General features: G+C 48.7%; 95 protein-coding genes, 3 pseudogenes and 1 riboswitch (2 of these 99 cut by a window edge). Of the genes and pseudogenes, 33 read left to right on the top strand and 65 right to left on the bottom strand.

Going from position 1 to position 115343, the window contains the following annotated elements:
- From T325_RS12900 to T325_RS03085, 6 genes and pseudogenes are all read left to right on the top strand, one after another.
- A pseudogene (locus T325_RS12900) lies at positions 1 to 625 on the top strand (esterase); its annotated part reaches 224 nt to the left of the window's first position; the annotation flags it as partial.
- Positions 626 to 1609: 984 nt separating this feature from the next.
- Positions 1610 to 2971, top strand: coding sequence for a family 43 glycosylhydrolase (locus tag T325_RS12895; RefSeq protein ID WP_051949682.1), 1362 nt, complete (start codon positions 1610 to 1612; stop codon positions 2969 to 2971).
- Between the two features lie 39 nt (positions 2972 to 3010).
- Positions 3011 to 5383 carry a glycoside hydrolase family 3 C-terminal domain-containing protein gene (locus T325_RS03100; protein ID WP_036910324.1) on the top strand — a complete coding sequence of 791 codons (2373 nt, stop codon included), beginning with the start codon at positions 3011 to 3013 and terminating at the stop codon, positions 5381 to 5383.
- Between the two features lie 34 nt (positions 5384 to 5417).
- The gene (locus tag T325_RS03095) at positions 5418 to 6359 is read left to right on the top strand and encodes an alpha/beta hydrolase (protein WP_036910323.1); all 942 of its coding nucleotides are present in this window, start codon (positions 5418 to 5420) and stop codon (positions 6357 to 6359) included.
- Positions 6360 to 6365: 6 nt separating this feature from the next.
- Positions 6366 to 8507, top strand: coding sequence for a glycoside hydrolase family 31 protein (locus tag T325_RS03090; protein WP_036910322.1), 2142 nt, complete (start codon positions 6366 to 6368; stop codon positions 8505 to 8507).
- A gap of 395 nt (positions 8508 to 8902) precedes the next feature.
- Positions 8903 to 9892 (top strand): Gfo/Idh/MocA family protein, encoded by a 990-nt coding sequence (locus tag T325_RS03085; protein ID WP_036910321.1) that lies wholly within the window; start codon positions 8903 to 8905, stop codon positions 9890 to 9892.
- On the opposite strand, the gene T325_RS03080 is transcribed toward T325_RS03085, so the two are convergent.
- Genes T325_RS03080 through T325_RS03065 form a run of 4 tightly spaced genes read right to left on the bottom strand, consistent with a single transcriptional unit; the run spans position 9854 to position 14681 of the window.
- A complete protein-coding gene (locus T325_RS03080; RefSeq protein WP_036910319.1) occupies positions 9854 to 11326 on the bottom strand; it encodes a PDC sensor domain-containing protein in 1473 nt (490 codons plus the stop codon). The two genes, T325_RS03085 and T325_RS03080, sit on opposite strands and share 39 nt — an antisense overlap.
- A complete protein-coding gene (locus tag T325_RS03075) occupies positions 11323 to 12339 on the bottom strand; it encodes a HAMP domain-containing protein (protein ID WP_197051303.1) in 1017 nt (338 codons plus the stop codon). The genes T325_RS03080 and T325_RS03075 overlap by 4 nt, the downstream gene beginning before the upstream one ends.
- Before the next feature lie 54 nt (positions 12340 to 12393).
- Positions 12394 to 13530 (bottom strand): nitroreductase family protein, encoded by a 1137-nt coding sequence (locus T325_RS13000; RefSeq protein WP_081911020.1) that lies wholly within the window; start codon positions 13528 to 13530, stop codon positions 12394 to 12396.
- Positions 13531 to 13574: 44 nt separating this feature from the next.
- Positions 13575 to 14681, bottom strand: coding sequence for a cation diffusion facilitator family transporter (locus T325_RS03065; protein ID WP_036910316.1), 1107 nt, complete (start codon positions 14679 to 14681; stop codon positions 13575 to 13577).
- A 311-nt stretch (positions 14682 to 14992) separates the two neighbouring features.
- Here T325_RS03065 and T325_RS03060 point away from each other — a divergent pair, with 311 nt between their 5' ends.
- The 7 genes from T325_RS03060 to T325_RS03030 all read left to right on the top strand — a co-directional run bounded on the left by T325_RS03060 (position 14993) and on the right by T325_RS03030 (position 23699).
- Entirely contained in the window at positions 14993 to 16507 is a 1515-nt protein-coding gene (locus T325_RS03060) for a Y-family DNA polymerase (protein WP_036910314.1), read from the top strand.
- On the top strand, positions 16504 to 16731 hold the full coding sequence (locus T325_RS03055; protein WP_036910458.1) for a hypothetical protein: 228 nt from the start codon (positions 16504 to 16506) through the stop codon (positions 16729 to 16731). The genes T325_RS03060 and T325_RS03055 overlap by 4 nt, the downstream gene beginning before the upstream one ends.
- A 2-nt stretch (positions 16732 to 16733) precedes the next feature.
- Positions 16734 to 17402, top strand: coding sequence for an AlkZ-related protein (locus T325_RS03050; protein WP_036910313.1), 669 nt, complete (start codon positions 16734 to 16736; stop codon positions 17400 to 17402).
- A 95-nt stretch (positions 17403 to 17497) separates the two neighbouring features.
- A complete protein-coding gene (locus T325_RS03045; protein ID WP_036910311.1) occupies positions 17498 to 18682 on the top strand; it encodes an iron-containing alcohol dehydrogenase in 1185 nt (394 codons plus the stop codon).
- Positions 18679 to 19692, top strand: coding sequence for an SDR family oxidoreductase (locus T325_RS03040; RefSeq protein WP_036910309.1), 1014 nt, complete (start codon positions 18679 to 18681; stop codon positions 19690 to 19692). The genes T325_RS03045 and T325_RS03040 overlap by 4 nt, the downstream gene beginning before the upstream one ends.
- 83 nt (positions 19693 to 19775) lie before the next feature.
- On the top strand, positions 19776 to 21653 hold the full coding sequence (locus T325_RS03035; RefSeq protein ID WP_036910457.1) for a DNA topoisomerase 3: 1878 nt from the start codon (positions 19776 to 19778) through the stop codon (positions 21651 to 21653).
- Between the two features lie 30 nt (positions 21654 to 21683).
- Positions 21684 to 23699 (top strand): PorE family type IX secretion system protein, encoded by a 2016-nt coding sequence (locus T325_RS03030; RefSeq protein ID WP_036910307.1) that lies wholly within the window; start codon positions 21684 to 21686, stop codon positions 23697 to 23699.
- Here the strand turns inward: T325_RS03030 and T325_RS03025 are convergent.
- From T325_RS03025 to T325_RS12310, 4 genes are read right to left on the bottom strand one after another with little or no spacing between them, the layout of a single operon-like run.
- Positions 23611 to 24000, bottom strand: a complete 390-nt coding sequence (locus tag T325_RS03025) for a DUF5056 domain-containing protein (RefSeq protein WP_036910306.1) — start codon at positions 23998 to 24000, stop codon at positions 23611 to 23613. The two genes, T325_RS03030 and T325_RS03025, sit on opposite strands and share 89 nt — an antisense overlap.
- Positions 23984 to 24523 (bottom strand): RNA polymerase sigma factor, encoded by a 540-nt coding sequence (locus tag T325_RS03020; RefSeq protein ID WP_036910304.1) that lies wholly within the window; start codon positions 24521 to 24523, stop codon positions 23984 to 23986. The genes T325_RS03025 and T325_RS03020 overlap by 17 nt, the downstream gene beginning before the upstream one ends.
- A 14-nt stretch (positions 24524 to 24537) precedes the next feature.
- Positions 24538 to 24735, bottom strand: a complete 198-nt coding sequence (locus T325_RS03015) for a PspC domain-containing protein (protein ID WP_036910303.1) — start codon at positions 24733 to 24735, stop codon at positions 24538 to 24540.
- A gap of 5 nt (positions 24736 to 24740) precedes the next feature.
- The gene (locus tag T325_RS12310) at positions 24741 to 25421 is read right to left on the bottom strand and encodes a DUF6249 domain-containing protein (RefSeq protein ID WP_143058343.1); all 681 of its coding nucleotides are present in this window, start codon (positions 25419 to 25421) and stop codon (positions 24741 to 24743) included.
- Between the two features lie 117 nt (positions 25422 to 25538).
- On the opposite strand from T325_RS12310, the gene T325_RS03005 reads away from it, so the two are divergent.
- Genes T325_RS03005 through T325_RS02995 form a run of 3 tightly spaced genes read left to right on the top strand, consistent with a single transcriptional unit; the run spans position 25539 to position 28023 of the window.
- The gene (locus T325_RS03005) at positions 25539 to 26753 is read left to right on the top strand and encodes a methyltransferase RsmF C-terminal domain-like protein (RefSeq protein ID WP_036910301.1); all 1215 of its coding nucleotides are present in this window, start codon (positions 25539 to 25541) and stop codon (positions 26751 to 26753) included.
- On the top strand, positions 26750 to 27544 hold the full coding sequence (locus T325_RS03000; RefSeq protein WP_036910300.1) for a thymidylate synthase: 795 nt from the start codon (positions 26750 to 26752) through the stop codon (positions 27542 to 27544). The genes T325_RS03005 and T325_RS03000 overlap by 4 nt, the downstream gene beginning before the upstream one ends.
- Positions 27541 to 28023, top strand: a complete 483-nt coding sequence (locus tag T325_RS02995) for a dihydrofolate reductase (RefSeq protein WP_036910299.1) — start codon at positions 27541 to 27543, stop codon at positions 28021 to 28023. The genes T325_RS03000 and T325_RS02995 overlap by 4 nt, the downstream gene beginning before the upstream one ends.
- An 8-nt stretch (positions 28024 to 28031) precedes the next feature.
- Here the strand turns inward: T325_RS02995 and T325_RS02990 are convergent, their stop codons facing one another.
- Positions 28032 to 28520, bottom strand: a complete 489-nt coding sequence (locus tag T325_RS02990; RefSeq protein ID WP_036910298.1) for a TonB family protein — start codon at positions 28518 to 28520, stop codon at positions 28032 to 28034.
- Positions 28517 to 28900: a LytTR family DNA-binding domain-containing protein gene (locus T325_RS02985; RefSeq protein ID WP_036910297.1), complete on the bottom strand. Its 384-nt coding sequence runs from the start codon at positions 28898 to 28900 to the stop codon at positions 28517 to 28519. Before T325_RS02985 ends, T325_RS02990 begins: the two co-directional genes overlap by 4 nt.
- Positions 28901 to 29154: 254 nt before the next feature.
- Between T325_RS02985 and T325_RS02980 the strand changes: the two genes are divergently transcribed.
- Positions 29155 to 31245: an outer membrane beta-barrel protein gene (locus T325_RS02980; protein ID WP_036910295.1), complete on the top strand. Its 2091-nt coding sequence runs from the start codon at positions 29155 to 29157 to the stop codon at positions 31243 to 31245.
- A gap of 162 nt (positions 31246 to 31407) precedes the next feature.
- Here T325_RS02980 and ccsA read toward each other — a convergent pair whose 3' ends face one another.
- From ccsA to T325_RS02965, 3 genes are read right to left on the bottom strand one after another with little or no spacing between them, the layout of a single operon-like run.
- A complete protein-coding gene (gene ccsA / locus T325_RS02975; RefSeq protein WP_036910294.1) occupies positions 31408 to 32193 on the bottom strand; it encodes a cytochrome c biogenesis protein CcsA in 786 nt (261 codons plus the stop codon).
- Positions 32190 to 33050, bottom strand: a complete 861-nt coding sequence (locus tag T325_RS02970) for a cytochrome c biogenesis ResB family protein (protein ID WP_051949670.1) — start codon at positions 33048 to 33050, stop codon at positions 32190 to 32192. The genes ccsA and T325_RS02970 overlap by 4 nt, the downstream gene beginning before the upstream one ends.
- Before the next feature lie 52 nt (positions 33051 to 33102).
- Complete coding sequence (locus tag T325_RS02965) at positions 33103 to 33906, bottom strand: SGNH/GDSL hydrolase family protein (protein ID WP_036910291.1); 804 nt, start codon at positions 33904 to 33906, stop codon at positions 33103 to 33105.
- A gap of 99 nt (positions 33907 to 34005) precedes the next feature.
- Between T325_RS02965 and T325_RS02960 the strand changes: the two genes are divergently transcribed.
- Positions 34006 to 36060 carry a TonB-dependent receptor plug domain-containing protein gene (locus T325_RS02960; RefSeq protein ID WP_036910290.1) on the top strand — a complete coding sequence of 685 codons (2055 nt, stop codon included), beginning with the start codon at positions 34006 to 34008 and terminating at the stop codon, positions 36058 to 36060.
- Between the two features lie 39 nt (positions 36061 to 36099).
- On the opposite strand, the gene dnaA is transcribed toward T325_RS02960, so the two are convergent.
- From dnaA to T325_RS02935, 5 genes and pseudogenes are all read right to left on the bottom strand, one after another.
- A complete protein-coding gene (gene dnaA, locus T325_RS02955; protein WP_036910455.1) occupies positions 36100 to 37506 on the bottom strand; it encodes a chromosomal replication initiator protein DnaA in 1407 nt (468 codons plus the stop codon).
- Positions 37507 to 37828: 322 nt separating this feature from the next.
- On the bottom strand, positions 37829 to 38725 hold the full coding sequence (locus T325_RS02950) for an MlaD family protein (RefSeq protein WP_036910288.1): 897 nt from the start codon (positions 38723 to 38725) through the stop codon (positions 37829 to 37831).
- Between the two features lie 12 nt (positions 38726 to 38737).
- Positions 38738 to 40000 (bottom strand): N-acetylmuramoyl-L-alanine amidase family protein, encoded by a 1263-nt coding sequence (locus T325_RS02945; protein WP_036910287.1) that lies wholly within the window; start codon positions 39998 to 40000, stop codon positions 38738 to 38740.
- Between the two features lie 4 nt (positions 40001 to 40004).
- Complete coding sequence (folB, locus tag T325_RS02940) at positions 40005 to 40373, bottom strand: dihydroneopterin aldolase (protein ID WP_036910286.1); 369 nt, start codon at positions 40371 to 40373, stop codon at positions 40005 to 40007.
- A gap of 41 nt (positions 40374 to 40414) precedes the next feature.
- Positions 40415 to 40855: pseudogene (locus T325_RS02935) on the bottom strand (ribonucleoside-triphosphate reductase); the annotation flags it as partial.
- 231 nt (positions 40856 to 41086) lie between these two features.
- Between T325_RS02935 and T325_RS02930 the strand changes: the two are divergent.
- Positions 41087 to 41872 carry a nitroreductase family protein gene (locus tag T325_RS02930; protein WP_051949669.1) on the top strand — a complete coding sequence of 262 codons (786 nt, stop codon included), beginning with the start codon at positions 41087 to 41089 and terminating at the stop codon, positions 41870 to 41872.
- A gap of 122 nt (positions 41873 to 41994) precedes the next feature.
- Here T325_RS02930 and T325_RS02925 read toward each other — a convergent pair whose 3' ends face one another.
- The 23 genes from T325_RS02925 to T325_RS02815 form a co-directional block, all read right to left on the bottom strand.
- Positions 41995 to 43449 (bottom strand): MFS transporter, encoded by a 1455-nt coding sequence (locus T325_RS02925; RefSeq protein ID WP_036910285.1) that lies wholly within the window; start codon positions 43447 to 43449, stop codon positions 41995 to 41997.
- Between the two features lie 2 nt (positions 43450 to 43451).
- Positions 43452 to 44426, bottom strand: coding sequence for a 5-dehydro-4-deoxy-D-glucuronate isomerase (gene kduI, locus T325_RS02920; RefSeq protein WP_036910283.1), 975 nt, complete (start codon positions 44424 to 44426; stop codon positions 43452 to 43454).
- An 89-nt stretch (positions 44427 to 44515) separates the two neighbouring features.
- Positions 44516 to 45883: a PTS galactitol transporter subunit IIC gene (locus tag T325_RS02915; RefSeq protein WP_036910282.1), complete on the bottom strand. Its 1368-nt coding sequence runs from the start codon at positions 45881 to 45883 to the stop codon at positions 44516 to 44518.
- A gap of 119 nt (positions 45884 to 46002) precedes the next feature.
- A complete protein-coding gene (locus T325_RS02910) occupies positions 46003 to 47664 on the bottom strand; it encodes a DUF6377 domain-containing protein (protein ID WP_036910281.1) in 1662 nt (553 codons plus the stop codon).
- 83 nt (positions 47665 to 47747) lie between these two features.
- Entirely contained in the window at positions 47748 to 48239 is a 492-nt protein-coding gene (locus T325_RS02905) for a peptidase associated/transthyretin-like domain-containing protein (RefSeq protein WP_231622180.1), read from the bottom strand.
- A gap of 184 nt (positions 48240 to 48423) precedes the next feature.
- The gene (gene thiD / locus T325_RS02900) at positions 48424 to 49227 is read right to left on the bottom strand and encodes a bifunctional hydroxymethylpyrimidine kinase/phosphomethylpyrimidine kinase (RefSeq protein WP_036910278.1); all 804 of its coding nucleotides are present in this window, start codon (positions 49225 to 49227) and stop codon (positions 48424 to 48426) included.
- Positions 49218 to 49760, bottom strand: coding sequence for a thiamine phosphate synthase (locus T325_RS02895; RefSeq protein WP_036910276.1), 543 nt, complete (start codon positions 49758 to 49760; stop codon positions 49218 to 49220). The genes thiD and T325_RS02895 overlap by 10 nt, the downstream gene beginning before the upstream one ends.
- Positions 49757 to 50890, bottom strand: a complete 1134-nt coding sequence (thiH, locus tag T325_RS02890; protein ID WP_013065566.1) for a 2-iminoacetate synthase ThiH — start codon at positions 50888 to 50890, stop codon at positions 49757 to 49759. Before thiH ends, T325_RS02895 begins: the two co-directional genes overlap by 4 nt.
- Before the next feature lie 8 nt (positions 50891 to 50898).
- Complete coding sequence (locus T325_RS02885; protein ID WP_036910275.1) at positions 50899 to 51699, bottom strand: HesA/MoeB/ThiF family protein; 801 nt, start codon at positions 51697 to 51699, stop codon at positions 50899 to 50901.
- Positions 51700 to 51712: 13 nt separating this feature from the next.
- Positions 51713 to 53299, bottom strand: coding sequence for a phosphomethylpyrimidine synthase ThiC (gene thiC, locus T325_RS02880; RefSeq protein ID WP_036910452.1), 1587 nt, complete (start codon positions 53297 to 53299; stop codon positions 51713 to 51715).
- A 10-nt stretch (positions 53300 to 53309) separates the two neighbouring features.
- Positions 53310 to 54083: a thiazole synthase gene (locus T325_RS02875; RefSeq protein WP_036910274.1), complete on the bottom strand. Its 774-nt coding sequence runs from the start codon at positions 54081 to 54083 to the stop codon at positions 53310 to 53312.
- A complete protein-coding gene (locus T325_RS02870) occupies positions 54076 to 54696 on the bottom strand; it encodes a thiamine phosphate synthase (RefSeq protein WP_231622179.1) in 621 nt (206 codons plus the stop codon). Before T325_RS02870 ends, T325_RS02875 begins: the two co-directional genes overlap by 8 nt.
- Before the next feature lie 5 nt (positions 54697 to 54701).
- Complete coding sequence (gene thiS, locus T325_RS02865; protein ID WP_036910272.1) at positions 54702 to 54899, bottom strand: sulfur carrier protein ThiS; 198 nt, start codon at positions 54897 to 54899, stop codon at positions 54702 to 54704.
- Positions 54886 to 54988, bottom strand: a riboswitch (TPP riboswitch). Its footprint overlaps the gene before it by 14 nt.
- Before the next feature lie 182 nt (positions 54989 to 55170).
- Complete coding sequence (locus tag T325_RS02860; RefSeq protein ID WP_156097628.1) at positions 55171 to 57444, bottom strand: glycoside hydrolase family 3 C-terminal domain-containing protein; 2274 nt, start codon at positions 57442 to 57444, stop codon at positions 55171 to 55173.
- A gap of 28 nt (positions 57445 to 57472) precedes the next feature.
- Positions 57473 to 58720, bottom strand: coding sequence for a glycoside hydrolase family 5 protein (locus T325_RS02855; RefSeq protein WP_036910269.1), 1248 nt, complete (start codon positions 58718 to 58720; stop codon positions 57473 to 57475).
- 6 nt (positions 58721 to 58726) lie between these two features.
- Positions 58727 to 59809 (bottom strand): family 16 glycosylhydrolase, encoded by a 1083-nt coding sequence (locus T325_RS02850; protein ID WP_036910451.1) that lies wholly within the window; start codon positions 59807 to 59809, stop codon positions 58727 to 58729.
- Positions 59810 to 59833: 24 nt separating this feature from the next.
- Positions 59834 to 61750 (bottom strand): hypothetical protein, encoded by a 1917-nt coding sequence (locus tag T325_RS02845; protein WP_036910268.1) that lies wholly within the window; start codon positions 61748 to 61750, stop codon positions 59834 to 59836.
- A 34-nt stretch (positions 61751 to 61784) separates the two neighbouring features.
- Entirely contained in the window at positions 61785 to 63317 is a 1533-nt protein-coding gene (locus tag T325_RS02840) for a RagB/SusD family nutrient uptake outer membrane protein (protein WP_036910266.1), read from the bottom strand.
- Between the two features lie 38 nt (positions 63318 to 63355).
- On the bottom strand, positions 63356 to 66547 hold the full coding sequence (locus tag T325_RS02835) for a SusC/RagA family TonB-linked outer membrane protein (protein ID WP_036910265.1): 3192 nt from the start codon (positions 66545 to 66547) through the stop codon (positions 63356 to 63358).
- 237 nt (positions 66548 to 66784) lie between these two features.
- Positions 66785 to 69253, bottom strand: coding sequence for a bifunctional UDP-N-acetylmuramoyl-tripeptide:D-alanyl-D-alanine ligase/alanine racemase (locus T325_RS02830; RefSeq protein ID WP_036910263.1), 2469 nt, complete (start codon positions 69251 to 69253; stop codon positions 66785 to 66787).
- Positions 69254 to 69281: 28 nt separating this feature from the next.
- Positions 69282 to 70082, bottom strand: a complete 801-nt coding sequence (locus T325_RS02825; protein WP_036910262.1) for a GSCFA domain-containing protein — start codon at positions 70080 to 70082, stop codon at positions 69282 to 69284.
- Complete coding sequence (locus T325_RS02820; protein ID WP_036910261.1) at positions 70082 to 72631, bottom strand: bifunctional fucokinase/fucose-1-phosphate guanylyltransferase; 2550 nt, start codon at positions 72629 to 72631, stop codon at positions 70082 to 70084. The genes T325_RS02825 and T325_RS02820 overlap by 1 nt, the downstream gene beginning before the upstream one ends.
- Before the next feature lie 22 nt (positions 72632 to 72653).
- The gene (locus T325_RS02815) at positions 72654 to 75155 is read right to left on the bottom strand and encodes a YfhO family protein (RefSeq protein ID WP_036910260.1); all 2502 of its coding nucleotides are present in this window, start codon (positions 75153 to 75155) and stop codon (positions 72654 to 72656) included.
- A 91-nt stretch (positions 75156 to 75246) separates the two neighbouring features.
- Here T325_RS02815 and T325_RS02810 point away from each other — a divergent pair, with 91 nt between their 5' ends.
- From T325_RS02810 to T325_RS02800, 3 genes are read left to right on the top strand one after another with little or no spacing between them, the layout of a single operon-like run.
- A complete protein-coding gene (locus T325_RS02810) occupies positions 75247 to 76035 on the top strand; it encodes a TrmH family RNA methyltransferase (RefSeq protein ID WP_036910259.1) in 789 nt (262 codons plus the stop codon).
- Positions 76036 to 76038: 3 nt separating this feature from the next.
- Positions 76039 to 76668, top strand: coding sequence for a 5'-methylthioadenosine/S-adenosylhomocysteine nucleosidase (mtnN, locus tag T325_RS02805; protein ID WP_036910257.1), 630 nt, complete (start codon positions 76039 to 76041; stop codon positions 76666 to 76668).
- A gap of 3 nt (positions 76669 to 76671) precedes the next feature.
- A complete protein-coding gene (locus tag T325_RS02800) occupies positions 76672 to 77166 on the top strand; it encodes an S-ribosylhomocysteine lyase (RefSeq protein WP_036910256.1) in 495 nt (164 codons plus the stop codon).
- 47 nt (positions 77167 to 77213) lie between these two features.
- On the opposite strand, the gene T325_RS02795 is transcribed toward T325_RS02800, so the two are convergent.
- Entirely contained in the window at positions 77214 to 77678 is a 465-nt protein-coding gene (locus tag T325_RS02795) for a DUF6078 family protein (protein ID WP_036910254.1), read from the bottom strand.
- A gap of 141 nt (positions 77679 to 77819) precedes the next feature.
- Between T325_RS02795 and T325_RS12660 the strand changes: the two genes are divergently transcribed.
- Positions 77820 to 78044, top strand: a complete 225-nt coding sequence (locus T325_RS12660) for a hypothetical protein (protein ID WP_156097624.1) — start codon at positions 77820 to 77822, stop codon at positions 78042 to 78044.
- Between the two features lie 60 nt (positions 78045 to 78104).
- Here T325_RS12660 and typA read toward each other — a convergent pair whose 3' ends face one another.
- Positions 78105 to 79907: a translational GTPase TypA gene (gene typA / locus T325_RS02790; protein WP_036910252.1), complete on the bottom strand. Its 1803-nt coding sequence runs from the start codon at positions 79905 to 79907 to the stop codon at positions 78105 to 78107.
- A 278-nt stretch (positions 79908 to 80185) separates the two neighbouring features.
- Between typA and rpsO the strand changes: the two genes are divergently transcribed.
- A complete protein-coding gene (rpsO, locus tag T325_RS02785; protein WP_036910250.1) occupies positions 80186 to 80455 on the top strand; it encodes a 30S ribosomal protein S15 in 270 nt (89 codons plus the stop codon).
- Between the two features lie 27 nt (positions 80456 to 80482).
- Here the strand turns inward: rpsO and folK are convergent, their stop codons facing one another.
- From folK to T325_RS02755, 6 genes are read right to left on the bottom strand one after another with little or no spacing between them, the layout of a single operon-like run.
- Entirely contained in the window at positions 80483 to 80893 is a 411-nt protein-coding gene (gene folK, locus T325_RS02780) for a 2-amino-4-hydroxy-6-hydroxymethyldihydropteridine diphosphokinase (protein WP_036910249.1), read from the bottom strand.
- A gap of 10 nt (positions 80894 to 80903) precedes the next feature.
- The gene (queA, locus tag T325_RS02775) at positions 80904 to 82022 is read right to left on the bottom strand and encodes a tRNA preQ1(34) S-adenosylmethionine ribosyltransferase-isomerase QueA (protein ID WP_036910247.1); all 1119 of its coding nucleotides are present in this window, start codon (positions 82020 to 82022) and stop codon (positions 80904 to 80906) included.
- Positions 82023 to 82027: 5 nt separating this feature from the next.
- The gene (truB, locus tag T325_RS02770) at positions 82028 to 82723 is read right to left on the bottom strand and encodes a tRNA pseudouridine(55) synthase TruB (RefSeq protein ID WP_036910246.1); all 696 of its coding nucleotides are present in this window, start codon (positions 82721 to 82723) and stop codon (positions 82028 to 82030) included.
- Entirely contained in the window at positions 82723 to 83580 is an 858-nt protein-coding gene (locus T325_RS02765; protein ID WP_036910245.1) for an undecaprenyl-diphosphate phosphatase, read from the bottom strand. The genes truB and T325_RS02765 overlap by 1 nt, the downstream gene beginning before the upstream one ends.
- A gap of 12 nt (positions 83581 to 83592) precedes the next feature.
- On the bottom strand, positions 83593 to 83817 hold the full coding sequence (locus tag T325_RS02760) for a DUF3098 domain-containing protein (protein WP_036910243.1): 225 nt from the start codon (positions 83815 to 83817) through the stop codon (positions 83593 to 83595).
- A gap of 27 nt (positions 83818 to 83844) precedes the next feature.
- Positions 83845 to 84723, bottom strand: a complete 879-nt coding sequence (locus T325_RS02755; protein WP_036910242.1) for a cell division protein FtsX — start codon at positions 84721 to 84723, stop codon at positions 83845 to 83847.
- An 88-nt stretch (positions 84724 to 84811) separates the two neighbouring features.
- Between T325_RS02755 and T325_RS02750 the strand changes: the two genes are divergently transcribed.
- Positions 84812 to 85588 (top strand): radical SAM protein, encoded by a 777-nt coding sequence (locus T325_RS02750; RefSeq protein WP_036910241.1) that lies wholly within the window; start codon positions 84812 to 84814, stop codon positions 85586 to 85588.
- A gap of 39 nt (positions 85589 to 85627) precedes the next feature.
- Here T325_RS02750 and lpxA read toward each other — a convergent pair whose 3' ends face one another.
- The 7 genes and pseudogenes from lpxA to T325_RS02715 all read right to left on the bottom strand — a co-directional run bounded on the left by lpxA (position 85628) and on the right by T325_RS02715 (position 97283).
- Positions 85628 to 86407: an acyl-ACP--UDP-N-acetylglucosamine O-acyltransferase gene (gene lpxA / locus T325_RS02745; RefSeq protein ID WP_036910240.1), complete on the bottom strand. Its 780-nt coding sequence runs from the start codon at positions 86405 to 86407 to the stop codon at positions 85628 to 85630.
- A gap of 103 nt (positions 86408 to 86510) precedes the next feature.
- Complete coding sequence (locus T325_RS02740) at positions 86511 to 87890, bottom strand: efflux transporter outer membrane subunit (RefSeq protein WP_036910450.1); 1380 nt, start codon at positions 87888 to 87890, stop codon at positions 86511 to 86513.
- Between the two features lies 1 nt (position 87891).
- Positions 87892 to 91138: pseudogene (locus T325_RS02735) on the bottom strand (efflux RND transporter permease subunit).
- Positions 91139 to 91196: 58 nt separating this feature from the next.
- The gene (locus T325_RS02730) at positions 91197 to 92375 is read right to left on the bottom strand and encodes an efflux RND transporter periplasmic adaptor subunit (RefSeq protein ID WP_036910239.1); all 1179 of its coding nucleotides are present in this window, start codon (positions 92373 to 92375) and stop codon (positions 91197 to 91199) included.
- A 150-nt stretch (positions 92376 to 92525) separates the two neighbouring features.
- Complete coding sequence (locus T325_RS02725; RefSeq protein WP_036910238.1) at positions 92526 to 93602, bottom strand: acyltransferase family protein; 1077 nt, start codon at positions 93600 to 93602, stop codon at positions 92526 to 92528.
- Positions 93603 to 93628: 26 nt separating this feature from the next.
- Positions 93629 to 95836 carry an alpha-N-acetylglucosaminidase gene (locus T325_RS02720; RefSeq protein WP_036910237.1) on the bottom strand — a complete coding sequence of 736 codons (2208 nt, stop codon included), beginning with the start codon at positions 95834 to 95836 and terminating at the stop codon, positions 93629 to 93631.
- A 10-nt stretch (positions 95837 to 95846) separates the two neighbouring features.
- Complete coding sequence (locus T325_RS02715; protein ID WP_036910236.1) at positions 95847 to 97283, bottom strand: HD domain-containing protein; 1437 nt, start codon at positions 97281 to 97283, stop codon at positions 95847 to 95849.
- 628 nt (positions 97284 to 97911) lie between these two features.
- Between T325_RS02715 and T325_RS02710 the strand changes: the two genes are divergently transcribed.
- The 8 genes from T325_RS02710 to T325_RS02670 are packed head-to-tail and all read left to right on the top strand — an operon-like array spanning position 97912 to position 104079.
- Positions 97912 to 98265 carry a hypothetical protein gene (locus T325_RS02710; RefSeq protein WP_036910235.1) on the top strand — a complete coding sequence of 118 codons (354 nt, stop codon included), beginning with the start codon at positions 97912 to 97914 and terminating at the stop codon, positions 98263 to 98265.
- Positions 98266 to 98306: 41 nt separating this feature from the next.
- Positions 98307 to 98861, top strand: coding sequence for a DUF1599 domain-containing protein (locus T325_RS02705; RefSeq protein WP_036910234.1), 555 nt, complete (start codon positions 98307 to 98309; stop codon positions 98859 to 98861).
- Complete coding sequence (tpiA, locus tag T325_RS12520) at positions 98858 to 100789, top strand: triose-phosphate isomerase (protein ID WP_369794027.1); 1932 nt, start codon at positions 98858 to 98860, stop codon at positions 100787 to 100789. Before T325_RS02705 ends, tpiA begins: the two co-directional genes overlap by 4 nt.
- 23 nt (positions 100790 to 100812) lie before the next feature.
- A complete protein-coding gene (locus tag T325_RS02690; protein ID WP_231622178.1) occupies positions 100813 to 101427 on the top strand; it encodes an SPOR domain-containing protein in 615 nt (204 codons plus the stop codon).
- Positions 101428 to 101442: 15 nt separating this feature from the next.
- Entirely contained in the window at positions 101443 to 102027 is a 585-nt protein-coding gene (gene folE, locus T325_RS02685) for a GTP cyclohydrolase I FolE (RefSeq protein WP_036910232.1), read from the top strand.
- Positions 102028 to 102076: 49 nt separating this feature from the next.
- Positions 102077 to 102610, top strand: a complete 534-nt coding sequence (locus T325_RS02680) for a hypothetical protein (protein WP_143058341.1) — start codon at positions 102077 to 102079, stop codon at positions 102608 to 102610.
- Positions 102610 to 103404, top strand: coding sequence for an inositol monophosphatase family protein (locus tag T325_RS02675; protein ID WP_036910230.1), 795 nt, complete (start codon positions 102610 to 102612; stop codon positions 103402 to 103404). The genes T325_RS02680 and T325_RS02675 overlap by 1 nt, the downstream gene beginning before the upstream one ends.
- Positions 103405 to 103413: 9 nt before the next feature.
- A complete protein-coding gene (locus T325_RS02670) occupies positions 103414 to 104079 on the top strand; it encodes a B3/B4 domain-containing protein (protein WP_036910229.1) in 666 nt (221 codons plus the stop codon).
- A 10-nt stretch (positions 104080 to 104089) separates the two neighbouring features.
- Here the strand turns inward: T325_RS02670 and T325_RS02665 are convergent, their stop codons facing one another.
- The 9 genes from T325_RS02665 to T325_RS02625 form a co-directional block, all read right to left on the bottom strand.
- Entirely contained in the window at positions 104090 to 105049 is a 960-nt protein-coding gene (locus T325_RS02665; RefSeq protein WP_081911018.1) for a DUF3667 domain-containing protein, read from the bottom strand.
- A gap of 84 nt (positions 105050 to 105133) precedes the next feature.
- Complete coding sequence (locus tag T325_RS02660) at positions 105134 to 107149, bottom strand: M13 family metallopeptidase (protein ID WP_036910447.1); 2016 nt, start codon at positions 107147 to 107149, stop codon at positions 105134 to 105136.
- An 83-nt stretch (positions 107150 to 107232) separates the two neighbouring features.
- Positions 107233 to 109575, bottom strand: a complete 2343-nt coding sequence (locus tag T325_RS02655) for a TonB-dependent receptor (protein ID WP_036910227.1) — start codon at positions 109573 to 109575, stop codon at positions 107233 to 107235.
- A gap of 120 nt (positions 109576 to 109695) precedes the next feature.
- Positions 109696 to 110709 (bottom strand): acyltransferase family protein, encoded by a 1014-nt coding sequence (locus tag T325_RS02650; protein WP_036910226.1) that lies wholly within the window; start codon positions 110707 to 110709, stop codon positions 109696 to 109698.
- A 4-nt stretch (positions 110710 to 110713) separates the two neighbouring features.
- A complete protein-coding gene (locus T325_RS02645; RefSeq protein ID WP_036910225.1) occupies positions 110714 to 111031 on the bottom strand; it encodes a heavy metal-binding domain-containing protein in 318 nt (105 codons plus the stop codon).
- A 94-nt stretch (positions 111032 to 111125) separates the two neighbouring features.
- A complete protein-coding gene (locus T325_RS02640) occupies positions 111126 to 112007 on the bottom strand; it encodes a PhzF family phenazine biosynthesis protein (protein WP_197051300.1) in 882 nt (293 codons plus the stop codon).
- A gap of 24 nt (positions 112008 to 112031) precedes the next feature.
- The gene (locus tag T325_RS02635) at positions 112032 to 113102 is read right to left on the bottom strand and encodes a linear amide C-N hydrolase (RefSeq protein ID WP_036910223.1); all 1071 of its coding nucleotides are present in this window, start codon (positions 113100 to 113102) and stop codon (positions 112032 to 112034) included.
- A gap of 12 nt (positions 113103 to 113114) precedes the next feature.
- Positions 113115 to 114254 (bottom strand): DUF418 domain-containing protein, encoded by a 1140-nt coding sequence (locus T325_RS02630; RefSeq protein ID WP_036910446.1) that lies wholly within the window; start codon positions 114252 to 114254, stop codon positions 113115 to 113117.
- A gap of 60 nt (positions 114255 to 114314) precedes the next feature.
- Positions 114315 to 115343, bottom strand: the end of a protein-coding gene (locus T325_RS02625; RefSeq protein WP_197051299.1) for an outer membrane beta-barrel protein. Its footprint extends 1341 nt past the window's final position; only the last 1029 of its 2370 coding nucleotides appear in the window; the start codon falls outside the window, past its right edge — the gene reads right to left on this strand; it ends in the stop codon at positions 114315 to 114317.

The following is a 115343-nucleotide window of genomic DNA, read 5'->3' as shown; positions in this document are numbered from 1 at the left end:
GTATCCCTACTGCTTCATTGTTGACGGGGTAAGTGTGATGGACCCCGAGAATCAGCAGTATTTCCCCAATGAAGGCTTTAAGAACTCGCTGCTTGAGATTCCAGCCAAAGAGGGCTCGCTGGCCCACGACATTAAGAACGTTCCCCATGGCAAGGTGGACTATATCCACTACTACTCCAAGAATCTGGGTGCCACAAATCAGGCTGTGGTCTACCTGCCACCGAAATACAAAGAGAATCCCGACAAGAAATACCCCGTGTTCTATCTGATCAGTGGAACCACTGATACTGAGGAAGTATATTATAAGGTAGGACGTGTGAACTATATCCTCGACAATCTGATTGCTGAAGGAAAGGCTGAGGAGATGATTGTCGTGCTACCCTACGGCAATCCCTATAAGCTGCTGCCTGCACAGACAGAAAAGGCAGGTGTCCCTCAGACTATGTTTGGCAAGGACGTGTTCAGTCTCGACCTGACAGATGACCTCATGCCCTATATAGAGAAGAACTATCGCACCATCAACGATGCCGACCATCGTGCCATTGGCGGTTTCTCACGTGGTGGAAACCAGGCTCTGTCAAATGGACTGCGCAACCTCGACAAGTTCTCTTATCTTTGCAGCTACAGTTCATTCACAGCCACCAACATCCCTGGCGTCTACGACAATGCCAACGACACGAACAGCAAGATCCATCTGTTTTGGTTAGGCGTAGGTACTGACGACTTCCTCTTTGGCAATGCTCGCGACTACATGGAATTCCTCGACAAACATGGTATCCGCTCTGTGAAAGAGTACACCCACGATAAATACGGACACACGTGGATGAACGCCAAGTACTTCCTGAGCAAGACACTGCCCCTGCTCTTCAAGCCTGAAGCAGCAGAGAAGGCTATGCAAGGCGGACAGCCTGTCATCGCAGCCACAGGTAAGGAGCCACAGTTCACTGCTGGTGTCATGGCACGTCTTTTCCCAAAACCCATCATTTCGCCCGAATATATAAGCGACGGTGTGGTGTTCCGCATGAAGGCGCCCAATGCCAAGGAGGTAAAACTGGCTGCAGAAGTATTGCCAAAGCCTTTACTCATGCAGCGCGACAGCGATGGCATTTGGACAGCAGAATTGAATGAGAATGTCTACGAGACCTTCACCTATTATTATTTGGTCGACGGGACTCCCGTCGCTGACCCAGAGAACATGTATCTGGCCCCCTCTATAGGTTTCAAACCCAGCATCTGTAACAATCCCTCGAATCCTTATCACTACATGAACCTGACAGACATGGCACATGGCACAGTGAGCTACGACCTGAACAGCCAGCAGGCCTGCTACCATCCTGCAGAAGGCAAGCCGCAGTTTGCCATCCAGCTGATTCCAGGAAAGTACGACACCATTGAGAGCTGGTTTAAAATCGGAGGTGCTGACGTGATGGCCGACAAGTTGATTGGAACCAAGAAACTTCCGCCATTCTGCATCACCACAGGCAAGGCTGAGTGCTGTGAGAAGAACGACCAGAAGTGCTGTGAGAAGAAGGTATACACCATAAAGGCAGATGACTATGTCACATGGCCTGAACGTCGCCACGCCTTGGAATCGCTTCTCGACTCACTGATGCTGCAGGCTGCCGTAAAAGGCGACATCAGCATGAACCTACCACTCTTCCAGACTAAATACACAGCAGACCCTGCTCCTCTGGTAGTAGGCGACACACTGTTTCTCTTCACCTCGCACGATGCCTCGCCAGAAGACATCCCCGACCTGAACGAGAAGAACTCTGCAGGTTTCTTCATGTACGACTGGCTGCTATGGAGCACCACCGACATGGTGAACTGGACAGAACACGGAGCTGTGGCCTCACTGAAGGACATTCCCTGGCGCAGTCGTGAAAACGGTGCATGGGCCATCCAGACAGTAGAGCGTAATGGCAAGTACTATCTCTATGCACCACTTCACGGACACGGCATCGCAGTGCTCGAGGCCAACTCACCCTATGGTCCCTTCAAGGATCCCCTTGGAAAGCCTCTGGTATGGGACCAGAGCAACTGGTACGATATCGACCCGTCAGTATATACAGACGCTGACGGACAGGCCTATCTCTACTGGGGAAACCCACACACCTTCTATGCCCGTCTGAACGACAACATGACATCCCTGAAAGACAGCGTGGTGAAACTGCCCCACATCAAACACTATCAGGAAGGGCCTTGGTTCTATAAGCGCGACGGGCACTACTACTGCGCCTTTGCCTCCACTTGCTGCCCTGAGGCCCTAGGTTATGCTATGAGCGACTCACCCACAGGCCCCTGGGAGTGGAAGAACTACATCATGCGCCCCACCCTGCGCGATCGCGGTAACCACCCTGGCATCTGCGACTTCAAGGGACACTCGTATGTATTCGGACAAAACTACGACCTCATGCACCTCGACACCTTCACACACCATGAGCGCAGAAGCGTGTCAGTTGCAGAAATTACCTACAATGCAGACGGCACCATCAATGAAGTGCCCTACTGGCTCGACCTCGAGCCCCTCAAGCAACTCTGCTGGCTGAATCCCTACCAGCGTGTCGAGGCAGAGACCATGGCATGGGGTTACGGACTGAAAAGTGCCAAAATGGGTATCGAGAACACGGGCGTGGTGGCTGATATGCCCGAATCTACTGGCAAACGCGACATGTACATCTTCGATATCAACGACGGAGAGTTCATCAAACTGCGTGGTGTAGACTTTCTCCATGGTGCCAAGAAGTTCAGCATCAGCGCTGCCTCTACAGGCACTTGCAAACTGACGCTCCGCATCGACTCTCAGGATGGTCCCATCATTGGCGAGACCCTGATTTCTGATACAGGCAGTGTAGAGAAGTACAAGACATTCAACGCCAAGGTGTCTGGTGCTCAGGGCGTACACGACCTGTATCTCTGTTTCAGCAACTCTGAGGGCGACACGCATCTCGACTATTGGCAATTTAAATAAAGGTAATAAAAAGGGGGAACAATAAAAGAACTAAGAATTATGAAGAAAATATCATTATCAAAGGTATTGGGAGCAGTGAAAGGAGTTTTTCCTTCTTTCCTTTTTATCCTTTTACTTTTAATAACAAGCTGTAACACCGCTGTCGACATAGAGAAGCAGGTTGACGAGCTCTATGAGAAGATGCCTCAGGAGGAGCGCATCGCCCAACTGAAGAGCATGTATATGGACGAGCTCTTCGACGAACAAGGCCAGCTCGACACAGCCAAGTGTCGCAAACTGATACCTTTTGGCATCGGACACTTCTCACAGTTTGCCCTCCAGAAGCCCCGCGATCCAAACATCATTCGCGACATGGTGGTGGCTGTACAAGACTGGCTGAAGGCCAACACGCCCAATGGCATCCCAGCCCTCTTCCACGAAGAGGTACTCTCGGGCATCAACACCAAGGGCTCTACCATCTATCCCCAGCAGATAGGCCAGGCCTGCTCGTTCAACACCGAGTTGGCTGAGTTGAAGACCCGCCAGACCAGTACCACCATGCGTAAAATGGGTGGCATTCTGGCCCTTTCGCCCATGGTCGACGTATGTCGCACACCCAGTTTCAATCGTCTGGAAGAGTCGTATGGTGAAGACGCCTATCTCTCTGCAGCCATGGGGTCTGCCTTCGTCAAGGGTCTCCAACAGAGCGATCTGAAGAAAGGAGTTGGCGCCTGCACCAAGCACTATCTGGGTTATGGAGGCGGTGGCGACGCTGACGAGAAGGAGTTGATGGAAGAAATTCTGTTACCCCACGAGACTATGATTCGCACTATGGGGAGCGTGGCTGTGATGCCAGGCTACCACGACGTTCACGGCACGCGTTGTGTCTGCAACAGCGAGATTCTGCAGGACATCCTCCGCGACTATATTGGATTCGACGGCATGGTGGTGAGCGACTATACGGCCATCGACCAGATACCAGGACTCGACGATGTTGTGAAAAAGGCTGCCGCTGCCATTAACAATGGCAACGACGTCGACTTCCCCTTCGGCGCCAACTATCAATATCTTCAAGAAGCCATTGACAAAGGACTGGTAAAACCCGAAGTGCTCGAGCGTGCTGTTAAAAACGTGCTGCGCATGAAATTCCGCGCAGGCCTCTTCGATAAGGACGCCTACCTCTATAGCACTGAGAAGATTGAGCTCGACACGCCCGAAGAGCGACAGACCGCCTATGATATCGCGACCCAATCCGTAGTACTGCTCGAGAACAATGGTGTGCTACCGCTCACCAATGCCAAGAGTATCCTGCTCACAGGTCCTAATGCCAACACTATGTGGGCCATGCTGGGCGACTACTCGTTCCCTGCCATGTCATACTTCTGGAAAAGGGTAGAGAGCGACCTCGACCATCCTCACACCATCACCCTGCTCGAGGGCATGAAGGATAAGCAGCCCGAGGGCGTTAGCCTACTCTACTCACGCGGATGCGACTGGACAGAGGAGATAGAGACAAAATACGGAGAAGCAGGCGACGAGCGTGCCTGGGAGTTCACTTTACTGCATCGCAAGGTCGATGCCGGTGAAAAGGCCGACAAGGCCGAGGCCCTGAGCATGGCCAAGCAGGTCGATGTGATTATTGCAGCTGTTGGCGAGAACGTGATGCTCTGTGGCGAGAACCGCGACCGCCAAGGCTTGCGCCTGCCAGGCAAACAGGAGCAGTTCGTCGAGAATCTTATCCAGACGGGCAAGCCCGTGGTATTGGTCATCTTCGGTGGTCGTGCCCAGGTAGTATCCGGATTGGCAGAGAAGTGTGCTGCCGTCATCCAGGCCTGGTATCCTGGCGAGGAAGGCGGCCATGCCGTGGCAGACATTCTCTATGGCAACGTATCACCTTCCGCCAAACTCTCTGTCAGCTATCCTAACACAGAACTTTATGAGCCCATCTGTTACAACTCTACAGCTGTGCAAGACGCACGCATTCAGTGGCCTTTCGGCTATGGACTGAGCTACACAACGTTCGAATATGCCAATCTACAGGTTGATGGCGAAGTTCCCGTCTCAGCGCCCTTCGTCAATCTATCGTTCGAAGTGAAGAACACTGGCTCGATGGAAGCTTCAGAGGTGGCACAGATATACCTCTCGCCCACACAGGCCGACCAACCAATACGCCCCATACAGCTACAGGGTTTCGCCCGCGTGTCACTGAAGTCTGGCGAGACGAAGACCGTCAACGTGAAGCTCTACACCGATCAGTTCGGCTATTACAGCCACGAAGGTCAGCGCCAATGGAACATCCGTCCTGGCAAGTACACAATCAAGGTGGGTGCCTCATCGACAGACATCAGGCTCGAGCAGAAAATCAGCCTTACAGGTGAGCCCGTCAGCAAGCCTCTGCGCGACATCTATTTCTCAGAGGCCTCTGTCGAATAAATCTTAAATAATTCCTATATAAAAAATAAAAGACATGAGAAAAACTATCTTATCAACATTCATGCTGTGCCTCGCCTCTGTGGCCATGGCACAACCTGCTGGCGGATTCGGAGGTTTCCAGATGCCACAGGTGAAACTCGAAACATCACAAGAGTGGAAAGACGTGAACTATGCTGGCGACAACCAAGCCTATCACACCTGCGACATCTATCTGCCCAAACAAGAGAAAGCCTCCTATCCCGTGGTAATCCATATCTATGGCAGCGCATGGTTCAGCAACAACAGCAAGGGCATGGCCGATCTGGGCACCATCGTGAAGGCTCTGCTCAATGCGGGCTATGCCGTGGTGTGTCCTAACCACCGTTCCAGCATGGACGCCAAGTGGCCCGCCCAGATCAACGACATCCGTGCCGTCATCCGTTTCGTACGCGGCGAGGCAGCCAAATATAAGTTTGACACTTCCTTTATCGCCACTAGCGGTTTCTCTTCAGGCGGTCATCTGTCATCGACAGCAGCCACCACTAGCGGACTGAAACAGGCCAAGGTTGGCACCGTCGATATCGACCTCGAGGGCAGCGTGGGTTGTCACCTTGACGAGAGTAGCGCAGTTAACGCAGCCTGCGATTGGTCGGGCCCCGTAGATCTGACTGCCATGGACTGTGGCGAGGCCATGAAGATGGGCGAGAACTCACCTGAAGACGTGCTGCTCAACTCGAAGCTCGACAAGGAGCCCGACAAATACCTCAGCCTGAGCGCCACCAACTATGTCGACCCCAACGACCCGCCTATCATCATCTTCCATGGCGAGAAAGATAATGTAGTGCCCTGCTGCCAAGGCAAGAAGTTCTTTGAACTGTTGCAGGCTGCCGGTGTGAAATCAGAGGCCACCTTCGTTCCCGAGGGCGGACATGGCATGGGCATGTACAGCGAGGAGAACCTGCAGAAAATGGTTCGCTTCCTTGACTCCGTCAGATAAAGCAAGATGAAGAAGACACTGTTCATTGCAGCCCTGTCATTGTTTCTGCTCACCGCAGAGGCAGCGACAGGGGCTTTTTTTAGCATTAAGAAGGTGGCACGCAACGCCATACGTGTCTGTTATGGCGAAAGTGATGTAAAAGACACCCTGCCCGACTGGCTCTACGTGAAGCACGACGAGGTGGAGCAGCAAGACATCACTTTTGCCGTCGAAGGCCAGCGGCTGAAGGTCTACACTAAAGACGGGCGTCCCGTTTTTCAGGCCTTGCGCCACGAGTTCCGTAATGGCATAGCCACACTGGCATTCGAGAGTCCAGAGGATGAATATCTTTTTGGCCTCGGACAATTCCAAGACGGCTACAGCAATGTGCGTGGCCTCTCTCGCCGCCTCACACAGGTGAACACCCAGATATCAATTCCCATGCTCATCTCGAGTAAGGGCTACGGCATTCTGTGGAACAACTACGGACTGACGGAGTTCAACCCCTGCGATCAGAGCATCAGGCTCACCAAGCAGAAGGGGGCAGGCAAGCAGGAGGTGGTCAATATCACCACTACCGAGGGGGGCAGACGTGAGGTGCGCGAGCGCCACCTCTTCGAAGCCGGCATTGACATTGCCGAGACAGGCGACTACGCTTTGTTACTTGATGTAGGACAGAAGATGGCCCGTCGCCATAACCTATGTATCGACGGACAGACCGTCATCGAAATGCAAAACCTTTGGCTACCCCCTACGGCGTCAAGCATCGTGCGCCTCGAAGCAGGACGCCACAAGCTGACAGCCGAGCTGACCAAGGACGACCAGCCCACCCTCTATTATAAAAAGGTGACTGGCGAGACCACCTTCCGTTCACCCATCGCCCATGCCGTTGACTACACCGTGTTCGTGGGTACCCCCGATGAGATTATCGCCACCTATCGTGAGCTCACAGGTCCCTGTCCGATGATGCCTGAGTGGGCGCTGGGCTATATCCACTGTCGTGAGCGTTTCCACTCCTCTGATGAGATACTACAGACAGCCCGACGATTCCGTGAGGAGCAGATGCCCTTAAGCGTCATTGTACAGGATTGGCAGTACTGGGGCAAACACGGGTGGAACTCCATGCAATTCGACGAGGACTTCTACCCCGACCCCAAAGCCCTCACTGACAGTCTCCATCAGATGGATGTGCGGCTCATGCTGAGTGTGTGGTCGAAGATCGACAAGCAATCAGAGGTGGGGCGTGAAATGGAGCGACAGCAGTATTACATCCCTGGGACCGACTGGATCGACTTCTTTAACCCCGATGCCGCACAAGCCTACTGGAACAACTTCCGTAAGCGCCTCGTACCCTTAGGTATCGATGCCTGGTGGCAGGACGCCACCGAGCCCGAGAACGACGATCTCGCAGGGCGTCATGTGAACAACGGGCGCTGGAGCGGCGAACAGGTGCGCAACGTCTATCCGTTACTGGTCAACAAGACCGTCTATGAAGGTCTTCTAGCAGAAGGCCGCGAACCCATGATCCTCACCCGTTGCGGATTCCCAGGTATCCAGCGCTACGGCTCTGCCCTGTGGAGCGGCGATGTAGGCAACGATTGGGAGACCTTCCGTCGCCAAATCACGGCAGGACTAGGCATGCAGGCAGCAGGCATCCCTTGGTGGACCTACGACGCAGGCGGCTTCTTCCGTCCACGCGACCAGTATACCAATCAGGACTATATCGAACGTATGCTGCGCTGGATAGAGACGAGTGTCTATCTGCCCCTGATGCGTGTGCATGGTTATATGAGCGATACTGAGCCGTGGAACTACGGTCCTGAGGCGCAGGCCGTCATCGCCCAGTGCCTGAAGGAGCGTAAGCGCTTGCTGCCTTACATCAAGCAGTGTGCCGAACGCGTCTCGACAGAGGGTTACACACTGATGCGCCCACTTGTATTTGATTTCTCTGACGATCCCGAGGCCCTGCGCCAGCCTTATGAATATATGTTCGGCCCTCGCCTGCTCGTCAGCCCCGTCACAGAGCCTAGTGTCAGCGAGTGGACCACCTACCTACCCCGCAATCCAGGCGGCTGGCGCTGCCACCAAACGGGGCAGCACTACGACGGTGGTCAATACATCACCACGATAATAAACAAGACCTTCATCCCCGTCTTCGAACGGGAGTAGCGTCTTTATATATATAGTAATTGTTATATCCACTTTTTACCCCTCACTTTCCGCACTTCCCACACCTAAATCAAACATCAGTTAGGTGTGGGAAGTGCGGAAAGTGAGGGGTAATTCTCAGGTATTGCAACTACCGCATTCGAATATATGCATCATAATAAAACGTATCCTCTAAAAAGTTAATAAGTTGTTCCTGAAATTAAGCACGACTTTTCACTCAATACGCCGTGCTTATTTTCCAAAAAGCGCGGCGTATTGAGCAAAAAACATGGCCATAACAATAGATTCTTCTGACTGATTTCCAAATTGTTTGTTTGGGTGACCTTTACTCGCTTAGAATTTGGTATTTATGGAAAAAAGTTGTATTTTTGCAACAGAAACTCAAAATTACCATCATGCTAAAAGAAGACAAAATCCTGCGTGTCGGTATCATCGGCACAGGATGGATAGCCGAGAAGGCTGCCATCACATTGAACGGACTCAACAAGTGTACGTGTTACGCCATAGGCTCGCGGACATTAGAGAAGGCGGAAGCCTTTGCAAGAAAATGGAACATAGCCAAGGCTTACGGCTCGTATGGGGAGCTAATAGCCGACAAGGACGTAGATCTGGTGTATGTAGCTACACCTCACTCTCACCACTACGACGTAACGAAGGAGGCGCTACTGACAGGCAAGCCTTGTCTGGTAGAGAAGGCATTTATGGCTAACCACAGGCAGGCGAAGGAGGTGGTAGACCTTGCACGCGAGCGGAAGGTGTTTCTGGCTGAGGCGATATGGACGCGCTACCAGCCTGCACGCAAAATGGTGAAGGACCTGATAGACAGCGGACGCATTGGTACGCCGCGACTGGTGACAGCCACATTGGGCTACTCGATGGGCGAGAAGCCGCGAATCATGAGGGCCGACCTGTGTGGGGGCGCATTGCTTGACTTGGGCGTCTATGCGCTGAACTTCGTGCGGATGTTTTTCGATGCCGACATCGTAAACATGAAAAGTCTGTGTGTGAAGTCGAAGACGGGCATGGACCTGACGAATGCCATCTGTATGGTGCTGGCAGACGGGTTGCTTTGCAACCTGCAGTCAAGTGCGGCCTGTGTGGGCGACAACATCGGGGTGATAGCGGGTACGGATGGTAACCTGATTATCGACAACATCAACAATCCGCAGAAGATTACGGTGAACACACACGACCGCGAGTTTGTAGAGGACATCCACGTGCCCCGACAGATTACAGGCTACGAGTATCAGTTTAATGCATGCCGGCAAGCCTTGATAGAGGGATTGCTGGAACCTAAGGAGATGCCGCTCGACGAGACGCTCTACATGATGCAGTTGATGGACGACTTACGACTGAAATGGGGTATTCGCTATCCCATGGACTAATTTCTTGATATCAGCGGCACTCTGCTTCATACGGGCGGTAAAGTCTGCCACATCGTCATCGGGCAGTTCGTGAAGGCCTGCACTGAGCACTTGGGTGAAGCCGCTGATAACGTTAAGAGGCGTCCGGATTTCGTGATACATATCTTGTACAAAGGCCGACCTGCGGCGATTGGTTTCGAGCTTGAGCTGATAAGCACGGGCAAGATTGTCGTTCTGCTGCTGCAAATCGTCGTTGCAACGACGGACGGCTGTGACACTCGCCGCGAGCGACTGTTGCATGCGGATGAAGCTGTTGGTGAGTCGCCCTATGCTATCGCAACGGGTGCTTGGCGCCAGCGGTTCGTCAAAAAGGCCATCAGCTATTCGCTTTGCCCTTTCATCGAGTTGGCGCAGGGGTTGGACAGCATGACACACAGTCTGATAACAGAAGAACATGAGTAACATGAGTCCGACTGCTACGATTATCCACGCCATGACAAGCAGACGGTTGTAGCGCGCAAAGACATCGCTTTCAGGACACACGATGGCCAAGCTCCACCCTGTGCGTTCAAGCGGGCGATAAAATATATATGCGTATTGGCCGTCGACAACGGTTCGCATCATACCGCTACGCCCGCCTAACATAGATCTGCCCAGAATATTGATGTCGCGCTGAGCCTTGGGGTCTGCATCACTGAAAATGTTTTGGCGGAAGAGTTTTGTCGTGTCAGGATGGACCAAATAGGTGCCGTCGCGCCCCAGCATAATGGCCGAAGAGTTGGGATAGGGCTTCAGGGAGGCGAAGGCCCCGGACAGCCATTTCAGCGTCAGACTGGCTGTGACGGAACCAACATAGCGACCATCGGCATCGCGCATTGGACAGCAATAGGAGGTCAGAATATCGGGCGACGAGAGCGTCCCTTCGTTATAGCCGTCGTAGGCATCAACCCAACACGGGGTACCAAGCGTATGAGGCGTCTTGTACCACAGAGCATCGAAATACTCAAAGGGTCCCTCGCGCACCGTAGTGATGCTGTCAAGGGTTGTATTGGAGGCTGGAAGCCCTCTGTGTCGCAAAGAATAGGCCGAGAAGTAGCGTCCCATCGACGGGAAGAAGTAGGGCTCCATGGAGATAGCAAAGCCCGTCAGGAAATAATTCTCAGCCACGGTACGACGCGTGAAAGCGAGTAACGAATCGGGATGAAGGTGGCGTGTTGTGGTAACAGCCATATAGTTTGTCACCAGTTCTGTTTCATTCATAATACCGTTGATTCGCTCTGCAGTGTTGTCAAGCAGTTGTGTGGCGTGGTCGATGGCCGCATGCTGGATGTAGAGTTTACAATGATAGAAGAGGAAGTTGAGAAGCATAATGAAGAACAACGTAACGACAACTACGATAAGCATGCCCAAGCGTATAGACAGGCGCTGCCGAATGTAAAGGATAATCTGTTTCATAGGGCAGTAGAGATTATAAGTTGGTCGAGCAATCGGGTAATAGTATCGGAGGCTTGCATGATGTCCATTTGGCGACGCGCCATCTCAGCCTTCGTCAGCCTCGAATAGTTGCGACAGATGCTATCGGTACTTTTGCACAGCACATTGACAGGTGCCGCCATCTGTTCAGTCATGTTGTACATAAATTGCGCCTTTCTTTCCTCAAGGGCTTGTGCCTCGCTATAGGCAGTCTGCAATTCGGCATGGTGCTCACTCAGCTCGGTCTGCTTCTGCTGCATCTCATCCATATAGGCTTTCAACGAGCATTGCATTCTACTTAGGCTTGTCTGCAAACGCCCCGACTCATCTATAAAGCGCGTTTCGGGAATAGGAGTGTCCAAATCGCCGTCAGCTATATTCTGGGCGCAATCGGCAAGACGGTGCAAAGGAAGCAGATGAAGCCCCACAACAACATAGAGAATGGCGAGTAACAACAGTACACCAATAACACCACTTAACAGCAAGAACCACTGCATGCGGGTGAACCTACCATAGAAATCTTCAGCAGGGCATTCAGCTACGAGCCCATATGTGCCGCCCTGCAGCGGGTAATAGAACACATAGCTTTCTTCGCCATTTATTTCTATCTCAGTGTATCCGCCTTTTTCCGTAGCAGCCACAACAGCCTGGAGAATAGCGGATGACTCTTTGGCATCGAGCTTTACATTGGGCAGCGTCTGGCGCAGCTTCATCAGAATGCCGTTTTCCTCTATGAGTCGCTCAATGGTCGCACGATCCACCTTCTGCGTCTGCTTATCCATTCGCGCCTTTATCTCCATCAGTCGTAGCGTATTGTCTATGCGTAGCGCCGTGTTCTCAAGCACTTGTAGCGTTGTTTCGACAGACTCGTCGAGGATGACTCCCTGCGAAAAGCGCGCTAAAAGGAAAAGAACCACCACAATGATGCCCACCACAAAAACCGACACCCACAACGTGAGCTGGTTGGTGAACGATTTTCGTATTCTCTGAAACATTAACATAGGCCCTTTGTTTTTTTGTAATACGAATAGGCCATCAGATGACCTTACCTATTTAATATATTTCACCTTAGAGGCATCGCGCGGCTTGGCATCAGGCTGTTCATCAGGATAGCCAATGGCGATAATATAGTTCAAACGATAGTCTGCAGGTATGTTGAGACGCTCAAGGAAGAACTTTGCTTTAGCATTTGAGTTGAGGAAACGCACGGGGCCACCGAGACAGCAGGTGCCGAGGCCCATTGACTGTGCGGCCAGCATCATATTCTCACCAAGCAGTCCTGCATCCAAATCACCGTCTCCATTGGCTGGCGTGCAGACGCAGATGAGGTTTGGCGCATTGCGGAACATGTTCTTGAAATCCTTGTCGCGCTTCACTTGCTCTGCATTTTCCTGTTTATATACCTCTGTCACGTCTGCAATCAGCTGCTGATTTTCCACCACACAGACAATCCATGGTTGGCGGTTCACCCCACTCGGTGCATTGATGCCCGCGCGGACAATCATTTCCAACTTATCGTGCTCCACACATTTGTCGAGATATTTGCGAACAGAACGACGCGCCATAATAGTACTGAGAGTAGGATTAAGCTCTATACGAACATCCGTTTCAATGTCTGCAATTCTATCTGTTGGCTCATAACGCTTGACAACTCTACCATCGCGCGAAATAAGGAACTTTGTAAAGTTCCACTTGATATCGGCATTCTTGTCGTAGTCTGCATTCTGTTTGCGAAACATATCATCAAGCATTTTTCCCGTCTTGTCGTTCAAGTTGAAACCGCCAAAGCCTTTCTTCGACTTTAGATAGGTATAGATCGGATGCTCATTTGCCCCATTCACCTCAATCTTGTCGAACTGAGGGAACTGAATATCAAAGTTGGCTGTGCAGAAACCGTGAATCTCCTGGATAGTACCAGGTGCCTGTTCACCGAATTGGTTACAGGGAAAATCAAGAATTTCAAGACCTTCCTTTCTGTATTTCTCGTACAGGGTCTCCAACTCCTTGTACTGAGGGGTGAACCCACAACGGGTAGCGGTGTTCACAATCAGCAGCACCTTTCCCTTGTATTCAGCCAGCGATACGTCCTTACCAGCATCATCCTTTACATTGAAATCATATACGCTTTGCGACTGGATGGTCAGTGCAAAAAATACAGCTATTAGGCTAAGAAATATTTTTTTCATAAAAATCTTGGTTTAGTTATGACAGAATTATCTTACTATGTTCATTACGACTCACAATAATTATGATCAATCACGATGACTACCCGCATGCCCGGCACCAGAGGGGATATCTCGCTGGTAAGCTGACTAACGAGAGTAGTATCGTCGTGGACGGAGATATCAGGAACGATATCAACAGAGAGTATCCCATCGGCCTCGGAGTAGTAGAAGCCATGCACTTGGACTATCTCCTTATGGACGGAGAGTGTCTGCATCACCTCTGACTGTAACTCTGCACGACGATTATCACCAGTGGCAACTGCATAAACGCCAATGGTCATGATGATGCCATGACGTTCGAACATCTGCGCTGATATCTTACGCGTCAGACCATGAATGTCGTAAGCAGACATCGTGTCGTTGACATTGATATGGAGTGAGCCCATCATCACATCAGTACCATAATTATGAAGAACCAGGTCGAACACGCCATGCACACCTTCGAAACTAGAAACCTCTTTCGTAATCTGGCTGGTGAGCTCTGCAGGAATGCTAGTGCCCAACAAAGCATTGACAGGCGAGGCAAGCATCTCAACACCCGCTTTGATGATGACGACGGAAATCACCGCTCCAAGGATGCCGTCGAGCGAAATGCCCCATAATAGCATGACGCCTGCAGAAACAAGCGTGGTCAGCGTGATGACAGCATCGAATAATGCGTCTGAACCTGAAGCTATCAGCGCATCGCTCTTCAATCGTTCACCCTTGCACTTGACATAACGACCCAAAACAAACTTTACTATGATTGCAGCAACAATAACAATAAGAGTTGTGGTCGTATAGGATGGTTCCGACGGATTAACGATTTTTTTGACAGATTCAACAAGGGAAGTAATACCTGCTGACAATACAATAACGGCAATGATGATGGCACTGAAGTACTCGATACGTCCGAAGCCAAAGGGATGCTTGCGATCAGCTGGGCGTTGTGAGAGTTTTGTTCCCACAATTGTTATGACGCTTGAAAGCGCATCACTGAGGTTGTTGACGGCATCCAACACAATAGCAACCGAACTGGCAAGAATACCCACTACGGCCTTAAATCCTGCCAACAGTACGTTGGCAGCAATACCAATCCAACTGGTGCGAATGATTTCCTGACTTCTATCCATACATTTAGTCTTTCCTCTTTTTCGATTTATCTCTGCGCAAATATACGAAAAAAATTAAAACTTAATAATTTTGTTGCAATATTTTATGATTTATTGGGAATCGACCACGTCATTTTAATTCCATTCATTCCCTTTTCATCTCGTCACCCTGCTTGTCAAACTGGTGCATCATCATAGACGGCCAACATCTCTCTAGTTGTTTTTCTCATTTCAAAAACTTTATTAATATTTTCGGCTAAGATAACAATTTTGATTGGTTTCTGAGGATTTATGCGTATATTTGTGGACGTATTTGAGAATTTATATAGGATATGCCAGAACAACAGCGAACATATATCGCCATCGACCTGAAGTCATTTTATGCTTCAGTGGAATGCGTGGATAGAGGACTCGACCCGCTGACCACGAATCTTGTAGTGGCAGATGTGAGTCGCACGGAAAAAACCATCTGTCTGGCGGTATCACCTTCACTGAAAGCCTATGGCATAGGAGGACGGGCACGACTATTCGAGGTTGTGCAACGAATACGTGAGGTAAATTATGAGCGTCAGACGAAGATTCCTACTCATCGACTGACGGGCAAATCGACATCAGGCACGGAGCTGAAAGCACATCCAGACTGGGCTGTTGACTATATCGCAGCCAAGCCACAGATGGCACACTACATCGAAATCAGCTCGAGAATCTACAGAATTTACTTGAAATACATCGCTCCAGAGGATATTCACGTCTACTCCATTGATGAGGTGATTATGGACGTGACGCCCTATCTTGGGACTTACAAGATGACAGCCCATGAACTAACCATGAAGATGATTCGCGACGTGCTGAGTCAGACGGGCATCACGGCTACTGCAGGTATTGGCACCAACATGTATCTCTGCAAAGTTGCGATGGATATAATGGCCAAGAAAATGCCTGCTGACAAGGATGGCGTACGTATAGCAGAACTCGACGAGATGTCGTATCGTCGGGAACTTTGGGACTATCGCCCGCTGACGAAGTTTTGGAGAGTGGGACGCGGAACCGCCCAGAAACTGGCGATGTATGGCATTGACACCATGGGGAAACTAGCTCGAATGTCTGTAAAAAACGAAGAACTGCTATATCGGCTTTTCGGTGTGAATGCAGAACTACTGATAGACCATGCCTGGGGCTGGGAACCTTGTACGATGGAGGCAGTAAAGGCATATAGACCCGAGACGAATTCCTTCAGTAGCGGGCAGGTACTACAAGAGCCTTACAGTTTCAAGAAAGCGCGTGTAGTAATACAGGAGATGGCGGAAGGAATGGCTCTCAATCTAGTGTCGAAGCAATTGGTGACAGACCAACTTGTGCTGACTGTAGGCTATGACACGGAAAGTCTGACCCGTCCCGAGATTAGTGAAAGATATCATGGTGAGAGAACCACTAACTATTACGGGAAAACTGTTCCAAAGCATGTTCACAGCACGTTCAACTTCGAGAGCCCCACATCGTCGTCGCGACTGATTATGGATGGTGCTACAGAATTGTATGATCGCTATGTGAATCCTGATCTGCTCATCCGCAGGCTCAACCTAACTACGAATCACGTAGTGTCAGAAGCTTCAGTCGCCACTCGACAGAATGCACCTCAGCAACTCGACCTTTTTACCGACTACGAAACATTGAAGAAGCTGAAACAGGAAAGAAAAGCACAACTCGACAAGGAACGTCGGATGCAGGAAGCACAACTGAAAATCAAAAAACGCTTTGGGAAAAACGCCATTTTAAGAGGTCTGAACTTCGAAGATGGCGCTACTGCCAAAGAACGTAATAAACAAATAGGAGGACACAAAGCATGATTAACGATTATGACGACATCATCAACCTTCCTCATCACGTATCCAAACGTCATCAGCAGATGTCGATGTGGAACCGCGCGGCCCAGTTTGCGCCATTCTCCGCACTGACAGGCTACGATGATGCCATCCACTCGGCTTTACCGCTTGCTGACGAAGGAACACAAGAAAACTTTTCACAGAAGGATGAAATCTGTTATGAAGAAGAATCAGAACCCATCATATAGTTATGTACAGAAAAGAAATACACAATTGTCCAGAGTTAATAGCATATATTCAAGAGATAGGATTTCTACCTCTATTGGATAGCGGGATAGAAGGATATGCGGCAGAAGACGTGGTAGACGAAGATTGTCGTTACATAGTGTATCCCGATGGTGGCTGGGAGTGGCCTCTCTGGAAATGGAAAGGTCCTATAGTGCAAGAGGGCAACTGCGTATATGGCAAGTTCTTCGCAGGTAAGGCAGGATTCATCAGTCGCGAGTGGTGGCCCGACTTCTGCAACTACAGACGAAGCAGGCACCCAGAACCAACAGAGGGGAGCATTGAGGAAGCCATTCTTTTCACATTACAAGGACAAGGCAGTCTGATAACCCGTGAACTACGAGCCGCATGCGATTTTACAGGTCCGAAGATGCGAAGTAGGTTTGACAGCTACATCACCCGCCTTCAGATGTCTTGCCGCATTATAACGGAAGATTTCATCTACCCACAGGACAAGCATGGCAAAGAGTACGGATGGGGATGGTCGTTGTTGACGACTCCAGAACAACTGTTTGGTCGTGAGGCCTCTCTATGTACACACTCTCCCGAAGAGTCCTTCCAAAGGTTATTAGCACACTTCCACAAAATATTGCCCAACGCAACAGACAAGCAAATAGAGAAACTGATAGGATAGTTAAAAATCATTATCATCTTCGAAAAATAAGCAAAACCAAAAGAAATAACGAACAAAAATCGTATATTTGCATCGACAATACTAAACGATATAATATGAGAGATTTTAATTATTACGCACCAACAGAAGTTGCTTTTGGTGAACATTCAGAAGAGCAGGTAGCTCGTCTGGTTAAGAAATATGGTGGAACCAAGGTTCTAGTACACTATGGAGGAAAGAGTGCTGTACGCTCTGGTTTGTTAGATAAGATATGCAATCTGCTCCATGAAGGTGGCATCGATTATGTCACATTGGGCGGCGTGGTTCCCAATCCTCGCCTGTCACTGGCGAAAGAGGGCATTGCCCTTTGTCTTAAAGAAAAGGTTGACTTCATTCTTGCCATTGGTGGTGGTAGCGTCATCGATTCAGCCAAGTGTATTGCATATGGCGTATGTTACGATGGCGACGTATGGGACTTCTATCTGGGCAAGGCAGAGCCTAAGCAAATGCTACCCGTTGCTTCTGTACTGACCATTCCTGCAGCCGGCAGCGAGATGAGCGAGGCCAGTGTGATTACCAATGAAGACGGCGACGTAAAGTTGGGTTATTCTAATGATATGTCTCGCCCCAAATTTGCCATCATGAATCCCCGTCGCACCATGACGCTGCCTCCTTACCAGACTGCTGCTGGCGTAACTGACATGATGATGCACACCATGGAACGTTACTTCACAAAAGACGATGACATGGATCTGACCACCGACCTAGCTGAAGCCACATTACGTAACATCAAAAATGCCGTGTTTGCCGTGCTTAAGAATCCTGAGGACTATCGCTATCGTGCGCAGATTATGTGGGGCGGCAGTATTATGCACAACGGATTGACGGGTTGTGGCATCAGCGACGATTGGGCAACACATCAGTTGGAACATGAGCTAAGTGGAATGTTCGATGTCACCCATGGTGCTGGTCTGGCTGCTATCTGGCCTAGCTGGGCACGCTACGTAATGCATGAGAACATGAGCCGTTTTGTACGTTTTGCTGTCAATGTGATGGACGTACCCAACGACTTTACCGATCCAAAGGGTACTGCACTAAAAGGCATCGAAGCAATGGAACGCTTCTATCATGCCATCGGCATGCCCATAAATATCAAAGAACTCATTGGAAAGGATATCTCTGACGAGGAGATTCAGGAGATGACACGCAAATGCAGTCGTGACTACACAGCCACCTGCGGCTGTCTGAAAGTGCTAAAGGCCGAGGACATGGAAGCAATCTACAAAATGGCAAGAGGATGAAGATATTATTAATCGGCGGTACAGGTACTATCAGCAGTGCCATCACGCGACAATTGGCAACAAGCGGGCACGACTTATGGTTACTGAATCGTGGAAACCGCAAGGACGATGTGCCAGCAGGTGTCAGGCAAGTGATTTGCGATATCAACAACGAGGCAGAAGTACTTCGTCAGATTGGCGGAACCATGTTTGACGCAGTTTGTGAATTTATTGGTTTCCTACCTTCTCAAGTTGAGCGAGATATCCGCCTTTTCAAAGGCCGCACCCGCCAATATGTCTACATCAGTTCGGCCTCTGCCTACAACAAGCCTGCCCGAAATCATATTATTACAGAAGGTACATCACTTGCAAATCCCTACTGGCAGTACTCTCGCGACAAGATTGCTTGCGAAGAACTGCTAATGAAGGAGTATCGCGAAAACGGTTTTCCTGTTACGATAGTACGTCCTAGCCATACTTATTGCGAACGCGCCATACCAGTCAGTGTACATGGGTCAAAAGGCAGTTGGCAGGTGCTGAAACGTATGATTGAGGGTAAAGCCGTATTAGTGCAAGGCGATGGCAGCTCACTATGGACACTGACATGGAACGAAGACTTTGCCAAAGGCTTTATAGGTCTACTAGGCAACCCCAAGGCTATTGGCGAGCCCTTTCAGATTATGAGTGACGAATCGCTGACATGGAACCAGATTTATCAGTGTGTGGCTGACGCCTTAAAAGTGGAGTTCAAACCCTACTATGTAGCCTCACAGTTCCTTGCTGCTGTAGCTCCCAAGGAATACGACTTTACCGGGAATCTGCTAGGCGACAAATCCACCACTGTGGTTTTCGACTGTTCAAAGTTGAAACATGCTGTCCCTGGTTATCAGGCCACAACCCGTTTCGACGAAGGTGTACGTCGTTGTGTTGCATATATCCTCGCTCACCCCGAACTGCAAATCGAGGATCCAGAGTTTGACGCATGGTGTGACAGGGTGATTGAAGCCCAAGAGAAAGCGAAAGCCATTTAAATACGAAAAATCCCCGAATCGTTGCAGGTTTCGGGGATTTTATTTTGTATTGTCCCCACTTATTCGTACCTTTGTCCCCTGATATGATAGTATGTATAGCAGAGAAGCCCAGCGTAGCAAGAGATATCGCTAGAATCATTGGTGCCACATCCTCACACGATGGGTATATGGAAGGCAATGGTTATCAGGTGACATGGACTTTCGGCCATCTTTGTACACTGAAAGAACCTGGTGACTACACTCAGGCTTGGAAACCATGGGCACTTACACAACTGCCTATGGTACCTCAACGTTTTGGTATCAAACTCATCGATGATAATGGTATAAAAAAGCAGTTCTCCATCATTGAACGCCTAATGCAGGCAGCTGACGGCATCGTCAACTGCGGTGACGCAGGACAGGAGGGAGAACTCATTCAGCGATGGGTAATGCAGAAAGCACAGGCCACCTGCCCTGTAAAACGTTTGTGGATTTCATCGATGACAGATGAAGCCATCCGTGAGGGCTTTGCCAATCTGAAAGACCAGGCAGACTATCAACCCCTCTATCTAGCAGGCCTCTCGCGTGCCATTGGAGACTGGCTATTAGGTATGAACGCCACGCGTCTCTATACCCTTAAATATGGCCAAAACCGCCAAGTGCTTTCCATAGGACGTGTTCAGACCCCCACCCTTGCCTTGATTGTGAATCGTCAGAAAGAGATAGAGAACTTCAAGCCCGAACCTTATTGGGTGCTGGCTACAGTATATCGCGACACAACTTTTACTGCAACTAAAGGTAAGTTTACCTCGAAAGAAGAAGGCGAGAAAGCTTTTGAGACTATTGAGGGTAAGCCCTTTGAGGTGACTAAGGTTGAGAAGAAGGAAGGCAAAGAACAGCCACCTCAGCTCTACGACCTCACCTCGCTACAAGTAGACTGTAACCGCAAGTTCGCCTATTCTGCTGAGATGACGCTCAACCTCATCCAAAGTCTCTACGAGAAGAAATATACAACCTATCCTCGCGTAGATACCCAGTATCTCTCGGACGATATATACCCAAAGTGTCCGCAAACACTCAATGGTCTCTACCAAACAAAATTTGCTGGTGTAGCTCCCTATGCTGAGTTTATCAAGCCCATTGGCGGAAAAGCATTGAAAAAATCAAAACGTGTCTTCGATACCTCCAAAGTTACCGACCACCATGCCATCATCCCCACTGGTGTTATCCCCCAAAATCTAAGCGATGCAGAGCGCAATGTCTTCGATTTGGTGGCTCGACGATTCATTGCTGTATTCCTGCCCGACTGTAAGTTCTCTACAACAACAGTCTTAGGTGTAGTACATGGAGACGACGATATTGAGTTCAAGGTAACGGGTAAGGAGATTCTTGATCCGGGATGGCGTGTTGTAAGAGAAGTGAAAAGTGATAAAAATGATGATGACGAGGTGAAAAAGGAAGACGACGAGGAGCGCACACTACCAACTTTCACAAAAGGAGAGAATGGGGAACACAAGCCCACACTCACTGAGAAATGGACGACACCACCACCCTATTACAACGAGGCTTCTTTACTTCGGGCCATGGAGACTGCAGGCAAGTTCGTAGAGGATGAAAGCCTACGTGCTGCTATGAAGGAAAATGGCATTGGGCGTCCTTCATCACGTGCTAGTATCATCGAAACTCTTTTCAAACGCCATTACATCAAGCGCGAGCGTAAGCGTCTCATCGCCACTCCAACAGGCATCGAACTTATCGATCTCATCCGTGAAGAATTGTTGAAGAGTTGTGAGTTGACAGGTATTTGGGAGAAAAAACTTCGCGATATTGAACATCAGAAATACGATGCCCAGCAATTTATCAACGAACTAAAAAAACAGGTGGCAGACATTGTACATGACGTGATGACAGACCCATCCAATCGTCGCGTTACCGTGACAACTGACGAGGATTTGAGGAAGAAGAAAGGCAAGAAACAATAAAAATGCCAGATTCTTCGTTATTAATATGGTATGCGGAAGAATCTCACCATATTATATCTTCTTATCATCACGCTATTTCCCAGTTGTGGCCCTGAACAAGCCATGAAGAAAGGCGATAAGTTCTATGCCGTCGGAGAATACTTCGATGCCGCTGAACAATACAGAAAAGCATACTCACAGACTCCGACAAAGGAAAGAGCCACAAGGGGGCAACGTGCCAAATTACTCGCAGAGTGCTATCGTCGCATCAATGCCACCAACAAGGCTATCACAGCCTATAACAACGTGGTTCGCTACAAGCAAGCCGACACACTTACCCATCTCTATTTGGGACAGCTCTATCTTAAAAACGGCAATTACAAAGAAGCCGCCAAGCAGTTTAATATTGCATCCGACTCCTTACCAGAAAATCAACTTGTCAAGAACGGGATAAAGTCAGCTTTGATGGCTCCAGAATGGAAAAAACAGGGTTCGCCATATATCGTGAAGCGAATGGATATTTTCAATTCGCGACACGACGACTATTCGCCTATGTTAGGAGGCGATGACAATAACCTGCTTTATTTCACCTCTACCCGCAATCAGGCTCAGGGCGACGAATTGAGCGGCATCACAGGAGCCAAGGCTGCTGATATTTTCCTCTCACAAAAAGACGAACAGGGGCGTTGGACAAAACCCCAGAACATCGACTCCGAACTGAACTCTAATTTCGACGAAGGCGCATGCTGCTTCTCACCTGATGGAAAGACGATGTACCTTACACAATGCAAGACCGCTCTCAACTCTCCACGTTATGCGGGCATTGTTGTCTCTCATCGCTCCGACGCAACATGGAGTAAACCTACAGAACTTATCATCTCTAAAGATACTACCTCGAGTTTTGCACATCCTGCTGTTTCGCCTGATGGCGAATGGCTCTATTTTGTCAGCGACATGTCAGGAGGCATGGGAGGACTCGACATCTGGCGATGCCGTTTGCGAAGAGGCGAAGAGGCGGGAGCAGTTGAGAACCTAGGGCCTACCATCAACACTCCTGGCGATGAGATGTTTCCCACCTTTCGGCCTAATGGCGACTTATATTTCTCAAGCAACGGACATCCAGGCATGGGAGGACTAGATATCTTCATCGCCCATAACGGGAAGATTGAGCATCCGGGATTCCCTTTGAACTCCCAAGGCGATGATTTCGGAATGACTTTCGAAGGGGGAAAAAATCAAGGTTTTTTCTGTTCCAATCGTGGTGACCAACGAGGTAATGACCATATCTACAGTTTCTATAATCCAGAGATTATCCAAACAATAAAGGGGTGGGTATATGAGCAAGATGGCTACGAGCTTCCTACTGCCCAAGTGTATATGGTGGGGAATGATGGAACTAACCTGCGACTCAGTGTACGAGGTGACGGTTCCTTCACTCAGGAAGTCAAGCCTGGTGTAGACTACGTATTTCTAGCAACCTGTAAAGGCTATCTGAATCATCAGGAGCAATTGCGGGTAGAACCCGTTTCGACTTCAGAAGAGCGTACGCTTCAATTCCCGTTGGCAAATATCTCAGCCCCAGTACTGATAGAAAATATCTTCTATGACTTCGACAAAGCCAGCCTACGCCCAGAATCAACCACAGCCCTCAACGAACTGGTTCGTTTACTCAACGAGAATCCTAACATCACCATCGAGTTGTCTGCCCATACTGACTGTCGAGGCTCCGCTGCATATAACGAGCGTCTCTCACAACGACGCGCCGAGAGTGTAGTGAACTATCTCATAAACCACGGCATCGCATCTGCCCGCCTTACCCCAAAAGGTTATGGCGAGGCGAATCCCAAACGTATTAAGCGCAAAGTAGCCGAAAAATATAAGTTCCTCAAAGAGGGTGACATCTTATCCGAAGCTTTTATTGCCACACTCCCTGAGGAACAGCAAGAACAGTGCCATCAGCTGAACCGTCGCACTGAGTTTATTGTATTACGTACAACTTACGGGCTATTTGATAAGGCAGGAAGACTATTACAAAGCCCAGTGTCAGCAGAAGCGCCCAAGGATTAACAGGAATCTCCGTGGTTGTAGCCGTTACCAGCAACACCTCAAAAGCCGATACCAACATGTGAAATCCCCCCTGCAACAAATCTTTCAACACAGGCCAGCCCCCCAATAGGAAGAAGAGCACACTGCCTACCACAAGGCAGAACAACGTCCACAACCGCGATAGTCTGCGAGCCTCCTCAACCTCTCTGTCTGGCAGGTTCATCATTACCCGCTCCGTAAATCCATTGTCCTCAATCTGCTGCTTAGCAGCCTGCTTGAAGAACTCTTCTATCATAATCTTGTCTTTATCGTCCATAGCCATTTTCTTTTAAATAGATTGCTAATTTATCTTTTCCTCGCTTCAGGTGCGATTTCACCGTATTCTCGTTCATTCCCGTTATTTTACTTATTTGATCTATAGGATAGCCGTCAATAAGTTGCAGGGTAATACAGGTTCGTTCATCAGGCTTTAACTGCGCCAATGCCGTCTGTATGTCCATATTCATGCTAGTGTCGCTTCCTGACGTCTTGGTATTCTTAATCGCAGTGGTGTCTATATCTTCTGTTTGTTTTCTTGATCTTATCTCGTCGTAGAACACGTTATAAGCTATTCGCATCAGCCATGTTGAGAAACTCGCCACACCTCTGAACTTCGTTATATTGGTATAAGCCTTGATAAAAGTCTCTTGTGCCAGATCATCGCTCAACTGCCCGTCCCCCCCTGTCTGATTCAGGAAGAACCGTCTCACAGGCGACTGGTATTTCCTGACAAGCTGGTCGAAGGCCTTCTTGTTTCGGAACACAGCCACCTGCGTCACGAGTGCGATATCACTGAGCTCTGCCACTACTTTATTCCTTCTTATCTTTCTAATAAATTCTTTTCAGGCATTACCAGCCATAGTATGAAGTAGAAAAGTACTCCGCTAAAGCATGTAAAGAGCGTCAGAAACATGTAAGCTACCCTTACCATTACAGGATCAAAATCCAGATATTCTGCTATACCGCCACAAACTCCAGCTATGACTCTGTCGTTAGAGCGCCTCAATTTTTTTTCCATATGTCCTACACGTTTGAATTATTATTCCAATCCTCCATGTCCTGTCTCTTCTGAGAACCATTTTCTGTAAAATTGGACTTTCTTGAAATATACCACTTACCTAGTCCGATGAAGAATACCAGAGCACCGATACCAATACCTAACTTGCCTAAGATGATGCCAAGGAAGATGGCCAAGCCCACACCTGTGAACATCTGTCTTACACCTGTCTGGTAGTCTGAGCGATCCCAATCGTCCTGTTTTTCCTTCAACACGTCGTCAGGAATAGGCTGTCCGTTCTGGATGGCCATCTGTGCCAGCTTATATTTCTCACGACGATTCTTGTTCACGAAGTAGAAGATGGCGATGATGATACCTATCGGAGCAAATAAGAAGATAGTCAGAATTATCAACAATACGAAGCCCATCCCTAAGATTTCGTCATTGCCAAGACCACTGAACACGCTGTGTACTATTCTGTCAGCATCATCGTGTGAGCGATGGCGTGAGGTGATGTAACTGTCATCCTCAGCATCCTGAGCGTCAGCCACGGCCGTAGTGTCTGAGAATGCCTCGATTGCGTTCTGCTTGTTCTTTGTAGAGTCAACCTGCTCCGTACGCGGAGTGTGGCGGTGTTTCTGTGCAGCTGCTTCAACATTCATGCCGAGCGCGAGCACCATTGCGATTGCGAATAAATACTTTTTCATATCCTTTCAGTTTTTTAAATTCTACACCTGTTTGACGTAACAAATCATAAATTAGTTGCAAAGATAGTATTTTTTCCCATATTTTTTTTAATTTTGCGCAGAAAATCTGCATCAGACATGCAATTACCAGAGGATTTCATCCACGAAACAAGGCTGTTGATGGGTGACGAGCGCTTCAACCGCTTCTTGGAGGCATTCAATCACGATGCCCCCACAAGTATCCGTCTGAACCCGTTGAAACTTTTGACTCTGACAGGTTCAGATACCAAGCACCCGGAATTTGTCAAAGGACAGTCTGTTCCCTGGTGCAAAGAAGGCTATTACCTCGAAGGGCGCCCTCAGTTCACATTCGATCCCCTCTTCCACGCAGGTTGTTACTACGTACAAGAAGCCTCATCGATGTTTATCACTCACGCTTTACGCTATCTAAACCCTAGCTCCACACCGATGAAAGTCCTCGACCTCTGCGCAGCCCCTGGTGGCAAGTCTACGGCTCTGCGCAGTATGCTGCCCCAAAACAGTATGCTCGTGAGCAATGAACCGATGGCTAATCGCGCCCAGATTCTGCTCGAGAACATCACTAAGTGGGGTTGGCCCAACTGCATTGTCACCAACAATTACCCTCGCGACTTCCGCAAATCCAAGCTCAAGTTCGACCTCATACTCTGCGATGTGCCATGCTCTGGCGAAGGCATGTTCCGTAAAGACCCTGCCACTATCAGTGAATGGAGCGCCCAGAATGTTGAGAAGTGCTGGAAACTTCAGCGCGACATCGTCGAGGACGCATGGCAGTGTCTCCAACCAGATGGAACGCTCATATATAGTACCTGCACATTCAATACAAAAGAAAACGAGGAGAACATCCGTTGGATGATAGATACACTCGAAGCCGAGCCCATAGCCATTCCCGTAGAACCAGAATGGAACATCACGGGGTCGCTGCTCAAAGGCTTCGATGCCCCTGTCTATCGCTTCATCCCAGGCATCACGCGTGGCGAAGGTCTGTTCCTTTGCGTCCTCCGCAAACAAGGGGATTTCACCCCCGCCCCCAACAAGTCATTGTCTTTGAAGATACTAAAGGCAGACTTGCCTGATGGCGAATTCCCCCAAGCAGACGTCTCCTATCCAGAGGCTCTGAAATATCTGCGCGGCGAGGCCATCGTGTTACCAGCCAACACACCACGTGGCATTGTAAACGTGAGTTATCAGGGCTTTGTGCTTGGCCCTGCCAAAAACATCGGCTCACGCGCAAATAACCTCTATCCCAAGGCGTGGCGCATCAAGACCACCCACCTGCCATCAGAAGAAATAAAAATCATCAACATACAATGAAACAATATTTAGACATTCTCAACCGCATCCTTACCGAAGGCACTGAAAAAGGTGACCGTACAGGAACAGGAACCATCAGCATCTTCGGCACTCAGAGTCGTTACAATCTCGACGACGGATTTCCTTTGCTCACTACCAAGAAACTGCATCTCAAGTCCATCATCTATGAACTGCTGTGGTTTCTCAAGGGCGATACCAATGTAAAGTATCTGCAAGATCATGGCGTGCGCATCTGGAACGAGTGGGCTGATGAGAATGGCGAATTGGGGCCCGTTTATGGTCATCAATGGCGTTCATGGCCCGACTACAACGGAGGCACCATCGACCAGATTCAATACGTACTCAATCAGCTGAAGACCAATCCCAACTCTCGACGCATGATCGTTTCTGCATGGAACGTGGCCGAGGTCAATAAAATGGCTCTGCCTCCATGTCATACAATATTCCAATTCTATGTGGCCGATGGGCGGCTCTCACTCCAGCTTTACCAACGAAGCGCAGACACTTTCTTGGGTGTGCCATTCAACATCGCCTCCTACGCCTTACTGCTCCAGATGATGGCACAGGTAACAGGTCTCAAGGCTGGCGACTTTATCCACACCACAGGCGATACCCATCTCTATTTGAACCATATCGAGCAGGCTAAGCTTCAACTCACACGTGAGCCCCGCCCCTTACCTCGCATGATTATCAATCCCGACGTGAAGTCGCTCTTTGACTTCCAATTCGAGGACTTCCAGCTTGAAGGCTACGATCCTCATCCTCATATTAAAGCAGAAGTTAGCGTATGATATCTATAATTGCAAACGTGGCCAAGAACAGGGCCATTGGAAATAATAACAAACTCATCTACTGGTTACCCAATGATATGAAGCGCTTCAAAGCGCTCACCACGGGTCACACCATTATCATGGGACGTAACACGTTTCTCTCACTACCCAAAGGCGCTTTGCCCAATCGTCGTAACATCGTACTAAGCCGCAGTGCCAAAGCATTTGAAGGGTGCGATGTCTACCCCTCGCTCGATGAGGCTCTGAAGCATTGCACCAGCGATGAAGACATCTATATCATTGGAGGCGCCAGCGTCTACAAACAAGCCCTTGCCATGGCCGATCGCCTCTGCTTGACGGAGGTCGACAACACACCTGCAGAAGCCGACACCTTTTTCCCGCCCTATCAGGACGAATGGAAAGAAGAAAGCCGTGAAGATTATCCTGCTGACGATCGTCACGACTTCGCATATTCGTTTGTCGATTATATCCGTAAGTAGGACTGTGCTTATTGGGGCGTCTTGAACTTCACGGGCAGTGTATAGCGCATGTTTGTAGCTGTTCCGTCTGCCAGTCTTGCTGGCGCCCATTTTGGGCATGTTTTCAGCAGACTCACCACCTGCTGTCCAAACGCCTTCTGCTCAGGCTGCGACACGATTTCAATATCAGCCATGTCGCCCTCTTGCGTGATGACAAATGCCACAACCACCTTAGCCTCGATGCTCTCCAAGCCTTTAGGATACTTAATGTTGACACTCACCCACTTCAGGAACTCGCTGAAGTCATACTGCCCATCAAACTTAGGCGACATAGCGTTTTCAGGCAACACCTCTATAGCATTCAGTTCCTGTGTGGGCTGAGTGCTTCTTTTGGGGCGGCCTTGCGCTAGCCAGAGCGCTATACCCGCTGCTATACAGAGGGCAATGATGACATACCTGAGCCAATGGGCACGTTTTTTGCCACCTATCACATATACATCGTTTTCCATATTCTTCATAATAACCTCCTGCTTTTTACGTTTTCTTCAATCATCGACTTGAGTGACTTCAAGGCTTCACGCGACGCGCTGAGCGTAAAGCCCTCGCCCATCCTGCTACCCGACAAAACAAGTTCCTGCGACGGGATGTTGATACAGTAAATGTAGTTGCTGTTAATAATCAGACTTTTACCTAAGCGGATAAACACCTGTGACTCCAATCCCAACTGACTCTCCAGAAGTTTTTCAAACGCCGACAGATTGAAAGAAAATACGTGTTTGCGCCCATCAGTCAATACCATCGTCGAGTAGCTGCCGTCTGAAGAGATGTACGCGATATCGGGCACAGCCACCCTCACTAGTACATTACTGTTCGATAATATCAAATACTTTATATCCATGCTTTGATTCGATATTTTGCTGCAAATATACATATTTTCATCTGATTAACAGACGACTATTGCTCCTTTATTTCACGAAATATGCCGTTCAGTTCATGAAATCCACATTTTCAAGCTCAGACAGCCCCTATAACGTACATTTTTCGAGCTTCTCATATCATTTGATGAACTCAAAGCAGGTGTTCATGAAACGAGGTCTTTCCGATTTGTTTTTCCTCATTTTTCTACTTACCTTTGCCACCATGAAACGAATAATGAATATTTTTTTTCTAACAGTCGGCGTTGCTGTGGCATCGTTTGGCCAGACTCCTTCGGAGAAGCCGGGTAACAGCCTTGTTGACACAACCTTCCAACTGAAGGGCATCACCGTGCAGGGGCGTCTGCCCATGCGAGTCAATGAAAATGGCGCTCTGCACTACAGCGGCCAGCAACTCATGGCGGATCGTCCTATCCGTCATGCACTCGATATGCTCGACGAGATACCCACACTACAGAAGTCTGGGACGGCATATACCATTGTCGGAGCCACCTCATTCTCCATTCTCGTCAATGGAAAGAAAAGCGGTATGAACCAAGAACAACTCCTATCCTACCTCTCTTCGCTGTCACCCAACCGCGTGGCCAGCATTGACGTCTACTACAATACCCCTCGCCGTTTTGGTGTGCGAGGCGCTTCAGTCAACATCACACTTACCAAAGAGCACTCTAATTCATTGAAGCTCAATGGCGACATGAATGCCAGCCTCAGCCAAGCCACCTACACAGGAGCTAACGGAGGTCTGAATCTAGCTCTTTCATCTCCCAAGTGGTCGGCCAACATGGGTTATGCTGGTACCTATGACAAGTCGGCCACTCAGATGAATCTCAATGCCCTTCACCCCTTGGCAGGCCACACCTACGACGTCGCTCAGACCGACCATCACACCTTCAAGTCACTCGACAACAGCCTCTATGCTGATGCCGACATCACGTTGGGCGAGCACACTTCAATCTCACTATCTTATGTGCTGCAACACGACCATCCCAAGAGCAACGCCACAGCCGCTACTACGATAAATGCTGCACCCATTCTGAGCGACACCCACACCAAGAGTCCCTCATGGCTCCACAACCTCGAAGCCTCACTCAGTCATCACGATTTCGAGATAGGTGCCAGCGCCACCTTCTACAACGAGAAAGAGCACCAGGATCTCACCGACTCCCAACAAAGTAGTCTCGACTGCAGCTACAAGCAACAAGTGTCTAAACTCAGTCTTTTCGTCGACCACAAAATCAGCCTGATGGGCGGCCATATCAACTATGGTATCCGGGGCAACATCGCCACCACAACCAACCACAAGGAGTTCCTGTCGTCCCAAGGTTTCACTGGGGAATCATTCAAGTTCGAGCAGAAGGAGCAGACGGGCTCCGCTTACGTGGGTTATCGCCATTCTCTGGGCAAGAAAGGCTTCATCGACCTGTCACTCGAGAGCGAGTATTTCCACTCGTCGTACAGTAAGGATGGCGTCCCCGCCACCACACTTTGGCAGGAGTGGCAACTCTATCCCTCGCTCACCCTCGTCTATCGCCCACGCACCGCCCGCGTCATCCAGCTCACATTCAACAGCGAAAAGCGCTATCCCACTTACTGGACCACTGCGGCCAACCGCACCTATATCAATACTTACTGCGTGAACGACGGTAACACCTCGCTAAAGCCCTACGTCAAGTACAGCCTCAACCTCAATTATATCATCCAATCAAAATACGTGTTTGGCGTGTTTGCCGAGTCAAGCCCCCACCGCTTTACTCAGTCCATGACACTCAGCGACAAAGAACTCTGTGCTATCTACAAATATTTCAACATGCGTCATGACTATCGTTATGGTCTCATGGCTGTCTTACCCATCGACTGGACCCAACAGTTCCAGTCGCGCCTCACCACTATGGTCTTCGACATGCACCAGAGCGGGCAACTCGACGCTACATCATTCTCAAAGCGTAAGGTCGCATCGATGCTCAGACTCAACAACAATCTCTCTCTTTTTCAAAAGAAGCTCCTTCTCGAGCTTTCCTGCTGGTACCAGTTCCCTGCCATTCAGGGCTGCTACGACATTCAGGAGATGTATTCCGTCTCAGCTGGTATCACCTGGATTCCCCCAGTCGAGGGTCTCTCGCTCACCTTCCATGGCGAGGATATCTTCGACACCTACCGTACGAAAACCAAGTGCCACATTGGTCAGACGAGCTACGCCTTCACCAACCATGTCGACATGCAAGCCTTCTCACTCACCGTACGCTACACTTTCAACGGCTACAAAACCCACAAGCAGAAATCAGTCGACACCTCGCGATTCGGGAAATAGCACAAGAACTAATGGATAAGTTCGAATCTTAGTCGGATTAAAAGGGGACTTTACTCCGGGTAAAGTTGGGGTTTAGTCGGAGTAAAGTCCAAGTTTGATCCATATCTTGTTGAAGAAACTCTAATCGGGACAAAAAATGCAAAAAACTTTCCTTCTCTGGCCTCAATTACTATAGGTATGGACGCTGGCGCCTTGGGCGCTGGGCAGGTAGTTGATGCCCCACCAGCACATCTGCAAGAGCACGAAAGCGACTAACAGGGTTATGAGCGCCAGATAGCGGTTGTGGCGTGGCTGCTGGCGATAGTGGATGTAGCCCAGATAGGCAAACCACGTGATGGCTGCCCACGTCTCTTTAGGATCCCACGACCAATAGTGGCCCCACGCTTCCTTGGCCCAGAGGGCACCGAAAAGCATGCCAAATGTCATGAAAGCCAGACCCGCATACACGAGATTGTCAGTGATGAGGAATTCTTCTTTGCTGACGGCCGACTTCTTGAAAAAGAGCAGATAGAGGGCCATGACAGTTGCGGCTCCCAGTAGGGCATAGGCAAACATGTAGACAATGACATGGGGCGCAAACCAGGGGCTCTGAAGGGCTGGCATGAGCGTCTTGGAGTGGATTTCGGGCTTGAACAGATTGACACAGATGAACACAAGCGCCAGAATGGTGGAGAAGGTGAGAATCCACTTGTACCTCCAGCGCGAATAGACAATGATACCCGCCAAGGGCAAGAAGAACGAGTACCAGAGGCGTGTCTCGCCCATAGTACGCAAGGGCGGACGCTCAAGCGACACCCACATTGACAGGATAAACGCGAAGAATACAAACAGGCCAGCAATGGTAGAGACTGTGGCGAGACGCGACTTAGAACGCCATGCGGACCATGCGCCAAAAGCCCACAACAGCACTGCAGGGAGTGCAAAATAAATGAAATGATGCCAAGTCATACGCGTTTCCTCCTTTCTCCTAAAACAAACATAAACACGGCCCCACCCAGCATCATGTAGATGCCCAGATATACGAGTGGCAACCAAGGGTCGTTCACCAGTTCAAGGATGGATATCTGACTCATGGCACCCATCTGGGTGTCGTAGCCATACTGATAGATCTTCCACCCATCAACCTTTACGGGCTTGTTAACATCGACGGTAGTCTGAATGCGCTTGCCAGACTTGGTAAGTATCTGTACATCAGAAGCAAAGCGACGAGGCGATCCATCATCATAGGTCTCCATGATAAAACGCTTGAGTTCAATGGCAATAGGCATCTCGACAATAGCCCCACCAGAGGCAAGGGCACGCCACTCGGGTTCATCAACGGTGGTAACCATCTTGAGGCGCTGCATGTCGGCATTGCCCAAAGTGGCAGTGGTCATAGCAAGAAACAGCCCAAGATGGTTGAGCATGAAGGGTATGTCGCGACGCCAACGGAAACGAAGCGAGCGACGGATTATGACAAGTCCCAAAATAAGGGCAATATAGACATAGACGAGCACAAAGGGCCAGAATGAGAGCATGTCACTGAACCACGATCCTGAGCCATCCTGACGCACCAGTCCCATGACAATAGTGAGCACCACGGCATAGAAAAGGGCGGGAATAGCAGCTCGATTGGAGCCAATGAACTGACAGACGTAGAAACGGCGTCCCAACAGGGATACGATGGCTATGAGGGCGAAAAAGCCTACAAGCACAAAGCCGTTGACGGGCCACGCAAAGGTATTCCACACAACGCGCCCCACGCTGAGCTGAAGTACTAAGCCCGCCGCGACAACACCAGCCCCTATCAAGAAGCCCTCTTTCATTGTAAACGGTTTATTCCACATAAGATATATCAAAAAACAGTTAAAAACATTCTCAGAACACAGGCAGAGCAAGCAGTTGATACATCAAAGTAAGCGCCATGCGTCGATGCCCCTCATCGTTGGGGTGCAGGCGATCGTTCTCTGCACTTTTGAAATACTGGGTATGCTCATCCATCAGAGGATAAAGGCCACTAAGAGCATTGAGGTCGATGACAGGGATAGCCCAGAGATTGCCAGCCTGTTTGACAGACTCGACATAGGCATCAAGGTACTCTCCGCACTTGTTGGTATAATCTTCACGTGGCTGCCAATTACTCTCGTTGGCATAGAATTCTGCGCGATGAATGGGGGTGAGCAATGCTATCTGCTTGGTGGGATAGAGACGCTTCACATAGTCGAGTGCCTTGTTGATGCGACCACGATAGGTTGAATCGCACATTATGGGGTAGCGATGGAGACGGTCTACGGGATGTTTCTGTTCATGGATGCCAGCCACCACTTTTTCCAGACGCTCTGTAAACCAATCGCCAATGGGCACACCAGCATTATAATCGTTGGTACCTATGAATATAAGGATTGCGTCAACATCGTCGTCATGCTCAGCCTTCAGCTTATCTGCCTGGGCAGGAATGTCGTTCCATTGCCGTCCACTGATGCCATAGACGTAAGGGACAATGTCGAGCCACTCTTGCAGATAATGCCAATACTTCAGTTTAGACCCACTGTTTCGGGGGTCGGTGATAGAGTCGCCAAAATAGGCCACACGCTTACCTTGCCAAGGATGGCGAATGAGTTGCTGGGAAAGAACTGGGAGCACCAGTAAAGCACTCAAAAGAACGGTCAATAGTCGTTTCATGATGCGATTTATTCTGTATTTTGTGCAAAGGTACGAATATTTTTTGTACTTTTGCACTCGTTTTGCAAGAAGCAGAGCACTTTAAGAACATTTTAACACATGTACAAACCAACATTCAACATGAAGCGCCAACGCCTGGTGTTCCGTCATTTCGGAAACAAAGGCTACTCGCTCTTTGCTTGTCTCGGTAGAGAGGTGGTGTGCAGTGTGCTCTCTGTAGCCACGCTGACCTATGCCTCTGCGGAGAGTGTTGCGACAAAACCCGTCGTAACCGACTCTGCCACGATGACAACAGCCCGCGAGATGATGCTCGAGGAGGTCAGTGTAACTGGCTCGAGGGCGCCCCTGACGAAAAGTCAGGCTGCGAGAATGGTAACTGTATTGGAGCGCCAGGATATTGCGCAGGCTCCAGTACAAAGTATTAACGATTTGCTGAAATACGCCGTAGGCGTGGATGTACGTCAGCGTGGACCGATTGGCGCGCAGACCGACATCTCGATTCGGGGAGGTACGTCAGACCAGATCATCCTGCTACTCAACGGAATCAACATCTGTGATCCGCAAACGGGACACAACGCAATGGATCTGCCCATCGACCTGAGCGAGATTGTGAGGATAGAGGTGGTAGAAGGTCCTGCGGGACGCATCTATGGCACCTCATCTCTAGTCGGGGCGATTAACATCGTGACGAAGCCAGCCCTGCAGACAAGCTCTGATCTGACACTAGAGGGAGGCTCGTATGGCTATGCGAAGGCAAGCGGAAGAACGAACCTGAAACTTGGACTCTGGAACAATCAGGTGAGTGCCAGCTACAGTCGCAGTGATGGTTATAGTCGCTCGAAGGCTGGAACGCTGAATACAGACTTCAGTGGTTCAAAGGCTTTCTATCAGGGGCAATACGAAGATGAGACCATCAGGCTGAACTGGCATCTTGGGATGGCTGACAAAGGCTATGGATCGAGCACGTTCTGGGCCTCACCCAAGTGGCAGGCCGACAATCAGTATGAACACACCACGAAACTCTATTCGGCCATTCAGGGTGAAACGAAGCAAGGCAGACTACACTTCGCACCCAGCATCTACTGGAATCAGAACCGCGACCGTTATGAAGGGTATCGCGACATGCCAGAGAAGATGAAATTCAACTATAACCGCACAGATGTATATGGAGTCGGTTTGAGCAGCTATTTCGACTGGAAGGCAGGACGAACGGCCTTTGGCGCAGAACTGAGAAATGAGGATCTGGTAAGTGGGAACTTAGGCGAGCCACTCACGCAAGCTCACCATATTAAAGGTACTGACAGAGAGTATACACTTGGCGTGAACCGTACCAACATCAGTGGTTTTCTGGAGCATAACCTGTTACTGAAGCATTTCACACTATCAGCAGGACTGGTGGCGGTAAAGAACTCATGGAGCAATATGAACATGACTGTTTACCCTGGAATTGACATCAGCTATCGCCCTAATAACAAATGGACTCTGCATACCTCATACAACACATCGTTACGTATGCCTTCGTTCACAGAGATGTACTACAAGCTACAGGGCTATAGTGCGAACCCGCACCTGAAACCTGAAGAGATGAGGGCTCTAGAAGCTGGTATTACCTATCACACATGGCTCGTCACCTTCAGTACCACTATCTGGCATCACCATGGACGCAACATGATTGACTGGATTATGGACACCTCGAAGGGCGATGATGCTGTATGGCAGAGCGTGAATCACACCAAGGTGAACAGCATTGGCGCTGAGCTATCAGCGACAGTCCGCCTACAGCAAGCTGTTGTAAAACTGAGCTACAGCTACATCAACCAAGAAAAGAATCTGGAAGCGGGCGTCGTGTCGCAATATGCGCTGGAGTATCTGCGCCACAAACTGGTGGCTCATGCCCAACTACCATTGTGGAGACAACTCACATTGTACGTCAACCTGCGTTGGCAAGACCGCGTGGGCCAATACACCGACTTCGATGGCATCGCACACAATTATCAGCCCTATACGCTGATTGACTCCCGATTGTCATGGCAACAAAAAACATGGAAACTATATGTAGAGGCCAACAACCTATTCGACAAGGATTATGTAGACTTTGGACACGTTCAGGAACCTGGTCGCTGGATAATAACAGGATTCAGTATCAGACTATAAATATTAATCCCCCATCAGTTTGATGGGGGATTAATTATGTTATTGTTTCAGTTTAAACGAATTTTCAATACTACTAATCTCAGCCACAAAAGCCTTGTCAATCTTCAAACGTTTCTCAATGGTATTGCAACTATGAATTACCGTTGAGTGATCACGATTGCCAATAAGTTGACCAATACGGGCTGCAGAAAGTTTGGTATGCTTCTGAGCCAGATACATAGACACCTGACGCACTTGAACATAATTACGCTTGCGACTTTTACTGAATGCACTCGACTGACTGACACCATAATGATGGCACACCTTCTCGAGAATATCATCAACAGTAAGCGGATGATTATCAATCTTCACAGAACGTTTGATGACACGCTCAGCCAAACGCATATCGATATTTGAGTTGTAAACGATTGAATAGGCCATCAGCGAATTAACCACACCCTCCAAATCACGCACACTGCCATTAGCTGTCTCAGCGATATACTGAATCACATCCGATGGAATGCTCAAACCATCACGACGACATTTTGAGGTGAGAATGTCGACACATAACTGCACATTAGGCTTTTCCAACTCAGCAATCAGTCCACAGGCGAAACGTGTGAGCAAGCGATCCTTCATGCCTTGAAGATCTACAGGAGGACGGTCGCTAGCCAGAATGATCTGTTTACCATTGCGGAACAGGTGATTGAAGATGTGGAAGAACGTGTCAAGTGTCTTAGGAGAGTTAACCCACTCCTGAATGTCATCAACGATCAGCACATCAATAGACTGATAGAAATTGATGAAGTCGTTGGTGGTGTTCTGACGCACAGAATCAGTAAACTGCACCTGAAACAGACGAGCACTAACATAGAGTACACGCTTATTCGGATAAGTTTCCTTACAACGCACGCCAATGGCATTAATCAGGTGGGTTTTACCACAGCCTGAAGGACCATAGATGAAGAAGGGGTTGAATGTGGTTTTACCTGGATGCTCCGCAATTGAGAGTCCTACAGTGCGAGACAACTTATTGCTGTCACCTTCTATATAGTTTTGGAATGTCTTCTTGGGGTCGAGTTGAGGATTCAGCTGCTGGGGAGTGGCCGCATCAAGCGTTGAAGGCGACTTATTACCCTGAGGAGCAGGGTGAGACATATCCATACTGGGGCCATCGCTCTCAATCTCTACAGTACCATTACCAGTCTGAACTGCCACGATTCTGTAACGTAGTATCACATTAGTACCAAACACACGCGCAAGCACCTTACTTAATAGTCCAACGTAGTACTGCTCCAAGTACTCGTACACGTACGGACTCGGAACCTGCACCAATAACGTATGATCCTGCTCCGAGTAAGACTCGAAGGTGATTGGTGCGAACCACGTTTTAAACTGCTGCTCAGTAACGTTAGCCCTAATCAGATTAAGGCAGTTGTCCCAGAGCGCCTGATGACTATTTTTCATTGGCGTTGTTTTATGTTTGCGACAATATTTATTAGTTACAAGACCGTAGGCTTGTGATTTATAATTGTGGTGCAAAGTTCGCATTTTTTTTTCAATTATGCAAATGCACATTTTTTAGCCACGTGTGTACAATCAAATATAACTACCTCATAATCGGCAAGTTAACCCGTTTCACGCAAGAATATACAGATTTATACACTTGCAAAAAGACAACACACTAATAATCAGCAGTATACAACGTTTTCAACACCCCCACAAAATGACTTATCAGCTTAGAAAAGAGATAGAGAGTAAAATCTCATTTATTTAGACAAAATCTAAATTAATCATTTTTTCTTCCGAAAACCGAGAAGTGTACATAGCGTTTTGGATGAGTTTTTAAATCTATCATCAGGGAGTCTGCGTGCATCATCGTAGCATTCAAATTACTATAAAGACTCGGGTCTCTCATCAGTAATCCCAAAGTGCCCTCTGTGCTGTTCAGTTTGGCCGTCATCTGCTCCACATTCTTCAGAGTGGTATTAACGCTTACCATGGTTGTGGCAATATCGAGGTTATTCAGACTCTCAGTCAACTGATTGGTATTAGCCAGCACACCATCTGCATTCTTAAGTATCTGAGGCATCTGCTGATTCAAACTGGCCGTTAGCCGATTCAAGTCCTGACTAGTCTTAGTCAGATTTGCAGTTATCTGGTCAACATGATGCAGAGAGTTAGCTATAGCCGGGTCAGCCAACAGGGTGTTCACACTTGCCAAAATAGAATCGAGTTTAGGTAACATCTGTTGTATTTGTGGTATCATGCCTGCAGCCTGTCCCAAGGCCCCCAACTGTTGACCACCACAGATAGTGTCACCTGAGGCAATGGCACTCGCAGAACCTAATTTGAGCTCCACCTTTACATTTCCCATCATGTCGGTACATATCTCAGCCCTACTGTCTGCAGGAACAGCCAATTTATTGTCGATACTTATCTGAGCCACGATATCACCCGTCTTCTGGTAGTTATAAACAATTTCTTCTACAACACCTACACGATAGCCATTGGCATAGATAGGACTAGCCACCGACAATCCGCTCACATCCTGGAATTTCACATAGTAACTATTATCAGTAGAGAACAGCGTCATGCCTTTCAGGAACTGAAGTCCGACGTACAGTACGACAATGCCAACGATTGCAACCAAAGCAATCTGAACCTCTTTAGATAATTTCTTCATAACTCGTTTCTTTTATTTCTTTCTATTCTTGAAATCCTTTATAGCTGCATTGACATCAGTCCGAGCGCCATCCTTGAAAGCAATGACGAATGCACCTGGGAATTTCTCTGATACTTCTTTGCGTTTCTGATTTATCTCGTTATAATTTTCTGACGAGCCTACCGTATATTTGTACATGCCTCCCTCCTGATAGTAGTCTACACCTGTAAGACCCTTCAGTCGGGCATCGCCTGCCTTTATTTTCGAAGAACTGACTAAAATCTGAACCTTGAACACAGGAGCTATTGACGTAGTTCTAGCAACAGGGGCTGGTTCTGCAATAGGAACTGCCATGGCCGCAGGTTCGGAAACCATCGTCCGCAGGACCGTATCCTGAATATCTACTGGGCCGGACTGTAACTCCGTTGTGGGTTCTTCCTGCCTGGACTGCAGAATCTCCTTTTGTTGTGGTTTGGGATTTTCTACAGGCATATAAGGAATGGTAATGCTACCGCCATGACGCTTACGATAATTAAGGAACGCATTGAATACCCCACGAGCATACTGACTCTCAGCAGCAGCGGAGTTCATATAAACCTCCTCGTCACGTGTAGAGATAAATCCCAACTCTATCAGGCAACCCGGCATCGACGACAAGCGCAGTACAGCCAAATTATCCTGTTGAGCTCCCATATCCTGTCGGCCTGTTGCCTGACACACATATTTCTGCATATACTTGGCCAGCTCCACACTATTCTCCATGTTCTTATCCTGGATAAATTCAAACATGATATTGCTTTCTGGCGAATTGGGGTCATAGCCCTGATAAGTCTGCTTATAGTCTTTTTCAAGGAAGATTACCGAGTTCTCGCGCTTGGCCACTTCCAGATTTTCTATCACCCCCGTCATTTTTCCCGTACGTTTGCTGGTACCCAACGTATAGGTTTGGAAGCCTCGTGCCACACGCCCTTTAGGCAAAGCGTTGATATGGAATGAGATAAAGAGGTCGGCCTTTGCCTTATTGGCTATCTCTGCACGACGATAGAGCTCCACGAACTTATCTGTCTTTCGGGTATAAACCACATTGACATCGGGGCAGTTATTTTCCACCAATCGCCCAAAGGCCAATGCGAACTTCAGCGTCAGGTTCTTCTCCTTCGAGATAGCTCCCACCGCACCCGTATCATGCCCGCCATGACCAGCATCAATCACCAAGGTAAACTGCTTATTGGCTGCATGAGCCGAAAAAGCTGCACACAGTAAAAAAAGTCCTAATATGTTTCTAACTACCTTCACCTTTTTACCTTATCCAATGTATTTCCACACCTGCACCATCACAATCTGCTCCCATGGGAGGATTCCGCTTGGTGAGCGTCAGATCAACGGATGTCACTTGCGGAAACGTATGTTCTATAGCTTTTATGATCCGACCTGCCACGTGCTCAAGCAACTTGGAGGGCTGGCACATCTCTTGCGCCACAAGGTCGTACAAAGCAGCATAGTTCAAGGTGTCATCCACCTCATCACTCTCCACTGCATTCTCCAACGGATAGCCCACACGGAGATTAACGATGAATTCTCCTCCAACCCTGCTTTCCTGCGATAACACCCCATGGAACGCATGGAAGCGGACATCCCGCAAAAACACATATCCATCAATCAGCGTCATTCCTCACAATTATCCTGTTCAAAATCATCATGGTTTCCAGGAATATATTTCTTCAAGGCCCGCTCAACACCCGTCTTCCAAGTATTGATGCTCTCATCCTTCAACGAGAGTGAAGCCACAAGTTTGATAACATGCTCCAACGGCATGCGATAGCGAAGCACACCAGAGATAAGTTTCGCATAATTCCAATACTCTGGGTTGAACTTCTCTGAGAGGCCCTCTACCGTTGTTTTATAACCGCGTTTATTCTCAAACTGGAAATCGTAGCGCTTACTACCATCAGTGTTTATCTGCTTAAGAATCTTGCCATGGGTCACGTTTTTGGGCAATATAATACCCTCTTCATCGTCCTGAAGACCTGTAAATATCTCATACGGATAACCATCAAGCAGACCAACGAGCGCCACCCACTTTTCTTTATTGTTCTGAAAGCGCACCACGTCACACTCAAGGACCTGAGGCCTAACCTCAGTAATCTCAGGAATCACCGTCATCAGCCTCTCCTCCAGCACTATTGCAATTTGTTCCTCAGTGAGGGGAGCGTTCTGCTTTAGACCAGCTATGGCCAACTCATGAGCCACACGCTTTAATGTTTCCTTACGAATATCTTCTTCCATAATCTGATATATTTTGGCGACAAAGTTACGAATAAATTGAGAATAATAGATTAATAATTAAGAAATATTTGTATCTTTGCGACCAAAAACAACAAAATGAAATCAATTCTCACTAGAAGAACGATACGTAAGTATGCTAATCGCGATATTAGTGACGAGCTACTTGAGCGTTTGCTGACACAGGCTGCTCGCACGCAGACCATGGGGAATCTACAACTTTACAGCGTTGTTGTTACCCGCAGTGAAGAAATGAAACAGAAGCTGGCGCCAGCCCACTTCAACCAGCCCATGGTTAGCGAAGCCCCCATCATACTGACCATCTGTGCCGACTTTAACCGCACTAGTTTCTGGGCCAAGTGTCGTAAAGCCGAACCTGGCTACAACAACTTTCTATCGTATATCAACGCAGCTACCGATGCGCTGCTCTACACACAGACTCTATGCAATCTGATGGACGAGGAAGGACTGGGCTATTGCTACTTAGGAACAACTATTTATCAGCCCCAGCAGATTATCGACATTCTAAAACTGCCTAAGCTCGTAATGCCAGTGGCCACACTCACCATAGGATGGCCAGCAGAAGAACCTCCGCTCTCCGATCGACTACCCTTAGAGAGTTTCGTGCATCAGGAGACATACAAGGACTATCTGGCTACAGACATCGACACCTATTATAATTATAAGGAGAACTTGGAGGAGAACCGCAACTTTGTGAATATCAATCACAAAGAAACCCTCGCCCAGGTTTTTACCGATATCCGCTACACTCGCAAAGACAACGAGGCGATGTCGAAGGGACTACTCGAAGCCCTCGTCTACCAAGATTTCCTCCCCCACACCATTTTGCAAGGTTCTTATGTAGGCACGGATTACACGGAGTAAGTCCTCGCGCATGATAGTTTTTGACACGGATTAACACCGCTTTTTATAAAAACACGGCCTTAGTTATTATGCTAAAGCCGTGTCTTAAATTTATTTAAGCCGCGTTAATCCGTGCCTAAAAACTATTCCACAACGATGGGCTTGTATTTTGGAACAAGTGCCTTCATGATGCACCATCCAATGAGATAAGCTACAGCACAGATACAGAACACAACCATATAAGCAGCAGGTTTACCCTCAAAGCCAAAGAACTGGAAGGCATTGCCCTGCTCTGCTGCCCAAGTGAAAAACTCACCCGATCCCATATTAATAGCCATCGAGCCGAAACCACCCGTCATCGTACCCAGTCCGACAATTGTACCAATGGTGCTCTTGGGGAACATATCACCAATTGTTGAAAAGAGATTGGCACTCCATGCCTGATGGCCAGCACCCAGCAGACCAATCAAGATAGCAGGCCACCATGCACTATATGCACCTAAAGGTTGGGCCAGCAATCCCAACACGGGGAAGCAAGCAAAGATTAGCATCGCACGCATACGTCCCAAATAGGGATTCATGCCTTTCTTATCCACGAAGTAGGTTGGCAGATAACCACCACCGATAGAAAGTATAGTTACAATCAGATAGAGAGTGAAGATCAACAAGATACCCATCGTTGAATCCGAGGTATAACCATACTGGTCACTGAAATAGGCTGGTGCCCAGAACAGGAAGAACCACCACACGCCATCTGTCATCAACTTACCAACAAGAAACGCCCATGTCTGACGGAAGGTAAAACACTTCAAGAATGGAATAGCCTTTTCCTCCTTCACCTTATTGCGATCCTGCACCTCAGCAATATCACTATCCTGCTCGATATAGTTCAATTCTGCTTGATTCACGTACTTACTCTTACGCGGTTTCTCATAAAGCCACATCCAGAGCCCCATCCATACATAACCTAGGACACCGATAATAACAAAAGCCATCTCCCAGCCCCAGGCACGAGCCAGCAGGGGGATAGTGGCAGGAGCAGCCAAGGCACCAACAGAGGCTCCGCTGTTGAAGATTGAGGTTGAGAAAGCACGGTCTTTCTTTGGGAAATACTCCGCCGTCGCCTTGATGGCAGCAGGGAAGTTACCAGCCTCACCAACAGCCAGTATCATACGACAACTCAAGAAGAGCCATACAGAAATGGTGGCAATAGCTACAGCAGCATCGCTACCTGCCTGAACGGCACGCAGAGCCTCGAGAGAGTTGTAGCCTTCGATATTCATGGCCACCCATCCACAACCAGCATGCATCACAGCACCTGTAGACCATACGAAGATTGCGATAAGATACCCCTTCTTCGTTCCCATCCAGTCGATAAATTTACCAGAAAACAAGTTGGCAATAGCATAGAACAACGAGAACATACCCGTAATCTTACCATAGTCGGCATCAGTCCAATGGAAATCGATGGCAATAAAGTCCTTCCATGTTAATGACAAGACCTGACGGTCCATATAGTTTACAGTTGTTGCCAGAAAAAGCAACGCACAGATGACCCAGCGGAAGTTGGACATCTTTGTTGTTTGTACAGGTGCCATAGTTATCTGATATCAATTACGGGAATGTTGTCCTTATCGTTATAATAAAGGTTCTCGCCAGCCATACCCCAGATGAAGGTATAGTAGTAAGTACCTGCTGCTGCGTGAATACTCCACTCTGGCGACATAATAGCCTGTTCGTTGTGCAACCAGACCACACGACTCTCTTCCGGCTGTCCCATGATATGAGCGATGGTCTGTTCCTGAGGCAGGTTGAAGTAGTAGTAAGCCTCAATCCTTCGTCCATGAGTATGAGGAGGCATCGTATTCCAAGCTGCGCCAGGATTCAGCTGTGTCAAACCGAGCTGTAACTGACAGGGGCCCTCCTCCAGCACATCGTTCACGATGAGCTTGTATACAGTACGGTTATTGCATTCTTCCAGCGAACCTACAGGTCCCCATACGGCAGCTTTCAGAGACCCCTTACGTCCATCGAGTGTAATCCACTGTGTCTTATAGTGCTGGTGGGCTGTAGCAGAATTCAGATAGAACTTAGCAGGCATATTGGCGTCCTTCGAGCGAAACAGCACTTCCTTGTTGACATCCTTGTCCTTGGCAATATGGCCACGTCCGATGTAGAGAGCTTCCTTCGGAGAGAGGGCATACTCCTTACCATCTACTATCACCACGCCGTCACCCTCACCACAGTTCACTATACCCAACTCGCGATTATAGAGAAAATACTTATCCTTGATGCCTGGATCAACATCAAGTCCCAAATCACGGAAATTCTCCAGTTTCAGGGTTTTAGTTACAGGCATGGCGCCACCAAAGATGAATCGGTCGTAATGCGAGTAGGTCAGGTTTATCTCATCAGCAACCATCACCTTCTCCATCACAAAGCGCTCACGCAGCGTCTTCGTATCGTAATGCTTTACATCTTCAGGATGGCAAGCGGTCTGAAAGTTCACATTCTGCTGCGCCATTCCACTCTGTATGACCATCATCAGGGTCATCGTAAGAAACGTTTTCTTCATTTTATAAATAGTTTAAGTTATTCAATAATTTATTTTTGCACGGATTTACATTGTTTTCTGTGTTAATCAGTGTCATCCATTCCCATTAATTATTTCGCTGCTTTTTCATCAGCAATGATTCTTTTGCGGTTCCAAAACACCATTGCAATGGTGATGACAGTCAGGATAACAGCACCCACGTATGCCAGACTATTCACACACTTATAGATTACCCAACCGAAAAGCGAACTTGCGAAATCAAGCGCCCCTGCTTGAAATCCCTCAGGTATCTTTGCAGCAGGATCCTGAGTCTGGACATATACAGCCTGAGCAGCCTGTGTGAAGGCAGGAGCCATGTCGGTAACAAACCATAAGCCAATGGCCACAGCAACAAAACCCACAATCAACGTTTTCACCACGTTTCCCTTTGTATAAGGTAGCACCATCACAAACACATAAAACATGCCTGCCAGCGAAGCCAAAGGCAGAAACTCGTTACCCGGCAGTATCACAGCCAGCAACAGAGCTAGGGGTATCAAAATCAGCGAGGCCACCAACGTAGTTGGATGACCTATCACCAGTGCAGGTGACATGCCGATAAACACTTTTCTGCCGTTAAATTTCTTCTTCACCACTTCCTGAGTCATCTCTGCTATAGGCTTCAGTCCGTCGATAAAAAGTTTCGTGATTCTTGGTATCAACTCCATCACTGCACCCATAGTCACGCCCAGAAAAAGCACTTTTTTAATATCAAGCTGTGCCACAGCGCCAATCAGCGCACCTACGATAACACCCAGCACAATGGGTTCACCAAGCACGCCGAATTTCTTCTTCAGGCCATCTGCATCGATGTCAAGTTTTGAGAATCCTGGGATCTTGTCAAGCAACCAGTTCACCCCAATGGCAAAAGCCGTAAAACTCTGGCAGAATGGCTGTGGAATAGAGATACCGTCCATATCCTCATAGTAGCTTTGGAACTTCGAAGCGGTCAGGTCGGCCATCACCAACGTATTGATATAGCATACGATGGCAGCGAAGTATCCCCATGCCAGACTCTGATCCATCACGAAATAAGCCACGGCACCAATAAAAGCGAAATGCCAGTAATTCCACAAGTCGATGTTCACCGTGCGGGTGGTCTTGGTAATCAGCATCAGGAAATTCACCCCCAGACAGATGGGGATAATCAGCGCCCCCACAGCCGTATTATAGGCAACAGCTGCGGCGGCAGGCCAGCCCATATCAAACACGCCGAGTTGAAGGTTATATAGTCTTGAGATTTCGCTCAGCGGATCACCAAAGTTATTAGTCAGCAGCGCTGTCACAATACCTAGTCCCACGAAACCAACACCTACATAGAGTCCTGATTTTAAAGACTTTCCAAACTTCAGACCGATGCATAGGCCGATGATGGTAAACAGGATCGGCATCATCACCGATGCACCCAGACTGATAATGTAACTGAATACTTGTTCCATTTCTTTGTTTTATTATTAGTTTTATTTGTTTTGCGTGCAAAATTAATAAAAAAAAGCGAAACGCCTTGCATTTCGCCTTCTTTTTTTACGTTATCGTTAACGCTGCTCTTATCATCCGTCTATTGGGGCATACCAAGCAGTTTCACCCTCCGTTCGAAACTTTCTCGGTTGTCAAGCGCGCCATTCTTGATTCTGGCACGATAGTTATAGATAGTATTCACCGAATAGTGCAGGAACTCGGCAATCTTCGACGAGTCCTCAATGCCCAAACGTATCAGTGCGAATATACGTATCTCTGTAACCAGTCTGTTCTCTTCCTTTGGTGTGATTCTCATTTCTGGCTGCAACAAAGCATTGAAGTCGTCTACGAAGTGGGGGAATAAGTGTAGGAACACCGAGTCGAAATTGTGAAGCAGTTCTTCCAACTCCTTCTCCTTCAACTCTGTCGACTTAGATATCCTATACAACTCGTCTAGTTCCTTGTTCTTCATCTTTTTGTTCACCATTTTCCGATAGTCATCCAACTTGTCGATATACTGCGAGCACAGGCTCATAAACCGCCCTATATACTCCTCTTTCACGCTGTTACTTTCAGAGAGCTGCGAATTGAGTGTTGAGAGTTGTGCATTCAAAGTCGACAGCTCATCAGTTTGAGTAGCTAGTCGTCTGTTTGCAGCTGCCAATTCTTTATTTGAAGTCTTCAAGTCGTTACGAGCTGTAGCAAGCTGACGATTACGACGGTGCAGGAACAATAGCACACCCAGCAGTAGCAAGGCCAGTATGCTCACCACCACTACCGACGCCCAAAGCACCCTTGTGTTGTGCGCCACCGCCTTTTGATAGTTCTTCTCTATCACGTTCAGTATCGGTGTTATCTGCCAAGAGCGCATACGGGTGTTAAATCGGTTATTACAGTCCCACGTAAACCTGATATACTGATACGAGCGGTCCAAATCACCATCGGTATTCAGAAGGTCGGCTAAAGCCAATAGCGACGCCTGGTCCATTACAGCATGACGCACGTCGCTCAATGCCGACTGTGCCAGCCAGTATTTACGATCATCGTCGTTGTTGCTACTCAGCGAACGATAATAACAGGCTATAGCGTAGTCGCGACTGTCAGGACTTACGCGTTTTACCCACTGGTCGCTCAACTGTCGGGCTTCGTCCGTGCGTTTCTGCTCCTGCAACTGATAGACGCGGTACATCATATAGGTAGGATCCTGATGGTCGATGAGCGAGAAGAGCGAGTCGCGATACAGACTCTGTTGACGAAAATACTCCTCTTTCAGCGAAAGTACGTTCGAATAGTAGCCCAACTCGCCATATACATGCATCTGCGACTGATAGTAGTTCTGCAGTCCTGTGCTGTCCAGTTGTTTCTTGTTGATTCTGTGCAAGAAGGCCAACGCTTCGTTGTAATAGCCCACGGTAGAACACTGGAAAGCCATTAGCGCCCTACAATTACCCACAAGTACATCGTTTCCCTGTTCCTCTGCCCATCGCTCTGCCTCACTGAGATAGTGCAGGGCAGAGTCGTTCATAAAGGCCTTGTACTGCTCATAGAGTTGGAAGGCCAGTCCATACTTTTCTTCAGGCGTCCGAGCATTCTGGTATTGCCGATACACGCCCTCCGTCTGCTGCTCATATTGCGCCACGGTCTCGGGCGATAGTTCTATGGCCTCGTCGAGCTGACGGAGAATCGAGCCGTAGTCGTTCTCCTGAGCATACACGACACTCACCACTGCCATGAACAGCCAAGTAATCAGTAGTTTATTCATGATTGCAGTCTTTGTTTATGCGCCACAAAGATAGACATTTATTTCCATCCGTGCAAGCAAAGTGGAAAAAAAAGATATTCCATCTAATAGTTTTCAAGTATTTCCTTCAGGCGTTTCTTACGTAGTTCTTTTTTGTAGCCAGGCCGCCACCTCTTTGGAAGAACGGCAGCGACAGCCTTCCACAAATCCAGCCTCAGGGCTACGCCAGGGTCGATGGACGCAAGTTCTGCCTCGGTCTTTTCCATCTTCAGGCGTTTCTTCAACTCTTCATAGTTTCGCGACTTACCATGTCCAAACACCACTACTTCCTTCAGATTCAGCAGTTTCGATATCATATAGATTGTGTCACCCACTTCTTTGAGGTTGATAATACGCGGTTCGTAGTTCACATGTGAAAAAGAAACGGTCCTGCAACTGTCTGACACATTTACCTTGCCCAACGAGTCGGTAGTGGCAACGCCGTCTTTGCTTACCACGTTAGCCCCCACTACTGGTATAAGTGTCTCAATGTCAACCACCCGCAGTTGTCGTTGTGCCTGTCCTACAATGGGAACCACCAGCAACGACATAAGCATAAACCACGTTGCAGTGGTCCATAAACTTATCCGACGTCTACGTATTGTTATCATCTTATCAGTCTAACTGGTGTGCAAATATAGACATAATAATCTTTTTCCTTTAAACCTCTCAAAACATTTTCAGATTAATTAGAAATAGCTCCATCTTTTTTTAGAATATTCATCATCCCAACGCCATGCGTTAAAATTTGTCACCAATAGGTGGTAATAGCGGACCGTGGCCATGACCGATGTGAATGGTAACAGAACGACGGATGGCATCGGTGAGATATTGCTTGGCTTGCTTGACAGCATCGGGCAAACTGGCACCCTTTGCCAAACAGGAAGCGATGGCTGACGAGAGGGTGCAGCCTGTGCCGTGAAGATTACTACTATGAATCTTCCTTGTAGAGAACTGACTGACAGTACCGTCAGCCCCAAAAAGCCAGTCAGTCATTTGAGATGAGTCGGCATGACCGCCCTTGAGTAGGAAGGCGGTGGCATAATGATGCGACAGGACAATTCCCGCCTGCTGCACATCGTCAGACGGGACATGCTCATCAATGATGCCCTCCAACAGAGATTGGGCTTCTGGCAGATTAGGAGTAATAAGGGTACAGAGCGGAAAGAGTTGACGGGTGATATAGGTGATGGCGTCGGGATGCATAAGTGGATAACCACTGGTGGAAATCATCACAGGGTCGTAGACCACAGGAACGCGACAAGTTCTTAAAGCCTCTACAATAACCTCAGCCACAGTTTGATTAGGAATCATACCTATCTTAACAGCATGAGGCTCAAGGTCGCTCAGTACAGAGCACAACTGTGAGAACACCACATCGGGCGGAACAGGCATAGAAGCCTGTACACCCAGCGTATTCTGCGAAGTGACAGAGGTGATGACTGTGGCACCATAGCAACCCAGTGCCGTGATGGTCTTGAGATCCTGCTGGATGCCGGCTCCTCCTGAAGGGTCGCTACCAGCAATAGTTAATACTATTTCCATGCGTCGCCGAGAATCATGGCTCCTCCAAAGCCTATTTTTAGAATTAAGTTTATCTTATCGAAAGTAACTCCGCCCAAAGCCATGACACGATGATCGATAAGTCCCTTCTGTCGCGCTTCAGTCAGTTGATAAAGCTTGAACGCCGAACGATAACCCCGTTTAGAGATGCTGTCAAAAACAGGACTAAGACTCATATAGGCATAAGGTTTTCTGCGGCACTCAGCCAACTCTGCGAGTGAATGGCATGAAATGCTGACGTCCCCACTCCACTGCCCCCCTGATGGCGGATGGGGATTCCGGCGATTGAGATGAACGCCACGAAGAGCATATTTCACCGCCAAGTCGAAATGGTCGTGCAACACTAAACGATTGTAAAAGTCAGAAGACAACTCGCATAGCAACTGTTCTATCTCATCGCGACTAGCTTCAGGTTTACGGATATGGATGAGGTCGGCCCTGCCGCTTGTGAGCATATCAGTGATACGCTCTACCTCGCCTTCAAAGAAATCAGGGCGCGTAAGGACTATAATCATACACACTTCTTACACATATCGAACGAGGCATCCCAATCCTTCCAAACGGGTTCGCGACCCAGTTCCTTCAGACGGGTGTTTATCACCTTAGCCGTGCGCTCATCGCTTACCGTAAATTGCTCCAAGGCCTGTGGATAGGTGTGGTAGCCACCAGGATTCACATGGCTCTCGGCCGACATGGTGGTTACGCCTAAGGTACACATGTTGTCGCGGATGTAAGCGGGTTCGCGGGTACTGTACGAGATGTCGACATCGTGGTCGAAGATACGCATGGCAAACGTGGCTTGTGCCAGTTCGCGATCGGTCATAAAGCAGTTGGGCTGGAATCCCTCGTTCTGGGCCGGGCGCATACGGGGGAAATTGATGCTGTACTTGGTGCGCCAATAGTGCTTCTGCAGATAGCGCAGGTGGTGCGCCATCATCGTAACATCGGTACGCCACTCTTTCTCCAGACCGATCAGCACACCCATACCGATAGAGTGTACGCCAGCCTGCCCCATACGGTCGAACCCGTCGCAGCGCCATTCAAAACGGCTCTTCATGCCACGTGGGTGATACAGCTGGTAGTGCTCGCGGTTGTAGGTTTCCTGAAAGCAGATCACACCATTCAGACCGTGATGAGTCAGCTCGCGATACTCCTCCATCTTCAGCGGCATCACCTCGATCTTGATGTTCGAGAAGTAGCGCTTGGCAATATCGATGGCTTTTGCCAGATAAGGCACTCCCGCCTTGGCTGGGTTCTCGCCAGTTACCAGCAGGATGTTCTCGAAAGGTGCCAACTGCTTGATGGCACGGTACTCGTCCTCAATCTGTTCGGGTGTGAGGATGGTGCGTGCCATAGGGTTTTCGCGATGAAAACCGCAATATACACACGAGTTAGAGCACGAGTTGGTGATATACAGCGGGATAAACATCGACATGGTGCGCCCGAAACGCTCCTCGGTGTATTTACGCGAGAGTCGGGCCATCTGCTCTAAGTAAGGTTCGGCTGCAGGCGACAGCAGGGCCATGAAGTCGTTCACATCGCAACGACTCTTGCCTAAGGCACGGCGCACATCGGCATCGGTCATGCTGGCTATGCGCTCGGTGGTTTCCTGCCAACTTATGTTTTTAAGTTCGTCACTAAACATTTTTTCGTTTATTTTGATTTACAGGGTTTGAAAGCATACTCCTTCAACTGGTGTATCGAAGGATGAGTGCCACAGAGTTCGCAGCTTTCACGCTTGCCAAAGTCGAAGCGCTGCCACTGCATGCTGAGGGCATCGAAGGTAAGCATACTGTTGGTGAGCAAATGCCCCACCCCAGCTAAGTATTTGATACACTCGGTGGCCTGCACAGTACCTAACATGCCGGCTATCGAGCCTAACACACCCACCATGGCGCAAGTCTCCACATCCTGCTTGGCAGGGGGCTCGGGAAACAGACAACGGTAACAGGCCGAACCGGACACGTGGGTCATCAGCTGTCCACTATACTTGCTGATACCACCCATGGTAAAAGCCTTGCCTTGCATCACACAGGCATCGTTTACCAGATACTTGGTGGCAAAGTTGTCGGTACCGTCAATCACGAAATCATAGGGCTGAATCAGTTCCATGGCGTTGGTCTCGCTCAGATAGGTCTCGTAAGTTTCAACGCACACATCGGGGTTGATGGCCTGCATACGTTCGCGAGCCACTTCTACCTTGGGGCGCCCTACATCGGGCGTGCTGTGCAGCACCTGACGCTGCAGGTTGGTAATACTCACGGTATCACCATCCACCACACCGATGGTGCCTACGCCAGCTGCTGCCAGATACAGGGCCACAGGCGAGCCTAAACCGCCTGCACCAACCAGCAGCACCTTAGCCTGCAGCAGTTTGCTTTGTGCCTCAGGACCAAAGCCTTCCAGTATCAGGTGGCGGTTATAACGCCGTCGTTGTTCGCTCGTTAGTTCCATTAATGATTAATCTTTAATGTTTAATCCTCCTAAGGTCGTGCGTCAGCTTGGCAGCGCAGAAGTTAGGTCCGCACATGGTGCAGTACTCGCCGTCGGTATGACCTGCCTCGGTGAAATACTGCAGCGCTAGTTCGGGATCCAACGACAGGTGGAACTGATCGCGCCAACGGAACTCGAAACGGGCTTTCGACAGGGCGTTATCGCGGATGGTGGCACCGGGGTGTCCCTTAGCCAGGTCGGCAGCATGGGCAGCTATCTTATAGGCGATGATACCTGCGCGTACATCGTCCTTATTAGGCAGAGCCAGATGCTCCTTGGGGGTTACGTAGCAAAGCATGGCGGTTCCGAGCCAGGCTATCTGCGCACCACCGATGGCACTGGTAATATGATCGTAGCCTGGAGCGATATCGGTAACAATAGGTCCGAGGGTGTAGAAAGGTGCCTCGTGACACTTCTCCAACTGGCGCTCCATGTTCTCCTTGATTTTATGCATGGGCACATGACCGGGACCCTCGATAAAGGCCTGCACGTTCTTCTCCCAGGCACGTACCACCAACTCACCCATGGTGTCGAGCTCAGCAAACTGGGCGGCATCGTTGGCATCGGCAGTACAGCCAGGGCGCAAACCATCGCCCAGCGACAGGGCTACATCGTACTTGGCCACGATATCACAGATATCATCAAAGTGCTCATATAAGAAGCTCTCCTGATTGTGCAGCAGGCACCACTTACTCATAATGCTACCGCCACGACTCACGATACCACACAAACGACTATCAGCCAGATGCACGTTGTGGCGACGGATACCAGCATGGATGGTAAAGTAATCCACACCCTGCTCGCACTGCTCAATCAGCGTGTCGCGATACACCTCCCAGGTCAGGTTTTCCACCCTGCCATCCACCTTTTCCAAAGCCTGATAGATGGGCACGGTGCCTACGGGTACAGGACAGTTACGCAGAATCCACTCGCGGGTTTCGTGAATGTTGTTACCCGTAGAGAGGTCCATCAGCGTATCGCCACCCCACTTACACGACCATACGGCCTTGTCCACCTCTTCGTCGATGCTGGATGTGGTAGCCGAGTTGCCGATGTTTGTATTGATTTTCACCGCAAAGTTGCGTCCGATAATCATCGGCTCGCTCTCGGGGTGATGAATGTTAGCGGGGATAACGGCACGTCCGCGAGCCACCTCATCTCGTACATATGCGGGGGTGATATGACTCTCGATACCCAGTGCCTGACAATTCATGTTTTCGCGAATAGCCACGTACTCCATCTCAGGAGTGATGATGCCTGCCTTGGCACATGCCATCTGGGTAATACCCTGTCCTTTCTGGGCGCGATCGGCTATCCACTGCTGACGCATAGGGGGCAGTCCCTTCTTCAGGTCAACCGTGTAGTTGGGGTCGGTATAAGGTCCGCTGGTATCGTAGATATACACTGGTGCGTTGGGCTCCATGTGGGGGGTACCGTCGTCATCGCGGGTTACGGTGGGGGTCAGGTTTACCTTAGTCATACCCACCTTTACATCAGGGTACAACTGGCCCTGCATATAGAATTTCTCACGCTGTGCGTAAGCTTTGTGATCATTTATCATATTTTGAACTTTAAACATTAAGAAATGCGGTTAATGGGCTGGAGGCTTCGGCGCAATCGGCAATGGCTCCTAAGCCTGCCTCGTAGGCCTGGCGACCGGCAATCACAGCCTGACGGAAGGCATCGGCCATTTTTACGGGATTGCCTGCTACGGCAATGGCAGTATTCACCAGCACGCAGTCGGCACCCATCTCCATCGCCTCGGCAGCATGACTGGGGGCACCGATACCAGCATCAACCACTACAGGCACAGTAGCCTGGTCGATGATAATCTGCAAAAAGTCCTTCATTCTCAAGCCCTTGTTGGTACCGATGGGGGCTGCTAATGGCATCACTGTAGCTGCACCAGCCTCTTCCAGATGCTTACACAGCGTGGGGTCGGCCTGGCAGTATGGCAGCACCACAAAGCCCAGTTTTACCAACTGCTCGGTGGCTTTCAGTGTCTCAACCGAGTCGGGCAACAAGTAGCGTGGGTCGGGGTGTATCTCCAACTTCAACCAGTTGGTGCCAAAGGCCTCGCGGGCCATCCGGGCAGCAAACACCGCCTCTTCAGCATTACGCACACCCGATGTATTGGGCAGCAGCTGTATGTTGGGGTTCTGGGTGATGTGTGTCAGCAAATCGTCGTTCTTGTCGTCGAGTTCCACACGTTTCATGGCAACGGTAACCATCTCCGATCCCGAAGCCTCGATAGCCTGGGCCATCAGCGCATTGTTGTTAAACTTGCCTGTGCCCAGAAACAAACGAGAGTTAAACTCCCGTCCTGCAATTACTAATTTACTCATGATTAACTATGTTTGTTAAGTGTTTCATTTCGTCAATGGGGTTTGCGGCTCGCAGCACCGTACCACTCAGGGCTATGCCGGTGATGCCGGTAGCCAGTATGGCGGGGATATCCTCCTTGGTAATACCACCGATAGCCACAATGGGTATATCGATATGTGCCGCACGCATCTCGATAATAATCCTGCGGTAGCCATCCAGCCCTAATACAGGCGACAGCTTCTGCTTGGTGGTGGTAAATCGGTAGGGCCCACAACCGATATAATCGGCCCCCGACTCATAGTGGCTCTTCACATCCTCGAACGTGTTGGCTGTTCCACCTATGATATAATCGGGACCTAATAAGCGTCGCGCTTCGGCAATGGGCATATCGTTCTTGCCCAGGTGCACCCCATCGGCCTGCAACTCTTTTACTAATGCCACGCGATCGTCGATAACAAATGTAGCGCCAAACTTCTGGCATAGCTGCTGGGCTTCTATCGCAATGGGGCGCACCTCGTCGTCGGTAGCATCCTTCATGCGTAGCTGTATCCATCGGCACCCACCCTGCAAGGCAAGGGTGATGCTGTCCAAGTAGCTATACTTTTCGGTGTAGTGAGAAATAAACTGTAACATAGTCCTTACCCCCCGCATGCAGCTTTGATAATAGTGATACTGGCGCCCTCTTGTAGGATGGTGGCATCCCAAGATGTGCGTGGTTTCAACTCATTATCGATGGCTATTGCCACACCTTTGGCGGGCAACTGCAATTGGGCGGCAAGCTCGGATACAGTTTTGGCTTGCGTCTCGTGTTCTTTGTTGTTAATCGTTACTTTCATATTGCATTCCTCCGACGGCATTACCCGCTTCAGGTTCTATGGGTATTTTCTCAGCGTTGGCACTTGCCTCAGCACCCCGAATATTTAATTTTGCGCTGCAAAAGTAAGCATATTTTTCCTTTCAAACAAATAATCAGCCTACTTTTTGTTTACGAACACAAAAAAAAGGCACATGCATCTCGCACACGCCTTTCTCATTAGGTTACTTAAAAACTTTTCTTCTTACTACTTATTATCAACTATATAACCAATTTATCATACTAACTTATCATTACATTTTCAACTCAAAAGTACAACGGGCAGGAAGACAGTCGGACGACGTACCGACAAGGGCTTCGAACAGACCTGGCTCGGCCGTCCACCTAGAGTTGCTCTCGTCGTAGAAACTCAATGCACGCTTGTCGATGGTAAGACTTACCTGCTGTGTCTCGCCTGGCTGAAGGAACACCTTCTGGAAGGCCTTGAGTTCCTTAATAGGGCGATCGACACTGGCTTGTCTATCGTTGATATATAACTGCAGAGTCTCTGCACCAGCCCGACGGCCCGTATTGGTGACAGGAATGGTGAAGGTAATCTCGTCGTCAGCAGCTATCTGCAGCTTGTTAGCAGTGAGTTTTCCCAACATAAATGTAGTGTAACTCAAACCATGTCCAAAAGGAAAGAGAGGTTTCACTTTCTGCTTGTCAGTCCAGCGATAACCGACATAGATATCTTCCTTATATGTCTCATCTATAATCTGATGACCCTCGCGCCACGTGCCAGGAAACGCATTGAGCGCATGAGCGCCACACTGCTCCAGACTGTCATACCAAGTAAAGGGTAACTTACCAGAGGGATTCACATCACCTGCAAGCACACTAGCGATGGCCTCACCAGCCTCGGAGCCGATAAACCAGCCCTGAACGACAGCGGGCACCTTAGACAGCCAAGGCATGGCGACACCATTACCACTGATATTAACATAAACAAGACGCTTATTGGCGGCAGCCAGAGCCTCAATAAGACGATCCTGAGCATAAGGCAGACCATATTGTTGACGGTCGTGCCCTTCACAGTCCTGATAATTGCTCTTATTAAGACCACCGAAGATAATCACGACATCAGCCTGACGGGCTTTGTCAACCGCTTCAGCAATAAGCTCATCGGCAGGACGTGTCTCGTAGAGTGAACGACCGACGGTCACACCATTATAACTCTGAATGGTATCACCTACATAGCCACGGGCAAAGTCTATCTGACTACTTTTGAAACGCTCACGGATACCATCAAGTGGCAAAATCTCACGCTGTACCTTCAGCGAAGAGGAGCCTCCACCTACAGTCATCATCTTGATGGCGTTTTCGCCCACCACAAGAATACGCTCAGGTCTCTGGAGTGGTAACAGAGGTTGTCTGGTCTTACCATTTTTAACAGGATCGTTTTTCAACAGTACTACACCCTCCTGGGCTATCTTCAGAGCAGCATTATAATGGCTCTCAGAACAGAGGAAGCCATATGGCTTGTGGCGGTTCATCGTGGTGCGATAGAACAGACGAAGGACACGACGTACTTTCTCGTCGAGTTCTTTCATATTGTATTTACCTTCCTGTATAAGTTTCTTATAGGGCAGAGCAAGGTAATAACTATCATAGGCATTGGTAGCCCCCATGGTCAGACCATCGGTCCACGAACCGAACTCGAGGTCGAGTCCATTGGTGACTGCCTCGTCGGTATCATGACATCCACCCCAATCACTGACTACCACACCATCGTAACGCCAATCCTGTTTCAGAATCTTATTCAGCAGAATGCTATTATGACAGTTGTGTTGGTTTTTATAAAGGTTGTAGGCGCCCATAATACCCCATGTGCCAGCCTCGGTAACGGCTGCTTTGAAGGCAGGCAGATAAATCTCGTGGAGAGCACGCTCACTGACGATAACATTAACCTGATGACGGTACTCTTCGTCGTTGTTTAGTGCATAATGCTTGACGCATGCAGCCACCCCCTTCGATTGGAGACCCTGAATATAAGGTACCACCATACGAGAGGCCAGCCATGGATCTTCACCCATATACTCGAAGTTACGACCACCCAGCGGGGTGCGGTAGATGTTCACGCCAGGACCCAGGATCATGGCTTTGCCACGATAGAGAGCCTCTTCACCTAGGCTCTCCCCATAGAGACGAGCCATCAACGGATTCCAAGTGGCAGCCAGACATGTAAGCGCAGGAAAGGCTACGCACGAGTCATTGGTCTGGCCTGCCTGTTCCCACTCATCCCAAAGCACATCGGGACGAACACCATGAGGACCGTCATCGGTCCAAAGGTCAGGAAATCCAAGACGTTTCACGCCAGGGCTGGAGAACTTTGACTGCGCATGGATTACAGCAATTTTCTCGTCAAGCGTCATACGAGTTAGAGCATCGTCAATACGTTGCTCAACAGGTTTCGTATCGTCAAGATACACGGGTATACTCTGTGAATTTGCGAAAGGTAAAAAGGTAAAAAGGTAAAAAGGCAAGATCTTTACCCATCCTATTTCCTTAAACACGGATTTCGACATGAAATTTATCCTCATTTCTTTTGCTTTTTTACTTATTTTCTTTTTCCTTCATGCCCATGCTCTGGATGTATTCCGTTTGCGACTTGCAGTTCTCCAAACGGCAATTCTCGGCAAACTGCTTCAGCAACTGACGGAATCGGGCTTGGTTGGGACGCGCCTCGCGCCACTCCTGATAGGTATTACGCGATGTCTCAGCGTATTTCACAACGATACTATCCCAACCCTCAGGGCGCTGGATACTCATCATACAAGAGTTGTCTACCTTTTTATAAGGCCAGAATGTGTAGCCGATATTCGCCTCTTTCAGCACTTTGACGAAGTCGCTCTGCCACTCCATGGTGTTATGGCCAAACTCACCCATATACATCGGGCGATTGACTGAGTCGCGGAAATTGATGTAGTGGTTGATAGCCTCTTTGGTTGCCGGACCGCCATAGCGATGACAGGTATACATCAGTTTGTCGTCATAGCTGGTATCGTTGAGCATCCAGAAGAAGCTGTTCCAATGGGCACCACCCAATAGGATGATATGATTCTCGTCGACCGTACGGATGGCCTCAACACAGCGTTTATAAAGGGGTTGGAGAAGGTGATAGAGCGTATCTTTGTTCTCGAAATAGTGAGCAATAGGTTCGTTCATCAATTCATAACCAAGGATGGTGGTCTCGTTCTTATAACGGCAGGCTATCTTCTGCCATATCTGACAGAAAAGTTGCTGTGACGGTTCACTTTCATATATCCAAGGATAGCCATAACCATCGTCAATATTATCGCCTGTCTGTCCACCTGGACAGTCGTGCATATCAAGAATGAGATACAGACCGTTAGCCTTGCACCAGCTCACGACAGAATCGATGCGTTCATAGCCGTCTTTCTGACCAGTTTGTCCCATATAGTCTTCGTCGGTGAAAAGCTTGTAGTTGAACGGCAGTCGGATGGTATTGGCACCCTGACTGGCAATAAAGTCGATGTCGGCACGAGTAACGTAGTTATCCTTGAACTGCTGCCAGAATTCGGCTGTGAAGTCAGGACCAACGGCCTCCTTAAACAGGAGGTCGATCATCCATGCCGAATTGGTTCGTCCAAATCCGAACATATAACCCTCTGGGTTCAACCAATTGCCCAGATTTGTACCCTGAATGAACAATTTTTCACCATTGGGTTTAATCAGGTCATGGCCTTGAATGGTTACAAAACCAGCAGTTCCCTTATGCCCGCCGCCTGCGGTGCAGGCAGCCAATAAAAGCACGACAAGGTATAGGAAATATTTCTTCATATATGATTATTTCTTCTGGAACACACGGATGTAGTCTACCTCCATGGTGGCAGGCAGTGCACTCTCGTCGACGCCTTGGGCACCACCCCAGTCACCACCCCACGCGAGGTTGAAAATGACATAGAATGGATCATCGTAGGGCCAATCGTCACGGCCAAATCCACGGTTGTCGTAGTTCAGCTGCACATTTCCATCCACATAAGTGGTGATATTCTTAGCTGTCCAGAGTATGGCATAGGTGTGAAACTCGCCCTCAGCACCTGGGCACTTCATCTCGTGGGTCACCTGGGTGTTGTTCGAGTGAACGTGAGCGTTTGCGTGGAGACTCGACGATACGTAGTCTGGATGATAACCGACCTCTTCCATGATATCAATCTCGCCATCTGCTGGCCATGACTTGAAGTTGACGGGCATCATCCAAAAGGCAGGCCATGTTCCCTTACCCTTTGGCAGTTTGATGCTGGCTTCAATATAGCCGTAGGTCCAACCCTGCTTTACCTTGGCATACACACGACCAGAATATATCTTTCCATTTTCTTTCAAAGCCGTGATACGCAGGGTACCGTTTTTCACCTGAGTAACAAGTGCGCCATCAGGTGTCTTATGATTCACGTAGTTCTGTAACTCGTGATTCACCCAGCCAGAGTTCTTCACCTCGTGGGTCCAGTCTGCTGCATTCAGCTCCGAACCCGACTCAAACTCATCCTGCCACACCAGAGTATAGCCGTCTGGAGCATTATAGGCTGGTTTCTCGGCAGCAGCCTGGGTGATACTGACTGTCTTGCGGGCTGTGCCCGACATGATGATAACACGACCTGTGCGTTCTGTGGTATTAGGATTACTATCGATGGTAACGACCACCGAATTAGACGAATACCGGACGTTAGCCTTCACAAAATCCCCTTCGGCATACGCCCCCCACTCCTGACCAGTCGTAGTGACGGTAATATCGTAGACACCTCCAACGGCTGGAGCATTGACGGTCTCCACTGAGGTGGTGATAACAGGCACTACGGGGTCGGGGGTATCGTCTCCCCCGCTGCAGCCCATCAGGACTGCAGCAAGAGAGATCATTAAATAACTCAGCATGAATTTTCTCACTTTATCACTTCTTTACTTTGCTTCTTTAAAGATGATTTTACTGATCTTGACATTGGTTCCTGCAGGTGAGCCTCCAAAGTCGAAGAACAGACGGATGGCTGACGCATCGGCACCTTCTTTCAGCGTTGCATTCTTCAGGGTGAAGGTGAAAGGCTCGTCGGCCTTGATGTCGTGACGTCCCTCACAGAAGAAGTTCGTATCACCTGCGTCGGTGAGCTTGATGGTTACACCTGGGCAATCGTTGTCGGCCTCAACAACCATCTTGAAGTTGTACTGTTTCGCAGCACTTGCCGTAAGTTCTGTATCGATATGGAACTGACCCTGCCACTGACTACTGCCAATACCCTCGGGAAGTTTAATCTCGTAGGTATCACCGATATGCTTACACTCATCGTTGGGGATCTGTGTCCAACTGTCATCGGCAAACCAATAGCCGAACTTACTTTTAACCGAACCCTCGTCGACACCCTTCCACAGGTTGTCGGCATCATCGTAGTTCATGCTGACAGCCTCCTCAAAGTAGATATTACTAATCTTAATATGTGCACCTGCAGGAGAACCTCCGAAGTCAAAGAACAAACGGATGGCGGAAGCATCAGCACCTTCCTTCAGAGTGAGGCCCTCACGCTTCAGGATGAACGGTGTGCCACCCTCCACGTCGTTACGCTCCTCGATAAAGAAGTTGCTGTCGCCTGCATCGGTGAGTTTGAAAGTAACACCAGGCAGATCCTGATCAGACTCCATCACGAGATAGAAGTTATAGGTCTTTGAAGCCGAAGCCGTGAGTTTAGTATCGATGTGATACTGCCCTTGCCACTGGCTGCCGCCCAAACCTTCAGGGAGTGTTAGCTCATAAGCATCGCCTTTGTGAGTTGCCTCTGCATAAGAAATCGGACTCCAGCTGTCGTCGGCGAAATAGTACCCCATCTCACTAGCAACAGTGCCTTCATCAACAGCCTTCCAAAGGTTGGCTGAAGAGGCGTAGTCCCAATCCATCACATCTTTAGGCTTATCGTTCTCTGATTCGTTTTCACCATTAATCAGAATGAAACGCCAGGCAATAGATCGGTCGGGAGCATCGTAGACCAACACCATTTTCTTAGCGGTCAGACTCTCGATACGGAACTTTGGATTCTCATACTGAGCATCGCTGGAGATATAGGGGAATGCGGTGTTGTCAGCAAGCTGAATGTAGGTTTGCTTGGTGATATTGCCATCAGCATCCTCCCAGTCGTAAACTTCAAAGCTCCAAGTAGATGTCTGATCGCCAATGGTTGCATCGAAGTCAGCAGCCTCTGAGCCCCATTTGGTGGTACCTGTATTCACATAGGTTTTACCATCCTCACCTGCGCTATAGGTGTACGTACCCCCCTTTCGGGTGTCGGCAGTAAAAGTGATGCGGTCATCGTAGACACCGAAGTCCTTTTTATCGTCTGGCTGTGCCGACCACCAGCCAGCACCATCAGTACCAGCAGGACCACAACCCATGTGAGCCACTTCCTTATTGGCGATGCGCCACTCCTTACCAGTAATCTTACGGAAATCGGCACTATAGTCGACCTTTGTATCATTGAATGTGAAGGTCTTGCTGACAACGCCCTGACTGAAACCATTACGGTTACCCAGCTTCAGATCGATGGTATAAGTGCCTGCTTCAGGATTCTGATAACCAACCTCCTGCAGTGTAGAATAGCTATTACCATTAAGGATCCACACAGGATAAGTACCAGCCTGCGGGGTATAAGTAGCAATCATCTGGTTGGTCTCCTGATCGACGGTGATATTAAAGTCGACACCGTTTACTGACGGAATACCATTGGGGTCTGCGCCATCGAAACTCTCGGGCGAACAGGCGGTGAATAAAGGTAAAAGGTAAAAAGGTGAAGCCTTTACAAGTCCTTTAACCTTATTATATATATTCGTTTTCATATCTTTTGCTTTTTAGTATTTTACCTTTTTACTTTTAATAGTTATTCTGCACAAGTGTGGGGTCAGCATCAAGCTCGCTCTGTGAGAGAGGAATATGCTTCTTATTGGGTGTCCACGAGTTAGTGCGATAACCATAACTGTCGGGTACGAGTTTTACGGTAGCCTTCTCGGTAGCACCGCTGATACCCTCGGCACGTACCAAGTCGAAGTAGCGCTTACCTTCGCCACAGAACTCCAAGTGGCGCTCATTCAACACGTCGTCGATAGATACGCTAGCCAGATTGGCCAGTCCGGCACGTGCGCGGACCTCGTTTACATAACCTGCAGCCTCAGCAGCACTGCCACCAGTCTGCAGCAACAGTTCTGCAGCGTTCAGCAGGGTCTCCGCATAACGATAGATGCGTTTATTGTTGTTGTAATTCAGATTCTTTGAGGTAGGACAATCCTGATTGTTAGCGCTCTGTGGACGATACTTACCATGCCAGATGTGCGTATCCTGATAACGCTCAGTGTAGGTATAGCCACGAACATCCCAGCAGGTTACATCGCGACGCTTGTCGTTATCGGCATACATGTTGTAAGCCTCAAGTCGCATGGGCAGGAATCCCCAGCCGTCGTTGCCGCTGTCCCATCCATCGCCACCTGCCCAACCGTTAGGTGAGCAGAGTGTTGGGAATACGGTACCACCAGCGTGCATAGATGTACCCCAATCGCGCTGTGCGTTGTCGTCATCGTAGGTAATCTCGAAGATGCTCTCTGAGCACATCTCACCACTTTCGTCGAACAAATTCTTAAAATCAGGATTCAGTGCGTATTGAGAGTCACCGATAATCTGCTTCATATAACCCAAAGCTGTGGGATAGCGGGCAGAATCGTTCTGATACATCACCATCTCGGCATAGAGCATGTAGGCCATCGCCTGAGATACGCGACCTTCGTTGGCAGCATCCCAACGCATAGGCAGGACGTTCGATTTGATGATCTCCTCAAGTTCTGGCAGCAGCTGTGCGTAGATTTCGTCGGCACTCATCTGCGGAGCAGTATAAGGCTCGCTCAGGTTCTCCAGATAGAAGGGTACATTACCATAGTAATGCCACAAGATATTATAATAGTACACGCGGAGCAGTCGGGCCTGCATCTCATATGAAGTGCGGTTCTTCTCGTTACCACCGCCCCATGAGCAGTATTTGATGACATCGTTACAGCGTTTGATGCCGCTATAGAAGTCGCCCCAAAGTGTACCCAATGTGTTATTGCCGTCACCCTCAAAGTTGAAGAGCTTATGCCAATGCTGGTTGTCGCTGATACTTGAACCACCTACCCAGAAGTCGTCGCCCATAATCTCGGCATCGCAAGTCAGGTCGTTATAGGCTGTTCCGTCCCAGTCGGGCCAGTGCAGTGGAGCATAGGCCGAGGTACATGCCTCGTTCAAATGCTCATCAGTCATATAATATTCCTCCAGAGGTTCTCCAGTAGGATTCTGTACTTCCAGGAAATCGTCGCTACAAGCAGAAAGCGATACTGCAACCACTCCAGCGCACAATATTCTATATATCTTTGTATTCATAATTTTATCTGTCTTTTAATTATTCATTATTCCCAAACTTACAGTGAGAGGTTGAAACCTACAGTAAAGATGCGAGCCTGAGGATATACTCCGTAGTCTACACCCATAGAAGTGCTGCTGGTACCAATCTCAGGATCGAATCCCCAATATTTAGTCCATGTGAACAGGTTCTCAGCACGTACGTAAACGCGGAAGCGCTCGATATTAACCCTGTTTGTGAGGTTGCGAGGCAGCGTGTAACCCAGTGAGATGTTTTTCAGACGCAGATAGCTGCCGTCTTGTACATAGATGTCACTAACAACCCAGTTCTTCGAGTCGCCCAACTTCAGCATAGGAATCTTGTTTGATGTACCCTCGCCTGTCCAGCGCTGCAACACCCAAGTTGGATAGTTACCTGATGCGATATCCTGACGCCATGTAGCATCGAAGATGTCGGCACCACTTACCCCCTGGAAGAACAGGTTGAAGTCGAAGCCCTTCCAGTCGGCATTGAAATTAAGACCGAAGGTCCAGTCGGGAGTTGGTTTACCGATCTTGGTACGGTCGTCACTGGTGATGTAGCCGTCGCCGTTAACGTCGACGAAGATCAAGTCACCAGGGTTAGATGTTGCATGGTTCTTTGCATTGTATGCATCGGCCTCGGCCTGATTCTGCAGGACACCAGCAGTTTTATATCCATAGAAGTATGGGAAAGGCTGACCGTTCTCTGCACGTGTACCACCATCGCTGAACTGTGAGATACCATAGTTCAGGAAACCAGTATCGTTACCCAGGTTCTTCAACTTGTTCTTCAGATATGATGCATTACCCTTTACAGAGAAGTGTGCATCACTGATGTTCCACTTGTAGCCAAGTTCGAACTCGATACCACTGTTCTCCATATCACCTACGTTACCAATAGGCTTTGTCTCGCCGACATAAGAAGGGATAGGCATGGTCATCAGCATTCCGTTGGTCTTCTTGATGTAGTAGTCGATAGTGAATGTCAACTTGTTATTCCAGAATCCGAAGTCGAGGCCCAGATCAGTCTGTTCACTCTCCTCCCACTTCAGGTTCTCATTAGCCAATCCGTTAGCCTTCGAACCATAGTTCATTACCCCCTGACGTCCGAAGAAGTAGTTACTTGTACCACCGGTAGTGGTCAGCACGGTATAACGGAAATCACCGATGTTCTCGTTACCGTTCTTACCCCAGCTGGCACGGAACTTCAGGTTGGTCAGCCAGTCGCTGGTGTTCTTCATGAAGTCCTCGTTCATAATATTCCAACCGATAGAGAATGAGGGGAACACACCATATTTATTATTAGAACCAAAGCGGCTTGATCCGTCACGACGGATAGTGCCCTGGAACATGTACTTCTCGTCATAGTTGTAGCTCAGACGGGCAAAGAGCGAAGCCAGATGGTGCTCAACATACGGACCAGCCCAACCGTTTACCAGACTCTTCACGCCAGTGATGTTACCATCGGCATCGGTAGTCGTCTCGATACTGCCGCCTGTTGTGTAGTCAACATAAGGTTTGTTTACGTTAATCAGGTTCCAGTGCGAAGCACCTACATAGCTACCCTTGTACTTCAAAGCGCTCTGACCCAGCACTACACCAATAGAGTGTTTGCCAAACTCCTTGTCGTAGGTCAGTGTATTTTCAACCTGCCATTGGGTGCTGTTGGCTTTCTCTGATGAAGCCGAGGTGTGGTCGGCATTGTTGTTACCTGAGAGGTAGTACTTTGATATCGTAGCACCATCGCTGCCCCAGAAGCTCTGCTCAGCGCTCCAGGTGAAATGGTACTTCAAGTTGTCCCACAGCTGCAGGTCGATTGAGAACTTAGGCATGAACTTGTGACTCCAGCCCTTGCTGGGGTTGCCCTGCATCATGGCGATGGGGTTGTTCTGCTCCTGATATGAACCTACAAAGTTAGGAATAGTGTAAGGATTGCCTTGGGCATCACGATACAAGTCATAGGCCGAATAACGGTCTATCATCTCCTGAGCCACGTCGCCCTTCAGTGTAACAGGCAGTGTGGGAGCCAGGTAAAGTGCAGAACCCAGAGGCGAGCCCCATGTAGAGTTGGTGTCGATACCCGTACTATGCGTGCGCATATATGACAGGTTGGCACTGATATCGAGTTTATTCAGGAACGAACGTTCCTTTGAATCGTCGAAGATATTGAACTGGTTGTTTGAACGCAGAGTCAGACGATCGTAGTTTGAACGGCCATAATTACCGCCTACAATACCATCCTGAGTGTAATATCCCATTGACAAATAATAGTTTACCTTCTCGGTAGCGCCACTTACCGATACGTCGTGCTGAACTACAGGAGCATTGTCGTTAAACAGCAGTTCCTGCCAGTCGGTACCAAAACCAGTAATCTTCTGACCATTAGCATCAGTCAGGTTATATGGATCAGCATACAGGGGAGCTTGTCCACCATTCACGTATTTCTCGTTCTGCAGGATGGCATAGTCAGTAGCACTTGTTACATCGCGATGCTTCCAGGCACTCTGCCAACCATAGCTGAAGTTATAGTTAATCTGAGTCTTTCCAATCTTACCCTTCTTGGTGGTTACCAGGATAACACCATTGGCAGCACGCGCACCGTAGATGGCACCCGATGCAGCATCCTTCAACACCTCGATACTCTCGATATCGTTGGGGTTAACGCTCTCCAAACCATACTGATCGGCAGGCATACCATCGATAATGTACAGCGGATTGGTATCATTAATAGTACCTGTACCGCGCACACGGATCATCGACTGTGAACCTGGCTGACCTGATGACGATGTAACGTTTACACCAGCAGCCAGTCCTTTCAGGGCATCGTCGGCACGCAGACGTGTCTTTCCCTCCAGATCCTCAGCGCTTACCTTGGCGATAGAGGCTGTTACCACACTCTTCTTCTGCACACCATAACCGATCACTACAACATCCTGCAGCGTCTGGGCGTCTTCCTTCAGTGTGATGCGCATGTTATTCTTGGCGTTCACCTCAAGAGTGGTAAAGCCAATATATGAAATAATAATAGGTGTACCCTCGTTCACCTTCAAAGTGAAATGACCATCCATATCAGTGATGGAGCCGTTCTGAGGATTACCTTTCTCGACAACGGAAGCTCCAATAACGGGCTCTCCGAGGTCATCAGTCACAGTTCCCAAGATACCTTGGGCATGCATAGCCACCGACACCATCAGTGCCAATAGCATCATCATAAACCTGCTTTTTTTCATACTGTTTTTTAAATTATCGTTAATATTGAGTTAGAATTTACCCTATTTAGGATTTGGATGCAAAATTATGAAAAAAAGCAATCGGAATCCGGAGGATTGACTTCAAAAGTGGACGACTTTATGGGGTTAAAAATTGTAAGCCACTGATAATCAACAAAATATTCCGCCCACCATTTCTTAAAAAAGTGGACGGAATATAGATGTGTATAAAATACAATTTATGGAATTATCCAGATTTTAATCTTGGAAATAGACGCGTTTCACGCGGTTGCTGACACCTGTAAGCACCTCGTAGGGGATGGTGTCAAGTGTGTCGCTGAGCACAGTTACAGGCAGATGTTCACCAAAGATTTCCACCTGGTCGCCTTCCATACAAGGAATGTCCGTGACATCAATCATGGCCACATCCATACAGATGTTTCCCACATATTCAGCCTTTTGTCCCTTGACCAGACAATAGCAATTACGATTGCCCAGATGACGATTCAGGCCATCGGCATAACCAATGGGAATTGCGGCTATGACAGAGTCGCGTTCTATTTTTCCTTTACGACTATAACCCACAGTCTCGCCAGCAGGCACATGACGCAACTGAAGAATGGTAGTCTTAAGGGTTGAAACAGTATTCAGGATACGATTATCACGCGGGTCAACGCCGTAAAGACCGAGACCAAGACGACACATATCCATCTGACGTTCGGGGAAATGTTCGATACCTGCCGAATTGTCCATATGACGAAGAATACGATGACCGAAGGCTGCTTGCAGTCTTTGGCTTCCCTCTTCAAACAGAGCGAACTGCTGAGCAGAGAACTCATCGAAGCCATCGCTGTCAGAGCCTACAAAGTGACTGAACACACTACGTGGAATGATGGCATTCTGGTGTTTCAAGCGGTCGATGAGCTTAAAGATATCATCCTTAGGATCGAAGCCTAAGCGATGCATACCCGTATCGAACTTAATGTGTACAGGCCATCCTGTGATACCTTCCTTGCGGGCTGCCTTGATAAGCGCATCCATCAGTCGGAAGCTATAGACCTCAGGTTCCAGGTCGTAATCGAACATGGTCTTAAAGGCAGTCATCTCAGGATTCATAATCATGATATTTGCCGTGATGCCAGCCTTTCGGAGAGCGACACCTTCATCAGCCACGGCAACAGCCAGATAATCAACACGATGATCCTGCAGAGTCTTAGCAATCTCCACAGCACCCGCTCCATAAGCATCGGCCTTGATCATACAAACCATCTTGGTCTCAGGTTTCAGGAAAGAGCGGTAATAGTTCAGATTCTCTACCACAGCATTGAGGTTCACCTCAAGAATGGTCTCGTGTACTTTCTGCTCCAACTGTTCCGTAATCTGATCGAAACAAAAGCTGCGAGCACCTTTAAGCAGTACCAGTTCGTCACGTAAACCTGCAAAGGCATCGCTCGAAAGGAAATGCTTCACATCGGCAAAGAAAGCCTTGTCGGCAATCTGTATTTTATCGGCCTGAGCCATAAGTTCAGGACCAATGCCAATAAACTTATCAATACCACGCTTCACAGCCAGTTCGCTAACTTGCGCATAAAGGGTTTCTGGTGCAGAGCCCGTTTGGAAGATGTCACTCAGAATAAGTGTCTTCTTAGCAGCCTCACGACGATTCATGAAGTCGAGGGCTATATCGAGCGAGTTGATATCGGAGTTGTAAGAATCGTTGATGATAACGCAACCACGTTGCCCTTGCTTCACCTCCAGACGCATGGCCACAGGTTCGAGTTTCGCCATCCGGTCGGCAATCTGACTTGGCGTAAGCCCCATATATAATGCTACGGCAGCGCAGGTGATAGAGTTCTCGATAGAAGCCTCATCGATAAAGGGGATGGTATAGCAATTCTCCTCTTCCTGCCAGATATAAGTGATTTTTGAATCCTTCACTTCCTTGACAAAAAAAGCGGCCTGCTCATCACACATAGACCACGCGATTTTCTCACCCTTGTAGTTCATACGGCGGATGCAACGGCTCACGATATCATTGTCGGAACAATAGACCATGGCCTCTGTATCGTGCATCAGTTCAAGTTTCTCCATACATTTCTCTTCCATGGAACGGAAGTTCTCCTGATGGGCGGAGCCAAGCGAGGTGAGCACACCTATTGTGGGCTGAATGATGTCACGCAATGCATACATCTCGCCAGGCTGACTGATGCCGGCTTCAAAGATACCCACCTCAGTCTGTTCGTTCAAAAGCCATACAGACAAAGGTACACCAATCTGCGAGTTATAGCTGCGAGGCGAGCGCACAATCTTCTGTGATGGCAAAAGCAGCTGATAAAGCCACTCCTTCACCATGGTCTTACCATTTGAGCCCGTAATTCCCACAATGGGCAGATCGAACTCGTCGCGATGGCGTTCTGCAAGTCGCTGCAAGGCAGCCAAAGGAGATGGTACAACAAGGAAATTAGCATCTTTCATGCCATTAAGGCCATCGGTTTGTGTTTCAAGAATCCCCTTTGCCTCGACTACGAAATTACGCACCCCACGACGATAAAGATCAGATATGTAGCGGTGTCCGTCATTTCGGGCAGAGCGAAGTGCAAAAAACAAGGTTTCTTCGGGGAAGCAAAGTGAACGGCTATCAGTCAACAGCCAGCCTATTTGGGCATCAGCCTCTCCAATACGACGGGCGCCAATAAGCGTCGTTACTTTCTCAATAGAATATTTCATCTTAACTTTTTAACTTTTTTACCTTCTTCTATAGTGCAAAGGTAGGGTATTTTTTCCGCATCTCCTCTACTTTTAACATAGTTTTATGCATAAATGCCTTATATTCTTTCGACTCTGCGTCGAAAGGTTTATGACTCAAGGCAGCTTTCAGAGGTGCCCACTCCTTTAGAAAGACCTTGGCTTCATCGCTCAGGTACATTTCCGACAATCGCTGCCAGATGTACTCAACAGCCTGAGCTGATGGATGCAACATATCCTCGGTATAGAAACGGTAATCGCGCAGCTCATCGTTTACAATCTCATAGGCAGGAAAATACCCCGCCCCCACAACCTGGCGAGTGGCGAGCAATAAGGTTGCCTTGGAAAGCTGGGAACCATGATAACCATATTTACGATAGCGGATGGGACTGACGGTGAGTATCACCCTGACCTTAGGATTACTCTGGCGCAACAGATTGACAGCCTTCTGCAGATAGTCGGCACACTCGTCGACAGAGAGCTCTTTCTCGACGAACAGCGACTGAGGCCGCTTCTGACAATTATCCACAATCTTCCCCGTTTCCTTGAGAATATAAACGTGATTTGTGCCAAGGGTGAGGAAAACCGTCTTTATTAAACTCAGTTCCTCAGGCGACAAGCGTTCGATGGTATGAAGCACTGACGCGGGATTATACATCACCCCAAAAGGATTAACGGTGGCACAGAACTTCTCTTCCAGAAACCTACGTCCGATGCTGTCAGCGAAACAAGAGCCTACAAAGAGTATCTTCTCGCAGGGATCAATCCTGAATCCAGGATCCGTGACATCGACTATCGTTCTAAACTCCATCAGCTACGACTGATTTGCAAGCCTGTTGCAGAGAGTGTCATGTCTACAAAACGGGCATTCTTATTTATACGCTGGCTGTTTAATACCTGCTTGATGCGGGCGGCAGCCTCGGGATCTTTTGCAATCATATAGAGATAGCCTCCGCCACCAGCGCCAGGAAGCTTATAGCCCAGACAAAGATCATCAATCTGAGCGGTCAGGGCAGCTACGGCATCAGGATTTGTACCGCTATCGAGCAACTGGTTTTGCTGCCACGTCTTACGCACCAACAAGCCCACACGCTGGAAATCGTTCTGCTGAATAGCCTCATACATTTCCATCGTATGTTCCTTCATCTCACGAAGCAGACGGAGCTCACCGCCATGATTCAGGAACATGCGCCGCACAATCTCGGCCAGAATACTCTTAGCCGTACGGGTGATGCCTGTATAATATAAGAGGTGACACGGGCGATACTCTGGTTGTGTCCACAGGTCGTTGGGAAGCCATTTCACCTGAGGACTCTGATTGAAGCCCCTGCCCGTCTGCAACAGTTTTACACCACCGAACACGCCACCGAACTGATCCTGCCAACCACCCCCAGTAGTGAGCATCTGCTCCAGCATCAGTGTGCGACGCCCTATCTCGTTCTTATCCCATCCCAAACCACAGAAATCGTTCAAAGCTCCAAGAACTGTCGAAGCCAGGATGCTCGATGTGCCAAGCCCACTACCTGCAGGGATAGCAGAAAGCAGCGTCAACTCAATCCCACTACCAAAAATCTCAAGCTGTTCCCGTAAAGAAACATTCCCATGACCAAATCCTGCCAATACGAGGGCAGCCTTAGGGATAGAGAAGGGCGAGCCTACATGTATGAAATCTGTGAGTTGCTCATTGATCTCAACCACCTCTACAGCACCAAGGTCGATACTACGAAGCACGATGTGCGGCTCTCTTGATGGACGGATATATGTCTGAAGCGGGGGCTGACCATTCAGTTCGATGGCCAGGTTAATCACGTTTCCACCTTCCATCAAGCAGTAAGGAGGGGTATCAGTCCAGCCGCCTGCAATATCAATACGCACAGGAGAGCGCCCCCAGACAATCTGATCGTCGGCCACACAGAGCGATGGTCCCTGAGTTTGTTGAAGAAGGCCATCACCCGCGCACAGGCCTTCGCGCAAAAGGGTAAAAGCCTTATCGCTATCGCCACGAAACATTGCATTGTGGATACGTGTCATCAAAGGCGCGTCTTCAGGCAACTCCGATGGCATGGGGATGCCACCTTCCTTGAACTCCTGAGCAGCATCAGCCAAGTCGAGCTGATAGAACACACTGTGATGCCAGTTCTCAGCCAACGCGCCCCAGTTCTGCTGACGGAACGCCTTTCGCTGGGCAAACAGGCGACGCAGATTAGCACGTTCGGCCAGTTCATTACTGTTCAGAGGCTCATCAATCCGATAACGGCGCACCTCATAGTCGTCCTCGCCAACAGGTACTGCATCGATACACTCACCAGGCTCCAGACTGATATTCCAGTCATTCTCAGGTACCCCCGTAATCACATGATCGTGAGTCAAGTGCCAACGAGGCCCGATATAACTATTTTCTACCCATATGTTACTATTCTCATCAGTAAAAGGAATCTTCGTGACAGCGTTCTGCACAAAGATGCTGGGGTGAGGCTTACGATCCAGATGCATGATTTCACGCTGATCGTTCACCAGATTCTGGATTCTCAGCGTTGACAAGATCATCTCGCGAGAGGTGCCGAAATGATAGAACTCACCACCGGCAAGTGGCACAATGGCGACACTCAGATCTGATATCCCGCCATCGGGCTTGGTTGGATCAGTACCCAGAGCACAGCCGAACTCGCCATAAAGGTCATACTCTCTACCCTCACTACGGTTCATCAACAGCTTGACGGCCCTGTCGCTGAGCAGCCACACACCTATATCCGTCAGATAGAAATGATCTTTCATGAGTTCCCCCAACGTCTGCACCGATGGTTTCTGAAGCATCTGTTTGAGAACCGACGGCGTACGACGGCTACTCACAAACACACCATGATTCTTAGCCACCGAGGCATCGAGCCACAAACCATAGCATACGACATCTGCCTGTGGTATCGGCTGTAGGGGCTGAGTGGCGCGGATAAGCACATCGCCACTGACAACCATCGTATGGATATTGTCGGGAGCCATCTGCATCATCTTCTCATAAAGCGGCAGCTGGACACTCAACAGATTCTGAGAGAGCTTTTGCCCACGCTCCCATCGGAACACAGGCAGAGGCATCAGCACTTTCCCCGACACAGCGTAACTTGGCAAGCGCTTGCTTTGTCCACCCGCATGTATCAGGATTCGCTTCTCCTTAGCAAGCCATTCGTCAAACGTGCCCTCACCATCGTTCTTATAACACTCCTGCAATAGCCAGGTTGTACCTCCTCCACTACCCAGACGATGCCCTACGGGGTCGCAGGTTGCAAAGTACTCATCATGATCCAGTCCCGTTACATCATGAAACGCACTCACCAGATTGGGTGGCAAAGACAACAGTTTTCTCACCTTTTATATCTTTTTACCCTTCTTAATTTTCCTGTTTTTTATCCTGTCTCTTCTTCCATTCCACAAACACGGCGCCAACCACCAGAAGAATCAGGATGCCATAAGCCGTATAAGCCACAGCTTCGGTTCTGTCAACGGTCTTGGGGAAGAATGAGAGTTCCACCTGATGCTTACCAGGTTGGATATTCATGGCGCGAAGGATATAGTTTACGCGTCCCAGTTTGGCAGGCTGACCGTCAATAGTCGCCGTCCATCCCGGATAGTATATTTCCGAGAACACGAGCACACCGCCCTTACCGCTGTTTACTTCATAGCTCAAGCGGTTAGGCTCGTAACTGGTAATGACCACAGTGCTGGCAGTATCTTGTTCTGCTGCCTCGCCCAGGATTTCCTTGAACTTCGCGTCAGCCACAGCCTGATGACGCAAATCAATCTTACCAATGGCCTCCATCTCCTCGTTGGCATTATTCACGTAGTCGAGCTTGTCGACAAGCCAGGCATTGCCATAAACATAGGGATTCTGGATGGGCACCGTCTGACCGCCCTCCAAGGGGAAGATGAAGTACTTGGTGTTAAGCATGTTCAGCACAGGATAGATGCTGTCGCCCTTCACCTGTGTCATATCACCACCAGCTTTCGACACTGCACCATACAGAGCCTGCATCTCTGGCGAGATATACTGTTCAATCATCTCCTGATAACGGCGCAGTTTGGCTGCATGATAGCCACCGATGCTTTTATGATAATAGCTGGTCTCATTCTCATTAAACGTGTTCGAAGCAAGGTTCAGCACACGATAGTCGAGACTCTGGTCGCGCAGAATCAGTTCGTCGGTCTGAGATTTTGCCTGCGGGGCTTCACGCTCCGACTCGGGCACGAACATTTCGTCGTTCAAATAACGCTTGTTCACCGTCCACAGGTCAACAAGACACAGCACGAGGATAATACCCACCGCATATTCCTTCTTCAGCTTACCCGCCATAAAGCTCAGCAGGACACCCGTACCCACCAGGATAATATAGAACGAGCGCAGACTGTCAGCTGTAAACACAGCCTGACGCATCTCGGTCAGGTTAGCCACTAACGGCTGGATATACTCAGCTGGCAGACTCTGGATGGCCCGCATCTCACCTGAAGAGATGAAGCTGTCAAAGAACATCGAAGGCATCAGCGAGAACAACATGGCGATACCACCCGTCAGCAGGAAAGAGATGCCTACATACTTCATTCTCGGTTTCAGCAGTTCAGGCTTATCCATCAGCTCCTTCATCGCCAACATAGCCAGCAGGGGAATAGTAAACTCTGCAATAACAAGTATCGATGCCACCGTACGGAACTTGGCATACATCGGCACATAATCGAGGAAGAAATCGGTAAAGCCCATGAAGTTCCTACCCCATGAAAGCAGTATCGAGAGAATAGTAGCCGCCAGCAGCGCCCACTTCATCGGCCCCTTCACGATAAAAAGACCGAGAATAAAGAGCATCATCACAAAGGCCCCCACATAAACAGGACCACTTGTGCCAGGCTGCTCACCCCAATACTGTCCCAACTGCTGATAGATAGGCAGGAAATCATTATCCGCATGCTCCATTGCCTTCTCACTCTGCGACAGCGGCATCGAGGCACCACCCTTCGTGTTAGGCACCAAGAGCGTCCATGTCTCTCCGATGCCATAGCTCCACTGAGTGATGTAATCGCGCTCCAGTCCGCTGTTCGTCTGATTAGCACTATTCTGTTTCACCAGCTCGCTCTTACCACGCATCGACTCCTTACTATACTCCCATGTATGATAGAGATTAGATAGGTTGATACATAGTCCGATGGCAGCACCCAAGACACATGTGGCTGTGGCTTTCACGAAACGAGCCATCTGTTTCTGGCGGATAGCCTCCACCAGCCAACCTATCACCATAAAGAGGATAATGAACAGATAGTAATAGGTCATCTGCACATGGTTGGCATTAATCTCGAAAGCCGTAAAGACAGCCGTCAGCAGCAGGCCCCACAGATATTTCCCCCTATAGGCCAGCACGATGCCCGCAATCATAGGCGGCAGATAAGCCAGCGCCCACACTTTCCAGATATGGCCAGCGGCAATGATAATGAGGAAATAAGTAGAGAAGGCCCAGACGATACTGCCCAACGCCGCCAGATGCTGACGGAAGTCGAATGCCCTGAGCAGGATATAGAAGCCGAGCAGATAGGCAAACACATACCACACATTCTCGGGTAGCCACAGATGATAGGCATTGACCGCCTTCGTCAGCAGATTGGTAGAGCCATACGACGGAGCCATCTGGTAGGTAGGCATACCCCCGAAAAGAGCATTCGTCCAACGGCTACGCTCACCTGTCTTCTGCAGATATTCGATACCCTCCTGACCAGCGCCACGCCCCGCTGAGGCATCGTGACGATACAGAATACGTCCCTCGATGTCGGCAGGGAAGAAATAGGCAAATGCCAGTACGGCAAACAACAGCACTGCCAACACATCGGGCAGGCACTTCTTTAATAATGTCATAACTTGCAAATTATATTTTGTGTGCAAAATTATAAAAATTCCGTGAAATCCGCGTCATCCATGCCTAAAATTTATTATCTTTGCAGCGAATATGGAAGAAAATATCATTACCAGCGTTCAGAACGCCCGTATCAAGCACGTTGTGGCTCTTCAGCAGAAGTCGTCTTTGCGTCGCGAAGAAGGTCTTTTCGTCGTCGAGGGACAACGTGAGATAGAGCATTGTATCGCCTGCGGCTATGAGGTGGTAGAGTTGTTTGTACTCAACACAATCGACTACAGCGGCAGCATCGCCCCCACCTTCGTCACGCCACAGGTTTATGAGAAGATGGCCTATCGCGGCAGCACCGAGGGCATCATTGCCGTCGTGAGATGCAAAGAGCACTCCCTGCTCACGTTATGCTCATCACTCTCAGCAAAAACCCGTCCGCTCATTGTCGTACTTGAGAGCGTGGAGAAACCAGGCAATCTTGGAGCCATTCTGCGCACGGCAGAGGCCGCCAAAGTCGATGCAGTAATTGTTTGCGATCCGCTGACAGACCTATATAACCCCAACCTCATCCGCGCCAGTATCGGTGGTGTGTTCTGCGTGCCAGTAGCTGTCTGCACATCTGGCGAGTGCATTGCCTTCCTCAAAGAGCATGGTGTTCGCATCCTCACAGCCCAGTTGCAGGATTCCTACGAGTATTACGACTACGACATGCGTCATGCCACAGCCATCGTCATGGGCACAGAGTCGACAGGACTTACCGACCAGTGGCGCGAGGCTGCCGACGCCCACATTCGAATCCCCATGTTAGGTCGACTCGACTCGCTGAACGTCAGCGTTAGCGCAGCAATCCTGATGTATGAGGCAGTAAGACAGAGACAAAGCAAATTATAGCAAATGAAAATAGGAATGATTGTAGCAATGGACAAGGAGCTGAAGCAGCTCCGTCCATTATTCCCTGAAGACAAAGTGATTCTTCAAAAGAGCGGTATCGCGACCGTTAACGCCGCCATACAGGCCGTAGAAATGATCCGTCAGTACAAGCCCGATTGCATTATCTCCTCTGGTTGTGCAGGCGGTAATGGCGACGATATCAACCTGCAGGACGTGGTGGTGAGTTCAGAGCTTACCTATCACGACGTGTATTGTGGCAAAGCCATCGACGAGGCCACCGTATTTGGTCAGGTACAAGGCCTCCCTGCCCGTTATCAGGCCGACCCCTATCTGCTCGAGAAGGCCAAGCTCACAGGCGCCAAGCCTGGCCTCATCGTCACAGGCGACTGGTTCGTCGACTCCAAGGATAAGATGCGCGAGATTGTAGGCCACTTCCCCGAGGCAAAAGCTGTTGATATGGAGTCGTGTGCCATCGCTCAGGTATGTCATATCTATAAGGTACCCTTCATCTCCTTCCGTCTCATCAGCGACATCCCTCTGCGCGACACCGATGCCTCGCAGTACCACAACTTCTGGGAAACCGTTGCCGAGAAATCTTTCCAGACCACCAAAACATTCATCGAAAGTCTTTAAGTTATGGAAGTCATACAGAGTTTCACCATCGACCACACACACCTGAAGCCAGGTATCTACGTATCACGCGAAGACAAAGGATTCACTACCTTCGATCTGCGCATCACCGAGCCCAACAAGGAGCCAGCCGTTGCCCCTGCAGCGATTCACAGTATAGAACACCTCATGGCTACCTGGTTTCGCAACAGCGAGGCAAAGGAGGATGTAGTATATGTAGGACCCATGGGCTGCCTCACAGGCATGTACATCATCATGACAGGCACTTATTCCGTCGAGGATATGCGACGTCTTACCATCGAGTGTCTGGAGTGGATTCTCACCCAGACAGAAGTGCCAGCCACCCGTCCTGAGGCTTGTGGCAACTACCTGCTCCACGACCTCCCCATGTGCAAATGGGAGTGCGCTCGCTACCTCGATCGGCTGAAGAACGATTTTCACTCGGAGTACACCAAACTTCAGATTACCCTCGACGATGGCAAACTCTTCGCCGACGCATAAAAGATCTTCAGCAATCCTTCTATATCTTTCAAAGGCTGGAGATTCTGTTACCACAGCCAGGATTCTTCTTCGCCGTCGTAGACGATAGGACCTTTCCATCCGTGGTAGCGGCAGACGGTTTCCACGTCGTTCTGCATCTCTGGAGTGATGAGGCGGTCGCCCTTGCGGACCTCATAGTATTTCTTGTGGCCCCACATACCGATGAGCATGCGGCGGACGCGATGTTCCACCAGTCCCGGCATCTCCAGATACAGGTGTGTCAGTCCTCGTTTCATCACCACACGCTGCTCTTTGCGGAACATCACGCACTTCTCTCCACCAATCTTTGGATTGCGGGGATTGATGGCGTTATAGGCCAAGGGCATGGTGTCGGCATATTGTCCTACCAGCCAGCGCAGACACTGCTCACGAAGCGGGCAACTCTCAATGAAACACACCAGATAATGACTGACCTTCTCGCGGAAAGCTTCTTGCGGTTGAGTAGATGATAAAGTATTGTTTTTAGTTTTCATATCTGCAAAGGTACACATAATCATCGACATATAATAACTTTTGAAGAATTATTTGTTGTTTTTCATCAAAAGGGGATATCGTATGGGATATATATTGCTGGTTGTCGGTTGTTCCCTAATAGAAGGGATAAGGGGAACAGTGTGTTCCCAACGTGGGAACTGATTGTTCCCAAGGGAGGAACAGACAGTTCCCTACATGGGAACTTATGGGAACAGACATCCGAACAAGTGAAAGGAATGCCACTTTTCAACAGATTATTAGTACGTGAAGATTACAGGAATAAGGTCTGTTTCGCATTGGAGCAGGAGAACCGCAAGGGCGAGCGCATCACAAGAGGCTACACCACAAGTTTCAACCTCTATTGAGTAAAGATAAAGATATAAAAAAATATCCCCAGCCGATTGGGCTGGGGATATGTGATATGTTTAAACCTTATTGGCTTTCTTTCTTTGATCGTGGTCGAGGATGGTCTTACGCATTCGCATCGACTTGGGTGTCACCTCGACAAGTTCATCCTGCTTGATGTACTCAAGGCACTCCTCCAGCGACATCACGGTCTTAGGAATGATGCGGGCCTTGTCGTCGGTACCAGAGGCACGGACGTTGGTGAGCTGCTTGGCCTTGCAGACGTTAACCACGAGGTCGTTGTCATGCACATGCTCGCCTACCACCTGTCCTGCATAGACGTCCTCACCCGGGTCGATGAAGAACTTACCGCGGTCCTGAAGCTTATCAATAGCATAAGCAAAGGCGTTACCGGTATCCATTGATATCATCGAACCGTTTACACGACGCTCAATCTCACCCTTGTAAGGCTGATACTCCTTGAAACGGTGGGCCATGATGGCCTCGCCCTGAGAGGCTGTCAGCACATTGGTACGCAGACCGATAATACCGCGTGAGGGAATATCGAACTCGATGTTCACACGCTCGCCCTGACTCTCCATCGAGGTCATCTCTCCCTTACGACGGGTGACCATATCGATCATCTTCGACGAGAACTCCTCGGGCACGTTGATGGTCAACTCCTCAATAGGCTCGTGCTTCACGCCGTCGACCTCCTTATAGATTACCTGAGGCTGACCTACCTGCAGCTCATAGCCCTCACGACGCATGGTCTCTACCAGCACAGAGAGGTGGAGCACACCACGGCCTGAGACGATCCACTTATCGGTAGAGTCCTCGAAAGGCTCCACACGCAAGGCGAGGTTCTTCTCGAGTTCCTTCTCCAGACGGTCGTTGATATGGCGTGAGGTGACGAACTTACCTTCCTTACCGAAGAAAGGAGAGTCGTTGATCATGAAGAGCATCGACATGGTTGGTTCGTCGATGGCGATAGGCGTCATGGGCTCAGGATTCTCAATATCGCAGATGGTATCGCCAATCTCGAACTTCTCAAGTCCGATAACGGCACAGATATCACCGCAGTCCACTGAGTCTGTATGTACATGGCCCATACCTTCGAAGGTATGCAGTTCCTTGATTCTCGTCTTCTCCATGCTTCCGTCGCGATGGGCGATGGTCACCTGCATGCCGTCCTTCAGCTGGCCGCGATGAACACGACCTACGGCGATACGACCCTGATAGCTTGAATAGTCAAGTGACGTAATCAGCATCTGAGGCGTTCCCTCAATCTGCTTAGGAGCAGGAATCATCTCGATAATCTTATCGAGCAGATATGTGATATTATCGGTTGGGGTCTTCCAGTCCTCACCCATCCAGCCATTCTTGGCTGAACCGTAAACGACAGGAAAGTCTAGCTGATCTTCTGTAGCATTCAGCGAGAACATCAGGTCGAACACCATCTCATACACTTCTTCTGGACGGCAGTTGGGCTTGTCGACCTTATTGACAACCACAATGGGTTTCAAACCAATCTGAAGAGCCTTCTGCAAAACGAAACGCGTCTGGGGCATCGGGCCCTCAAATGCGTCGACCAACAGCAGACAGCCGTCTGCCATATTCAGGACACGCTCTACCTCGCCACCGAAGTCTGAGTGTCCTGGTGTATCAATGATATTGATTTTCACGCCTTTCCAATTAATAGATACATTCTTAGAAAGGATTGTTATGCCGCGCTCACGCTCCAGGTCATTTGCGTCGAGCACCTGATTGCTGAGATTCTGTCCGTCACGGAACAGATGGCCTGCCAGCATCATTTTGTCCACAAGTGTTGTCTTTCCGTGGTCTACATGTGCAATAATTGCGATATTTCTGATATCCTGCATATAAATAAAACTGTTTTGCGGGTGCAAAGTTACGAAAAAATAGGCACGGATCACACGGATTTTACGGATTTTTTCATTTTAACACCCAAAAAACATCAAAATCTTCGTTAATCCGTGTAATCCGTACCAAAAAAATTTGGTAGAATGTAAAAAATGTATTACCTTTGCAGCCGCATTTCGGAAAATCCGAAACATTTGACGACGTAAACCACTAGTGATTAGGTAGGATAAAGCGTCGGAAAGATGTTATTGCAAACAACATTAATCACATTACAATTATGTATTTAGACAAAGCAAAGAAGGAAGAGATCTTCGGTCAGTATGGCAAGAGCGCACAGGACACTGGTTCTGCTGAGGCTCAGATTGCTCTCTTCAGCTATCGTATCTCTCACCTGACTGAGCACCTGAAGAAGAACCGCAAGGACCACAACACCGCTCGTTCACTGACCATGCTGGTTGGTAAGCGTCGCAAGTTGCTGAAGTACCTCTACAACAACGACATCAATCGTTATCGTGCGATTATCAAGGCTTTAGGTCTCCGCAAATAAAAAAGTCCCGCCAATCGGCGGGATTTTTTATTTATAAGAATCTCTTATCTCATTAAGGGGCATCATCACGAAATCGCGTTGTTCCATCAGCGGATGTGGAATCTGAAGGTCGGGCTCGTCGATGGTTATATCGTCGTAGAGCAGAATGTCGATATCAATGGTGCGATCACGATAGGCACCGCCCTTATGCCTACGGCCGAGTTCGCGTTCAATTTCCTTAGTCACCTGAAGAAGTTTACGCGGCATGAGTTCCGTCTCACAGTAGATAGCACAATTGAGGAACAGATTGCCCGACATGAATCCCCACGGCTTGGTCTCGATAATCGACGACTGGCGGAGCACTTGCCCCACCCGCTCACCGATGAGCTCTATGGCACGGGCTATCTGTGACTCCCTGTCGCCCTGATTACTTCCTAATCCGAGATAGACCTGATGCATCACCTCTGAATTAATCGTCGAGTATCAGCATGGCGTCGCCATAGCAGCCAAACTTATAGCCATTCTTGACGGCCTTCTTATAACCTTCGTAAACCAGCTCATAGCCACCGAAGGAACATTCAGACATCATCATGGTTGACTCAGGATGGTAGAAGTTACCAATCAATGCATTACACATGCCGAAGTCATAAGGCGGGAAGATGAACTTGTTGGTCCATCCCTCAAACTCCTTCAGCATACCATCGGTACCAACAGCTGTCTCTGTGGCACGGGCAGTACTCGTACCGACACAACATACACGGTGGCCCTCCAGCTTGGTCTTATTCACCAAATCACAGGCTTCCTTGCTGATGAACATCTGCTCTGACGACATCTTGTGCTTTGTCAGGTCTTCCACTTCAATGGCATCGAAATTACCCAATCCGCAGTGAAGCGTGATATAGGCGAAGTTAATGCCCCTGATCTCCATACGCTTCAATAGCTCACGGCTGAAGTGCAGGCCTGTAGCAGGAGCCGTCACAGCACCCTCGTTCTTAGCATAGATGGTCTGGAAGTTGTCCATATCCTCGGCTGTGGCCTCGCGCTTGTCAATGATGTAGCGGGGCAGCGGAGCAGCACCCAAGGCAAACAACTCGCGTTTGAACTCGTCGTGAGGACAGTCGTAGAGGAAACGCAGCGTACGGCCACGGCTCGTCGTGTTGTCGATGACCTCAGCCACCATAGGGCCGTCGTCTTCGAAGAAGAGCTTGTTGCCAATACGGATCTTACGAGCCGGTTCTACAAGCACATCCCAAAGGCGCAGTTCCGGATTCAGTTCTCTCAGCAGGAAAACCTCAATCTTCGCGTCTGTCTTCTCTTTTGTGCCATAGAGGCGAGCAGGAAACACCTTTGTATCATTAAAGATAAAGGTATCGTCCTCGTCAAAGTAGTCAAGGATGTTGCGGAAATCAAGATAGACGGGATTACCATCCTTATCCAAGAGGTCCTCGCCGTTCTCATCCTTCTTAGTCATTTCAATACGACCACTCTTGCGGTGTAGCACCATCAACCGACACTCATCGCGATGATATGTCGGTTCCATTGCGACCTGCTCCTCGGGGAGCTTAAACTTGAACTGTGATAACTTCATATATATTAATCAATATTTCTTTCTAACCATTGAGGGAACTCATCAAACGTCAGACAGTCTTCTATCCTTACATCGCCCACCCTGGTCCGACAAAGAGCGGTCAGGAAAGCTCCGCTGCCAAGCGCCTCGCCGATATCGCGGGCCAGCGAACGGATATATGTACCTTTTCCACATGCCACACGAATAGACATCTGCATCAGCACAGGGTCAAACGACGTGAGTTCTATCTCGTCAATACGGATAGGCTTTGCAGCCAGTTCCATGTCAACCCCCTTACGAGCCAATTCGTACGCCCTGTCGCCTGCTACCATACAAGCCGAGTAAAGCGGAGGACGCTGCATGATATTACCGACAAACTGAGGCAGGGTAGCCTCTATCAGTTCGCGGGTGATATGTTTCGTCGGATATGTATAGTCAACACTATGTTCGCGGTCGAAACTCGGCGTCGTGGCTCCAAGCTGTAGGGTAGCTGTATACTCCTTAGACTGCAACTGAAGCGACTCAATCTGTTTGGTGGCCTTGCCTGTACACAGGATCAGCACACCTGTAGCCAGAGGGTCGAGCGTTCCGGCATGCCCCATCTTCACACGCTTGACATGCAAACGCTTGGAAAGCACATAACGAATATGTGCCAAAGCACCGAAACTCGACATTCGGTAAGGCTTGTTTATATAGATAAAAGCACCTTCCTGAAAGTTCATTAGTCAACCATTGCAAGTGAATGTCCCGTGAGCAGCAGTATAATGATAATACTACCTACCACAATACGATAGATACCAAATGCCTTGAAGCCGTACTTCGTCAGGTAATTGACAAACCACTTCATAGCGAACAGAGCCACGACGAAGGCAATGGCACTGCCCAGAAGCAGCATGGTGATGTTATGACTTGTGGCCCAAGCCGTATCTTCCTTCAACAGATCGAGCAAATCGAGCAATGTTGCTCCCGCCATAGTTGGCACAGCCAAGAAGAACGAGAACTTGGCAGCTCGCCTACGAGTAAGTCCTTGAGTCATTCCTCCAACGATTGTCGCCATAGATCGCGACACACCAGGAATCACAGAGATACACTGGTAAAGACCTATCTTGAAAGCACGGCGCTCATCGACCTTATTATCCTCGCTACCCTTATTAAAAAGTTTATCGCAGAAGAGCATGAACACACCACCGACAACCAGCATGATAGCCACCACCTCAACACTGTCGAGCAGCCAGTCGAGCAAGCCCGACTTCTTGGCCAGCAGACCAATGACCACAGCAGGGATGACACCCACGATAAGGAGCCAATAGAAGTAATACTTATGCCTGAGTTTTTGCCACCAGGTAAAGGCCATGGGGTCTGGCGTATTGTCGAACTGGAAGAAACGCTTCCAATAGAGACATACCACCGACAGGATGGCACCAAACTGAATGATAAACGTAAAGGCATGTACAAAAGGATCGCCCTGAGGCACGCCTAACAGATTCTGGGCAATAATCATATGACCTGTAGACGATACAGGCAGGAATTCTGTCAGTCCCTCAATAATGGCTATAATAACAGTCTGAATCCAGTCCATGGGTATACAATCTTAATTCTTTGGTTTTCTTACAACAGCGTAAATCATCGACACGAAACCGATAAGGCATACCACTGGGGCCACCTTGATGCGGCGCACACTGAAGATGTCGGGCTCGAATGCCGTCTCCGACGAGTTCGGACCCACCATCAGCAGAAAACCGATGACCACAACAACCATACTCACGGCCAGCAATATATAATTCACTTTGTCGAATGCAAAATTCTTCTTATCCATTTTTCAACTTTTTACTTTTTAAGCCTTTTATATCTTATAAAGATCGCCTGCCGACATGCGCAGGAACTTATTCACCGAAATGTAAGAGCAGGCCGCCGTGATGATGATGCCAAACAGCAGCACAGCAACCGCCGTAACAACCAGTTCACGCCATGTAATCACGGTCATCACATTGGGCTCATAATAATAGAGACCATAGACGCAGCAGCCAAGCACAACAATAGCAATCAAAGCCGCAATGACGCCGACAATCAGTCCCTGGTGCATGAATGGGCGGCGGATAAAGCCCCAAGAGGCACCTACCAGCTTCATCGTGTGAATCGAGAAACGGCGCGAGTACACACTCAACTTCACGGTATTGTTAATCAATGAGAACGATACAAACGTCAGCAATACCGCCAATGCCAGAAACAGGAAGTTCAACTTTGTCAGATTCCTGTTCACACTATCCATCAGGTCCACCTGATAGGCAACATCGGCAATCTGCGGTTTTTTCTTCAACTCCTCAGCAATCCACTTAAGGGAATCACGATTGGCATAATCCGAGTTAAGCCGAAGTTCCAACGTAGCAGGGAAAGGGTTTACACCGAGGAATTCCGAGGGGTCAGAGCCCATGGCTTCCGTCTGTTCCTTCAATGCCTGTTCACTACTGATGTAGTCGATGTTTCTGGAATAAGGTCTGTGATAAAGGTCACGACACAACGACTTGGCACCATTGACACTCACATCATCACTTAACATGACAGTTACGGTGAGATTCTCCTTCACCCACCGCGACAAGTTGCGAGAGGTCTGTACAGAAAGTACGACCATACCCAACAGCACCAGCACCATCGCCGTACTGATACAGAGGGTTACCAGCTGCATACCACGACGGTTGCCAGTATTCTTCCTACGTCTATTCATTAATTTACGTACGTAAAAATCGATTTTGGCTGCAAAGTTACGATATTTTTTTTGCATCACAAAATAATTTAGTAATTTTGCACCCAATATGAGTACGATTATTTATCCTTCACCGATTTTCGGACCTGTTCACAGTCGCAGGCTGGGCATCTCACTGGGCATCAACCTTCTGCCTGCCGACGGTAAGGTGTGCAGTTTCGATTGCATCTATTGTGAATGCGGCTTCAACGAAGACCATCGCCCCACCCTGCCGCTACCCACCCGCGAGGAAGTGGCAGAGAAATTAGAGGAAAGACTACAGCAGATGACTGCAGAAGGACAGTTGCCCGACGTACTGACCTTTGCTGGCAACGGCGAGCCGACCTGTCACCCGCACTTTGCTGAGATCATCGACGATACCATCCGTTTGCGCAACCAATATTGTCCCAAGGCAAAAGTCAGTGTGCTCAGCAATTCCACGATGATTCACCGACAGAAAGTACACGATGCCCTGATGCGAGTAGACAATAACATCCTTAAACTCGACACCGTAGATCCTACATATATTAATAAGGTAGACCATCCGAACGGCACCTACGACGTCAACGTCATCATTGAGCGACTGAAAGCCTTCCACGGCCATGTCATCATACAGACCATGTTTATGCGCGGCGTCTGCAACAATGAATCGATAGACAATACAGGCGACGAGTACGTCAACCCCTGGTTGGAGGCTGTCAAGGAAATTGCTCCCCAACAGGTCATGATTTACACGATTGACCGCGAGACACCCACACAAGGTCTGCTCAAAGCCACTCACGAACAACTCGATGTCATCCGCGACCGCGTCATCGCAGCAGGAATACCTTGCACAGCATCATATTAAAAAATACAAATCCCCAACCAATCGGCTGGGGATTTATATTTACTTACACATAATACCTCGTTTGCTATTCTCAAGGAAGTGGATGATATTCTGAATCTCCGGGCCATCGGGCACCTGATCCTTGATTTGATTGATAACATCGAAAACACTGGTTTTTCCATGGAACAACAAGCGGTAAGCATTTGCAATGTGCTTCTGAACCTTTGAATCGATCTCTGCATAATTCATCATCGTCGTATTGGGACCACCATACTCCATTGGACTACCACCAGCGATAACGTATGGAGGCACATCATGAGAGAAGGTGCAACCAGCCTGGATCAATGAGAGATCGCCAGCACGAGTACCTGCATTCTGAATGGCTCCAGATGAGAAGATGACACCATTGCCAATCTCGCAGTCACCTGCAATCTTGGTACCATAACCAAACACGCAATTGGTGCCCACCACGGTATCGTGGCTGATATGAGTACCCTCAAGCAGGAAGTTGTGATTGCCTATCTTTGTGACACCATCGCGATGGGTTCCGCGGTTAATGACAACATTCTCGCGAATCACGTTGTTATCACCAATCTCAACATACGACTTCTCACCACAGAAATCAAAATCCTGAGGCAGGGCGGCAATCACCGAGCCTTGATGGATCTTGTTGTTGTTACCTATACGCGAGCCGTCGCAGATGCTGACAAAGGGGAAGATGATACAGTTGTCACCAATCACCACATCGTCCTCGATATACACAAAGGGGAATATCTTACAGTTGTCGCCAATCTTCGCCTTTGGGCTAATCTCAGCTTTGGGACTTATTTCACTTGCCATATTCTTTTTGTTTTGGGGGCACAGATTTACGCGACTCTTTTTCAAGAAAACGTAACTTTTTCCGTATCTTTATTAAAAGCCGTTTTAATCCATGCCTAATTAATTATTTTACGCCACCACCGAGGGCCTGATAGAGTGATACTACGGCCTGCATCTTACTGAGCTGATCGCTCACCTCGTTGATCTCGGCATTGAGCAGATTGCTCTGAGCGGTAATCACCTCAAGGTAGGTGGTGTTTGACGATGACTCCATCAGTTTCTTGGTATCCTCGACATTCTGCTTCAGCACATTAACGCGCTTGCCGTCGAGCTCTGCCTTCTGGGCATACGAGTTGTAAGCCACAAGGGCGTTAGACACCTCGTTGCCTGCTTTGTAGATAGCATTCTGCCAAGTATTATAGGCCTGCTCATACTGCATCTTAGCCACTTTAAGACCAGCCACAATCTGTCCGTGCTGGAAGATGGGCTGAGTGAGCGAACCAACAGCCGAGAGAAGCCACTTACCAGGATTAACCAGACCATTCTGATTGGTAAAGGCGGCAGTACCTGTGATGGTGATGTTAGGATAGAAGCGGCTACGAGCCGTCTCCACATCATAGAAACACTGAGCGAGTGCCATCTCGTAAGAGTGAACATCAGCACGGTTGGCCAACATCTGGATGCCTACACCTGTAGAGAGTTCAGTAGGCAGAGACTGGTCATTGAACTTGCCACGGGGAATAGCCTGACCTGGCTGCCCGAGCAGCAGGGAGAGTGAATTCTCCGTCTCACGCATCTGGCGCTGAAGGTCGATGTGCTGAGCCTGAACCTGATAGTAGGCAGCCTCGGCGCTCTGAACGGCCGTAGAACGATAGCCTATACGGTTATCGTGCATGAACCGCATCTTCTCCCAAGTTTCCTTAGTCAACTGCTCCATATCGGTAACAATCTCCAACTGACGGTCAATCATCAACAGAGTATAATACAGGTTGGCGATTGTCGAAATAACATTGGTCTTCACCACCGTCTGATAGTCTTTGGTGGCAAGGAGCTGCATCTGGGCCGAACGCTTAGCACTAAGCAGATTGCCAAACAGATCAACATTCCAACTAGCTGACACTGGAAGCGAATATGACTTCGTAGCTGCAGCACCGTCGAACGAGGTCAGAGTACCTTGAGGACTGAGAGCAACCGAAGGCAAGAATGCCAGTTTGGCAATCTTCAAGGCCTCGTTCACCATCTTCACATTGAGGGCAGCATTCAACAAGTCGGGATTGTTGTCGAGGCCTTGCTGGATGAGTACCTGCAACTGAGGATCGGTGAACACACTTCGCCACGGCATATTACCAAACGAGATGGTATCCTGTACAGCAAGCGTATCGGTCAGCGACTGGGTATCACGAACGATACCTTTGGTGTCAACCTCAGGACGCTCGTACTTGTTATAAAGTCCGCAACTCGACAGCAGCAGGGCTGCGGACATAAATATCATCAGTTTCTTCATATTACTTCTCCAATTCATAATCAACAGGTTTTGAGTGTGCATACTGCGCCAATTCGGCGGCAACCTCGGCGTTCTCCTCGTCCTCGAACTTCAGCGGACTGATCTTCTCCTGAATAGACTGGAAGATAACAAACAACGTGGGCACTACGAAGAGCTGCAGGATTGTACCAATCAACATACCGCCTACGGCAGCAGCACCCAGCGTCTGGTTACCATTCTTACCTACACCGCTGGCAAACATCATTGGCAGCAGACCGATAACCATAGCCAGAGACGTCATCAAGATAGGACGCAGGCGGGCAGCAGCACCCAAAACAGCCGACCATGTGATGGCCATACCCGTCTGACGACGCTCCAAAGCGAACTGTACAATCAGAATGGCGTTCTTAGCCAACAGACCAATCAGCATAATCAGTGAAATCTGCATGTAGATATCGTTTGCATGGCCGAAGAGCTGAGTGAAGAGGAAACAGCCTGCCAATCCGAAAGGAACAGAGAGTACTACTGACAGCGGCAGGATGTACGACTCGTACTGCGCCGAAAGAATGAGGTAGATGAAGACGAAACAAAGCAGGAAGATGATACCTGTTGTATTTGACGCCTTAGCCTCCTCACGTGTCAGACCGGAATAATCATAGGTATAACCTGCAGGCAACACCTGCTTACCAACCTCATCAATAGCCTTCAGAGCCTCACCAGTTGAATAGCCATCAGCCACAGTACCTGTTACGTTGATAGATGTGAACAGGTTGAAGCGGTTAATGTTCAATGGGCCATATACACGCTCCAGGTTACAGAACTCCTGAACAGGCGACATTCCCGCGGGTGTACGTACATATATACTATTAAGCGACTCGGGTGTCATACGTGTCTCGGGAGCACCCTGAATCATCACACGGTAGAGTTTACCGAATGAGTTGAAGTTTGAACCATACAGTCCACCATAGTAACCCTGCAGTGTACTGAGCACAGCTGTTGGCGAGATGCCTGCCTGCTTACACTTAGCCACATCCACATGTACCATGTACTGAGGATAGCCAGGATTGTAAGAGGTTTGTGCCGTCTGGAACTCTGGGCGCTTATTCAGTTCTACCAGGAACTCTTTAACCACACCGAAGAATCGGTTCAGATCGCCACCAGTACGGTCCTGCATAACCAGCGAGATACCTGAGTTAGCAGAGAAACCAGGAATCATTGGGGGCGAGAATGCCAGAATCTGTGCATCCTTGATATGAGCCGTCTTGATAAAGATCTGGGCAATTACACCTGTAGCATCGTATGGATTGATAAAGAAGCGATAGATGCCATCACCCTGCCAGAGACCACTGATCTTCCACCAAAGACCTTTCTGACGCTCCTCAAAAGACTTCAGTTTGATGATAAACGTACCCTGGTCGGAACCAGCACCTGCGATGAAGTTGTAACCCTGAACCATCTCACGGTTCTTGATAGCAGGAATCTGCGACAGAATAGAATCCACCTGCAGCACAACCTGCTTGGTACGAGCCTCAGAAGTAGCAGGAGGCATAGAGATGGTACAGAACAACGTACCTGTATCCTCCTCAGGTACCAGACCTGTCTTGGTTGTAACGAAGGTTACTGCCAGCACGGCGATACCTACAACAACGGTGCCGATAATCGCCCATGGCTTGCGCACCAGTTTCTCCAGAATATTCTTATACTTACCGATAGTGGTATCGAAAGCCACGTTGAACGACTGGTGGAACCTATCCACACGCGACATCTTCTTCTCGTGACCCTCCTTATCATGAGGCTTCAGGAAGATAGCACACAGGGCTGGCGACAGTGTAAGAGCATTGACTGCCGAAATAATAATTGACACAGCCATTGTCACACCAAACTCACGATAGAAGGTACCTGATGTTCCGCCGATGAATGATACAGGCACGAACACAGCTGCCATCACCAGGGTGATAGAGATAATAGCGCCTGAAATCTCGTTCATGGCATCGATAGAGGCCGTCAACGGACTCTTATAACCCTGGTCGAGCTTAGCATGAACAGCCTCAACCACCACGATGGCATCATCCACCACAATGGCAATGGCCAGCAGCAGAGCCGACAGTACCAGCAGGTTGATTGAGAATCCCATCACATTCAGGAAGAAGAATGTACCTACCAGTGATACAGGCACAGCAATCAGAGGGATAAGCGTAGAACGCATGTCCTGCAGGAAGATGTAAACCACGAAGAATACCAGAGCCAAGGTCATGAAGAGGGTAAATACAACCTCCTCGATTGAGGCGTAGAGGAACTCGGTTACATCATAGTTGATCTTCACCTCCATGCCTGGTGGCATCAGTTTCTTCTGCGACTCCAGCTCAGCCTTTACCTGCTTGGCAATCTCGTTAGCATTCGAACCTGCTACCTGCTGAATCATGGTCATTACTGAAGGATCACCATTGTTCTTCATCGATACCGAGTAGCCTTCACCGCCCAGCTCAATCTTAGCCAGATCCTTCAGCTTCAGTGTCTGTCCGTTAGCATCGCTCTTAATGATGATGTTGCCAAACTCCTCGGCAGTACGGAAACGACCTGTATAACGCATCGAATACTCGTAAGCCACATTAGGAGCCTGCTCACCAAACTTACCTGGGGCAGCCTCAATGTTCTGCTCGGCCAGAGCGGCTGTGATATCTGATGGAATCAGACTGTGCTGCTTCATCACGTCGGGCTTCAGCCATATACGCATAGCGTAGGTCTTCGAGCTGAATCCAGAAGCATCACCCACACCCTCGATACGCTTTAGGGCAGGAACAATATTAATAGCGTTGTAGTTGGTAAGGAACTCGTCGTCATAACGTCCGTCGGATGTCAGCGAATACATCAGCACCTGTGACGACTGACGTTTTACCACGCGCACACCAATCTGGTTACAGGGCAGTGGCCTGACTCACACGGTTCTGAACGTTAACGGCACACATATCAGGGTTCATGCCCTGACGGAACATCACCTGAATCATAGCCGAACCCGGCGATGCAGTAGAGGTGATATAATCCATTCCCTCAACACCGTTGATACTCTCCTCAAGAGGCGTAACCACGGCATTCTTCACCGTCTCAGCATCGGCACCAGGGTAACTACCCATCACCACGATGTTAGGCGGTGCAATATTCGGATACTGCTCGATAGGAAGCGAGACCAGTCCGATGAAACCCAGTAGCACGATGACAATAGATATCACCGTAGACAGTACCGGGCGTTTGATAAATGCTGTAAAAGTCATATTCTTTTAACTTCTTAACTTCTTCTAACTTCTTAACTTCTACTAACTTCTTTCAAAGTTACTTCTTCATCGCGCCTACGATATCACCAGCAGTCATGGCCTTAGCTTGCTCATCGATCTTCTGCTGATAACGCTCGGGGGTAATAGGAACGATCTCCATACCATCGGTCAACTTAGTGATGCCATTAGTCACATATTTATCACCGGTCTTCAATCCTCCTGTAACAACATAGTTCATACCGTCGTTCTGTGGATTAACCGTAATCTCACTGTACTTTACCTTGTTCTCTGCACCAAGCAGGTAAACGAACTTCTTGTTCTGGACCTCTGACACTGCAGACTGGGGGATGATGATAGCCGACGAGGTGCTGTGAGGAATCACGATTGTACCAGAGCCTCCACTCTTCAGCAACTTCTCAGGATTCTGGAATACGGCAATCATCTGTACAGAACCTGTAGCGGCATCTATCACACCACTCATTTTCGTAACCGTACCTTCAAGACCATACATAGAACCATCAGCAAGCTGAAGCTTTACTGCTGGCATCTGAGAGATAGCGCCATTAAGACCACCCTCGTTCTTGCCCATCTCAAGTACGTCTTTCTCTGTCATAGAGAAATAAACCTCCATAGAACTGATGTTCGACACCGTAGTCAGAGTATTACTTGCACTTACAAGGGTACCTACTTTATAAGGAAGTGAACCTACGACACCAGAGGCGGGACTCTTCACATAACAAAAGCTGAGCATCTCTTTAGCTGAAGACAAAGCAGCCTCTGCCTGAGCCAAAGAAGCCTTTGCCTGCTCATACTGATTAGTAGCCGACTGGAGTTCAAAGTCACCAATCACACCACTCTCATGCAACTTCTGAGAATTCTCGAAACTCAACTTGGCTGTATTAGCTGAAGCCTTAGCAGTATTGACTGAAGCCTGGGCCTGACGCACCTGAGCCTGATAGGTCACGTTATCCAATACGAAAAGTATCTGACCAGCAGCTACTGTCTGACCCTCTTTCACATTAATCTGGGTAATAAATCCCTGTACTTTCGGATGAATCTCTACATCCTGTACACCTTTGATCACTGCAGGATATGTAGACTGCATCGTTGTGCTCGACGTGCCCACCTCTACTACAGGATACTCGTTGTCGCCAAATGAGGGGCGACCACCGCCACCACCACATGATGCCAACAGCATCGTTGCGGCAGTAAACATCAAAATCTTGTTCATTTTCATAATTTAAATTATTGTAATTATATATTATTCCATGAAGCTTACAGAACGAAAACTTTATATCGTCATCTAGTTTCCGAGGTGCAAAGGTACAAAAAATATATCTAACGATATATCTCAGTCAGTCTATTTTAACAAAGTTTATTTCCTATTTTATAGTTTTATATATATCTTCTTGCGGTATAATATATAACCTATAGCAAAGTTGAGCAGCACGAAATATAGGGCATAGACAAGCGAGGCCCATTTCAAAGGAACTATAACTGTATGAATACCATTATAAATCATCTCTGACATACCGACGTTTTTCAAAAATATCTGCAGTAACTCACTCGAAACGTAGAGAGCAAGAGCATTCACACCAAACACATGGAAGAAGGTTGTCCATTTAGTTTTCTGCTGGATATCAACCACGTACATCAGGGAAGCCTGAAGCAACGATGCCAAGCCACAGGTCATCATCACGTAACTGGGACTCCAGATACGCTTGTTGATAGGAAGACCATATGATAGCAAATAGCCACCAATCACAAGAACCGTGCCCACAACAAATAAGGCAATGACCTTCTTCTCGACGGTATCCTTCTGACGAATAAGCATACCACAATAAAAACCTAGCAATACGTGAGCTACAGAAGAAATGGTACCCAATAGGCCTTCAGGATCTACAGGGCTTTTGTGATATATATGATCATAGCCAAAGAGTTTCAAATCTGCCTGAGCCAGGATGTTCACATCTGCATCGTATGCATATCCATTTCCTAACACGAGTATGGCCGTATAGACAACGAGAATGCCAACAATGACATGGATGGTATACTTATGATTGCAAAACAAGGCAAAGAGCGACACGATACCATAGCAAAGAGCAATACGCTGCATCACAGCCCAGATACGGAGATGGTCAAAACAAAGGAAATCACCTTCTATCGCATGGTCGAACCAGTTGATAAACAATCCTATAACGAATAGCAGTACCGTTCGCTTCACAATACGACGGACAACCTGCGGTGTAGGCTTGAACTCCGACTTGACCAACGAGAGATAACATGAGATTCCCATGATAAACAGGAAGAACGGGAATACAAGATCACAAGGTGTCATTCCGTTCCACTTAGAATGACGGAGCATCTCGAACGATTCCCCCCAGCCGTTGTTTACAAGAATCATACCTGCAACAGTGATACCACGCAGGATGTCGAGACTCAATAACCGTTTTGACTTTTCCATATATTTAGGCACGGATTAACGCGGATTTATTTTATATACTCCATTACTTCCCTGGCAATGTCTACGGGCGAGCCCTCAGGGGCAGCCGAGTATGGTTTCTGACTTAGTGTCCAAGGCTCTTCCATGGCATAGTAATCGAGTTTCACCTCCTGAGGAAGAGCCATCTGAAAGAGTTCGGCAGCAGTTTTGGTGGCATTAGGGCCGCCACCCAGTAATTCCGGCTGAGGACCTGTCTGAGCCTTCATCTGATCAGCAAGGGCTTCGAAGTATGTTTTCCATCTAACGTAATAAAAATCTTTCAGTATTCCCTGCCACTCCTTATGAGCATAATCGCGCAGGCCCGAATCTGCACAGAAGCGATTGCCCCAGGTGGTTATCTGCACACGCGCATTCCATTCATAGAGTCTCTTCTCTTCTGGTGTAGAGCCACAAGCGATAGCGGGCTCCGTCCAATGTCCCAAACGGAACTCCGAACGTGTACCCAAAAGTTTATCCTGTATCAGCAACATATCAAGGAAGCGCTGTGCATCCTTTTCAAAATCCTTACGACTGAAAGCCTTATAGTCGGCAATGGTACGCTGATACTGCAAACGAGCCTGATCTGCAAGAGCCTGACGCGTAATATCAACCAAATCAAATTCGAAATTATTGTTGCCACGATACTTCTCTGCCACACTATTCATGAGTCGTGCCGCCTCACGGGTATCTGCGGGGTCGTAATAATTCTTCATCTTCGACCACGAAGAAGCCTGAAAGTTATTCAGCGTAGGACGCCCACAGAAGATGCTCTCATGAGGGCCCTGCTGATTGTTACCTGCAGGACAATTGTAAATGCTCTGGACGAGAATCATCCATGCATTCTCAACAGTCGGATCTTCTACGCCATAGCGGGCCTTCACATATTTTTTTATCCAACCCTCCTTGGTAAACTTCTCTGGGCGCCAAGGCAACTCACTCATCAACTCAAACATCACAGGATTATTCTCCGAACCCTCCATCGTGAAGCCTATGCCTTTACAGTTTTTCTTGTCTGTATAGAAATTATCGAGCAACTGATCCATACGACCATGAAGACCGACATTTCCTCCAAAGTTCTCTAACAGACAGAACAACCACTCATGTTGTTTATAGCCCTCGTCGCGCTTCCATATGCTGGGGATGCCAAACATGGGGCGACACTCCGAGAAGAGGTCGAGCACCAGCAAGTCGCCAGTTTTCATGCCATCCACCATCCGCGGACGGGGATTCTCCGTCCACCCTTGGATCACCCAAGTCGCTTTGGGATTCACACGTTTCATGGCAGCCATCAGAGCCTCGCCAGCCTTGGCGTAGTCGATGGTAGGATCGTCGTCGCTCTCATGGAAGGGATCCATGGAGTAATAGTCAGCCTTACCATATAGACGTGTAAGTTCATTATAATATAAAGTGGCTATCTCAGCAAATCGCGGATCTGTAGGCAACAGGTTGGCTGGACGGTGGAATCCGTTCCAAAGTCCTGCATCAGCGACATTGAGTCCTAATTTAGCCTTTGCATCGTGAGGCACCATACCACAATAGCCTGGCAACACAGGATGCATGTCAAGCTGCTTCATACGAGCAAGAATCTGTTTCTGCAGTTTCTCCTGACGAGCATACCAGGAGAGAGGCAGAGGACCGCCCCACCCTTCAAGGTTATTCATCTCCCACCAAGCCAGGAAGGCCGGGCCTGCGATAAACTCGCCCACCTCTTGTTCTGTATACCCCAACTTGAGCAGCATATTACGCCATACGCACTCCTCGCCAACGATAGCCAAGGGCAGGTTCACCCCATGCAGGGCGAGCCAGTCGATTTCTTGTTCCCAACGCTTCCAGTCCCAGAAAGCCATCGAGTAAGAGAAGGTGCAGTAGTTGAAAGCATAACGTTGCGACAGGCTGGTCTCATGCCGCTCTCGCTGCTTCACCGCTGGTAACACAGCAGGGAGTTTGGCCTGCATCTGATTCCAAGACAGATGGATGCCAGCATAGTATTTCAGATACCAGTTGACGCCAGAAGCGATATTCACCCAGTTGTTGCCTCTTACAACAACCTTCCGTCCTTGCTGGTCAAGTTCGAAGTAATCTGTCTTACTCGTCACTTTCTCAATCTTAAACTTGGCAGAAGCGCCTTTATCGATTCGTTCAAGCAGATCATCAACAGGATTAGCCATCATCTGCATCGAAAGCAGAATAGCAATCAGGGTTAGTAGTTTTCTCATTTTTTCTTTGTTATATCAGTTTCATTTGTTTTGCCTTTTCCATGAGCAGCGCCATCAGCGGTTCACGTTCGTTCTCAACCCTATTGTCGAGCACCGCGTCTTTCAGGTATTGCTTCAGTAAACCCACTTCACGACTCGGTTTGAGGTGGAAGATTTCCATAATCTCATTACCGTCAATCACGGGCTGAAGCAGTCGCACATAGTCTTTTTCCTTCAGGTCGGCAAGCTTTTCGCGTACCATACGGAAGTTCTCTAGGAAAAGTTTTTTCCTTACCTCGTTCTTCGACGTGATATCCGCCTCGCAAAGGGTCATCAGGTCTTCGATATCCTCACCGGCATCATTCAGCAATCGACGTACAGCCGAGTCTGTCACCTCGTCGTCGGCAATGGCGATAGGACGCATGTGGAGGTCGACGAGCTTCTGAACATACTTCATCTTCATGTCCATCGGGAGCATCAGGCGACGGAATATCTGAGGTACCATCTTCGCACCTATCATATTATGATTATGAAAGGTCCAGCCAATGGCGGGATCCCAGCGTTTCGACTTGGTCTTACCGATATCATGCATCAGCGCGCCCCATCGCAACCATAGGTTGTCGGACTTGGAGGCCACGTTATCCAGCACCTCCAGTGTGTGATAAAAGTTGTTCTTATGTGCCCTACCATTCTTCTGCTCCACGATGTCAAGAGCAGCGAGTTCTGGCAGGATGATATTCAGAAGCCCGCAACGCTGCAGATCAACAAAACCTTTACTGGGTTGGGGCGAGAGTATAATCTTGTTGAGTTCGTCCTTAATACGCTCGCCACTCACGATTTTGATTCTGTCGGCCATTCGTTCAAGAGCCTCAAAGGTCTCGTCTTCTATCTTGAAGTTCAGTTGGGTAGCGAAGCGGATGCAACGCATCATGCGAAGGGGGTCGTCAGAGAAAGTGATGCCAGGTTCCAGAGGCGTGGCAATGATACCATCCTCGAGGTCAGCAAGTCCATTGAAGGGATCCACGAGTTCCCCAAAGCGTTTTTTGTTCAGGCAAATTGCCATCGCATTGATAGTAAAGTCGCGGCGGTTCTGATCGTCCTCCAGCGTCCCGTCTTCCACAACGGGTTTGCGAGAGTCGTGACTATAGCTCTCCTTACGGGCTCCAACAAACTCCACCTCGTACTCCACACCTTTCTGACGAAACTTCACCTGAGCCGTACCAAAGTTGCGGAACACACTAAGATGCGCTTTCTTGCCCACCATCCGTTTCAGTTCCTCAGCCACAGAGATGCCGCTACCAACCACCACCACGTCGATATCGTTTGAAGGGCGCTCCAAAAAGATGTCCCTCACGTATCCACCAACCACGTAACACTCCAGCCCAAGTCGGTCTGCAGCATCACTGATCTGATGGAATATTTCCTGATCTAATATCTCCGCTAGTTCTTCGTCGCTATATAGTTTCATCCCTTTGCTTCTCATTTTAGGCTGCAAAGATACACATTTTTTCCCACATATCCGCATTTTACACACCTTTTTCTTTTTTATTTAGGAAAATAGCTCTCACCTTTGCAGTCACATTGGAATGAAAAAGACGCTGCACCCTATATTGATTGTTGTGCTGACGATTCTGGCAAACTGGCTGGGTGAGAACATTCAGCAAATAAGAGTTCCCAAAGGGGGAAACGGGGATTTTGGGGTTTAGACGTACCAAACTCAGGCTTTCCTCGGAGTAAAGTCAGAGTTTACTCTAGGCAAAGTATTGACTCAAATAGTCTCAACACCCGGTCCAGACGACACGCATGTTCAGGCAGACGGTTTGTCTCAATATTTCTCAAGCCACAAAAGTCCCCATCAATATTGCCAGAAGAACGATGACAAGCGTCATCAGCATCATCTCAACAGTCTTATTCATTACACGTCTTTTATATATTACCACTAACATCATAACTGCGAAACACGACAAATACTGCACGAAGAAGCGCAGAATTAAGACTTTTTATACTAATAAGGCTCAAACGAGCTTCAGAAAACCACAGAGTGTCAGAAAAAGTTAGTAACTTTGCCCCTGAATTCAGTAAATCATCAAAACGGCATGAAGAAAGGAATCATCATAGTCCTGGCCACCACACTGCTGATAGCATGTGGCGAGACAGATACTAGAAAGGAGATTAATCGTCGTAAGGCGGCCCTGAAGGAGAAGCAGGAGACGGAACTCAAGAAAGCACAAGACGAGTTGCTCAGGACTGACAGTCTGTTGCAGATAGCAAACCTTGAGCTTGACTCACTACAACAGAAAGTGGAAAAAGACAAAAAAGCTTTAAAGGCTACTCCTGAGGAGCTGACCCTGCTGACGAGAACGAGAATCAAACGAGACTCCATCCGCACACAGGCAGAGACCCTGGGGATGAAGATTCGCTATATCCATAAGAAACAAAAAGAGGAATAGTTTTGGTCATTTCAACAGATTTTTGTAATTTTGCACCCGATATGACCAATATGGAAATAACAAACGCTCAGTTTGAACAGGCTTTAGCGGAATGCAGAGCCCTGTTCGAGAAGAAGCTTCACGACTATAAAGCCTCTTGGCGCATCCTGCGCCCCACGGCTCTCACCGACCAGTTGTTTATCAAAGCCAAGCGAATCCGCTCGCTGGAAATCAAACAGGAATCGAAGGTGGGCGAAGGCATCAGGCCTGAGTTCATCGCCCTCATCAACTATGGCATCGTGGGACTGATTCAACTGAGCAAAGGCTTCGCAGACACCGTAGACATGGAGAACGAGGAAGCCATGAAGCTCTACGACGAGTTTGCCAACGAAGCGCTGGAGCTGATGAAGAAGAAGAACCACGACTACGACGAGGCGTGGCGCTCCATGCGTGTAAGCTCCTATACCGACCTCATTCTCACCAAGATAGAACGTATCAAGGAGATTGAGGATCTGTCGGAGAAAGGCGAGAAGCTGAAAGTAAGCGAAGGAATAGATGCCAACTATATGGACATCATCAACTATGCGGTCTTTGGAGTAATTAAATTATCGGAGTGAAGAAAGCTGCCGTCAATATCGCCCGTCTGATGCTAGCCGTGACGCTGATACTATCAGGCTTTGTCAAGGCTGTAGACCCGCTGGGCACGCAGTACAAAATACAGGATTATCTGACGGCCATGGGACTGGGGAATTTTGTTCCTGACTTCCTGACGCTATCAGCATCGGTATTGCTTTCGGGCACCGAGTTCATGCTCGGCATCTGTCTGCTTTTTGCCATCAGGCGCCGACTGGTATCGAAAGTTGTGCTGGCTATCATGGTGATGATGACACTGCTGACGCTCTGGCTGGCGTGGACCGAGCCCATACACGACTGCGGATGTTTCGGCGACGCACTCGTGCTCACTAACTGGCAGACGTTCTGGAAGAATGTAATACTATTGGCATTAGCAGTTATCGTCTGGCGATGGCCCTTAGAAATGCCAAGACTTATCAGCGAGTCGAACCAATGGATTGTGTTCAACTACTCTGGCGTATTCATTCTGCTGTTCGTAGCCCTGCGCAGCCTCTATACCCTGCCCCAGTTCGACTTCCGTCCCTACCATATCGGAGCCGACCTCAGAGAGGGGTGGCAGAAGATGATGGATGGCGAGGATACTCCCTACACCGACTTTTTTATAGAAACAGTCGACGAGGGCGAGGACATCACAGAACAAGTGCTCAACAGCGAGGGATACACCTTCCTGCTGATAGCACCTCATCTGGAGCAGGCCGACGACTCACAGCTCGACGAGCTGAACCGTATCTACGACTACAGCAGTGAGCAAGGCTATCCTTTCTATTGCCTCACAGCCAGCTCAGAAAAAGCCATCACGCGTTGGCAGGATATGACGGGAGCGGAATATCCCTTCTGTCATACCGACGACATCACGCTGAAGACGGTCATCCGTTCGAACCCTGGGCTGATGTTGCTGAAAGACGGTAAGGTGATTCGCAAGTGGAGTCATAATGCTCTGCCCGAGGAGGAAGAGCTGACAGAGCGGCTCGAAGACTCCGGACTCGGGAAGATGCCTTCGGACAGCGTCCCCACCAAAATACTCTGGCTGCTCACATGGTTTGTCCTGCCACTGGTGTTGCTCACCATCGCAGACCGCCTCTGGGCTTGGAGCAAATGGCTCCGAAAGAAAAATAAGAAATATAACCCTTTAAATAAAGAAAAAAGAATTATGAGAAAGAAAATTGTAGCAGGAAACTGGAAGATGAACATGAATCTCCAGGATGGTATCGCTCTTGCAAAAGAGCTCAACGAGACACTCAAGGCTGACAAGCCCAACTGTGGTGTAGTAATCTGCACTCCATTCATTCACCTCGCTTCTATCGCACAGTTCCTCGATCAGGACATCATCGGTCTGGGTGCCGAGAACTGCGCTGACAAGGAGAAGGGTGCTTTCACTGGTGAGGTAAGCGCCGAGATGGTAAAGAGCACTGGTGCTCAGTACGTGATCCTGGGTCACTCAGAGCGTCGTGAGTACTACAAGGAGACTCCAGAGATCCTGAAGGAGAAGGTGCTGCTGGCTCAGAAGAACGATCTGAAGGTTATCTTCTGTATCGGTGAGAGCCTGGAGGAGCGTGAGGCTGGCAAGCAGAACGAGGTAGTAAAGGCCGAGCTCGAGGGTTCAGTATTCAACCTCGCCGAGGAGGACTTCCGCAAGATCGTTATCGCCTATGAGCCAATCTGGGCTATCGGTACTGGTAAGACTGCAACTGCAGAGCAGGCTGAGGAGATTCACGCTTACATCCGTTCAATCATTGCCGAGAAGTACGGTCAGGCAGTAGCCGACGACACTACTATCCTCTATGGTGGTAGCTGCAAGGCTAGCAACGCTCCTGAGCTGTTTGCTAAGCCCGACATCGACGGTGGTCTGATTGGTGGTGCATCACTGAAGGCTGCTGACTTCAAGGGTATTATCGACGCTTGGAAGAAGTAAAAGTGAGACGTCTCGTTATCATAATGATATTGTGTGTTGGCTGCATCATGGCAGCCAACGCGCAATCTTCCTTCACTCAGAAGTTGCAGAAGAGCAACAGCGGTGAGGGTAAGGTAACTGTCACCCAAGACAAGACCATAGACGACCTGGTGAACGGCACAAACGAACGCCGTACACAAACGGTTCCCCAAAAACAAACAGAGAAAAAAGAAAACCACACTAATACTGCTACAAACCCAAAAGAAAAAGAACAAGACAAGAAGCCCGAAGCCAAGGCCACAGAGACGCATCAGAACGTTGTTGTGGTACCTGATACCATCGAAAACAGGAAGAAAGTACTGAAAGGTTATAAGGTCAATGGCTATCGTGTTCAAGTCTTCGCAGGAGGTAACTCCCGCAACGATCGTATTAAAGCCGAGAGAATAGGCAGTGAGATAAAATCGTTCTTCCCTAGTGTCCCTGTCTACGTGCATTTCTATTCTCCAAGATGGATATGCCGAATGGGTAATTACCGCACCTATGAAGAGGCTCACGAAGTACTCACTCGCGTAAAAAACCTCGGTTATCAGTCGGCCATCATCGTCAAAGGCAAGATCACAGTATCCTACCAGTCTGCATCAGCCGACACAACCCCATAACCCAACCCCTAACGTATGATTCAAGAAGTATATAGAGAAGGACTCGAAGAGTTGGCAAGCCATTATAAAGAGGTACTCACCCTATTGGGCGAAGATCCCACCCGCGAAGGACTGGAGAAAACACCCATGCGAGTGGCCAAGGCCATGCAGACGCTCACCAGAGGCTATCAGATGGATGCTCACAAAGTACTTACTGATGCACTCTTTAAGGAAGACTACTCCCAGATGGTCATCGTCAAAGATATCGATTTCTTCTCACTTTGCGAACACCATATGCTCCCCTTCTATGGCAAGGCCCACGTAGCTTATATCCCTAACGGCTATATCACAGGGCTTTCAAAAATCGCCCGTGTCGTCGACATCTTTGCCCATAGGTTGCAAGTACAGGAGCGCATGACCCAACAGATCAAAGACTGCATTCAAGACACCCTACATCCCTTAGGCGTAATGGTGGTCGTCGAGGCCAAGCACATGTGTATGCAAATGCGTGGCATCGAGAAGCAGAACTCTATTACCACTACCAGTGACTTCAGCGGAGCCTTTAATCAGGCAAAGACCCGACAGGAATTCATGAACTTAATACATAACAATCAAATCTAAAACTACAATGTATCAGGCAGACAGAGGTAATTACAGGACAAAAGAGTCCATGGGAAAGGTTTTCATGCACAGTTGTCTAGGAAGGTTGCTCATCTTCGTAGCGTTTATCTTCGTCATGCTGTTTATTGCCCACTTCACCACTCCTACAGAAAAAGAAATGGCAGAGGAGATGGAAGACAACATTATGCAGTGTCTGGAAGAGAATGACAGCATCAAGGGTGACCCTATCGATGATTATGTACACAACTTGGGATTCATCTTTACAAAAGGCGACAGTATGGCGGTGACTGAGGAAGTAAGAAAGGCCTATCATATGTATAATCGTCTGCAGGTATATCGTCACGGATTATATAGTACGGCCTATCTTCACAACAACTTGCACCCCGAAGGCGTCCGTGTTGGTTTTGGCGCCTTTGGACTGATTGTACCGACTGTACTCTACAAGGATATTCTGCTTGACGTGGGTCCTGTTCATAAGGGCTACGACCAGAAACTCATACAGCAAGTCACGGTTCCTGATACTGACCTCGGACAGAATCCGAACATTCAGGAATTCCACTATAAAAGGAATCCAGACGATTAATGAATCAAACAGAACTCAAAACACTGACCCTGGCTGTTTGCGAAGTAGCAAAAAGTGCAGGGTCATATATTCGTGAGGAGCGTAGCAAATTCTCTCTTAACAAGGTAGAACGGAAACATGCCCACGATTATGTAAGCTATGTAGACAAGGGTTCAGAAGAGCGTATTGTCAGCGCCCTTAGAGAATTATTACCTGAAGCAGGTTTTATCACCGAAGAAGGATCAGCTACACACGACAAAGAGCAATATGTATGGGTAGTAGACCCTCTCGACGGCACGACCAACTTCATTCACCAGTTTACACCCTATGCCGTCAGCATCGCGCTGCTTAGAGGCAAACAAATAGAAATCGGTGTGGTTTATGAGATCTGCACTAACGAGTGTTTCTATGCTTGGCAGGGAGGTGGCGCTTATTGCAATGAAGAGAAGCTCTCTGTCAGCCAGCAACAGATAGAGGACGCTCTACTCTGTTTTCAGTTGCCATACAACAGCGATGCTTACAAACCCACAGCCCAACATCTCATCGATACATTCTATGGTTATTGTGCCAGCATCCGCATGCTAGGTTCTGCAGCTATCGCTCTCTGTTATGTTGCAGCAGGCAGGCTTGACGGCTATGCCGAACAGTACATAGGCCAGTGGGATTATATGGCTGGAAGCCTCATCGTAACAGAGGCTGGAGGGGCAGTGACCGATTACAGCGGTTCCGACGATTTCACAGAGGGTAACTGTGTGGTGGCAACCAATGGTATCATCCAGCAAGATATTCTGAATGCCATTGCATACAATGAATAAACAAAACAGATGAAAATCATTGTATCACAGGAAATAGAAAGCGTATGTCCCAATTTCGTGGGAGCTGCCGTCGAAGCGCAAGTCGTCAACACACCATATTGTGCTGAACTATGGGACGAGATTCATGCTATTGAGGAACAGTTCAGAAAAGAACTAACGACTGAGAGTCTGAAGGAACTTTCAGGTATCGCTGCCACCCGCCGTGTATATAAAGCCTGCGGTAAAGATCCATCGCGCTATCGTCCTGCCAGTGAACAACTCATCCGTCGTATGCTCCAAGGTAAGGAGATTTATCAGATTGACACCCTCGTAGATCTCGTCAATCTGGCTTCTATTGCCTATGGTTATAGCATCGGAGGGTTTGATGCTGATAAGTTTGTTGGCGATACGCTGACTTTAGGCGTAGGCAAAGAGGGAGAACCTTACGAGGGCATTGGACGAGGCATGCTTAACATCGCAGGATTACCCGTATATCGTGATGAGCAAGGAGGCGTTGGGACTCCCACCAGCGATAATGAACGCACTAAAATGACAATAGACACTACCCATCTCGTAGTACTTATCAATGGTTATGATGGTAATGAAGAACGCGTAGCCGATAATGCGCGTTTCATTCAAAAGCTAATTCATAAATACTGCCAAAGCGATGGTGGGAAGTTCTTTATCTACAGATAAGGATTCATGTTCACCCCTTAGAAGTCAGGTAGGCAATATAGACTCCCAAAGCCGCCAAGGCTACTACTATAACAAGCGAGAACAGCACCGTCAGCATAAGATACCACAGCACACGACGTTTCGAGTATCCCGAGAACTGTTTGAGCGCTACGAATACCATCAAAAAAGCGATTACCTTTAAGATAGAGGAGTTCAACAGATTACCCGCTATCGAATAGATACTATACATATTTGATGTATAGACAAGAGCCACTATAAACTCCGAATATCGGAGATCTGGAATAGTTGGCGTAGAGCGGAAGAAGAAATACAATGGCAAAGAGAAAATGACAAGCGACAGAAGCGAAAAAATAGCTGGATTATTCTTCCTGAGCGTATTCATCATCTTAAAGAATCCATGACCTTTATTCAATAAAGGCGAATCCAGATTATCCGTATCCATTGTCACCTGAAAACTCTTATTGCCCAGAGATATCTCATCAGACACTTCCTGTTTCACTTGCTTCATCTCTTGCTTTACAGCCTCCATTTTCTCATTCACATCCGTCTTTGTCTCATCTCCATCACTACCAAGACTGAAGCCATGTGCCACAACCAAAGAGAGAGCCGCTAACAGAAAGAACATCTTAAACGGAGGGAAATAAGCCGACTGCATGCCGCTAATATAGTCGCGGATCATATAGCCTGGGCGGAACATCAGATCACGAAGACTGCGGAACATGCCCCTATTACCGACACCCCATACATCGAGAAAAAGCAGGAACGCTTTCTTAAAAGAGAAACGCCCTACCTTTGCCGATTGTCCACAACGTGGACAGAAATTCCCGTTAAAGATTGACCCACACGAAGCACATTCATGACTTATCTCAGAAAGAGGAGCTACCTCGTGAGGCCTTCGTTGCCAAATATGGAAAGCGCGCAGTAAAACTGCCCGCTTTCCTTTATCTGATATATAACTCAATGCTTTCATTCAGCTGCAAAAATATACAAATTACCCAAAACGACCAAACAAAAGCCTTAAAAGTTAACTATATTCCCTTTTCTTCCATTTATTTTACCACACTAATGCGCGTTTCTCCTTGGGCACGAACATCTTATCGCCCTCCTTGATACCGAAGGCATCGTACCATGTGTCAATCATAGGCAGAGCAGCCTGCACACGGATGCGGTTAGGCGAATGTACGTCGCTGTTCACGATCATAGCAGTATACTCAGGTGTTGTGTTGCTGGCCCATACGCGAGCGTAAGCCAGATAGAAACGCTGTGCAGGGGTGAAGCCCTCCACATCCTTCAAAGGCTCCTGCTTCATACGGTTCTCAAAGGCGCGATAAGCAATCTTCAGTCCACCATTGTCACCGATGTTCTCACCCAAAGTCTTCTGTCCGTTCACATTCAGTCCGGGCACAGCCTCCTGCTCACTGAACCAGTCGGCCAGCACCTTGGTGCGCTCATCGTATTTAGCCTTATCGTCAGCAGTCCACCAGTTCTTCAGGTTTCCGTCCTTGTCAAACTGACAACCCTGATCGTCGAAGCCATGACTCATCTCGTGACCAATCACCATACCGATGGCGCCATAGTTGGTAGCATAGTCGGCCTCAGGATCGAAGAACGGGGGCTGCAGAATGGCTGCGGGGAAGTTGATGCTGTTGAACAGCGGGTTATAGAAGGCATTCACCGTCTGAGGCGTGCAAGCCATCATGGTCTTGTCTACAGGCTGGTGCCAGTATTTGCGGAACTCAGCAGCACGTGCTTCCTCGTTGATGCGGATAAAGTTCTCCACTAGGTTCTGGTCCTCGCGGATATCCACGAACTTCTCCATATCCTCCCATTTATCGGGATAACCTACGTTGATATACATGGCGTGCAGTTTCTCCAGTGCCTTGGCCTTGGTAGAGTCGCTCATCCAGGTGTTCTCCGTCAAACGGTCCTCGAAAGCCTGCTGCAGATCCTTCACCAGACGAACCACACGCTGCTTGCTGGTCTCGGGGAAGTACTCAGCTACATACAGTTTACCGATGGTCTCACCCAGTTTTCCGCTGATGGCATTTACAGCACGCTTCCAACGGGGCTGCTGCTCCTGAACGCCTGTAATCACCTTGTTGGCCTCGAAGGCACGATCAGTGAAGGCGTCAGAGAGGTAGCTGCTGTAGGCTTTGATTACGTGCAACTCCATGTATGACTTCAAATCCTCCAGACTGGTGTTGGCCAGAATATTCTCAACTTCGTGGAGGGGCTCGAGCTGGCTGATGTTCACCTTGTCAATATCCTTAGGCATGTTCAAAGCGTCGCGATAGCCCACCCAGTCGATGCCCTTAAAGTCCTGCAACAGCTGCTCCCATGACATAATATGGATGGTAGCCATAGGGTTACGACTGGCCACCTGATTCAGGGTCTTCACACCGATGGCGTGCTCAATGGCCCACTCGGCTTCCATCTTCTTCTGAGCCTCTTCATCGCTGTAGCCCACCATCTTGAAGTAGTCCTTATACAGGGCCTTTACAGCCTCTACAGTCTTCTTCTGCTGCTCATTGGGCTCGGCATAATACTCCTGAGCCAGTGAAGCGCCACCATGTCCACCGCCAATCATAAACTCCGATGAGTTGAAGGGGTTCAGACTCAGGCTGATACCGAAGGGAGCGGTATTGAAGCCCTTGGCATCGAACTCGCACATCAACTTCAGAGCCTCCTCGCGGGTCTTCAGCTCGCGCACCTGCTTCAGGTAAGGCATAATCGGCTCATAGCCCATCTTATTGCGACTAACGCTATCCATGTAGAGGCGATAGAGTGCACCGATTTTCTGTCCGTCACTGCCCTGGGGGAGATCCTTCTTCTCAGCATACTTCATAACGAGGGCGTTAATACGGTCCTTGTTCAGTTCCGAGAGATCGGTAAAGGCACCATTCTCAGGATGTACCTTGTCCAGCGGGTTGTTCTTCAGCCAGTTGCCCACAGCATACTGCCAGAAGTCGTCACCAGGTTTCACACTCGTGTCCATGTTTGCTTTCAGGTTCTGTGCCATGCCTGCCACGCTTACGAAAGCCAGTGCTACGGCGAAAAATAGTTTCTTCATCATTCTAAAACATTTAAAATTCTACATTATTTATCTGTTAGACGCAAAAAACGACGAGAAAACTACACTTCTTTCTAACTTTTTTAGAATTCCACCCTATATGCAATATTAGGGAAGGTTAGTGACGTGTATTTATCTACGATCTCATGGGTCCTCAGATCAAAGGTCTGCCCCTGAAACGTCCGTATTTGCAGATATTCGAGAATAAAGTGGTGCGAAGTATGTTTCTTATTGATGGTGTACTTCACCGAAAAAGCATAACCCACATTCATACCCTTTTGCTTACAGAACGGATCAAGGCCGTCATCTTCAGGAACAGACCTGTCAGGTCGCTGCATAACATCCTCAAAGGTGATTCCCTCAGGAATAGGCGTATACCGATCACCCCCCATCAGGGTGAGACGTCCATTAAGACCGAATACGTTTTTCTTAGAACGGCCTACCATCCACTCCTTACCACCTAGGATATTTGTGATATAACCACGATCCAGACGTGAGTGATGCCACTCACCCTGAGCGTCACGATACTCCGACTTGAATACGGTTGCCGTCAGCATACCATAGAAACCGTCTTTGAGATAACGCTCTAGCGTAAGGTCAACGCCATAGTTTCTGCCAGCACCTTCGTTCACCAACGCACGATCCTGGAAAAACTTACGGTGGTTAATAATAGAATAGGTTGTCCCCTGTTCCACAGGTACATCAAAAAGCCATTGCCAGTATGGCTCAATCTTCAGCATGGCATTCTCGCCTAAGCGCTGCGCAAACGAGGCTGAGATATGGTGTGAGCGCGTCAATCCAAGATCCTCATTGGGATTTCCATCTCCCATCGTCACAAAATAAGAATCCGTTGATTCCTTACGGCTGTTCAGAGTATAAGCCAGTGACAACGTACTCGACGGAGACGTTTTATACTGCACACTGATTCGAGGCTCTACCAGCCACTGGTTGTTAAGGTTGAACCACATCACATTAACACCGGCCACTGTAGACAATCTGCTGCTCAGTGCCAGCTTATGACTGCTATAAAGACGCGTCAGTCCCGTGTTACCCTCAGATTCATAGACACGATATAGCGGACCTCCCGTCACCTTAATATAATCCATCCACGTGTGGAAGTCCAGATGCTGATGTTCAAAACCATTCTGCATGGTGTAGCGAGAGGATAACTTTTGCTGGTGTTGTGCACTGATAATGACGTTCCACTGCGAGTTGCGTCCTGCCAAATCCGGCATCTTGGTCATCTGTTCATCATAATCGTTCTCCCCCAGTTTTCTGTAAGCTCCTGTGAAGGCAATACTGGAATGTAGTGTTCCGCCCGTTTTAAAGCGATAGGTATGATTCACGCCTAAAGCACAATTGCGCTGTCGAGACCAGGAATCATTTGAGTCCCACAATGTCTCCCACTCTGAAACGTCAGGCACATTGTTTTCATAGTTATCAACAAGTCCTGTGAACCACACGGCAAAGGTACCAGCCTTAGTTGTAGGCATATTGATTTTGAAACTCAAGTCCTGATAGTCGAGGGTCTCATTCTCCATGTTGATGGCATGAAGTTTCTTGGCTATTTCAAGGAAGCTATAGCGATAATTAATAAGGTACGAGCTCTTCGTTCCTTTCTTCAAAGGGCCTTCCGAGGCAAAGTCAACACCCAGCGTACCCACCTGCACGGCATGCTCATATTTGGTATTATTTCCCACGCGCATCTTCATGTCGAATGCACCGGAAAGGGCATTTCCAAACTCCGCAGGCATTGCGCCAGTCAGAAAATCGCTATTGGCGAGAACAGTACCGTTCAAAGAAGTAAAGACACCGCCGCCAGCCTCAGTAATCTCCGCGAAGTGATTGGGGTTATTCACCTCTATGCCTTCAACACGCCACTGTAACATCTGGGGTGAATTACCATGAATACTAATACCATTAGTAGCACCACCAGTAGCAACACCGGCAAACATTGACGCCGTACGGGCTGGATCCGCCATACCTCCAGCATATCGGCTGGCTTCCTCTACACTGAACATACGAGCACCAACCTGTGCCATCTCATTAAGTGGCAACTGCTTGTTCACACGGGGCTTAACGACAACCTCACCCAGTTCTGAGATGCTCTCACGCATACGGAGGTTCAGAACCAACTCCTTACCAGAAGAAAGCAGCTGCTCCTTCAACAACACAGGTTCATAACCAACATAGGTGGCCCTGACAGAATGTCGCCCCACAGGCACATTCTCAATTACGAAGTTACCATCGAGACCTGATACAGCAGACATCGTCATGCCGTTCTCTACTTGAATCGTTACACCAATCATTGGCTCACCAGATGCCACATCACTCACTTGTCCACGAATGGTTTGTGTGGCCTGAGCCCCTGCCACCGCAGGGAAAAGCAGCATCGTGAGAGCTGCTCCTAAAAACATTCTTTTCATTTTTTATATTATCATTATTACTTAATATCATCGTCTTTCAGACGTCACATGAATAGTCGTAAACATCTAATTAATAGAAATATCTGAAACGCACTGCGAGCTTTTATATCAAGGGAATCGTTAAAGGACCTTCTTGACGCCAGGGATCATCCGTACCAGCCAGGTAAGAACAAAGGACGCAATGGTAATGGCGGTACCTATAAACATGAATTTACCAAAGGCCCCCATCCATATCGTGTCTGTTGCATACTGCAGGAGCAGCATCAGTATCATGTGGAATATATATGCGCCATACGACTGAGCGGCACACCACTGCCAGAAGCGGCTGCTCCAGTTTCCATACTCACGGAACAGCCAAAGCAGTCCGAATGAGATGAAGACACACATCAGCGACTCGTAAATACCAAACCACCGATACACGAACGCATTCCACTCACCACCGTCTCTCGCATAGTTACCTATAGCGAGAACGATGCCAATCAACAGAGCGATTGCACCTATGCGATTCTCCATTTTTTCCAACCACTCGAAGCGGCAGGCCAGGACGCCCAAAAAGAACATCATGACATACTGCAAATAATGAGCAGGTTCAAAAATCAGTCCCATCCAGAATATCCAGTGGTCTTGAGGACTTTCCCGACGGATGAAATAACTGCCCACTCCCATCAAAGCACCAACAATAAAGAGTCCGATTATCGTAGGTTTCGACGTACAACTCAACAGAGGCTTGCAAAACAGTCTGATACCAGCATAGACAAGGCTGAAGAACAGCAGATTCTCCACGAACCACATATGACCAGTCTCCAGTTTACCAGCCAGCACAGAGAGTAAGCCTCCCATCAGCAGCCACGGAATACCCAAGCGTATCAATTTCTTCTTTACAAAGGTGCCTGCTCCCTGCTTATCAAAACTCTTTGGTACGAAATAGCCGGATATCAGGAAATACAAGCCCATAAAAAAAGCGGCATTCGTAGAGAAGAAATGCCAAATCCAAGGCATCACCTCAGCAGGATTGCTGGGGTGATAGGCCCATTCTCCACCATCGCCATAAGCCTGACCCGCATGGTGAAATATCACAAGTACCGTTAGACAAACTTTAAGATTGTCCAGATAGGAAAGACGCTTCTGCAACATTTACTCAGATTACCACAGCCGTTCCACTTGTGGAAACCATCAGCATAGATCCTTTTGCACCAATAGTCTCATAATCAATATCGATACCTACTATAGCATTAGCGCCCATTGCCTTGGCACGTTCCATCATCTCTCGCATCGATGTGTCCTTAGCCTCACGTAAAACCTGCTCGTAACTGCCAGAGCGTCCGCCAACAAGATCACGGATACCTGCAAAGATATCCTTTACGAGGTTTGCACCAATAATGGTCTCACTTGTCACCACACCCTTATACTCGCGGATTGTGTGACCTTCAATAGTCGGGGTTGTTGATAGTATCATAATCTTTATTTTTAAAATTAGTTTACGTCTATTTGACGTTATATAGATCAGAAAAGTTGCAAGACCAAGTTTTTTTTAGATTGCCTGTTTTATATTATACGATATAATATCCTTCGATCTTAACTGTTGCCTTGCCCCCAAAGAGAACTTTGCCGTTAGCGTATTTCAGTTTCACCGAGTTAAAGACACGATCATTGCCGCCTTGTTCTATAGCAATCAGATGTCCATCCCAGAGTTTCTCGCTCAGCAGATAGTTGGCAAAAGCGCTGTTTCCTGAGCCTGTGGCGGGATCTTCGAGATAACCGAACCTCGGTGCGAAGACTCGCGTGTGTGCAAAAGCCGATGTATCGGCTGTCTGCTTGGAGAAGACGAGAATAATATCGATATCGTTCCCTTCGCAAAACATCTTCAGACGGCTCTCGTCCGGATAGACCGAGATTTCGGTCTCCAAATCCTTGACGGGAACGATGAGCGTCCGTAATCCCGCGTCTATGATTCGTATGGGCAGGTCTTTGCAGATGGTATCGTGGGGCAATTCCAGAATCTCTTCCAGTTGCCCCGTCGTGAGTTCCGTAGGATGTTCTATGGGATCAGGGGCACTGATATAGACGGCGTCCTCTTCCTTGATGGCATTATACACCTCTATCATTCCCTTGCGGTTTGTCTCAACCATCACCACAGGCTTCAACATTAGTTCTGGTGTGTCCTTGATCAGCGAATACATGGTAGCGATGGTTCCATGGCCACAAAAGTCCACCTCACACTCCGATGAGTAGTAAGTCAGTTTCGCATCTGCTTTCTCCGACTGTCCACAAAACACCATCTCCATCACAAACCCCTTGTGCTCACTGGCTATCGACTGCATCTGTTCGCCAGTCATGGATGCATCGTCCAGAAACAGACATGCCGCAGGGTTGCCAAGCGACTCGCCTGCCGTAAAAGCGTTACTCTTGATATATCTGTATCTTCTCATCATACAAATATAATTTCCCCAGTCTTTTTATTTCCCATTTGGCTGAGAAAGCTTAAAGTGGAAAGGCTTATCGAAATGGCGACGCGAATAGTAAGTCACCGAAGGATTCTTCAGATCCATCACCATTGTCCAAACAGTACCAAAGAAGCCTTCTCTTTCTGGCTGCGACACAGCCTCGATGGCTTCAGTCAACTGCTTCACATCCATCACGCCACCCGTCTGGTCATATTTCTCACATAATCTGTCGTAGCGGTCATCGCCTTCTTTCAGTCCTACATTATGCTTAGCATCACACAGATAGTGGTTGGTTACGGCTGGCGTTTCCGTCACCACCATTTTATTGTCTACATATTCTACGACTACACTTCTACCCGAGACGTCAGATATCGCATAATGGTGAGCTGCGCCAATATCAGAGTGCATATCAATGCCATTCAGCAGTTCCAGGGCTTCGCCCACATTAGCAGCATTGTTTAACATATAGCGGATAGCTGCTGTCGTGGTAAGGTCGGGCTTGCTTGTACGCTGGTGCGTCTCTATAGAATCGCCAGCTATCAAGTCTGCTATAGCGAGGCCCTTTTCGTTTATACCGTCAAGTGCCACGAACAATCCTGTAAGTGCCAGATATTGGTTCGAGAACCCTTCGGGCTTGTAATCGTCTCCGAATCCGTAGAACTCCACGTTGAAAGTCGTTATCGATTCGTAGCCGCGATTAGGAATCGTATGTAAGATCACGCCCACGCCTGACGGGAAGTCGAAGTTGCGCCCCATCAGTACCCCGCCGTCTGGTGAAGCCACCGTCAGCGTCGAACATCCGAAGCCCTCTTTCTTTGTGTTCACCTCTGGCTTATAGTGACCTTTCGACAGGAAGCCCATCACATAGCTCACTAATTGGTCGGCATTCTCAAATCCTCCCTGCTCCATCAGTCCGTCGAACCCGTCGTCGCCTTTATATTCCATATAATACAGGCCGTCGTCGAGTTTCTCAACTGATAATGCGCCTTTAACAAACGGGCCGAATTCAAGCCATACCAGCACTCCTACGACCAGAACCAGTCCCAATACGCTTAGCAGCGCAATCTTCAATACTTTCTTCATTGTTTTACTTCTTTATTTATCGTTATTTTTTTCACTATTAATCCAAGTCAGCTTACGCCATATTCCCTCTAATGGTCCGCGTGGATGAGACATAAACCAATAGCGGCAGAACAGATATTGACACAAGACCATGCCCAGACCTATCATAACAGCATAGGTTACACCCAATAGGCGGTAGCAGGCCAGGCCATAGCCGCAGAAGATGAAACAGCCGATGACAGACTGCAACAGATAGTTGGTAAGGCTCATGCGACCGAATATGCACAGATGGTGAAGCACCTTACGCACGCCACCGAAGGCATACCAAGCCGAGACCACTGCCGAAACGATCATCAGCAGAATCAACAAGTTGTAAATAGGTGCGAGCCAAAGGGCCAACTCGCCAAAGTCAACAAGACTCAGGGCGATAACGACAACGACAGAACCAACGAGAAGGTTATGCCATATCTTTAAGTTCCGTCCTTCATTATAGAACATTCTCTGTCTGCCTAACTGCATACCGAGAATAAACAGACAGAGCAACTGTGTCAGGCGTCCGCTGAAAACATTGAATCTGAAATTCACCTCAAAGCCGTATCGCAGGTTAGTGATGGCGTTCTCCAAGAACGAACCATGTTCGTGCATACTGTTGATACGGCCATACAACTCCCACAGCGTGGAATGGTCTATCGTGCTACCCGTCAGCAGACAGAACAATTCCACAGGCTGCAAGGCCAATAGGGCGATGATACACCAGACGACTCGCGACGGCAGATAGCTGATGGGAATCAGCAACAGGCCATATACCGCATAGAGCATCAGGATATCGCCATCATAGAAAGCCACATTGATGAGACCAAAGCCGAACAACAGACACATACGCCATGCAAAGCGCCCCGAGAACGAGCGGCCCTTCTGCTGCTGGTTGTCGTTCATGATAAAGAAGCTCAGTCCGAAAAGCATGGCGAAGATACCATACATCTTACCGCTGAGCAGCCAGGCCAGCACATCAGCCACTTGCTGATCGGAAGACAGCGCATGCACTATCGGCTCTTGCGTAAAGATATTAAAGTGCTCTACAGAGTGATAAAGAATAATACCAGCCACGGCAATGCCTCTCAGGGCATCGGCTACATCTATTCGGGTGTTTGGTTGATAACGGGTCGCGTACATACGATACATTTTATTCTTTAGACGCAAGAAGCAACAAAAAACTACACACTTCTCAGAAAATTACATTCTGGCTTTCTGTTTCTCTCCAGCGCCTGAGCCACGATACTTAGAGCGGGCCTCGTTGAACTTCCAGGTAAGGTCGAGCCTGAACGTGCGACGAACGGGGTTGTAGACGGTGAGTTCGCGAACGCCATAGACGATGGCCCTGGTAACGTTAGAATTAAAAATGTCGTTGCAACGCAGATCAAGAGTGAGCGAACCGAGACGGCGCAGACTGATGTCGTGCTGAACACCTAAGTCGGCACTGAACTGGGCTCTCGTGATGCGGAAGTTGTCTACGTCGCCCTTGGGGTTGAAGCGCATTCCGGCATTCAGGCGCCAGCCCTTTGGCAGTTTGACGGTGTTATCCCAGCCCATGTTGACATACGGACGGTTGAGCGTGACGATCGAGCCGTCGAGGCTGGGCGACTTATAGTTCTGGAAGAGAGCATAGACAAACCATGTGGGATGCCAGCAGCCTATAACCGGACTGGCATAGGGGTTGAAGCTCAGCTGGTTGTAGTCATCCTTTGTGTTGATGGGACGAACCAGACTGATGAGCGGGTTGTCGGCACCAGGGAATGGCTCAGTAGACATCGTCTCTGAGTTCTTCACACGACTGAGGTTGATATTGACGCCCATCCACTTGTAGCCAGCGTTCAGCACGAGACTGTGGGTATAGGTTGGCTTCAGGTAAGGGTTACCACTCTGATAGGCATAGCGGTTCAGATAGATGGTAGAACTGGTGAGACTGCTGTAGGCAGGGCGCTTGATGTCGCGACGATAAGAGAGCGAGAGCTGAACCTTGCCAATGGGGGCAGAGATGACTGCCGTGGGGAACCAGTCGCCATAGTCGCGACACACCTCATCCTCACGCACACCAAAGTTATAGTAATCGTTCACGAGATGCTCGTAGCGTATACCAGCTTGAACGAACACTTTACCGAACTGGTGCCCGTAGTCCATGAAGAGGGCTTCCGACTTCTCGTTGATCTCTGTATCGGTAGCCGTCACGGGCACAGCCTCAGAAGCATTGTAGGTATAGGCATC

This window comes from Prevotella sp. FD3004, assembly GCF_000746155.1.
Lineage (GTDB): Bacteria > Bacteroidota > Bacteroidia > Bacteroidales > Bacteroidaceae > Prevotella.
The sequence above is the reverse complement of the archived record's forward strand: the minus strand, read 5'-3'. Positions and strand labels throughout refer to the sequence as shown.

Bases quoted from the DNA above. Each gene is read 5' to 3' on its own strand.
- T325_RS02985 (WP_036910297.1), bottom strand. From the start codon at position 28,900: ATGGATATAAAGTATTTGATATTATCGAACAGTAATGTACTAGTGAGG.
- T325_RS02895 (WP_036910276.1), bottom strand. From the start codon at position 49,760: ATGATTATAGTCCTTACGCGCCCTGATTTCTTTGAAGGCGAGGTAGAG.
- T325_RS02885 (WP_036910275.1), bottom strand. From the start codon at position 51,699: ATGGAACTAACGAGCGAACAACGACGGCGTTATAACCGCCACCTGATA.
- rpsO (WP_036910250.1), top strand. From the start codon at position 80,186: ATGTATTTAGACAAAGCAAAGAAGGAAGAGATCTTCGGTCAGTATGGC.
- T325_RS03005 (WP_036910301.1), top strand. From the start codon at position 25,539: ATGCAATTACCAGAGGATTTCATCCACGAAACAAGGCTGTTGATGGGT.
- T325_RS02835 (WP_036910265.1), bottom strand. From the start codon at position 66,547: ATGAAAAAAAGCAGGTTTATGATGATGCTATTGGCACTGATGGTGTCG.
- thiH (WP_013065566.1), bottom strand. From the start codon at position 50,890: ATGTTTAGTGACGAACTTAAAAACATAAGTTGGCAGGAAACCACCGAG.
- T325_RS03100 (WP_036910324.1), top strand. From the start codon at position 3,011: ATGAAGAAAATATCATTATCAAAGGTATTGGGAGCAGTGAAAGGAGTT.
- T325_RS02950 (WP_036910288.1), bottom strand. From the start codon at position 38,725: ATGAAGAAATTATCTAAAGAGGTTCAGATTGCTTTGGTTGCAATCGTT.
- T325_RS02965 (WP_036910291.1), bottom strand. From the start codon at position 33,906: ATGAAACGACTATTGACCGTTCTTTTGAGTGCTTTACTGGTGCTCCCA.
- T325_RS02970 (WP_051949670.1), bottom strand. From the start codon at position 33,050: ATGAAAGAGGGCTTCTTGATAGGGGCTGGTGTTGTCGCGGCGGGCTTA.
- T325_RS03025 (WP_036910306.1), bottom strand. From the start codon at position 24,000: ATGGCTATGGACGATAAAGACAAGATTATGATAGAAGAGTTCTTCAAG.
- thiC (WP_036910452.1), bottom strand. From the start codon at position 53,299: ATGATAAATGATCACAAAGCTTACGCACAGCGTGAGAAATTCTATATG.
- T325_RS02655 (WP_036910227.1), bottom strand. From the start codon at position 109,575: ATGAAAAGAATGTTTTTAGGAGCAGCTCTCACGATGCTGCTTTTCCCT.
- T325_RS03075 (WP_197051303.1), bottom strand. From the start codon at position 12,339: ATGTTTCAGAGAATACGAAAATCGTTCACCAACCAGCTCACGTTGTGG.
- folE (WP_036910232.1), top strand. From the start codon at position 101,443: ATGATTCAAGAAGTATATAGAGAAGGACTCGAAGAGTTGGCAAGCCAT.
- T325_RS02680 (WP_143058341.1), top strand. From the start codon at position 102,077: ATGGGAAAGGTTTTCATGCACAGTTGTCTAGGAAGGTTGCTCATCTTC.
- T325_RS02795 (WP_036910254.1), bottom strand. From the start codon at position 77,678: ATGAAAACTAAAAACAATACTTTATCATCTACTCAACCGCAAGAAGCT.
- T325_RS02825 (WP_036910262.1), bottom strand. From the start codon at position 70,082: ATGGAGTTTAGAACGATAGTCGATGTCACGGATCCTGGATTCAGGATT.
- T325_RS03045 (WP_036910311.1), top strand. From the start codon at position 17,498: ATGAGAGATTTTAATTATTACGCACCAACAGAAGTTGCTTTTGGTGAA.
- kduI (WP_036910283.1), bottom strand. From the start codon at position 44,426: ATGAAGAAAACGTTTCTTACGATGACCCTGATGATGGTCATACAGAGT.
- lpxA (WP_036910240.1), bottom strand. From the start codon at position 86,407: ATGGCAAGTGAAATAAGTCCCAAAGCTGAGATTAGCCCAAAGGCGAAG.
- T325_RS02670 (WP_036910229.1), top strand. From the start codon at position 103,414: ATGAAAATCATTGTATCACAGGAAATAGAAAGCGTATGTCCCAATTTC.
- folK (WP_036910249.1), bottom strand. From the start codon at position 80,893: ATGCATCAGGTCTATCTCGGATTAGGAAGTAATCAGGGCGACAGGGAG.
- T325_RS02990 (WP_036910298.1), bottom strand. From the start codon at position 28,520: ATGAAGAATATGGAAAACGATGTATATGTGATAGGTGGCAAAAAACGT.
- T325_RS03095 (WP_036910323.1), top strand. From the start codon at position 5,418: ATGAGAAAAACTATCTTATCAACATTCATGCTGTGCCTCGCCTCTGTG.
- T325_RS02730 (WP_036910239.1), bottom strand. From the start codon at position 92,375: ATGAAAATGAACAAGATTTTGATGTTTACTGCCGCAACGATGCTGTTG.
- T325_RS02710 (WP_036910235.1), top strand. From the start codon at position 97,912: ATGAAGAAAGGAATCATCATAGTCCTGGCCACCACACTGCTGATAGCA.
- T325_RS02845 (WP_036910268.1), bottom strand. From the start codon at position 61,750: ATGAAAACGAATATATATAATAAGGTTAAAGGACTTGTAAAGGCTTCA.
- T325_RS03000 (WP_036910300.1), top strand. From the start codon at position 26,750: ATGAAACAATATTTAGACATTCTCAACCGCATCCTTACCGAAGGCACT.
- thiS (WP_036910272.1), bottom strand. From the start codon at position 54,899: ATGAAAGTAACGATTAACAACAAAGAACACGAGACGCAAGCCAAAACT.
- T325_RS02690 (WP_231622178.1), top strand. From the start codon at position 100,813: ATGATATTGTGTGTTGGCTGCATCATGGCAGCCAACGCGCAATCTTCC.
- T325_RS02660 (WP_036910447.1), bottom strand. From the start codon at position 107,149: ATGAAGAAACTATTTTTCGCCGTAGCACTGGCTTTCGTAAGCGTGGCA.
- T325_RS03065 (WP_036910316.1), bottom strand. From the start codon at position 14,681: ATGGATAGAAGTCAGGAAATCATTCGCACCAGTTGGATTGGTATTGCT.
- T325_RS02705 (WP_036910234.1), top strand. From the start codon at position 98,307: ATGACCAATATGGAAATAACAAACGCTCAGTTTGAACAGGCTTTAGCG.
- T325_RS02870 (WP_231622179.1), bottom strand. From the start codon at position 54,696: ATGTTACAGTTTATTTCTCACTACACCGAAAAGTATAGCTACTTGGAC.
- T325_RS02930 (WP_051949669.1), top strand. From the start codon at position 41,087: ATGAAATCAATTCTCACTAGAAGAACGATACGTAAGTATGCTAATCGC.
- T325_RS02910 (WP_036910281.1), bottom strand. From the start codon at position 47,664: ATGAATAAACTACTGATTACTTGGCTGTTCATGGCAGTGGTGAGTGTC.
- T325_RS02650 (WP_036910226.1), bottom strand. From the start codon at position 110,709: ATGTTGCAGAAGCGTCTTTCCTATCTGGACAATCTTAAAGTTTGTCTA.
- mtnN (WP_036910257.1), top strand. From the start codon at position 76,039: ATGAAAATAGGAATGATTGTAGCAATGGACAAGGAGCTGAAGCAGCTC.
- T325_RS02810 (WP_036910259.1), top strand. From the start codon at position 75,247: ATGGAAGAAAATATCATTACCAGCGTTCAGAACGCCCGTATCAAGCAC.
- T325_RS12895 (WP_051949682.1), top strand. From the start codon at position 1,610: ATGCTGCAGGCTGCCGTAAAAGGCGACATCAGCATGAACCTACCACTC.
- T325_RS02665 (WP_081911018.1), bottom strand. From the start codon at position 105,049: ATGAAAGCATTGAGTTATATATCAGATAAAGGAAAGCGGGCAGTTTTA.
- T325_RS02960 (WP_036910290.1), top strand. From the start codon at position 34,006: ATGTACAAACCAACATTCAACATGAAGCGCCAACGCCTGGTGTTCCGT.
- T325_RS02630 (WP_036910446.1), bottom strand. From the start codon at position 114,254: ATGTACGCGACCCGTTATCAACCAAACACCCGAATAGATGTAGCCGAT.
- T325_RS03090 (WP_036910322.1), top strand. From the start codon at position 6,366: ATGAAGAAGACACTGTTCATTGCAGCCCTGTCATTGTTTCTGCTCACC.
- T325_RS03015 (WP_036910303.1), bottom strand. From the start codon at position 24,735: ATGGAAAAAAAATTGAGGCGCTCTAACGACAGAGTCATAGCTGGAGTT.
- T325_RS02715 (WP_036910236.1), bottom strand. From the start codon at position 97,283: ATGAAACTATATAGCGACGAAGAACTAGCGGAGATATTAGATCAGGAA.
- T325_RS03040 (WP_036910309.1), top strand. From the start codon at position 18,679: ATGAAGATATTATTAATCGGCGGTACAGGTACTATCAGCAGTGCCATC.
- T325_RS02755 (WP_036910242.1), bottom strand. From the start codon at position 84,723: ATGAATAGACGTAGGAAGAATACTGGCAACCGTCGTGGTATGCAGCTG.
- T325_RS02860 (WP_156097628.1), bottom strand. From the start codon at position 57,444: ATGTCGAAATCCGTGTTTAAGGAAATAGGATGGGTAAAGATCTTGCCT.
- typA (WP_036910252.1), bottom strand. From the start codon at position 79,907: ATGCAGGATATCAGAAATATCGCAATTATTGCACATGTAGACCACGGA.
- T325_RS03060 (WP_036910314.1), top strand. From the start codon at position 14,993: ATGCCAGAACAACAGCGAACATATATCGCCATCGACCTGAAGTCATTT.
- T325_RS02915 (WP_036910282.1), bottom strand. From the start codon at position 45,883: ATGGAACAAGTATTCAGTTACATTATCAGTCTGGGTGCATCGGTGATG.
- T325_RS03050 (WP_036910313.1), top strand. From the start codon at position 16,734: ATGTACAGAAAAGAAATACACAATTGTCCAGAGTTAATAGCATATATT.
- T325_RS02830 (WP_036910263.1), bottom strand. From the start codon at position 69,253: ATGAAATATTCTATTGAGAAAGTAACGACGCTTATTGGCGCCCGTCGT.
- T325_RS03055 (WP_036910458.1), top strand. From the start codon at position 16,504: ATGATTAACGATTATGACGACATCATCAACCTTCCTCATCACGTATCC.
- T325_RS02740 (WP_036910450.1), bottom strand. From the start codon at position 87,890: ATGAAGAAACTGATGATATTTATGTCCGCAGCCCTGCTGCTGTCGAGT.
- T325_RS03080 (WP_036910319.1), bottom strand. From the start codon at position 11,326: ATGAAACAGATTATCCTTTACATTCGGCAGCGCCTGTCTATACGCTTG.
- T325_RS02980 (WP_036910295.1), top strand. From the start codon at position 29,155: ATGAATATTTTTTTTCTAACAGTCGGCGTTGCTGTGGCATCGTTTGGC.
- T325_RS02750 (WP_036910241.1), top strand. From the start codon at position 84,812: ATGAGTACGATTATTTATCCTTCACCGATTTTCGGACCTGTTCACAGT.
- T325_RS02850 (WP_036910451.1), bottom strand. From the start codon at position 59,809: ATGCTGAGTTATTTAATGATCTCTCTTGCTGCAGTCCTGATGGGCTGC.
- T325_RS03085 (WP_036910321.1), top strand. From the start codon at position 8,903: ATGCTAAAAGAAGACAAAATCCTGCGTGTCGGTATCATCGGCACAGGA.
- T325_RS12310 (WP_143058343.1), bottom strand. From the start codon at position 25,421: ATGAAAAAGTATTTATTCGCAATCGCAATGGTGCTCGCGCTCGGCATG.
- T325_RS02925 (WP_036910285.1), bottom strand. From the start codon at position 43,449: ATGGCACCTGTACAAACAACAAAGATGTCCAACTTCCGCTGGGTCATC.
- ccsA (WP_036910294.1), bottom strand. From the start codon at position 32,193: ATGACTTGGCATCATTTCATTTATTTTGCACTCCCTGCAGTGCTGTTG.
- T325_RS02800 (WP_036910256.1), top strand. From the start codon at position 76,672: ATGGAAGTCATACAGAGTTTCACCATCGACCACACACACCTGAAGCCA.
- queA (WP_036910247.1), bottom strand. From the start codon at position 82,022: ATGAAGTTATCACAGTTCAAGTTTAAGCTCCCCGAGGAGCAGGTCGCA.
- thiD (WP_036910278.1), bottom strand. From the start codon at position 49,227: ATGGAAATAGTATTAACTATTGCTGGTAGCGACCCTTCAGGAGGAGCC.
- T325_RS02905 (WP_231622180.1), bottom strand. From the start codon at position 48,239: ATGCTTATGTCGTTGCTGGTGGTTCCCATTGTAGGACAGGCACAACGA.
- dnaA (WP_036910455.1), bottom strand. From the start codon at position 37,506: ATGAAAAATAGTCATCAGGCGCTCTGGGACAACTGCCTTAATCTGATT.
- T325_RS02840 (WP_036910266.1), bottom strand. From the start codon at position 63,317: ATGAATACAAAGATATATAGAATATTGTGCGCTGGAGTGGTTGCAGTA.
- T325_RS02725 (WP_036910238.1), bottom strand. From the start codon at position 93,602: ATGGAAAAGTCAAAACGGTTATTGAGTCTCGACATCCTGCGTGGTATC.
- T325_RS02675 (WP_036910230.1), top strand. From the start codon at position 102,610: ATGAATCAAACAGAACTCAAAACACTGACCCTGGCTGTTTGCGAAGTA.
- T325_RS02640 (WP_197051300.1), bottom strand. From the start codon at position 112,007: ATGATGAGAAGATACAGATATATCAAGAGTAACGCTTTTACGGCAGGC.
- T325_RS02995 (WP_036910299.1), top strand. From the start codon at position 27,541: ATGATATCTATAATTGCAAACGTGGCCAAGAACAGGGCCATTGGAAAT.
- T325_RS02875 (WP_036910274.1), bottom strand. From the start codon at position 54,083: ATGAGTAAATTAGTAATTGCAGGACGGGAGTTTAACTCTCGTTTGTTT.
- T325_RS02720 (WP_036910237.1), bottom strand. From the start codon at position 95,836: ATGAGAAAACTACTAACCCTGATTGCTATTCTGCTTTCGATGCAGATG.
- T325_RS02645 (WP_036910225.1), bottom strand. From the start codon at position 111,031: ATGATACTATCAACAACCCCGACTATTGAAGGTCACACAATCCGCGAG.
- T325_RS03035 (WP_036910457.1), top strand. From the start codon at position 19,776: ATGATAGTATGTATAGCAGAGAAGCCCAGCGTAGCAAGAGATATCGCT.
- T325_RS02765 (WP_036910245.1), bottom strand. From the start codon at position 83,580: ATGGACTGGATTCAGACTGTTATTATAGCCATTATTGAGGGACTGACA.
- folB (WP_036910286.1), bottom strand. From the start codon at position 40,373: ATGACGCTGATTGATGGATATGTGTTTTTGCGGGATGTCCGCTTCCAT.
- T325_RS02855 (WP_036910269.1), bottom strand. From the start codon at position 58,720: ATGAAGAAATATTTCCTATACCTTGTCGTGCTTTTATTGGCTGCCTGC.
- T325_RS02635 (WP_036910223.1), bottom strand. From the start codon at position 113,102: ATGAAGAAAGTATTGAAGATTGCGCTGCTAAGCGTATTGGGACTGGTT.
- T325_RS13000 (WP_081911020.1), bottom strand. From the start codon at position 13,530: ATGAAAAAAATATTTCTTAGCCTAATAGCTGTATTTTTTGCACTGACC.
- T325_RS02815 (WP_036910260.1), bottom strand. From the start codon at position 75,155: ATGACATTATTAAAGAAGTGCCTGCCCGATGTGTTGGCAGTGCTGTTG.
- T325_RS03030 (WP_036910307.1), top strand. From the start codon at position 21,684: ATGCGGAAGAATCTCACCATATTATATCTTCTTATCATCACGCTATTT.
- truB (WP_036910246.1), bottom strand. From the start codon at position 82,723: ATGAACTTTCAGGAAGGTGCTTTTATCTATATAAACAAGCCTTACCGA.
- T325_RS02760 (WP_036910243.1), bottom strand. From the start codon at position 83,817: ATGGATAAGAAGAATTTTGCATTCGACAAAGTGAATTATATATTGCTG.